The sequence below is a fragment of the Oxalobacteraceae bacterium OTU3CINTB1 genome (genome assembly GCA_024123955.1).
Taxonomy (GTDB): Bacteria; Pseudomonadota; Gammaproteobacteria; order Burkholderiales; family Burkholderiaceae_D; genus Rugamonas.
Map to the genome: position 1 here is coordinate 3,568,949 of CP099652.1, position 115,343 is coordinate 3,684,291.

General features: G+C 65.1%; 98 protein-coding genes (2 of these 98 running past the window's edge). 55 read left to right on the forward strand and 43 right to left on the reverse strand.

The genetic code is table 11. The features are described 5' to 3' along the window. The 3 genes in view from NHH73_15635 to NHH73_15645 are tightly spaced (at most 29 nt apart) and all read right to left on the reverse strand, a layout consistent with a single transcriptional unit that may run on beyond the window. Positions 1-1,748 carry the 5' portion of a feruloyl-CoA synthase gene (locus NHH73_15635; protein USX24061.1) on the reverse strand. The gene continues 130 nt to the left of window position 1, outside the view, so only the first 1,748 of its 1,878 coding nucleotides appear in the window; it begins with the start codon at positions 1,746-1,748; the stop codon falls past the left edge of the window. A gap of 12 nt (positions 1,749-1,760) precedes the next feature. Next, a complete protein-coding gene (locus tag NHH73_15640; protein ID USX24062.1) occupies positions 1,761-3,206 on the reverse strand; it encodes an aldehyde dehydrogenase in 1,446 nt (481 codons plus the stop codon). Positions 3,207-3,235: 29 nt separating this feature from the next. Further along, the gene (locus tag NHH73_15645) at positions 3,236-4,069 is read right to left on the reverse strand and encodes a p-hydroxycinnamoyl CoA hydratase/lyase (protein USX24063.1); all 834 of its coding nucleotides are present in this window, start codon (positions 4,067-4,069) and stop codon (positions 3,236-3,238) included. A gap of 105 nt (positions 4,070-4,174) precedes the next feature. On the opposite strand from NHH73_15645, the gene NHH73_15650 reads away from it, so the two are divergent. Next, positions 4,175-4,630: a MarR family transcriptional regulator gene (locus NHH73_15650; protein ID USX24064.1), complete on the forward strand. Its 456-nt coding sequence runs from the start codon at positions 4,175-4,177 to the stop codon at positions 4,628-4,630. 9 nt (positions 4,631-4,639) lie between these two features. Here NHH73_15650 and NHH73_15655 read toward each other — a convergent pair whose 3' ends face one another. The 9 genes from NHH73_15655 to NHH73_15695 form a co-directional block, all read right to left on the reverse strand. After that, the gene (locus NHH73_15655; protein ID USX24065.1) at positions 4,640-5,944 is read right to left on the reverse strand and encodes a sodium:proton antiporter; all 1,305 of its coding nucleotides are present in this window, start codon (positions 5,942-5,944) and stop codon (positions 4,640-4,642) included. A 149-nt stretch (positions 5,945-6,093) separates the two neighbouring features. After that, complete coding sequence (locus NHH73_15660) at positions 6,094-6,870, reverse strand: transporter substrate-binding domain-containing protein (GenBank protein USX24066.1); 777 nt, start codon at positions 6,868-6,870, stop codon at positions 6,094-6,096. A gap of 22 nt (positions 6,871-6,892) precedes the next feature. Beyond that, positions 6,893-7,813, reverse strand: coding sequence for an isoaspartyl peptidase/L-asparaginase (locus NHH73_15665; GenBank protein ID USX24067.1), 921 nt, complete (start codon positions 7,811-7,813; stop codon positions 6,893-6,895). Further along, positions 7,813-8,550 (reverse strand): amino acid ABC transporter ATP-binding protein, encoded by a 738-nt coding sequence (locus tag NHH73_15670; GenBank protein USX24068.1) that lies wholly within the window; start codon positions 8,548-8,550, stop codon positions 7,813-7,815. Before NHH73_15670 ends, NHH73_15665 begins: the two co-directional genes overlap by 1 nt. 1 nt (position 8,551) lies before the next feature. Further along, on the reverse strand, positions 8,552-9,223 hold the full coding sequence (locus NHH73_15675; GenBank protein USX24069.1) for an amino acid ABC transporter permease: 672 nt from the start codon (positions 9,221-9,223) through the stop codon (positions 8,552-8,554). Further along, complete coding sequence (locus tag NHH73_15680) at positions 9,223-9,894, reverse strand: amino acid ABC transporter permease (GenBank protein ID USX24070.1); 672 nt, start codon at positions 9,892-9,894, stop codon at positions 9,223-9,225. The genes NHH73_15675 and NHH73_15680 overlap by 1 nt, the downstream gene beginning before the upstream one ends. A gap of 106 nt (positions 9,895-10,000) precedes the next feature. Then, positions 10,001-10,744, reverse strand: a complete 744-nt coding sequence (locus tag NHH73_15685) for a hypothetical protein (GenBank protein ID USX24071.1) — start codon at positions 10,742-10,744, stop codon at positions 10,001-10,003. Further along, the gene (locus NHH73_15690) at positions 10,741-11,661 is read right to left on the reverse strand and encodes an ROK family protein (protein ID USX24072.1); all 921 of its coding nucleotides are present in this window, start codon (positions 11,659-11,661) and stop codon (positions 10,741-10,743) included. The genes NHH73_15685 and NHH73_15690 overlap by 4 nt, the downstream gene beginning before the upstream one ends. Positions 11,662-11,726: 65 nt before the next feature. Continuing rightward, positions 11,727-13,007 carry a DUF445 domain-containing protein gene (locus NHH73_15695; GenBank protein ID USX24073.1) on the reverse strand — a complete coding sequence of 427 codons (1,281 nt, stop codon included), beginning with the start codon at positions 13,005-13,007 and terminating at the stop codon, positions 11,727-11,729. On the opposite strand from NHH73_15695, the gene NHH73_15700 reads away from it, so the two are divergent. The 3 genes from NHH73_15700 to NHH73_15710 all read left to right on the forward strand — a co-directional run bounded on the left by NHH73_15700 (position 13,006) and on the right by NHH73_15710 (position 16,997). Further along, on the forward strand, positions 13,006-13,719 hold the full coding sequence (locus NHH73_15700; GenBank protein USX24074.1) for a pentapeptide repeat-containing protein: 714 nt from the start codon (positions 13,006-13,008) through the stop codon (positions 13,717-13,719). The genes NHH73_15695 and NHH73_15700 overlap by 2 nt on opposite strands. 460 nt (positions 13,720-14,179) lie before the next feature. Continuing rightward, positions 14,180-15,346 carry a hypothetical protein gene (locus NHH73_15705; protein ID USX24075.1) on the forward strand — a complete coding sequence of 389 codons (1,167 nt, stop codon included), beginning with the start codon at positions 14,180-14,182 and terminating at the stop codon, positions 15,344-15,346. A 169-nt stretch (positions 15,347-15,515) separates the two neighbouring features. After that, entirely contained in the window at positions 15,516-16,997 is a 1,482-nt protein-coding gene (locus NHH73_15710) for a hypothetical protein (protein ID USX24076.1), read from the forward strand. A 72-nt stretch (positions 16,998-17,069) separates the two neighbouring features. On the opposite strand, the gene NHH73_15715 is transcribed toward NHH73_15710, so the two are convergent. Both NHH73_15715 and NHH73_15720 read right to left on the reverse strand, forming a co-directional pair. After that, entirely contained in the window at positions 17,070-18,425 is a 1,356-nt protein-coding gene (locus NHH73_15715; protein USX24077.1) for an amino acid permease, read from the reverse strand. Positions 18,426-18,640: 215 nt separating this feature from the next. After that, on the reverse strand, positions 18,641-19,822 hold the full coding sequence (locus tag NHH73_15720) for a helix-turn-helix domain-containing protein (GenBank protein USX24078.1): 1,182 nt from the start codon (positions 19,820-19,822) through the stop codon (positions 18,641-18,643). 183 nt (positions 19,823-20,005) lie between these two features. On the opposite strand from NHH73_15720, the gene NHH73_15725 reads away from it, so the two are divergent. The 7 genes from NHH73_15725 to NHH73_15755 all read left to right on the forward strand — a co-directional run bounded on the left by NHH73_15725 (position 20,006) and on the right by NHH73_15755 (position 32,940). Continuing rightward, positions 20,006-21,328, forward strand: coding sequence for an MFS transporter (locus tag NHH73_15725; GenBank protein ID USX24079.1), 1,323 nt, complete (start codon positions 20,006-20,008; stop codon positions 21,326-21,328). A gap of 23 nt (positions 21,329-21,351) precedes the next feature. After that, positions 21,352-22,497: a glycerate kinase gene (locus NHH73_15730; GenBank protein USX24080.1), complete on the forward strand. Its 1,146-nt coding sequence runs from the start codon at positions 21,352-21,354 to the stop codon at positions 22,495-22,497. 43 nt (positions 22,498-22,540) lie between these two features. Continuing rightward, the gene (locus NHH73_15735) at positions 22,541-25,234 is read left to right on the forward strand and encodes a response regulator (GenBank protein ID USX24081.1); all 2,694 of its coding nucleotides are present in this window, start codon (positions 22,541-22,543) and stop codon (positions 25,232-25,234) included. Between the two features lie 127 nt (positions 25,235-25,361). Further along, positions 25,362-25,874, forward strand: coding sequence for a sigma-70 family RNA polymerase sigma factor (locus tag NHH73_15740; GenBank protein USX24082.1), 513 nt, complete (start codon positions 25,362-25,364; stop codon positions 25,872-25,874). A gap of 35 nt (positions 25,875-25,909) precedes the next feature. Then, positions 25,910-26,818, forward strand: coding sequence for a DUF4880 domain-containing protein (locus tag NHH73_15745; GenBank protein USX24083.1), 909 nt, complete (start codon positions 25,910-25,912; stop codon positions 26,816-26,818). 114 nt (positions 26,819-26,932) lie between these two features. Further along, complete coding sequence (locus tag NHH73_15750) at positions 26,933-29,527, forward strand: TonB-dependent receptor (GenBank protein USX24084.1); 2,595 nt, start codon at positions 26,933-26,935, stop codon at positions 29,525-29,527. Between the two features lie 17 nt (positions 29,528-29,544). Next, positions 29,545-32,940, forward strand: a complete 3,396-nt coding sequence (locus NHH73_15755; GenBank protein ID USX24085.1) for a DUF6250 domain-containing protein — start codon at positions 29,545-29,547, stop codon at positions 32,938-32,940. A 4-nt stretch (positions 32,941-32,944) separates the two neighbouring features. On the opposite strand, the gene NHH73_15760 is transcribed toward NHH73_15755, so the two are convergent. From NHH73_15760 to NHH73_15775, 4 genes are all read right to left on the reverse strand, one after another. Next, positions 32,945-33,754, reverse strand: coding sequence for a hypothetical protein (locus tag NHH73_15760; protein ID USX24086.1), 810 nt, complete (start codon positions 33,752-33,754; stop codon positions 32,945-32,947). Between the two features lie 124 nt (positions 33,755-33,878). Next, on the reverse strand, positions 33,879-34,373 hold the full coding sequence (locus tag NHH73_15765; GenBank protein ID USX24087.1) for a transposase: 495 nt from the start codon (positions 34,371-34,373) through the stop codon (positions 33,879-33,881). A 227-nt stretch (positions 34,374-34,600) separates the two neighbouring features. Beyond that, the gene (locus NHH73_15770) at positions 34,601-35,110 is read right to left on the reverse strand and encodes a tryptophan-rich sensory protein (GenBank protein ID USX24088.1); all 510 of its coding nucleotides are present in this window, start codon (positions 35,108-35,110) and stop codon (positions 34,601-34,603) included. Between the two features lie 47 nt (positions 35,111-35,157). Then, positions 35,158-36,843, reverse strand: a complete 1,686-nt coding sequence (locus NHH73_15775; GenBank protein ID USX24089.1) for a hypothetical protein — start codon at positions 36,841-36,843, stop codon at positions 35,158-35,160. A gap of 302 nt (positions 36,844-37,145) precedes the next feature. On the opposite strand from NHH73_15775, the gene NHH73_15780 reads away from it, so the two are divergent. The 3 genes from NHH73_15780 to NHH73_15790 all read left to right on the forward strand — a co-directional run bounded on the left by NHH73_15780 (position 37,146) and on the right by NHH73_15790 (position 40,527). Then, positions 37,146-38,939 carry a glycoside hydrolase family 2 gene (locus NHH73_15780; protein ID USX24090.1) on the forward strand — a complete coding sequence of 598 codons (1,794 nt, stop codon included), beginning with the start codon at positions 37,146-37,148 and terminating at the stop codon, positions 38,937-38,939. Next, complete coding sequence (locus tag NHH73_15785) at positions 38,940-40,148, forward strand: HAMP domain-containing histidine kinase (GenBank protein ID USX24091.1); 1,209 nt, start codon at positions 38,940-38,942, stop codon at positions 40,146-40,148. Between the two features lie 109 nt (positions 40,149-40,257). Continuing rightward, entirely contained in the window at positions 40,258-40,527 is a 270-nt protein-coding gene (locus NHH73_15790; protein ID USX24092.1) for a GlsB/YeaQ/YmgE family stress response membrane protein, read from the forward strand. Between the two features lie 95 nt (positions 40,528-40,622). Here the strand turns inward: NHH73_15790 and NHH73_15795 are convergent, their stop codons facing one another. Together NHH73_15795 and NHH73_15800 are read right to left on the reverse strand one after the other, a co-directional pair. Beyond that, entirely contained in the window at positions 40,623-41,534 is a 912-nt protein-coding gene (locus tag NHH73_15795; GenBank protein ID USX24093.1) for a manganese catalase family protein, read from the reverse strand. A 219-nt stretch (positions 41,535-41,753) separates the two neighbouring features. Further along, the gene (locus NHH73_15800) at positions 41,754-43,100 is read right to left on the reverse strand and encodes an amino acid permease (GenBank protein ID USX24094.1); all 1,347 of its coding nucleotides are present in this window, start codon (positions 43,098-43,100) and stop codon (positions 41,754-41,756) included. 172 nt (positions 43,101-43,272) lie between these two features. Between NHH73_15800 and NHH73_15805 the strand changes: the two genes are divergently transcribed. The 3 genes from NHH73_15805 (at position 43,273) to NHH73_15815 (ending at position 47,579) form a co-directional block, all read left to right on the forward strand. Beyond that, a complete protein-coding gene (locus NHH73_15805; protein ID USX24095.1) occupies positions 43,273-44,514 on the forward strand; it encodes a cyanophycinase in 1,242 nt (413 codons plus the stop codon). Between the two features lie 134 nt (positions 44,515-44,648). Next, positions 44,649-46,994, forward strand: a complete 2,346-nt coding sequence (locus NHH73_15810; GenBank protein USX24096.1) for a GH92 family glycosyl hydrolase — start codon at positions 44,649-44,651, stop codon at positions 46,992-46,994. Positions 46,995-47,141: 147 nt separating this feature from the next. Further along, positions 47,142-47,579: a hypothetical protein gene (locus NHH73_15815; protein USX24097.1), complete on the forward strand. Its 438-nt coding sequence runs from the start codon at positions 47,142-47,144 to the stop codon at positions 47,577-47,579. Between the two features lie 61 nt (positions 47,580-47,640). Here NHH73_15815 and NHH73_15820 read toward each other — a convergent pair whose 3' ends face one another. After that, entirely contained in the window at positions 47,641-48,348 is a 708-nt protein-coding gene (locus NHH73_15820) for a PEP-CTERM sorting domain-containing protein (protein USX24098.1), read from the reverse strand. A 182-nt stretch (positions 48,349-48,530) separates the two neighbouring features. Next, positions 48,531-49,445: a polyphosphate kinase 2 gene (gene ppk2, locus NHH73_15825; GenBank protein ID USX29634.1), complete on the reverse strand. Its 915-nt coding sequence runs from the start codon at positions 49,443-49,445 to the stop codon at positions 48,531-48,533. A gap of 187 nt (positions 49,446-49,632) precedes the next feature. Here ppk2 and NHH73_15830 point away from each other — a divergent pair, with 187 nt between their 5' ends. Together NHH73_15830 and NHH73_15835 are read left to right on the forward strand one after the other, a co-directional pair. After that, entirely contained in the window at positions 49,633-50,052 is a 420-nt protein-coding gene (locus tag NHH73_15830; GenBank protein ID USX24099.1) for a hypothetical protein, read from the forward strand. A 324-nt stretch (positions 50,053-50,376) separates the two neighbouring features. Further along, a complete protein-coding gene (locus NHH73_15835) occupies positions 50,377-50,799 on the forward strand; it encodes a hypothetical protein (GenBank protein USX24100.1) in 423 nt (140 codons plus the stop codon). 94 nt (positions 50,800-50,893) lie between these two features. Here the strand turns inward: NHH73_15835 and NHH73_15840 are convergent, their stop codons facing one another. Both NHH73_15840 and NHH73_15845 read right to left on the reverse strand, forming a co-directional pair. Further along, positions 50,894-51,874 carry a 2-dehydropantoate 2-reductase gene (locus tag NHH73_15840; GenBank protein ID USX24101.1) on the reverse strand — a complete coding sequence of 327 codons (981 nt, stop codon included), beginning with the start codon at positions 51,872-51,874 and terminating at the stop codon, positions 50,894-50,896. 114 nt (positions 51,875-51,988) lie between these two features. Next, the gene (locus NHH73_15845) at positions 51,989-53,326 is read right to left on the reverse strand and encodes an MFS transporter (protein USX24102.1); all 1,338 of its coding nucleotides are present in this window, start codon (positions 53,324-53,326) and stop codon (positions 51,989-51,991) included. Positions 53,327-53,461: 135 nt separating this feature from the next. Here NHH73_15845 and cyoA point away from each other — a divergent pair, with 135 nt between their 5' ends. The 11 genes from cyoA (at position 53,462) to NHH73_15900 (ending at position 63,262) form a co-directional block, all read left to right on the forward strand. After that, positions 53,462-54,457 (forward strand): ubiquinol oxidase subunit II, encoded by a 996-nt coding sequence (cyoA, locus tag NHH73_15850; protein USX24103.1) that lies wholly within the window; start codon positions 53,462-53,464, stop codon positions 54,455-54,457. 2 nt (positions 54,458-54,459) lie between these two features. Next, positions 54,460-56,466 carry a cytochrome o ubiquinol oxidase subunit I gene (gene cyoB / locus NHH73_15855; GenBank protein ID USX24104.1) on the forward strand — a complete coding sequence of 669 codons (2,007 nt, stop codon included), beginning with the start codon at positions 54,460-54,462 and terminating at the stop codon, positions 56,464-56,466. Then, entirely contained in the window at positions 56,459-57,088 is a 630-nt protein-coding gene (gene cyoC, locus NHH73_15860) for a cytochrome o ubiquinol oxidase subunit III (protein USX24105.1), read from the forward strand. The genes cyoB and cyoC overlap by 8 nt, the downstream gene beginning before the upstream one ends. Next, a complete protein-coding gene (gene cyoD / locus NHH73_15865) occupies positions 57,085-57,495 on the forward strand; it encodes a cytochrome o ubiquinol oxidase subunit IV (GenBank protein ID USX24106.1) in 411 nt (136 codons plus the stop codon). The genes cyoC and cyoD overlap by 4 nt, the downstream gene beginning before the upstream one ends. Further along, positions 57,492-58,277 (forward strand): SURF1 family protein, encoded by a 786-nt coding sequence (locus NHH73_15870; protein USX24107.1) that lies wholly within the window; start codon positions 57,492-57,494, stop codon positions 58,275-58,277. Before cyoD ends, NHH73_15870 begins: the two co-directional genes overlap by 4 nt. A gap of 18 nt (positions 58,278-58,295) precedes the next feature. After that, the gene (locus tag NHH73_15875; GenBank protein ID USX24108.1) at positions 58,296-59,672 is read left to right on the forward strand and encodes an ATP-binding protein; all 1,377 of its coding nucleotides are present in this window, start codon (positions 58,296-58,298) and stop codon (positions 59,670-59,672) included. Further along, positions 59,662-60,210 (forward strand): response regulator transcription factor, encoded by a 549-nt coding sequence (locus NHH73_15880; GenBank protein ID USX24109.1) that lies wholly within the window; start codon positions 59,662-59,664, stop codon positions 60,208-60,210. The genes NHH73_15875 and NHH73_15880 overlap by 11 nt, the downstream gene beginning before the upstream one ends. A gap of 176 nt (positions 60,211-60,386) precedes the next feature. Then, positions 60,387-60,608, forward strand: a complete 222-nt coding sequence (locus NHH73_15885; protein ID USX24110.1) for a ParD-like family protein — start codon at positions 60,387-60,389, stop codon at positions 60,606-60,608. Then, a complete protein-coding gene (locus tag NHH73_15890; GenBank protein USX24111.1) occupies positions 60,608-60,901 on the forward strand; it encodes a type II toxin-antitoxin system RelE/ParE family toxin in 294 nt (97 codons plus the stop codon). Before NHH73_15885 ends, NHH73_15890 begins: the two co-directional genes overlap by 1 nt. Before the next feature lie 51 nt (positions 60,902-60,952). Then, positions 60,953-62,101, forward strand: a complete 1,149-nt coding sequence (locus NHH73_15895) for a putative peptide maturation dehydrogenase (GenBank protein USX24112.1) — start codon at positions 60,953-60,955, stop codon at positions 62,099-62,101. A 99-nt stretch (positions 62,102-62,200) separates the two neighbouring features. Next, positions 62,201-63,262 carry a hypothetical protein gene (locus tag NHH73_15900; protein USX24113.1) on the forward strand — a complete coding sequence of 354 codons (1,062 nt, stop codon included), beginning with the start codon at positions 62,201-62,203 and terminating at the stop codon, positions 63,260-63,262. A 41-nt stretch (positions 63,263-63,303) separates the two neighbouring features. Here the strand turns inward: NHH73_15900 and NHH73_15905 are convergent, their stop codons facing one another. Continuing rightward, the gene (locus NHH73_15905) at positions 63,304-63,558 is read right to left on the reverse strand and encodes an NHLP-related RiPP peptide (protein USX24114.1); all 255 of its coding nucleotides are present in this window, start codon (positions 63,556-63,558) and stop codon (positions 63,304-63,306) included. A gap of 106 nt (positions 63,559-63,664) precedes the next feature. Then, the gene (locus NHH73_15910; GenBank protein ID USX24115.1) at positions 63,665-68,644 is read right to left on the reverse strand and encodes a response regulator; all 4,980 of its coding nucleotides are present in this window, start codon (positions 68,642-68,644) and stop codon (positions 63,665-63,667) included. 288 nt (positions 68,645-68,932) lie between these two features. Here NHH73_15910 and NHH73_15915 point away from each other — a divergent pair, with 288 nt between their 5' ends. From NHH73_15915 to NHH73_15925, 3 genes are all read left to right on the forward strand, one after another. After that, positions 68,933-69,883 (forward strand): 2-hydroxyacid dehydrogenase, encoded by a 951-nt coding sequence (locus tag NHH73_15915; GenBank protein USX24116.1) that lies wholly within the window; start codon positions 68,933-68,935, stop codon positions 69,881-69,883. Positions 69,884-69,974: 91 nt separating this feature from the next. Beyond that, positions 69,975-71,594: a methyl-accepting chemotaxis protein gene (locus NHH73_15920; protein USX24117.1), complete on the forward strand. Its 1,620-nt coding sequence runs from the start codon at positions 69,975-69,977 to the stop codon at positions 71,592-71,594. A gap of 91 nt (positions 71,595-71,685) precedes the next feature. After that, positions 71,686-73,068, forward strand: a complete 1,383-nt coding sequence (locus tag NHH73_15925; protein ID USX24118.1) for an MATE family efflux transporter — start codon at positions 71,686-71,688, stop codon at positions 73,066-73,068. Positions 73,069-73,134: 66 nt separating this feature from the next. On the opposite strand, the gene NHH73_15930 is transcribed toward NHH73_15925, so the two are convergent. The 3 genes from NHH73_15930 to NHH73_15940 all read right to left on the reverse strand — a co-directional run bounded on the left by NHH73_15930 (position 73,135) and on the right by NHH73_15940 (position 78,883). Next, positions 73,135-73,545, reverse strand: a complete 411-nt coding sequence (locus tag NHH73_15930; GenBank protein USX24119.1) for a hypothetical protein — start codon at positions 73,543-73,545, stop codon at positions 73,135-73,137. Between the two features lie 10 nt (positions 73,546-73,555). Continuing rightward, positions 73,556-74,746: a porin gene (locus tag NHH73_15935; protein ID USX24120.1), complete on the reverse strand. Its 1,191-nt coding sequence runs from the start codon at positions 74,744-74,746 to the stop codon at positions 73,556-73,558. A 324-nt stretch (positions 74,747-75,070) separates the two neighbouring features. Beyond that, positions 75,071-78,883 (reverse strand): CHASE domain-containing protein, encoded by a 3,813-nt coding sequence (locus tag NHH73_15940; protein ID USX24121.1) that lies wholly within the window; start codon positions 78,881-78,883, stop codon positions 75,071-75,073. A gap of 202 nt (positions 78,884-79,085) precedes the next feature. Here NHH73_15940 and NHH73_15945 point away from each other — a divergent pair, with 202 nt between their 5' ends. From NHH73_15945 to NHH73_15960, 4 genes are read left to right on the forward strand one after another with little or no spacing between them, the layout of a single operon-like run. Continuing rightward, complete coding sequence (locus NHH73_15945; protein USX24122.1) at positions 79,086-79,514, forward strand: DUF2141 domain-containing protein; 429 nt, start codon at positions 79,086-79,088, stop codon at positions 79,512-79,514. 10 nt (positions 79,515-79,524) lie between these two features. Beyond that, positions 79,525-81,018, forward strand: coding sequence for a carotenoid oxygenase family protein (locus tag NHH73_15950; GenBank protein USX24123.1), 1,494 nt, complete (start codon positions 79,525-79,527; stop codon positions 81,016-81,018). Next, positions 81,015-82,202: a histidine kinase gene (locus tag NHH73_15955; protein ID USX24124.1), complete on the forward strand. Its 1,188-nt coding sequence runs from the start codon at positions 81,015-81,017 to the stop codon at positions 82,200-82,202. The genes NHH73_15950 and NHH73_15955 overlap by 4 nt, the downstream gene beginning before the upstream one ends. Before the next feature lie 53 nt (positions 82,203-82,255). After that, positions 82,256-82,993, forward strand: coding sequence for a LytTR family DNA-binding domain-containing protein (locus NHH73_15960; protein USX24125.1), 738 nt, complete (start codon positions 82,256-82,258; stop codon positions 82,991-82,993). Between the two features lie 92 nt (positions 82,994-83,085). On the opposite strand, the gene purT is transcribed toward NHH73_15960, so the two are convergent. Together purT and NHH73_15970 are read right to left on the reverse strand one after the other, a co-directional pair. Further along, complete coding sequence (purT, locus tag NHH73_15965) at positions 83,086-84,291, reverse strand: formate-dependent phosphoribosylglycinamide formyltransferase (protein USX24126.1); 1,206 nt, start codon at positions 84,289-84,291, stop codon at positions 83,086-83,088. A 31-nt stretch (positions 84,292-84,322) separates the two neighbouring features. Beyond that, positions 84,323-85,072: a DUF481 domain-containing protein gene (locus NHH73_15970; GenBank protein USX29635.1), complete on the reverse strand. Its 750-nt coding sequence runs from the start codon at positions 85,070-85,072 to the stop codon at positions 84,323-84,325. A 156-nt stretch (positions 85,073-85,228) separates the two neighbouring features. Here NHH73_15970 and NHH73_15975 point away from each other — a divergent pair, with 156 nt between their 5' ends. Further along, positions 85,229-85,633, forward strand: coding sequence for a DUF4124 domain-containing protein (locus NHH73_15975; protein USX24127.1), 405 nt, complete (start codon positions 85,229-85,231; stop codon positions 85,631-85,633). Between the two features lie 4 nt (positions 85,634-85,637). Here NHH73_15975 and NHH73_15980 read toward each other — a convergent pair whose 3' ends face one another. Beyond that, positions 85,638-86,564, reverse strand: coding sequence for a LysR family transcriptional regulator (locus NHH73_15980; GenBank protein USX24128.1), 927 nt, complete (start codon positions 86,562-86,564; stop codon positions 85,638-85,640). Between the two features lie 94 nt (positions 86,565-86,658). Here NHH73_15980 and NHH73_15985 point away from each other — a divergent pair, with 94 nt between their 5' ends. Then, positions 86,659-87,663, forward strand: coding sequence for an SDR family oxidoreductase (locus tag NHH73_15985; protein USX24129.1), 1,005 nt, complete (start codon positions 86,659-86,661; stop codon positions 87,661-87,663). On the opposite strand, the gene NHH73_15990 is transcribed toward NHH73_15985, so the two are convergent. Together NHH73_15990 and NHH73_15995 are read right to left on the reverse strand one after the other, a co-directional pair. Continuing rightward, positions 87,642-88,694 carry a GGDEF domain-containing protein gene (locus NHH73_15990; GenBank protein USX24130.1) on the reverse strand — a complete coding sequence of 351 codons (1,053 nt, stop codon included), beginning with the start codon at positions 88,692-88,694 and terminating at the stop codon, positions 87,642-87,644. The two genes, NHH73_15985 and NHH73_15990, sit on opposite strands and share 22 nt — an antisense overlap. A gap of 140 nt (positions 88,695-88,834) precedes the next feature. Then, positions 88,835-89,293 carry an Lrp/AsnC family transcriptional regulator gene (locus NHH73_15995; protein USX24131.1) on the reverse strand — a complete coding sequence of 153 codons (459 nt, stop codon included), beginning with the start codon at positions 89,291-89,293 and terminating at the stop codon, positions 88,835-88,837. 125 nt (positions 89,294-89,418) lie between these two features. Between NHH73_15995 and NHH73_16000 the strand changes: the two genes are divergently transcribed. Next, on the forward strand, positions 89,419-89,673 hold the full coding sequence (locus NHH73_16000; protein ID USX24132.1) for a hypothetical protein: 255 nt from the start codon (positions 89,419-89,421) through the stop codon (positions 89,671-89,673). On the opposite strand, the gene NHH73_16005 is transcribed toward NHH73_16000, so the two are convergent. Together NHH73_16005 and NHH73_16010 are read right to left on the reverse strand one after the other, a co-directional pair. Further along, entirely contained in the window at positions 89,666-90,955 is a 1,290-nt protein-coding gene (locus NHH73_16005) for an NCS2 family permease (GenBank protein USX24133.1), read from the reverse strand. The genes NHH73_16000 and NHH73_16005 overlap by 8 nt on opposite strands. 81 nt (positions 90,956-91,036) lie before the next feature. Then, positions 91,037-93,427 carry a diguanylate cyclase gene (locus tag NHH73_16010; GenBank protein USX24134.1) on the reverse strand — a complete coding sequence of 797 codons (2,391 nt, stop codon included), beginning with the start codon at positions 93,425-93,427 and terminating at the stop codon, positions 91,037-91,039. 144 nt (positions 93,428-93,571) lie between these two features. On the opposite strand from NHH73_16010, the gene NHH73_16015 reads away from it, so the two are divergent. The 4 genes from NHH73_16015 to NHH73_16030 all read left to right on the forward strand — a co-directional run bounded on the left by NHH73_16015 (position 93,572) and on the right by NHH73_16030 (position 95,844). Beyond that, the gene (locus NHH73_16015) at positions 93,572-94,228 is read left to right on the forward strand and encodes an HAD family phosphatase (GenBank protein ID USX24135.1); all 657 of its coding nucleotides are present in this window, start codon (positions 93,572-93,574) and stop codon (positions 94,226-94,228) included. A 107-nt stretch (positions 94,229-94,335) separates the two neighbouring features. Further along, positions 94,336-94,551, forward strand: a complete 216-nt coding sequence (locus NHH73_16020; GenBank protein ID USX24136.1) for a hypothetical protein — start codon at positions 94,336-94,338, stop codon at positions 94,549-94,551. Between the two features lie 208 nt (positions 94,552-94,759). Beyond that, entirely contained in the window at positions 94,760-95,602 is an 843-nt protein-coding gene (locus NHH73_16025) for a DNA/RNA non-specific endonuclease (GenBank protein USX24137.1), read from the forward strand. Beyond that, positions 95,590-95,844: a hypothetical protein gene (locus NHH73_16030; protein ID USX24138.1), complete on the forward strand. Its 255-nt coding sequence runs from the start codon at positions 95,590-95,592 to the stop codon at positions 95,842-95,844. Before NHH73_16025 ends, NHH73_16030 begins: the two co-directional genes overlap by 13 nt. On the opposite strand, the gene NHH73_16035 is transcribed toward NHH73_16030, so the two are convergent. Beyond that, positions 95,828-96,862 carry a diguanylate cyclase gene (locus NHH73_16035; GenBank protein ID USX24139.1) on the reverse strand — a complete coding sequence of 345 codons (1,035 nt, stop codon included), beginning with the start codon at positions 96,860-96,862 and terminating at the stop codon, positions 95,828-95,830. The two genes, NHH73_16030 and NHH73_16035, sit on opposite strands and share 17 nt — an antisense overlap. 80 nt (positions 96,863-96,942) lie before the next feature. Continuing rightward, complete coding sequence (locus tag NHH73_16040) at positions 96,943-97,818, reverse strand: sensor histidine kinase (protein ID USX24140.1); 876 nt, start codon at positions 97,816-97,818, stop codon at positions 96,943-96,945. Positions 97,819-97,983: 165 nt separating this feature from the next. On the opposite strand from NHH73_16040, the gene queE reads away from it, so the two are divergent. The 5 genes from queE (at position 97,984) to NHH73_16065 (ending at position 101,555) form a co-directional block, all read left to right on the forward strand. Next, a complete protein-coding gene (gene queE / locus NHH73_16045) occupies positions 97,984-98,619 on the forward strand; it encodes a 7-carboxy-7-deazaguanine synthase (protein USX24141.1) in 636 nt (211 codons plus the stop codon). Between the two features lie 11 nt (positions 98,620-98,630). Beyond that, positions 98,631-99,077, forward strand: a complete 447-nt coding sequence (gene queD / locus NHH73_16050; protein USX24142.1) for a 6-carboxytetrahydropterin synthase QueD — start codon at positions 98,631-98,633, stop codon at positions 99,075-99,077. After that, positions 99,070-99,552, forward strand: a complete 483-nt coding sequence (tadA, locus tag NHH73_16055) for a tRNA adenosine(34) deaminase TadA (protein USX24143.1) — start codon at positions 99,070-99,072, stop codon at positions 99,550-99,552. Before queD ends, tadA begins: the two co-directional genes overlap by 8 nt. Before the next feature lie 107 nt (positions 99,553-99,659). Next, positions 99,660-100,607: an alpha/beta fold hydrolase gene (locus tag NHH73_16060; protein ID USX24144.1), complete on the forward strand. Its 948-nt coding sequence runs from the start codon at positions 99,660-99,662 to the stop codon at positions 100,605-100,607. A 27-nt stretch (positions 100,608-100,634) separates the two neighbouring features. After that, positions 100,635-101,555, forward strand: a complete 921-nt coding sequence (locus NHH73_16065; protein ID USX24145.1) for an LD-carboxypeptidase — start codon at positions 100,635-100,637, stop codon at positions 101,553-101,555. A 3-nt stretch (positions 101,556-101,558) separates the two neighbouring features. Here NHH73_16065 and NHH73_16070 read toward each other — a convergent pair whose 3' ends face one another. From NHH73_16070 to NHH73_16080, 3 genes are all read right to left on the reverse strand, one after another. Continuing rightward, positions 101,559-102,071 carry a hypothetical protein gene (locus tag NHH73_16070; GenBank protein USX24146.1) on the reverse strand — a complete coding sequence of 171 codons (513 nt, stop codon included), beginning with the start codon at positions 102,069-102,071 and terminating at the stop codon, positions 101,559-101,561. Positions 102,072-102,212: 141 nt separating this feature from the next. Beyond that, a complete protein-coding gene (locus NHH73_16075; protein USX24147.1) occupies positions 102,213-105,935 on the reverse strand; it encodes a TonB-dependent receptor in 3,723 nt (1,240 codons plus the stop codon). A 233-nt stretch (positions 105,936-106,168) separates the two neighbouring features. Next, complete coding sequence (locus NHH73_16080) at positions 106,169-106,486, reverse strand: hypothetical protein (GenBank protein USX24148.1); 318 nt, start codon at positions 106,484-106,486, stop codon at positions 106,169-106,171. Positions 106,487-106,635: 149 nt separating this feature from the next. Between NHH73_16080 and NHH73_16085 the strand changes: the two genes are divergently transcribed. The 5 genes from NHH73_16085 (at position 106,636) to NHH73_16105 (ending at position 112,049) form a co-directional block, all read left to right on the forward strand. Beyond that, a complete protein-coding gene (locus NHH73_16085) occupies positions 106,636-108,237 on the forward strand; it encodes an ABC-F family ATPase (protein ID USX24149.1) in 1,602 nt (533 codons plus the stop codon). A gap of 21 nt (positions 108,238-108,258) precedes the next feature. After that, positions 108,259-109,404 (forward strand): quinolinate synthase NadA, encoded by a 1,146-nt coding sequence (gene nadA / locus NHH73_16090; protein USX24150.1) that lies wholly within the window; start codon positions 108,259-108,261, stop codon positions 109,402-109,404. Continuing rightward, the gene (nadC, locus tag NHH73_16095) at positions 109,404-110,270 is read left to right on the forward strand and encodes a carboxylating nicotinate-nucleotide diphosphorylase (protein USX29636.1); all 867 of its coding nucleotides are present in this window, start codon (positions 109,404-109,406) and stop codon (positions 110,268-110,270) included. The genes nadA and nadC overlap by 1 nt, the downstream gene beginning before the upstream one ends. Before the next feature lie 100 nt (positions 110,271-110,370). After that, entirely contained in the window at positions 110,371-111,159 is a 789-nt protein-coding gene (locus NHH73_16100; GenBank protein USX24151.1) for a PEP-CTERM sorting domain-containing protein, read from the forward strand. A gap of 137 nt (positions 111,160-111,296) precedes the next feature. Continuing rightward, positions 111,297-112,049: a transporter substrate-binding domain-containing protein gene (locus NHH73_16105; protein ID USX24152.1), complete on the forward strand. Its 753-nt coding sequence runs from the start codon at positions 111,297-111,299 to the stop codon at positions 112,047-112,049. Here NHH73_16105 and NHH73_16110 read toward each other — a convergent pair. Together NHH73_16110 and nadB are read right to left on the reverse strand one after the other, a co-directional pair. Next, positions 112,036-112,578, reverse strand: coding sequence for a GNAT family N-acetyltransferase (locus tag NHH73_16110; protein USX24153.1), 543 nt, complete (start codon positions 112,576-112,578; stop codon positions 112,036-112,038). The genes NHH73_16105 and NHH73_16110 overlap by 14 nt on opposite strands. 10 nt (positions 112,579-112,588) lie before the next feature. Beyond that, positions 112,589-114,202: an L-aspartate oxidase gene (gene nadB / locus NHH73_16115; GenBank protein ID USX24154.1), complete on the reverse strand. Its 1,614-nt coding sequence runs from the start codon at positions 114,200-114,202 to the stop codon at positions 112,589-112,591. Positions 114,203-114,420: 218 nt separating this feature from the next. On the opposite strand from nadB, the gene NHH73_16120 reads away from it, so the two are divergent. Then, positions 114,421-115,343: the 5' portion of a TIGR03013 family PEP-CTERM/XrtA system glycosyltransferase gene (locus NHH73_16120; protein USX24155.1), read on the forward strand. The gene runs 658 nt beyond the window's last position; the window shows 923 of its 1,581 coding nt (coding positions 1-923); the start codon lies at positions 114,421-114,423; its stop codon lies beyond the right edge, outside the window.

Here is a 115,343-nt window from a genome sequence, read left to right on the forward strand (position 1 = left end):
GGTTCGGGTAGCAGCAGCAGGCGGTCGATGCGCATCGACGAACCGCTGGCGTCCTGGTTCAACAACTTGAGCAGGCGCGCGAACCAGGCCCGCACCGGCGCGCTGGCCAGCACTTCGGCGGCGCTGGCGTCCGGGCCCAGTTCCGACAGCACCTGACAATGCTCCATGCGCGGGAACAGCAGCAGGCCGATGGCGTTGCGGTCGATGCCGGTGACCACCGCGTCCAGCACATACGGCGCGGCGGCACTGATCACCTTCGCGCGCAGCGGACCGACGCTGACGAAGGTGCCGGTACTGAGCTTGAAGTCCTCGGCGATGCGGCCGTCGAACATGAAGCCCAGTTCCGGCTTTTCCGGGTCGACGAAGCGCAGGGCGTCGCCGGTGCAGTAGTAGCCATCCTCGTCGAAGACGGCGGCGTTCAAGTCCGGCGCGCGCCAGTAGCCCGGCATCACGTGCGGGCCGCTGAAGCGCGCTTCCAGCTTGTCGCCGAACGGCACCAGCTTGACCTTGCAGCCCGGCGCCGGTACGCCGACATAGCCGGCCTTGATGATGGAGCCGGTGCCGAAGGTGCACGACGGCGACGTCTCCGTCATGCCCAAGCCCGTGATGATGCGTACAGACTCGCCGGTTTCGGCGATGGCGGCGTTGTCCAGCCTGTCCCAGGCCGCCTGCGACAGGCCGGCGCCGGCGCACAGGAACAGCTTCACGCGCGAGAAGAAGTTGGCGCTCAGTTGGGCGTCGGTCTTCATCGCGTCGGTCAGCATCTCGAACCCTTTCGGGATATTGAAATACATCGTCGGCGCGATCTCGCGCAGGTTCCTCAGGGTGGTGGGGAAGTCGCGCGGGGTCGGCTTGCCGTCGTCCAGGTACAGGGTGCCGCCGTTATACAGCACGATGCCGACATTGTGGCTGCCGCCGAAGGTGTGGTTCCATGGCAGCCAGTCCAGCAGCACCGGCGGTTCGTCGCCCATGAACGGAAAGGTTTGCAGCAGCATCTGCTGATTGCTGCACAACATACCGTGGGTGGTGGTGACCGCTTTCGGTTTTTTGATCGAGCCGGAGGTGAACAGGAACTTGGCGACCGTGTCGACGCCGACGGCGGCATGCGCCGCTTCGACGGTCGACGGCGCCGTGTCGAGCAGCGACTGGAAGCTGGTGGACTGCTGGCCCGGGACTTCGCCGTGGGCCAGTATCAGTTCCACGTCGGCCGGCATCACCGCCTGGATGGCGCGGGTGTAGGCGGCGCCATCGCAGGCGAACAGCGCGCCTGGCGTCAGCTTGGCCAGCATTTCCGACAGCTTGGTGAAATCGGTCGCCACCAGACAATACGATGGCGACACCGGTGCATAGGGAATGCCGGCGTACATGGCTCCCAGCGCGAGCTGGAAGTGTTCCAGGTCGTTACCGGACAGGATCACCAGCGGACGTTCGGCCGACAGGCCGCGATCGAGCAGCGCCTGGCCGATGCTGCGGGCGCGGCGCAGCACTTCGGCGTACGACAGCCGTATCCATTCGCCGGCGCCGTCGCCATCGGCCGCGCGGCGCGCGACCAGGGTACGCTCCGGGTGGGCGGCGGCGCCCGATTCCAGGCGGTCGGTAAAGCGCGACGGGAACGCCTCCAGCGGCGTGACGGCGTCCACGTGCCACAGGCCGTCGGCCTGGTAGGCCGCGATCTGCGGATTGCCCAATCTGACCGGGCGTCGCTTTGCCGTGCCGCCGGGCTGCTCCGCAATCAATGCTTGATTCATGCGGAGCTCCTGTCAGATCGGATAGTGGCGCGAGGTGGTCTGGATCGTGATCCAGCGCAGCTCCGTGAACTCGGCGATGGCCGCCTTGCCGCCGAAACGCCCGTAGCCACTACCTTTGACGCCGCCGAACGGCATTTGCGCCTCATCGTGCACGGTCGGACCATTGATGTGGCAGATGCCCGATTCGATGCGGCGCGCGACGGCCATCGCGCGGCCGATGTCGCGGCTGAAGACCGCCGACGACAGGCCGTACTCGCTGTCGTTGGCCAGCGCGATGGCTTCCTCGTCGGTGTCGAAGCGCAGGATCGAGACGATAGGGCCGAACGACTCCTCCTGATAGACCTTCATTTCGGGCGTGACGCCGTCGACGATGGCCGGCTGCATGATGTTGCCGACCACTTCGGCCGAGCTTTGCGTGACCTTGGCGCCGCGATCGCGGGCGTCCTGCAGCATGGCGGCAACGCGGGTGGTGGCCGATGGATCGATCATGCCGGACAGCGGCGCGTCGCTTTGCGCCGCTTTCAACGTCGCGGTCTTGGCGGCTAGTTTTTCCAGGAAGGCCGGCGCCACTTTGTTGTCGACCAAAATGCGGTCGGCCGACATGCAGATCTGGCCCTGGTTGAAGAAGGCGCTGAACGCGGCCGCTTCCACGGCTTCGTCCAGGTCCGCGTCGTCCAGGATCAGCAGAGGGTTCTTGCCGCCCAGTTCCAGCAAAACGGGTTTCAGGTGGCGGGCGCAATGCTGGGCGATGATGCGGCCGACATTGGTCGAACCGGTGAAGTTGACGCGGCGGACGGCCGGCGCGGCGATCAAACGCTCCACTACCTGCGGCGCATCCTGCGGCGCGTTGGTGAGGATGTTGACGACGCCCGGCGCGAACCCTGCTTCCTCGAACACGGTGCCGATCAGGCGGTGCAGCGCCGGGCACAATTCGGAAGCTTTGAGGATCACGGTATTGCCGCAGGCGAGCGGCATGGCGATAGCGCGGGTGCCCAGGATGATCGGGGCGTTCCACGGCGCCAGGCCGACCACCACGCCGCACGCCTGGCGCAGGCCCATGGCCATCGAGCCGGGGACGTCGGACGGAATGACCTCGCCGCTGATCTGGGTGGTCATCGACGCCGCCTCGCGCAGCATGTTCCCCGCGAGCGTGACATTGAACTGGTACCACATCGGGCTGCCGCCGGCTTCGGCGACGCCGCGCGCGACGAATTCGGCGCGGTATTTTTCCATCGTGTCGGCGGCTTTAAGCAGCAGGGCGCGGCGGGCGCCGGGCGCCATCGCAGACCATGCGGGAAAGGCTTCCTGCGCGGCCTTCACTGCGCGGTCGACATCGGCCAGTTGGGCGGCTGCGGCGCGGGTGACCACTTCGCCGGTGGCGGGGCTGCGCCGTTCGAAGCTTGCTTTGTCCTGGGCGGCGGCGCCTTGGCCGCCGATCAGCAGATCGGTGTCAAACATGGTTGTCTCCTTTATTTTTATTGTAGAGTTTAGCCGCGTTTGAAAGTCTGCAGACCTGGCTTGATCGTCTTATCATCCAGGAACTGCTTGAGGCCTTGCGCGCGTCCTTTTTCCGGATCGCGGTAGTTGGACTGGTCGACCTTTGCGTACAGGTAGTCTTCGTTCTGGTCCCAATTCAGTTCGCGGCAGCGCTTGAAGCCGTTCTTGGCGATGCGCAGCACGGTCGGCGCCTTGGCCAGCAGTTTTTCGGCCAGCGCGATGACTTCGTCGCGCAGCTGGGCGCGTGGCACGCTCTTGTTGATCAGGCCCATGGCGGCCGCTTCCTGGCCGGTGAAGGTGTCGCCGGTCATGATGTAGTGCAGCGCCTGGCGATGGCCCATGGTGTCGGCGACGGCTTTGCTGACCAGGTTACCGGGCGGGATGCCCCAGTTGATCTCGGACAGGCCGAACACCGCTTCGTCGGCGGCGATGGCCAGGTCGCACGCGACCAGCGGCGAGAACGCGCCGCCGAAGCACCAGCCGTTGACCATGGCGATGGTCGGCTTGCTGTACATGCGCAGCAGCTTCCATTGCCACTGCGAGCAGTCGCGGCGCAGGCGCTCCTGGAAAATCTCCGGCTTGCCGTCGTTCTCGCGGAAGTATTCTTTCAGGTCCATGCCGGCGGTCCAGGCGTCGCCGGCGCCGGTCAGCACAATCACTTGCGCCTCCTCGTCCAGTTCCAGCGTTTCCAGAACGTCGATCATCTCGCGGTTCAGGGTCGGGCTCATGGCGTTGCGCTTGTCGGGGCGGTTCAGGGTGATCCAGCCGATACCTTTTTCAACATCGACCTTGACGGTTTCCCAGCGGGCTTCATATTTGGACATACAATGTGTCTCCTTTTAGTTCGCTAATGTTTGGTTTTAAGTATCAGGCTACCTGATATGTGACTTATACTATACCCACCTCTTTTGTTTTACAAGAAAATTTTTATGGTCAAAGCAGATTTTTCCGATAGCACTAAACCGTTGGGGCTGGCCTACCTTGTGGGGCGTCTCGATCACGTGTTGAACAAGCGCCTGCGCGATTGTTGCGCGCCGGCCGGCGTGACGGTGCCGCAGTACACGGCGTTGTCGGTGTTCCGGGCGCAGGGTGCGTTATCGAATGCGCAGCTGGCGGTGCGGACGATGGTGTCGCCGCAATCGGCCAACGAGATGGTGAAGTCGATTGAAGCGAAGGGCTGGATCGAGCGCACGCCCGATCCCTCGCACGGCCGCATCATCCAGATCCAGCTGACGGAAGCCGGGCACGCGATCCTGGCGCAATGCGACGGCAAGGTGAGGGAAGTGGAGATGCAGATGTTCCCCGACATGGATCACGAGGAACGCGTGCGCCTGCATGGGCTGCTGCGCGGCGCGGTGCGCGCGCTTAGTCTCGAAGGTATTTGAGTAGGCCGCTCACTGGCGCCGGGGCCACACGCTTTCCATCAACGGCTTGACGCTCAAGCCATGGACCACGATCGACAGCATGATGACGAACAGCGAAATGTGCGTCAGGCGTTGCGCCAGGTCCGGTGCCAACCCCTGTTCGATCGCGTACATCAGGTAGTAGATGGAGCCGATGCCGCGCACGCCGAACCACGCCGTCATCGCGCGTAGCCGCATGCTGGTGTCGCCGCCCGCCAGGCCGAGGAATACGCTGGCCGGACGCGCGATGAAGAACAGGAAGGCGGCCATCCAGACCGCATCCCAATCCATGTTATGCAGCGAGATCATGCCGCCCAGTAGCAGCACCAGGGTCAGTTCGGACAGGCGTTCCAGGTGCTCCTTGAATACCAGCGACTCGGTGCTGACGGTCATCGGCACTTCGTGCGTTTCGCTGCTCCTGGCGGCGGCCGATTTGGCCACGTCCTGCTCCAGCAAGCCTTGACGGTCCTTGGGCGCGCCGGCCAGCACCAACTCGGTCTGGCGCAGCGCCACGGCGGCGAAGAACACCGCCAGGAAGCCCCACGCGTGTATCAGGCTGGAGACGCCGTAGACCACCGCGATCAGGCCCAGTCCCACCAGGTCGTCCATGATTTCGTGCTGCGGTTTGATGATGCGCAGGCGCCAGCCCAGGCGCGCCGTCAGGGTGCCGCCCAGGTAGCCCACGGCGATTGCCGCCCCGGTCGCCCAGACCACGTCGACCAGGAACCAGCGCCAGTGATACGCGCCGGTGTCGTCGCCCATGCCCAGCATGGCCAGACCGAGGAACACGAATGGGAAGGCGCTGCCGTCGTTCATGCCGGCCTCGCAGGTGAGCGTGAAGCGCAGCTGGTCCTTGTCGCCCGCGTGGCGCACCTGGACGTCGGTGGCCAGCACCGGATCGGTCGGTGCCAATATGCCGCCCAACAGGATGCCGGCGCCCAGCGGCAGGCCGAGGACGAAGAAGCCGAAGGCAGCCACCAGCGCCACCGTCAACGTCATCGAGACCCAGGCCAGCCGCAGCGGCGCGTCCCAGTGGCGCAGCTTGAACGGCACCGGCATCTTGATACCGGCGGAGAACAGCGAAATCAGGATGGCAATCTCGGTCAGTACCTCCAGCAGGTCCGATTGCAGCATCGGGTCGAAGTCGAGGATGTTGAACACGGTCGGTCCGAGCAGGATGCCGAAGCCGAGATAGACCATCGCCGATGTGAACGGCGAGCGCGAGATGGTGGTCGCCGCCAGGCCGCGCGCGAGCATCAGCAGGCCGACCAGCAGGAACCAGTGGTTGGTGTTCACGCGGTCTCCGGGCTTGGGCCGAGCGGACGCCAGATGTTGGCTGGATCGAAAGGTTGCTTGCGGTATTTTTTCATTGGGGGCGATACTCCTCGGATAAGAATAGGAAGATCGTCCGCGACTGTCTGTGGGCTAGTGCACACGTAAGCGAACTACAACGCCGGCGGCACGCTTTTTTCTCCCCACCACTTGCGGTAATTGACGGCGTAGTCGCCCGTCTTGACGTAATCGGCAACGAAGCCATTGACGAACTTGAGCAGCTCCGGATCGCCCTTCGCCATGGCGATGCCGATCGGGGTCTGGCCGTGGATCCCCGGCAGCACGCCGAGCTGGTCGTTCTTGCTGGCGAGGTAATCGAGCAGCGACGAATCCTCTATCCCGGCGTCGACGCGCTTTTGCTTGAGCAGCAGCACGCCGTCCGGCGCGAAATTGTCGGTATAGACGAATATCGCCTGCGGCGCCGACTGCTTCAGGAAGGCGTCCGCCGTGGTGCCGCGACCGACCACCACACGTTTGCCCGTCAGATCCGCCAATGTCCTGATCCCGGCGCTTTTCTGCACAATCACGCGCAGCCCGGCCATGTTGTATGGCTTGGAAAAGTCGACCACGCGCGCCCGTTGCGGCGTGATCGATACGTTGGCCACCACCAGGTCCAGCTGCTTCGACATCAGCATCGAGATGCGCGCGTCCGCCGAAACGTCCGAGAACCGCACCGGCACGCCGAGCCTGGCCGCGAGCTGCGTGGCGACATCGACGTCGTACCCGACCGGCTCATTCTTCCCGTTGCGGAATCCAACCGGCTCGCCACCGAGCGAAACCCCGATCCGCACGTAGCCGCGCGCTTTGATCTCTTCGATGCGGCCGGCGACGGCGGAACCGGCGATCATGGTCAGGACCGCGATGGCGGCGATGCGTTTCAATTGCGGCATGTCGATTCCTTATTTAGGTTTTTTACACAGCGCTGGCGACGCGTAGTTCCGGCGCGGCCATGCGTTCGTCCCAATACCAGTAACGTATCTCCTCGTCGCAGCGGAAGCTGACAACCTTGTGATCGCCCGTCGCGTCCATGGCGTGGATGACGACTCCCGCCAGGAAGCCGGTCTTCAACTCGCCTAGTTCCTCGACCGCCAGCTTGACGGCGTCGTCGAGCGAGTGGCCGAGCCGCAGTGCCAGCACGATGCTGCGCGAAGTCCCGCAGCGCATCGTCATCTCGCCGGTGTGGGTGCAGGCGGCAGCGCCGTACCGGCTATCGGCGTAGAATCCGGCGCCGACGATGGGCGAGTCGCCCAGACGGCCCGGATACTTCCACGCCCAGCCGGAGGTCGAGGTAACCACGCCCAGTCCCTGCGAGGCGTCGCGGGCGAGGAAAACGGTGGTGTCGCGCACCCGTTCCGGGTCGGTGATCGTGTTGCTGAGCGGGGCGAGGGCGATGTCGGGGAAGGCGGCCAGCTGCTCCGGCGTCATTTCCTTCTGCAGGCGTTCCCACCATACGCGCTTGCTGTCCGGGTGCAGCGTGTCGTCGACCGCGAATCCGCGCTCGGTGGCGAAACGGCGCGCGCCGGCGCCCGTCAGCATCACGTGCGGCAGGTGCTTCATGACCTCGTGCGCGAGCGCGGACACGGGCAACGTGGCAGGCACGGCGCCGACCGCGCCGACGTCGCGCGTGGTGCCGTCCATGACGCCGGCGTCGAACTCCATCTCGCCCAGCATATTGGGCCAGCCGCCGTAGCCGACGCTGCGCACCTTGGCTTCGCGTTCGACCTTGGCGATGCCGGCGATCATGGCGTCGATGCCGGCGCCGTCTCGTTTGAGCAGATCTACGGTGGTGTCGAAGCCGGGCCAGGCCTCGGCGTTGGCAAGCAGCATTTTCATCAATGGTCTTTCTTCATCTTGGAGAGGAATTGGGCGATGCGCGGGTGCGCCAGTCCGCCGTCGGCGGCGAAGAATTCCGCCGTCGGCAGGTCGGCCAGCAGGCGGCCCTGTTCGAGGAAGACGATGCGGTTGGAGATCTGGCGGGCGAAGTCGATTTCGTGGGTGACGAACAGCATCGTCGTGCCGGCCGCCGCCAGCCTGGCGAGGATGTCCAGCACCTCGGCGGTCATCTCGGGATCGAGCGCGCTGGTGACTTCGTCGAGTAGCAGGTAGCGCGGCTTCATGGCCAGCGCGCGGCAGATGCCGACGCGCTGGCGCTGGCCGCCGGATAATTGTGCGGGGTAGGCGTCCGCGCGGTCCGACAGGCCGACGGAGGCCAGCAGCTCGCGGGCGGCGTCTTCGGCCTCGCGCCGCGGCACCTTCAGCACTTCGACCGGCGCCAGCGTGATGTTTTGCAGCGCCGTCATGTGCGGGTACAGGTGGAACAACTGGAACACGGTGCCCGAGCAGCGGCGCGCCTGTTGCAGTTGTTTGGGATCGTCGACGCGGAAGCCGTCGATGGCGATGCTGCCCTTGTCCAGTTTCTCCAACCCGTTGATGCAGCGGATCAGCGTGGACTTGCCCGAACCGCTGGCGCCCAGTATGGAGACCACTTCGCCCGGCGCGACGCGCAGATTGACGCCATCGAGCACCTTGGTCTGGCCGAAGCTTTTGCCGACGCCTTCGATTTGAATCATGCTACAAACCTTTCCATTGGCTGTGGGCGCGCAGCCGGTTTTCCAGGCGCGCGCAGGTGGTGGCGATCAGCTTCGCCATCAGGTAGTACAGCAGGCCGACCACCGTCCAGACGATGAACGGCTTGAGCGTGCGCAGGTTCAGGATGGCGCCGACCTTGGTCAGATCGAGCACGCCGATCACGGAGATCAGCGACGTCACCTGCAACTGGTTCACAAGTAAGCCGGTCAGCGGTCCGAGGCCGAAGGCCGCCGCCTGGGGGGCGACCACCTTGCGCAGGATTTGCCAGCGGCTCAAGCCGAACACGCGCGCGGTTTCCAGCTGTTCGCGGCCGATCGATTCAATCGCGGATACCGCGATGACGTAGACGAAGGCGGCCGTATTGCCGGATAAGGTGATGACTGCGGCCTGCACCGGCGTGATGTCCGTCTCCAGCAGCACCGGCAAGCCAAAGAAGACGAGGAACAGCTGTACCAGCACCGGCGAATTTTTCAGCAGTTCCGCGACGGCGGCGAAGAAGGGCGACAGCACCGGCGTGCGGTAATAGCGCAGCACCGCCCAGCTCAAACCGATAATCAGGCCAATCAGCGTGGTGGCGGCGAACAGTGCGACCGAGACGCCGGCGCCTTGCAGCATCAACAGGATGTCGTGGACGGTGAACTCGGTATAACGCATCAGTTGACGCCCAGCGCGCGCTCGCGGTTAAGGCGGCGGTGCAGCGCGCCGGCGGTCAGCGACACCAGATAGGTGAGCGTGACGTAGGCCACCAGCAGCAGGGCGTAGACTTCGAACGGCGCGAAGGTGTCGGCGGCGACGATCTTGGCCGCTCCCGTCAATTCGTTGAGGGTGATGGCGGACAGGATGGACGACGTCAGTATCAGGTTGACGAACACGGAGCCGAGCGGCCGCACCGAGGTGCGCAAGGCGATCGGCAGCACGATCTTCTGGTAGATGACGCGGCGCGACAGGCCGCTGACCTGCGCCGCTTCGATTACGCCGGGATCGATGGCGAGGATGCCGGAGCGGATAACGTCGGACGTGAAGGCGCCGCCGGCCAGCGACAGCGCCAGCACGCCGGTGCTGAAGGCGTCGAGCTCAATGCCGAGTTCCGGCAGGCCATAAAACAGGAAGAACAGCTGGACGATGAAGGGGACGTTGCGGAAGATGTCGACGTAGATATCGGCCAGCCGTCGCGGAAGCGGGGCGGCCGAGGCCCGCAGCAGGGCGACCGCGACGCCCACCGCCAGTCCGCCGGCCAGGGCGAGCGCGCAAGCGAGCGCCGTCAGGCGTGCGCCGGCCGCGAGGTCGGGGAGATAGGGCGCCAGGAGCGTGGGGTCGAACGTCAAACAGTGAGCTCCAACCTGAAAAGCGATACCGGTTTCACATCAATAGTCACGAGTGTCACACAAAGCGCGGCACGTTTCAAGCGGCGCTACGCGGTGCGTAAGTACATTATTTGGTGCGCAGCGCGGCCTTCAGCGCCGCCACCCGTGTCACACTGGTTTGCCGCCGCGCGCCGGTGTCGAAGCCGAAGGCCAGCACCGGCGGCGTGCTGGCAGCCACCGGCGCGGAGCAGGAGGCATGCACTTCACGCACCGGCAGCGTGTCGAGCAGCCGGCCGACGTTGTCGGCGCCGATGCCGGCGCCGGGCATGATGGTGATGCGGTCGCCGGCGGCGTCGAAGCAGCGCTGCAAGCCGCGCAGGCCCTCCAGCGCGCGTGGCGCGCCGCCGGACGTGAGGATGCGCGCGAAACCCAGGTCGATGGCCAATCTGGTCGCCACCGCCAGATCGGGGCACAGGTCTATTGCCCGGTGCAGCGTGCTTTCAAGCCCGTGGTCGCGCGCGCGCCGCACCAGCCGTTCCAGCGTTTGATGATCCAGCTCGCCGTTGCGCAGCGAGGCGCCGAGCACCACGCCTTGCAGACCGATCGCGGCCACCGCGTCGATCTCGTTGAGCATCAGCTGGATCTCGACGTCGTCGAAACAGAAGTCGCCGCCGCGCGGACGTATCATCGCCACCACCGGCAGCGGACTGGCCGCCGCCACGCGCAGCAGGCCGGAAGTGGGCGTCAGACCGCCGACTTCCAAAGCGCCGCATAGCTCGATGCGGTCGGCGCCGCCCGCGATCGCGGCCGACAGGCCCTCGACGTTGTCGACGCAGACTTCCAGCGCGATGGGGGCGGCGATATCGATCATGGTTCTTTTCGAGATTCGGCGAGCCCCAGCCAGGCGGCGCCGATCAATCCCGGTTCGGCGCCGGATTGTCCTTGCACGATGATCGCGGCGCCGGTCTTGCGCAGGATGCGCGCGCGCACCGCCTGATCGAGCATGGCGATCAGCGGCGCGCTGTTGGACAGGCCACCGCCGACCGGCAGCACGGACGCGCCAATCGTGTTGACCAGCATCGCCAGCGGGCCGGAGAGAATGTCGACGAAGCAGTCGATGGTGCGGGCGGCGTTGGCGTCGCCGTCCTGCCAGGCGTCGATGATTTGACGGCTGTCGAGCGGCGAGGCGCCTGGATGCAGCGCGGCGTGCACCCGTTCCAGTCCGCGCGCGCCGCCGATGGCGTCCAGGCAGCCGGTCTGGCCGCAGCCGCAGGCGAAGCGCGGGATCGCCTGCGGCGGCGTGCCGGCGAAGTGGGGCGCGACCGGCCCGTGTCCCCATTCGCCGGCGAAGCCGCCCGGCCCGCCGATCAGTCGGCCGTCGATCACCAGGCCGCCGCCGACGCCGGTGCCGAGGATCAGCCCGAAGACGTTGGCGTGGCCGCGACCCGCGCCGGCATGGGCCTCGGCCAGCGCGAAGCAATCGGCGTCGTTGGCGATCCAGACCGGCAGGTTCAGTTCGGCGGCGAGGTCTGCGGCCAGCGCGCGGCCGTCGATGCAGGGGATGTTGGCGCATTTGATGCGGCCGTCGGCGGGATCGATGACGCCGGCAATGGAGATGGCCACGCCGCGCGACGGGCCGCCGGCGGCGATCAGCTCTTTCATGGCGGCGCTGAAGGCGGCGAAGTCGTGCGCGGGTGTGGGGATGCGGCGCAGTTCGCCGATCTGGCCGTCGGCGCTGGCGCCGGCGGATTTGATGGCGCTGCCGCCGATGTCAAAGCAAGTGATCATGGTTCCAACGTAACTATTTATATAGCGTCAGGATGCACTTTCCGTTGGCGTTTGACAATACCTGCTTAAAACATCGTCACAATGAAATGGATCACGACACCCACCAGCCCGCCGACCAAAGTGCCGTTGATGCGGATAAACTGCAAGTCGCGCCCGATCGACAGCTCGATCCGGTTGCTCATTTCTTCCTTGGTCCACGTTGCCAGTTGCGCCTCGATGAACAGGCCGACCTCACCGCGATACTTTTTCACCAGCTGCGCGCTGCCGGCTTCGATTGCGCGGTTCAGGCTGTCGCCCACCGCCGGATTGTCGGTCAGCAGCTTGCCGGCATTCTCGACCAGCCGCCGGGCGCTGGCGGGAATGCTTGGCGTCTCGCTGCGCAAGTCGTCCAGCAGCCGCGCGCGCAAGGTATCCCAGATGCCGTCGAACATGTGTTGCACCGTGTCGCTGGTCAGCGCCTGTTGTTGATAGCGGCCGATGGCCTCCTGCCAGGCCGGATCGCCCTTGAGCCGCAGCGCGCTGTTGGCGATCCACACGCCCAGCCGCTGGCGCACCTCGTGCGAGCGGTTGAGCCGCATCTCGGCCACTTTCTCGGTGGTCGAACGGATAATCCGGGGCATGGCCTTGCGCAACGCATACTTGAGTACCGAGCTTTCGGTGTTGACCGCGCTCTGCACCATCGCCTCGATGGTCGGGTGGTTGGCCGGATCGGACAGATAGACGGCGAATTGGTCGAGCGCCGCGTCCACCAGCTGCTGCGGCTGGTCCTCGGCGACCAGCGCCTCGACACAGTCGCCCGCCAGCCCGGACAGGTCGATGCGCGCGAGTTCGCGCGTTGCCACGTCGCGCAGCATGCGGCGGATCTTGTCGTGGTCGGCCATCTGCAGCAGCTTTTCCAGCGCCGGCCCGACCCAGGCGCTCAGCTGCGCGGCGTTGGTCTGCATGTAACGGCCGGCGCGGCCGGCGATATCGACCTGGCGGATGCGCCGGCCGATGCCTTCCTCGGTGATGAAGTGGTTTTCGACAAAGTTGCCCAGACTTTTGCCGATGCTGTCCTTGCTGTTGGGGATGATCGCGGTGTGCCACAGCGGAATGCCGAGCGGGTGGCGGAACAGCGCGGTGACGGCGAACCAATCGGCGATGGCGCCCACCATGGCCGCCTCGGAGAACGCCTCCAGATAACCCCAGGCCGGATGGCTGCCGTGTTGCGAGCGCGCCAGCGCGAACAGCAGGGCGGCGAGCACCAGCAAACCCAGCGCGACCGCTTGCATGGTGCGCAGCCGGGCGCGCTTGATAGCGTCCTCGGTGTCGTCCAGCTGGCGGATGATGTCGATATCACGTTTCATGCGTTCGCTTCTGATAAAATTCTGCCTGATGATACATGACAACTCTACGATTTCCGGCGTCACGCTCGACAGGGCGGAACTTGAACACCACCTGTCGCAAGCGGTGCGCCGCTTCGACGGTTGCACCTTCGACGACGCCGACCTGTCGCGGCTCGATTTGCAGGGGTGCACCTTCGAACGCTGCACCTTCCTTGGCTCGATATTATTCGCTAGCAAGATGGCCCGCACCAGCTGGCTGCGCTGCCGTGCCGGTGGCGCCGATTTCGAATCGGCCGACGCCGTCGACGCGCGCTTCGAAGGCTGCGACCTGAACAATACCAAGTGGCGGCGCGCCAAGCTGGCATCGGCATCGTATCGTGGCTGCAAGCTGACCGGCGCTTCGTTCGAGGAGGTGTCGCATCTGGGCATCCATTTCGAGGAGAGCCTGCTGGTCGGCACCGACATGCGCGGCTTTTCGTTCCGCAAGGCGACCCTGAAGGAACTGGATCTGTCCGACGCTTATCTGGCCGGCTGCGATTTCCGCGACGCCGTCTTCGAAGGAGGCAGTTTGCGCAACGCGGTGCTGAAGTTGGCCAAGTTCCAGGGCGCGGACCTGCGCGGCACCGACATCGAGGGCGTGAAGCTGTCCGACGCCGGCATGTTCAAGGGCGCCGTCATCTCCCACGCGCAAGCGGCAAGCTTCCTTCGCGAGTTGGGATTCATCGTCAGCTAGTCGCCAGTCCCGTTCGCGGATTGCACCGTGCAAGCCTGAGTTCACGAAAAAACAACTACTGAAAAACTTGACTTGTCATACCCCTTGCGATTGAGATATGATTTCTCTAGGGAAATCTTCGGCCTTAATCAAGACCTTCAGAGCCTCCCCAAGCGCCCCGACACCGCCGGGGCGTGACTATAAGCGCTTTATAATCAAGGGCTTATCACGGCGGCGCCAAACTCCTCCCGGGCGCAGTACTGCTGCACAGCAAATCGAGTTATTTCCGACAGACAGCCCAAGCTAGTCATACGATATCGGATGACCTTCTAAATAATCAAGCGCTTGATTATTTGAATCGCCGAGGTATCAGCCAGCACAGGCTGCTAATCTTAATTTTCATTTTGGCATCTTTGCGGATGCTGTGAATGACATAAGCGACCTTTTTAAAGGTCCGACACCGACCATTAAGGACACACCCATGGCACCGAAGTACTCACTGTTATGCGCCGCATTGGCGGCAATTTGCTCCACCGGCGCGTTGGCCGCAGACGCCACGCTCGACACGGCGCCGACCACCGGCTTTGCCGGCACCAATGGCGGCACCTTCGGCGGCGCGGCCGCGCCGTCGACCGCGATCTACAAGGTCAGCTCGGCGGCGCAACTGATGGCCGCGCTTAAAGCGCAGGGCGATAAACCGAAAATCATCAAGCTGTACGGCACCATCGATCCGACCGATGCCGACAACGGCGGCCCGTTTAAAAGCGTTGCCGATCAAAAGGCGCGCCTGGAGATCCAACTGGGCAGCAATACGACTTTGATCGGCGTGGGCGGCGATGCCAAGCTGGTCAACGCCAATCTGGTCGTCAACGGCAAGAAGAACGTCATCATCCGCAACCTGAACATCAATCTGCCGTGCGATCTGTTTCCGGTCTGGGACCCCAAGGATGGCCCCGTCGGCAACTGGAATTCGGAGTATGACGGGGTGACCATCCTGGCCTCGACCAACGTCTGGGTCGATCACAACGTGTTCACCGACGCGCCCAAGACCGATGACAAGTCGCCCGTCGAGAACGGCAAGATCAAGCAGTGCCACGACGGCGCGCTTGACGTCAAGAACGCGTCGGATTATGTGACCGTGTCGAACAATCGGTTTGAGCTGCATGAGAAGAACAACTTGGTCGGCTCGAGCGACGAGAGGACCACCGACGAGGGACACCTGACGGTGACCTTCAACAACAACCACTATCTGAACATCGGCGAGCGGGCGCCGCGCGTACGCTTCGGCAAGGTGCACATCTATAACAACTACTTCCAGGGCTCGCGCACCCACGCGATTTACCGGCACCAGTACAGCATCGGCGTTGCCTACAAAGCCAAGATTATCTCGAGCAACAACGCGTTCGAGATCGCCGGCGCCAGCAGCTGCCCGGACATCGTCAAGAATCCCGGCTCGTCGAGCAAGCCGGGCGCGATCACCGACACCGGCTCGCTGCTGAACGGCAATCCGCTGAATGTGGCGGGTGCGTGTAGCGAGAGCAGCGCGGTCGGCTGGACCGTGCCGTACACCGCGCCGCAGCTTGCGGCATCGGCGGTGAAGGCATCCGTGCTGAGCAACGCGGGCACCGGCAAGCTGACCGTCGATTAACACCATTGAAGCAATCCACGCCCCGCTATGACAGGGGCGTTCCTTTTAGCCTGTCCCACAGGCTACCACGGTGGCGCCAAGATTTCTCCCCGGGCGCGGTTCTGTTGCAGTTGTCCATCCAAGTGGCCTGTTTGAAGGCCCGTAACTTACCCGTTAGGAGACAAAAATCATGGCACCAAAATATTCCGTAATGTGTGCGGCGCTGGCAGCGCTGTTTTCAACCAGCGCCTACGCCGCCGATTGGCCCACCGGCTTTTCGAAATGCGCCGATGAGGGCGGGACTTGCAAGGCGGGAACCACGAGCCGCCAGGTCTCGTTCGGCTTGAAGGATAAGTGGGTGATCAAAACCCTGTCCGGCAATGTGGCGTGCACCACGGCGACTTTCGGTTCTGATCCGAATGCGGGGGTGGCTGAAAAGTGTGCGGTTGGTCCGCTGTCGTCGACGCCCACCCCGACACCTACGCCAACCCCGACGCCAACCCCGACGCCGACCCCGACGCCAACTCCCACGCCGACGCCGACGCCTACGCCTACGCCTACGCCAACTCCGGGCGACGCCACCTATCAGTCGGCGCCTGCATCGGGCTGGGCCGGCACCAACGGCGGCACCACCGGCGGCGCGGCCGCGCCATCGACCGCGATCTACAAGGTCAGTTCCGCCTCGCAGCTGATGGCGGCGATCAAGGCCCAGGGCGACAATCCGAAGATCATCAAACTGTACGGCACCATCGATCCGACCTCGTCGGACAACGGCGGCCCGTACACCAGCAAGGACGACCAGGCCGCACGCCTGCAGATCAAGCTCGGCAGCAATACCACTTTGATCGGCGTGGGCAGCGATGCCAAGCTGGTCAACGCCAATCTGGTCGTCAACGGCAAGAAGAATGTCATCATCCGCAACTTGAACATCAGCCTGCCATGCGACAAATATCCGTTGTGGGATCCGAACGATGGCGCCAACGGCAACTGGAACTCGGAGTATGACGGCGTCACCATCCTGGCCTCGACCAATGTCTGGGTGGACCACAACGTCTTCACCGACGCACCCAAGACCGATGACCAGTTGCCGACGGAGAACGGCATGCTCAAGCAGTGCCACGACGGCGCGCTGGACGTCAAGAACGCCTCGGACTATGTGACGGTGTCGAACAACCGATTCGAGCTGCACGCCAAGAACAACCTGGTGGGTTCTTCCGACAGCCGGACCACGGACGATGGCCATTTGACGGTTACCTTCAACAACAACCACTACCTGAACATCAGCGACCGCGCGCCGCGTGTGCGTTTCGGTAAGGTTCACGTCTACAACAATTACTTCGAGGGTTCGCGCAGCCATCCGGTGTACAAGCATCAGTACAGCATCGGCGTGGCTTACCTGGCGAAGGTGATTTCGACCAACAATGCGTTCGAGATCGCCGGCGCCAGCAGCTGCCCGGACATCGTCAAGAATCCGGGCTCGTCGAGCAAGACCGGCGCGATTGTCGATACCGGTTCGCTGTTGAACGGCAGCGCGTTGAACGTGGCCGGTGCGTGCAGCTTCAGCAACGCTGTCGGTTGGACCGTGCCGTATTCGTATTCGCCGCTGGGGGCGTCGGCGGTGAAAGCGTCGGTGCTGAGTAACGCGGGGACGGGGAAATTGACCGTGAATTAAGGCAGGGGGAGTAAGCAAAAAAATCCGGCGCAACCTGATGGTCGCGCCGGATTTTTTTCAAGTCTGAGGCTTTCAGTTCATCGCCGAATGCTTGCGCGCGTAACCAAAATAAATCAGCAGGCCGATCGCCATCCAGATGATGAACGCGACCCAGGTATGCCAGCTCAGGTAAGTCATCAGCATGACGCAGAAAATCACTGCCAGCGCGGGGATCACCGGCACCCAAGGGCAACGGAAGGCGCGCTTCAGATCGGGGCGCTTCTTGCGCAGGATAACCACGGCGATCGCCACCAGGCTGAACGCGGCCAGGGTGCCGATGTTGATCAGCTCGGTCAGGATATTCAGCGGCACAACGGCCGCGATCAGGCCGAAGACGATACCCACCAGCCAGGTCGCGAAGAACGGGGTATGGAAACGTGGATGCACGGTCGACAGGCGCTTCGGCAGCAGGCCGTCGCGCGACATGGCGTAGATCACGCGGGTCTGTCCGTAAGCCATCACCAGAATCACCGTGGTCATGCCCAGAATGGCGCCGAGGTCGACGAAGGCGGCGACCCAGTTTTCGCCGGCGTACTTGAGCGCGAGGGTGACAGGGTGGTCGACGCCAAGGAATTGCTGGTAAGGCACGATGCCGGTCATGATCGCGGACACGACCACATACAGGATCGTGCACGCCGCCAGCGACCCGATGATGCCGATCGGCAGGTCGCGCTCGGGACGCTTGACTTCCTCGGCGGCCGAGGTCACCGCATCGAAACCGATGAAGGCGAAGAACACCAGCGCGGCCGCGCTCAGCATGCCGTTGTAGCCGTAGGGCATGAACGGCTGCCAGTTGGCCGGCTGCACATGGCGCGCGCCAACGACGATGAACAGCAGCACCACGCCGACCTTGATGGCGACCATGATGTTGTTCAGGCGGGCAGATTCGCGCACGCCCCAGCTCAGCATGGCCGTCAGGATCAGCATGATGATCAGCGCCGGCAGGTTGATCCAGGTGGTCACGCCGGGCAGGGCGCCGGGCGCCGCGGTGAGCACCGTGGGCAACTGCAGGCCGAAGCCGGAGATCAGCGACTGGAAGTAGCCGGACCAGCCGACCGAGACCGCCGACGTCGCCAGTCCGTATTCAAGCAGCAAGTCCCAGCCGATCATCCAGGCGGCCAGTTCGCCCAGGGTGGCGTAGGTATAGGTATAGATCGAGCCGGCGACCGGTACGGTGGAGGCGAATTCGGCGTAACACAGCGCGGCGAAGCCGCAGGCGACGGCGGCGACGATGAAGGACAAGGTCAGGGCGGGGCCGGCGGTGACGGCGCCGGTGCCGGTCAGCACGAAAATGCCGGTGCCGACGATGGCGCCGATGCCCATCAATATCAGGTCGAAAGGACCAAGCACCTTGGCCAAGCCGCCCGGTTTTCGCGCGTTGGCGATCATGTCATCCAGATTCTTCGTTCTAAAAAGGCTCAAAATTGGGCTCCATTTATTTTTGTGTTTGTCTGTATCTATGGTGTGGGGTTCTGCCCCTCGCGCCGGATCGCGGCGCCGCCAAATGATACAGGAACTTGGTATGAATTAATGGTTTGCTTTGTTGCAAGACTACGTATGAATGATCAGGTCGTGTACGAATGTCAGACTTGACCCCCGTCGGTTTATCGGTCTGTCAGCAGCGCGGAGACGTACAGCAGGAAGCGATCTTCGAGCTTGCCGAGGTCAAGTCCGGTAATCTCGCCGATGCGGCGCAGGCGGTAGTCGAGCGTGTTGCGGTGGATGTGCAGCGCTTCGGCCGTCGCGGCCGGGTGGCCGTCGTGCGTAAACCAGGCTTCGAGCGTGCGCTGGAGCAGCTCTTTGTTCTTGTCCTGCGCGCGCAGGCGGGCGATCGGGAGCTTCAGTTGCGCCGCTTGCCAACCGGAGCCGAGGCCGGACAGCAGTACCGGCAGCGCCTGCTCGTAGTAGCTGAAGCGGGTGCCGCGCGGCTGGCGCGCGCGGCCGATGCGGGCTGTCGTTCGCGCGCTTTGGTAGGAGATGGCGACGCCTTCTATGCCGGTCAGCGCGATGCCCATCGTCAGCGTGTGGGCGTCGCCGCCTTCCTCCTTCAGGATCGCAGAGAGCGATTGCAGCCGCTTTTGCGCCCGCGCCTGGGCGTCCTGGGGCGGGACGGACGCGTGGGTTTTGGCGTCGCTTGGCGCATTGTGGAAGTCGAGGATGACCATTTCATGTGAGCTGGCCGCCGCAGTCAGCGCCGTTGGCTGGCGCGTCAGCATGCGCATTTGCAGGCGCTGGATTTCGGTCAGGGCTTCGACGGTGCCGGCCGCCTTGTCGTCCACTTCCAACACGAAGACCCCATGAGTACGGCCGAAATCGACGCCCAGCCGCCGCGCCCACGCTTCCAGTCCGGCGTGGTCGGTGCCGTCATCGTTGATCAGTTTGAGCACGAACGCTTCACGATAGCGGCTGTCGCGCTGCAGTTCACCCGCCAACTGCGCCTGCTCGAGGATCATCTCGGCCGTGAGGCGCACCAGTTCGCCAAATTGACGCACGTCGTCGGGCGCGCCGCTCAGGCCGACCGCACCGCACAGCTGGCCGTTGACCGTCAGCGGGAGGTTGATGCCGGGCTGGGCGCCGTGCATGTTGCGCGCGCTGGCGCTGTCGATCTCCACCGCCAGCTTCTTTGCCAGCGCTAGCATTGCCCCCGTGTGCAGTTCGCCGATACGCGCCGGATTGCCGCTGGCGATGATGCTGCCGCTGACATCCATCACATTCACGTTGTAGGGGATGATTTTCATCGTGCGGGTGACGATGTCCTGCGCCAGCTGGGTGCTTAGTATGCTCATGGTAGTTTCTGCTGTAATAATTTCCCAAGGATGAGGGCGATTCTAACCTTTTAATGGGGAAATATTTGTGCGGTTGCCCAATAATTGCAGTTTCAGCCCGCCGATTCTCGTGCGTTTGGCCGATGTTTTTTATTGGGCGATTCCACATAATCAGCTCCACTATAAAAACTTAGGAGACCTGGAATGAGCAATCCGTCGATCGCCGCGCAAGCGCCTGCGGCGTCCGTCCTCGAGGGGGCGTACAAAAAGGCGACGTGGCACCTGATACCGTTTATCTTCGTCTGCTACTTCTTTAACTACCTCGACCGCGTCAACGTCGGCTTCGCCAAACTGGAAATGCTCGACGCGCTCAAGCTGAGTAACACCGTCTACGGCCTTGGCGCCGGCATCTTCTTCATCGGCTACGTGCTGAGCGGCGTGCCGAGCAACCTTATCCTTCACAAGCTGGGCGCGCGGCGCTGGATCGCGGTGATGATGGTGGCATGGGGCGCCTTGTCGGCGTGCATGCTGTTCGTGACGACGCCGCTGTCGTTCTACGTGCTGCGCTTCTTCACCGGCGTGGCCGAGGCCGGCTTCTTCCCGGGCATGGTGCTGTACTTTACGCATTGGTTCCCTTCTCAGAAACGCGGCCAGGTGATGGCGCTGTTCATGTCGGCGATTCCCATTTCCGGCCTGATCGGCGGCCCGCTGTCGGGCTGGATGCTGGCGCACTTTTCGGCCGGCCAAGGGGGCATGATGGGCTGGCAGTGGCTGTTCCTGCTGCAGGGCGTGCCGACGGTGCTGCTCGGCATTGGCGTGTATTTCTACCTGAACGATGGCATTTCGCAGGCCAAATGGCTCGACGCCGACGAGAAGCGCGCGATGCAGGACGCGCTGGCGGCCGATGAAAAGCAGCGCCAGTCCACCAGCACGGTCGGCCAGTCGTTCTCCGACGTGCTGCGCAACGGCAGCGTGTGGATGCTGGGCGTGATTTACTTCTGTATCCAGATGGGCGTCTATGCGATCAACTTCTGGCTGCCGTCGATCATCAAGTCCCTCGGCTACCAGAGCGCGGTCACGGTCGGCTGGTTGAGCGCCGTGCCTTATCTGTTCGCCGCCGTGTTCATGATCTGGGCCGGACGGTCGGCCGACCGCCACGGCGAGCGCCGTTGGCACGTCACCGCGCCGATGCTGATGGGCCTTGTCGGCCTGACCCTGGCGGCCAATTTCTCCAGCAATCCGGTGATCGTCATCGCTGGTTTGAGCATGGCGACCATGGGCGCGCTGGCGGCGTTGTCGATGTTCTGGGCGCTGCCGGCGGCCTTCCTCGGCAGCGCGGCGGCGGCCGGCGGCCTGGCCCTGATTAATTCGCTGGGCCAGATCGCAGGTTTCGTCAGCCCGTTCCTGGTCGGCTGGATCAAGGATGCGACCCAGAGCACCGACGTGGCGCTGTATATTCTGTCCAGCGTGATGCTGCTTGGTGCGATACTGGTGCTGCGTGTGCCGGCCAAGCTGGTTAATCGATGATGGGATCGAGAGTTGGAGTACCAATGAAAATCGTCATAGCGCCTGATTCGTATAAAGAGAGCCTGTCGGCGATGGCCGTCGCCAACGAGATCGAGGCCGGCTTCCGCGAGATTTTCCCCGATGCCGAGTACCTCAAGGTGCCGGTTGCCGATGGCGGCGAGGGCACCGTGCAGGCGATGATCGACGCCAGCGGCGGGCGCCTGGTGGAATTGCGCGTGCGCGGCCCGCTCGGCGAGCCGGTGCCGGCGTTCTACGGCATGATGGGCGATGGCGAGACGGCGGTGATCGAGATGGCCGCCGCCAGCGGCCTGGAACTGGTGCCGGTGGCGCTGCGCGATCCACTGCGCACCACCAGCTACGGCACGGGGGAATTGATACGCGATGCCCTCGATGCGGGCGCGCGGCGCTTCGTGCTGGGTGTCGGCGGCAGCGCCACCAACGACGGCGGCGCCGGCATGCTGCAGGCCCTGGGCGGTCGCCTGCTGGACGGCGCGGGCAAGGACCTGGCGGCAGGCGGCGGCGCGCTGGCGACGCTGGCCAGGATCGATCTGTCGGGACTCGACGCCCGCATCGCCGATTGCGCGTTCGATGTCGCTTGCGACGTCAGTAATCCGCTGGTCGGGCCGCAGGGCGCGTCGCACATCTTCGGGCCGCAAAAAGGCGCGACGCCGGAGATGATCGAACTGCTGGACGCCGGCTTGCGCCACTACGCCGACATCATCGCCCGCGATCTGGGACGGCCGGTGGCCGACGTGCCGGGCGCCGGCGCCGGTGGCGGCATCGGCGCGGCGATGCTGGTGTTCCTCGGCGGCCGGCTGCGCCCCGGCAGCGAGATCGTCACCGCCGCCGTGGGCCTGGACGCGGCCGTGGCGGACGCCGATCTGGTGGTCACCGGCGAGGGCCGCATCGACAGCCAGACCATCCACGGCAAAACGCCGGTCGGCGTGGCGCGGGTGGCGCAGCGCCACGGCAAACCGGTGATCGCCATCGCCGGCGGTCTGGCCCCCGGCGCGGCGGCGGTGCACGAGCACGGGATCGACGCGGTGTTCGGTGCGGTCAGCCGTCCATGCACGGTGGAGCAAGCGCTGGCCGACGCGGCACGCAACGTGCGCGTGTCGGCGCGCAACATCGCCGCCGTATTGCGCTTGGGGAGCAAGCTGGGGTTGTGATAAAGTTGTTCCCTGAGTAAGACACCGGTCGGGAAGGACTTTTATGGCGCAGGACCGAGGGAACCTGGCATACGTGGCCGCGTTGCCGACCATCAGATCGCAGATTTATAGTCTGGTGTGGGCCTGCGCATTGCCAGCCATCATAGGGTTCGCGCTGCTGACCGATAACTTTTACGAGCGTGAGCGCACGCAGATCCAGCAGGACACCCTGATCACCGCCCGCGCGCTGATCCAGGCGGTGGACCGGGACCTGAACACCGGCATCACCGTGGCGCTGGCGCTGGCCAACTCGCCCAGTCTCGATAGCGGCGACATCGCCGCGTTCTACAAACAGGCCTCCAACGTGCTGCGGCCTGAATTCCCCGGTTTTAATTTCGTCCTGAGCGACCGCGATTCGGTGCAGTTGATGAACACCGCGCGGCCCTACGGTCCGTTGTTGGCCGATCCGGGCAGCGCGGAGCGGATCGACAAGGTGTTCGAGACCGGCAAGCCGGTGATCTCCGACCTGTTCATCGGCGGCGCACTGAAACGGCCGCTGGTGGCGATCCACGTGCCGGTGCTGCGCGAAGGTAAAGTCCTCTACGTGATTTCGACCGCTTATCTTCCCGAGCGTCTCGGGCAGGTGCTCAAGGAGCAGCGGCTGCCGCCGGACCGTGTGATCGCCATCTTCGATTCGACCGGCGTGGTGGTCGCGCGCACGCACGAAGCGGCCAGGTTCGTCGGCCATAAGGGCTCGCCGTCGTTGCTGGCCAAGCTGCCTTACAAGCTGGAGGACGCGATCGAGGCGGTCACGCTTGAAGGCATACCCGTGTATTCGATGTTCAGCCGCTCGGTGACCAGCAATTGGACCGTCGTCATCGGCGTGCCGAGAAGCGTGGTGCTGTCCGAAATGCTGGCGTCGATCAAGTGGATCACCGCTTTCCTGCTGGTTTTGCTGGCTGCGGGCCTTGGCGTGGCGTGGTACTTCGCCCGCAACATCGCCCGTTCCGTCAGTGCCTTGTCGTCCGCCGTGGTCAGGCTGGCAGGCAAAGGCGGCATGCCGCCGCCGCCCCAGCGCCTCAGCTTCCGCGAAGCCGACGACGCGATCGTGACACTGCACACGGTCGAAGCGGAATTGCTGCGCTACCGCCACCACCTGGAAAACCTGATCGAGCAGCGCACGCTCCAGCTGCAGTTGGCGGTCAAACAGGCGCAGACCGCCAATGCGGCCAAGGACGTTTTCGTCGCCAATATGAGCCACGAATTGCGCACGCCGATGAACGCGGTGCTGGGCATGGCTCACCTGCTTGGCACCACCGGTCTGTCGCCGGAGCAGCGCCGCTACCTGGAAATGATACGGGCGTCCGGCCAGTCGCTGCTGGGCATCCTGAACGACATCCTCGATTTCTCCAAGATGCAGGCCGGGAAGGTGGAGATGCATCCGGTGCGCTTCCATCTGGACGAGGTGCTGCACGAGCTGGCGACCATCATGAGCGTGAGCGCCGGCGACAAGGATCTGGAATTGTGTATCGGTGTCGAACCGGATGTGCCGCGCGCGCTGGTCGGCGATGCGTTGCGCCTGCAGCAGGTGCTGGTCAACCTGGCCGGAAACGCGATCAAGTTCACGGAAAACGGGGAAGTGTCGGTGCGGGTCGAGCTGGCGGCGCGCCTGCCGTTGACGCTGGGTTTTGTCGTCCGCGATACCGGCATCGGCATGAGCGAGGAGCAGCTGGCCCGCTTGTTCTCGCCCTTCACGCAGGGCGACTTGTCGACCACGCGGCGTTTCGGCGGCACCGGCCTGGGACTGACCATTTCCAAGGGATTGATCGAAATGCTGGGTGGCGCTATCGAGGTGCGCAGTACGCCCGGCGCCGGCAGCGAGTTCCGCTTCACATTGCCGATGATGGCTGGCGACGAGACGACGATGCTGGCTGGCCGCTCGGCGCCCGCCGGCCTGCGCCTTCTGGTGGTGGATGATAACCAGACCAGCCGCTCGTTCATCTGCAAGACCATCGAGGCCTGGAACTGGGTGTGCGACAGCGTGGCGTCCGGGCCGGAGGCGCTTGAGCGTTTGCGCGGCGGCGCCGTCTACGACGTGGTGCTGGTCGACTGGCATATGCCCGGCATGGACGGCGTCGAAACGATCAAGGCGATCCAGTCGCAGACGGCCGATGCGAGCGTGCCGGTGGTTTGCATGGTCAACGCCTATGGGCGTGGAAAGCTGATGGAAGACCTGGCGGAGGTTTCCACCTCGGCCTATCTGACCAAGCCGGTGACATCTTCCAGCCTGTTCGATGCGGTGCAGACGGCGCTCGCGCAGCGCGAGCCAGGCGCCGTCGGCGAGGCGGAGGCGCCCGCATCACCGGGGCTGGCGGGCGTTCGCCTGTTGCTTGTCGAGGACAATCCGATCAATCAGAACGTCGCCAGAGGCATTCTTGAACAGGCCGGGGCGACGGTGGCCGTGGCGGAAAATGGCGCGGTGGCGGTGGAGCTGCTGCGCGGCGAGCGCTACGAGCTGGTGCTGATGGATGTGCAAATGCCGGTGATGGACGGCTTTACCGCGACCCGCCTGATACGTGAGGAGTTGCACCTGCAACTGCCGGTGATCGCCATGACGGCGGGGGTGATGGAGTCCGAGCGCGAGCAATGCATCGCCGCCGGCATGGACGACTTCATCGCCAAGCCTATCGATGTCGAGCAGATGTTCGCGACGATCCGGCGTCATTTGGCCATGCTGGAAGGCGGGCTGCCGCGATAACCAAAATGGACGCCGCGATCAGCTTTCGTGATCGGTTTTTCTCCCCGGCGTCACGCGACGGTTTCCGAATAAGCTAGATCGGAATTGTTCGTTTTATTACGCAAGCCGCCCGTTTATATTGGCGGCCATGAGTACCGTTTCCTTCGTTTCCGCCGCGCGCGACACCTTTCTGGGCAGTGAATTCCGTCGCAGCTACGGCTGGCTGACCGCCAGCATGCAGCGGCTGGTCGGCTCGCGCAACGATGCCGAGGACCTGGCGGCATCGGCCTTCACCGAACTGGCCGGACTCGATGATGTGAGCCATATCCGCCAACCGCGCGCGTTGTTGACGACCATCGCCCGGCGCCTGACCTACGAGTTCTGGCGCCGCCGCGATCTGGAGCGCGATTATCTGGCCGAGCTGGCGCTGGTCCCCGAGCAGTTCGATGCCTCGCCGGAGCAGGTGTGCCTGGCGGTCGACGAATTGCTGCGCATCGATGCGGCGCTGGAGCGCGTCAGCGCCAAGGCGCGCGAGGCGTTCATCCTCAGCCAGTTCGAGGAAATGGGATACGCGGAGATCGCGCAGCGTCTTGGCGTATCGGTCAGCATGGTCCGCAAATATGTCGCACAGGCCTTGACGGCTTGCTGCGAGTGCGTTTGATGGCTGCGCCAGCGTCTGCACTACAACAAGCAGTGATGTGGGAGGTGCGCCTGCGCGAAGGCGACGCCGATGATGCCGAACTGCGCGCATTCGAGCGCTGGCGCGGCGCCACGGCGGAGAATGCGCATGCCTGGGACGCGTTACAGGAGCGGCTGGCGCGGATGGGCGGTGACGGGGCGGGCGGGGCGCTAGGTTCTTCGGCGATGGCGCATGCGCTGCGGACGCCGTCCGCGGAAAGGCGGCGTGCCCTGCGCGGCGCCTTTGCGCTGCTGGCGCTGGGCGTCGGCGCCTGGGGAGTGCGCGAGGGCGCGCATGGACTGGGACTGGACGCCGACTGGCGCAGCGCCGTGGGCGAGCGGGGCGAGGGCGTTTTGGCGGACGGCACGCCGCTGGCCTACGATGCCGACAGCCGTATCTACCTTGCCGGCGGCGCCACCGCGCCCGTGCTGGATCTGCGACAGGGGCAGCTCTTGGTGAGGCCTTCAACTCCATCGGGAGGCACCGTTACTGTCGCCACCGCGCACGGCGCCGTCTTCTCCAGCGGCGCGATATTCAATGTGGGGCGGCTGCGGGAGCGCAGCGTGGTGTCTGTGGGCGCTGGCAGCGCGCTGCTCCGGCCCGTGGGAGGAACCGCCGTGCCGATCGAGGCCGGCCAGACTTTCTACTTCGATCACGATGGCGCCCGGGCCAGCGAGCTGTCGTTCGCCGCCGCCAGCGCCTGGACGCGCGGCGTCTTTGTCGCAGACCGCCTTCCGTTGGCGGAGCTGCTGGAGGTCTTCGGCCGCTATCGTACCGGGTTGCTGCGGGCCAGCGGCAAAGCCGCGATGCATCAGATCAGCGGCGTATTCCGTCTCGACGATATTGACGGCGCGCTGCGGCAGGTGGCCGCCGCGTTGCCTGTCAAGTTGACGCGTTATGGCCGCTATGTAGTTGTTTTCAGCTGACCGCTCGCTGCCAGAAAAATATTTTCGCAACGTGCTGACGCTTTTGGATTCTCGCTGCACATGTGTTGTGAAGCCCCTCGGTTGAGGTGCACAACCACTCTAGTGAGGCACGTTTTGAAGAATCCACACCACATGCTGGCGATGTTGGCCGCCACCCAGTTACTCGCCTTGCCGGCCGCGCTGGCGCAGGACGCGACACGCCAGCCGTATCAGCTGGCCGGGGCGCCGCTGGACAAAACCCTGTTGCGCATTGCCGCCGAAAGCGGTGTGGCGCTGGCGTACGACCCGAAGCTGGTTGAGACGGCGCGCTCGGCGCCCGTCAGCGGCAATTTCAGCGCCACCGAGGCGATCACCCGCGCTTTGGAGGGTACCGGCTTCGAGCTCGCCACCAGCGGCGGCGGGCGCGCGCTGACCATCCGCCGCGCTCCGGCTCCCGCAGCGCCGGCGCGTCCGGCCACGCCGATTCAGGCGCCGATCGTGCAGACCTCGTTGCGGCAGCCCGTTTCCGCCGCCGCCGCCGCCGTGGCGCCGGCAACCGAAGTGCTGGCGCGCGTGACGGTCAAAGGCGCCCGCCGCAACAGCGCCGATCAGGAGACCGACAACATCCAGCGCGCGCCGACATCGTCGTACCGTGTGACCGGCGACGAGGCCGAGCAGCAGAACCTGACGACGCTCGAGGATTTGCAGCAGCTGATTCCGGGCCTGGTGATACAGAGCACCGATCCGTCCGATACCCAGATTAGCATTCGTGGCGTCGGCGACGGCGGAGGGCAGGCGAGCGGCGACGCCAATATCGGCATGCCAAGCAGCGTGGCGATCTACGTCGACAACGTGTACCTTGCGCGCGCCGGCATGTTGGGGAATGGACTGGGCGATATCGCCTATGCCGAGGTGCTCAGCGGCGCGCAGGGCGCGGCCTTCGGCGCCAACGCCACCGGCGGCGTGTTGAATATCCATACGCGGGAGCCGTCGTTCACGCCGGAGGCATCGGCCACGGTGTCGATCGGGGAGAATGGTTACGCGCGCGGACGGGTGATGGTCTCCGGCCCTCTGGATGACAATTGGGCGGGTCGCTTGAATCTGGTCTACAGCAATAACGATGGCGCGGTCACCAATGTCCGCAACGGCAATCGCCTGAACGGAGCTTCCAGCACCGGCGCGCGCGGACAACTGTTATATAAGCAGGGCGACGCGTTCCGATTGCGGCTAAGCGCCGACTACAGCAATACCAACAGCAAGCCGACGCCGGTGCTGCTGGCCACCAATGTCTTCAGCGGCACCGACGGCTACTTGGCGAAGTCCAAGGCGATCGGGAACAACATCGTGTTCGGCCCGCAGGTCGATCTGGACGATGAAAACCGGGTACATGTGGTGCAGGGCGGCGCTTCCGCCGTCGCCGATTGGCAGCTCGAGAGCGGCTACAAGCTGCGCTCAGTGACATCGGTGCGCTACTTCCGCACAAATCCGGTAATGGCCGACGGCTTTAGCGTCAACATCTACAACAACACCGGCACCCAGGTGCGCGATCATACATGGTCACAGGAATTGCGCCTGGAATCGCCGGTCGGCGAGGACTACGACTATGCGGTCGGCCTGAATTATCTTGGCCAGAATCTGGACACGGTGGCGCATACCCGCTACGCCGCCGGTACGCTGGCCGGCGTGTATTACGCTTCGGCGTCGTACAACAACCTCGACGTGATCCGGTTCGGGAAACTGCGCGACCATATGCTGTCGCCTTACGCGCAAGGCACCTGGCACATCGCTTCGGGCTGGGATTTGAACGCTGGCCTGCGCTTCAATTACGAGGAGAAGAGTGGCCAGTTTGTGCGCCTCAATCGCGTGCCCTTCAATTCGGGCAACCTGAAGGAATACCATCAACTGCCATCGGGGACGCTGGTGCTGAAGTATCAATTGACGCCGGAGTGGAACAGCTATCTGGCTGGCTCCTATGGCGAAAAGTCCGGTGGCCTGAATGTCTCCGCCGGCGCCGCGCGACAGGCCGGCAACGATTCGCTGTACATCAAACCCGAGAAGACCAGAACCGCCGAATTGGGTGTGAAAGGCTCGCTGTGGGACGACAAGGTGACGGTGAAGGCAGACCTGTTCCTGACCGAGATCAGCGACTTCCAAACCCAAGGCTACAATCCCGACGACCAACAAACCTACTTGATGAACGCCGGGAGCTTCCGCTCGCGCGGCGCCGAAACCAGTATCCGTGCCGCGCTAACGCGCAATCTGCAGGTCGATTTCGCCGCCGTGTATAACGACGCCACCTACACGGACTATGACAATGCGCGCTGCGCGCCGGAGGTGACGTTGTCGCCGAAACCGCCGCCATCCTGCAACCTGACCGGCCAGCGCGTGTTCAATGCGCCGAAGGTGACGTGGAACGCCAGCGCGCGCTATAGCTGGCGCAGCGAAAATGGCCTGAACAACTTCGTCGGCGCGCGCTACGCCTATCGCGGCTGGATGTACGGCACGGTGGACAATTCTTCGCTCACCCGCGTGAGTAGTTATGGCCTGGCCTCGTTTTCGGCCGGCACCGGTGGTAAGCTCCAACGCGGCGACTGGAGCGCCTCGCTCTGGATCAACAACGCCTTCGACAAAACGTACTACCGCCGTCTCTCCAGCGGCGACTACGGCACGGTCTGGGGCTGGCTGGGCGAGTCGCGCACGATCGGCGCGACCCTGGCTTACAAATATTGAGTACGGAGCGGCGGCAAATGAGCGATACACTGGAACGGCGTCAATTTCTTAAACTGGCGTCCTTGCTGACGGGCGGCGTCGCCGTGCTGGCCGACGTCCTGCCCGCGCAGGCGTTCGCCGCGCACAGCGCGGATGCCGGCGCTCCCGTCCCGGCGCCGGCCGGCGAAACGGTCCTGCATTGGCTCGAAGGCGCGCCCGCCAGTTTCAGTGGCGCGACTTGGGGCGTTCCATGGCCGCAGGGGCGGGTGCCCGGGAATGCGGCGTTCGAGTTGCGTGGCGCCGCCGCTGGTGCCGGTGCCGGTGCCAGCAAAGGCGCCGTGAAGGCGGTGCAATCCTGGCCGCTGGCCTACTGGCCCGATGGCACGCTCAAATGGTCGGCGCACGCGCTGCCGCCCGAAGCCGGCGGCGGCAAGCCGGAAGCCGGCTACACGCTGCATCCGCTGATCGGCGCCGAAGCCTCCAGCGCCGGCCCGGCCGGCGCCACGCTGGCAAAGGAAGGTTCCGGCGGCATCGACATCGATACGGGCGTGCTGCAATGCGCGCTTCCCCGCTCGGGCGCGGTGCTGGTGACGGCGATGAAGCGGTCGGGAAAGCCGCTGCTGCGCGATGGCCGGCTGTTGCTGCTGGTGGACGATACGATCGACGACGAATCGGCGGGCGCCGGGCGCCGCTCCTACGATGGTGCGATCGACAAGGTGACGCTCGAGCAGAACGGACCGCTGCGCGCGGTGGTTCGTGTCGATGGCAGCCACCGGCACGCGGACGGCGCCAGGCTGCTGCCGTTCGTGGTTCGCCTGTACTTCTACAAGAACTCGGACACGGTTCGCCTGGTGCACACGCTGGTGTACGACGCCGATCCGGCCCAAGCGTATATCCGCGGCGTCGGGCTGCGCTTCGGCGTGCCGCTGTCCAGCCCTCTGCACGACCGCCACATCCGCTTCGTCGGCGATAACGGCGGCGTCTTCGGCGAGGCGGTGCGCGGCCTGACCGGCTTGCGCCGCGATGCCGGTCAAAGCGTCTACGATGCCCAATTGTCCGGCCGGGCGGTGCCGCTGAAGGAAATGTCGGCGGCGGTCACCAAGGGACTGCCTTACGTCCCGGCGTTCGGCCACTACACGCTGCTGCAATCGCATCCGGATGGCTTCTCGATCAGCAAGCGCACCAAGGCCGGCCAGGGCTGGATCCATGCCGCCACCGGCGCGCGCGCCAGTGGCACCGGCTATGTCGGCACGCCGGACGGCGGTGTCGCTTTCGGCGTGCGCAATTTCTGGCAAAGCTATCCCGGCCAGATCGATATCAGTGGCGCGGAAACCTCGCTCGCCACGGTCACCATGTGGCTGTGGGCGCCCAAGGCTTCGGCGATGGACCTGCGCTTCTACCATGACGGCATGGGCGAGGACACGTTCGAGAAGCAGCGCGCCGCGCTCGACATCACCTACGAGGACTACGAGCCGGAATTCGGCACGCCGTACGGCGTCGCCCGCACCAGCGAGCTGGAATGGCAACTGCTGCCGGCGACGCCTTCGGCCGATGAACTGGTGGCGATCAGCCGCCGTATCCAGTCGCCGCCCCAGTTGCTGGCGACGCCAGCGCGGCTGCATCAAGCCGGCGTGTTCAGCGAATACTGGAGTCCCGCGCCGGAACGGCCGTCGCCGGAGGCGGCCAAGCTGGAAAAGCAGCTGGCGTGGAGTTTCGACTTTTATCGCAACCAGGTCGAGTACCGCAAATGGTACGGCTTCTGGGATTACGGCGATGTGATGCACACGTATGACGAGCAGCGTCATGTCTGGCGCTATGACGTGGGCGGCTACGCGTGGGACAACTCGGAGTTGAGCACCGATATCTGGTTGTGGCACTACTTCCTGCACAGCGGCCGCGCCGACGTGTTCCGCATGGCCGAGGCGATGACGCGCCACACCGGCGAGGTCGATGTCCACCATATCGGTCCGTTCGCGCCGCTCGGTTCGCGCCACAGCGTTCAGCACTGGGGCGACAGCGCCAAGCAGTTGCGCATCTCGACCGCCGTCAACCGCCGCTTCATGTACTACCTGACCGCCGACGAACGCATCGGCGATCTGCTCACCGAGCAAGTCGACGCGGTGGAGCGCCTGCGCACCGTCATCCCGGGCCGGAAGATCGGCCAGGTGGCGCCGGCGGACGATCCGAAAAACTACGCGAGCGTTGCCTTTGGCACCGACTGGGGCGCGGTGGCGGCGGCCTGGTTCACCGAATGGGAACGCAGCGGCAAACCCAAGTACCGCGACAAGCTGTTGGCCAGCATGGCCAGTATCGCCGCGCAGCCGCTCGGGTTCCTGGCCGGCGGCGGCGTGATGGACCTGCGCACCGGCGCGTACGTCGTCGATCGCGAGAAAAAAATCAGTGTGTCGCATCTGAGCGCTGTCTTCGGGCTGCCGGAGATTTGCAGCGAATTGATACGCACCGTGCCGCAGCCGGGGTTCCGCGATGCGTGGCTGCGCTACTGCCGCTTGTATAACGCCAGCGAGAAGGAGCAGAAGGCGGAACTCGGCCAGGACCTCGGCAAGCTGAATCTGGGACAGGGCCACGCGCGCCTGCTGGCCTATGCGGCGGTGGAATGGCAGGACCGCGCGATGCTCAAACGCGCCTGGGCGCAGTTTTATGAGGGCCGGGCGGGCCTGGTGGAGAAGGACCTGGTATCGCGCCGCGTGAAGCCGCCCGTGGTGCTGACGGAAGTGGAGGAGGCGCCGAGGATTTCGACCAATTCGATCGCCCAGTGGGGCCTCGGCGCCTTGGGCATGATGGCGCTCGACGCGACCAGTGCCGTCGTCTGCAAGGATGACTTCCAGCGCTTCGATCCGCAGGCATGGGCGGTGGAGGCGGAGGCCGGCGACGCAGGCGAGGCCGCGCAGGCGGTATCGCGTGCGCTGGTGCTGGACGCGAGCCGTGGCCTGACGGTCTGGCTGCGCAAGCGGTTGATCGGTCACTATGAGATCAGCTTCACGCGGACCGTACTGGCCGAGGGAAAACCGAACGAGCGCTTGTCGGATTTGAACTTCTTCTGGGAGGCGCAACTGGCGGGGGGCGGCACTCCGAAGCCGTTCCGCCGTTCGGGCAAGCTGGAAGAATACGACAACGTGCCGATGTTCTATGCCGGCATCGGCGGCAACACGAATACGACATCGCGTTTCCGCTATTACGACGGCAGCGGCGAGCGCAAGCTGCTGCAGGAATACCTGGCGCCGGAGTATCTGCTCAAGTCGAATCACCCATACCGTATTCGCATCGTGGTCGATGCCAAGGGGACGCGTTTGTATGTCGACGATCGCGAGTTCTTCTCGGCGCCCGGGCCGCTGGCGGGCGGCGGCTACTTCGGCTTCCGCACCACGCAGTCGCGCCAGAAGATCGAGAACTTCGAGGTGCGGCGCGTGGGTTGACCGGTCACAGTACCAGGATGCCCTGGAGCGAGGAGATCTTGTGCGGATCGGACCAACTGCCAAGCAGTTTTCCGCCCGCGCTGAACTCCAGCAGCTGGCGACCTTTGTGGCCGTTTTCCGACCCGTGGCCCTGCCAGTTGGCGACCATGACGCGGCCGTCTTCCAGCACCTGGAACGTCGCGTAGAAGAATGGCGAGACTTCCCCGGGCATGAGATTGGCGCCGCCGAAGGTGGCGATCAGATTGCCGCGCCGGTCGAAGCGCGCCATGAAGGCGCCGTAGCCGGCCGAGACCAGCGTGGAGCCGTCGTCCATGCGCTCGGCCTTCCACGCGTGCTCGAAGCCCGGCGCGCGCATGGCGTTCAATGCGATCAGCGAGGTGTCGGTTTCCAGAATGTGGTCGTTCATGCAGAACAGGTAGGTGCCAAGGTCGGTGGTGCGCATCAGGCGCACGTAGTCGCCATCGCGGCGCACGCTGGATACCTGGCGGTACTCGCGGTCGAGGGTGAGCACGTTGATGCCGCCGGCGCCGGCGAGGTTTTGGCCGGTGACGAGGGTGGCGCCATTGACCATGCGGCGGGCGGAGGTGACGTTGTCCCAGCGGTCGCAGGCGGCCAGTACTTCGCCGGAGGAGATGGAGAGTTCGAAGAAGCCGCGTTCGAAGCCGATCAGGGCGCGGTTCGGGCCGATGCGCTGCATATCGCGGGCGGAGGGGAAGTCTTCCAGGCTGCGCGTCCAGCCGTAGCGGGGATTGGTGGTATCGATCAGCGACAGCTTCTGGAGGCCCTCGTCGATGGCCAGGAATTGGTGCTTCATTCGTCTCCTTCGTGGCTTTTTGCAGATCGTATCATGGCGGGGCGGACGATGGAGATGATAGCGGAGAATGAGCCCAACATTGTGGCCATGGATGCTGGCGCACCCCAGAGCCACGTAGGGCGGATTAGCCGAAGGCGTAATCCGCCAACTCACGCGCCCCACACCAATCCACCGGATAAACCCCGGCTGCGACATAACGGTGAAAACTCGACCAAGGCCAATCCTGGACCCGATTTACCAGGCTGTGTTTAAGGGGATTCCAATGAAGATAATCCAAATGAAGGCTTAAATCATGCTCATCGCGGATGGCATGCTCCCAATATCGCGCTTGCCAAAGGCGTTTTCCCTGACCTGCATACCGAGTCATATGCGTTTTGATCAAGCGCCAACGGATTGAAAAATCACTATCGCCTGCCGGCAAGCGCCATAGCGCGTGCATGTGATCTGGCAAGAGCACCATGCCGACAATCTCGAAAGGATGACGACATCGGACCTTCTGTATCGCGGTGCGTAGTAGTAGCCTTGCCTCCGGGTTGACGAAGATCGGCGCACGTCGCGCGGTGACGAGCGTAAAGAAGTAGGTGCCGCCTTCGATGTAGATCCGCTTGTAGTCGGGCATATGTCCTCCTTGGGGAAGCAGTCAGCCTATCCGTGCGCTTTGAGATGCTGTTGTGCGGGCGCAAACAGTTTTATCAAAGTCGATATTGATAATGTACGATATTTTCTTCCGGTATTTTGCGCGCGGGTTGGCGGCTCTTGGCGGATTACGCCTTCGGCTAATCCGCCCTACGTGTTTCCGTAGCGTTCGAAGTTTCAGGTATGAGACGGGCCGGCTTGCCGTGGGCGCTAGCCCAATACCGAGGGGTTGCGTTGCCAGATGCTGTAGCACAGTGCCGTGGCGTAGCTGACCCACAGGATATAGGGCACCAGCAACAGCCCGGCGATCCTGTCGCGGCGCCCGAACGCGCGGATCGTGGCGGCGATCAGTAGCCATAGCACAAGAATTTCCACGAACGCCCAAGCGCCCTGGCGCCAGGCGAAAAATAACCATGTCCACAAGGCGTTCAACGCCAGTTGAACCACATACAGCGTCATCTCCGTCCGCACGCCGCCTTGATCGTCGGTGCGCTGCACGCGCCAGGCGGCGATGCCCATTAACAGATACAGCACGCTCCACGCGGGACCGAACAGCCACGCCGGCGGCGCCCAGGAGGGCCGGTCCAGCTGCATGTAGAACGCGCCCGCCTGCGCCGATGCAAAGGCGCCGATGGCGGCGAAGGCGAACGTCAGCAGCAACCATCCGGCAAGCGCCGGCAGTCGCAGTGGTCTGGCGTGGGTTGGGGCGTTTGGCGTCATGACTCGGTCTGTTTAATTGTCGTGCAGAGAGTCTAACCCGCCGCCGATCAGATGTCTGTACGCGATCGTACTTTTTTCCGCCTGCTTCGCCACGCCAGCGCGATGCCGCCAGTCAGGCAAAGAACGCCGGCCGCCAGGACATAGGTCGCGGTGACCGATTGCGGCCGTTTTTCCTTCGGCGCCAGCGGGTTTTTCATCGAGGCGGGAAAGTCGCGCGGCCCTACCGGGATGATTTTCCAGTCGGCGCGGTCGGCCGGCGCGCGCTTTTGATATTCATTCAGCGACATCACCGGATCGGAGCCGAACGCGCGCGAGGAGGGAAACTGCGGGATGCGCACGAAGACGATCGCCTCCAGATCATCCGCCAGTTGTGCCTCGATCGCGCTGCGCGCGCCGCCCTTGTCCGTCAGACGATTTAACAAGTCCTCGCCGATCGTGTTGAAGGCGACGAAGGGCATCAATTCCGTGCGCTCGGTTGTGAGGTAGTCGTAGGCGCTTTGGCCGCTGGCGAGACTGACCTCCTTGAGCGCCATGTACGGCAACGCGAGTGCGGCCTTCAACGGACTTTCGCCACCCAGGCGCGGAATTTCCCAGCCGAGGGTGCGCAGCGTTTCGACGTTGATGCCGGCGCAGTTGGTGCCCGCGTGGCGGTAATGGAAGTCCTGGCTATAGAAATGGTTGAAGACGCGGCTGATCGCTTCCTGGTAGAGCGCGGGCACCCGCTGGTCTTTCATGACGGCGACCAGCATGTAGGAGGGCCGGTACCAGGATTGGCCGCTGTTCAAGTCCGCCATGTAGGCGTCCATTGGCAAGGTCGAGGCGATGATACCTTTTTCGCTGACCGATCCGAGATTGTAGAAGTTGTTGACCAACCAGTTGTCCCAGCCGCCATGCGGGTCGAAGCGGCCGGTGGCCACCGCGAAGTGGCCGCCGTAGGCTTCGTCGTCGTCGCCCTGCGCGCCGTTGAGGATAAAGGCCAGCGCCGGTCTTCCGGCCAGTGGGAATTCCCCGGCGCTGGCGCCGTCGCGGCGCCACAAGGTGCGCGCGGCGAGCGGATCGCGCGCGCCGCCGCCGTTGATACGCACCAGGCTTTCGATGGATTCGCCGTTCTTCAGCGGGGACAGGACGGGGAGTGCGGGCATGGCGTAGTCCTTCGGCCATAAGGTGCGCGCGTGGAAGGTACCGTCCTTGAACATCCCGCGCGCCTTCATCTCCCGTCCGGCGAAGTAGGCCTGGCTGCTGGCGTCGAAGTACGAGCGGTTGCTGGCAAGTCTCGCGGTTAGCGCCACGGGCAGCGCGGAGCTGGCGCCGGTCAGCGATGCGGCGTCGGCGGCGAGGCGTCCTTCGACGACCTGTGGAGAGCCGATCCAGATCAGTTGGGGCGGTTTGCCCTGAGCCTTGGAGGCAGTGGAGGAGAGCCAGGCGCGGACATCGTCCTGCGCGCGCAGACGGGGCGTCGAACCGACTGCGTCTCCACTCGCGACGGCGACGGTGTCGTCGCCGAAATACCAGCGGGCCTGCGGGGAGGCGGCACAGTCCTTGCAGTCGGCTCTGGTAACGCGGAAATCGGTTCCTGGATTAAGGCCTATGGAGCTTGCGGCCAATGCGTCGCGGGGTAGGCCGGCCGCGGCTTCGGGATGCGCGGCCGGTGCGGTGGAGATCAGATAAAAAGCGACAGCGGCCATGGTCAGGGCCAGGCGTGCGCGATGCGGCTGAAGGCGGGATTGCGGCATGTGGCGCTCCATATCTGTGGACGCGCGATCGCTGCCCTGCGTTGGCCGGCATCGCGAGTGACCACTGTACGGGAGTTACCTTCAGACATTCTTAACATCCATCAAGAGTCAGACTGGACCATGATGCCATGTTTTGACAGATGTCGGGAAGGCGGGACGACTGGCTGGCAGGACTGCAGCCTCGACCGCGTCATCTTTTCCGGTTCGATTCCGCTCGGAATTGAACGTCGGGCCGGTGGCAAGCTTGGTAGCATGGAGTCGATCTGGCGGTGACGCCGTCGCTTTCACACGCGGGGAGTTGCATGAGTTTGACTGAGCCTCTGTTTGAGTATCCGCGCCCGCAACTGGTGCGCGACGACTGGCAATCGCTGAACGGCGAATGGGAGTTCGCCTTCGACGGCGACCGCCGCCGCGGCATGGCGGGCGAGGGGGTCGAGTGGACCCACCGCATCAACGTGCCGTTCGCGCCGGAGTCCGGCGCCAGCGGGTTGGGCGACCGATCGTTTCACTGCGTTTGCTGGTACCGCCGCCGTGTCGAGCTGGCCCGGCGCGGCCAGCGCACGATGCTGCATTTCGGCGCGGTCGACTACCATGCGCGGGTGTGGGTCAACGGCATGCTGGTGGCCGACCACGAGGGCGGCCACACGCCGTTTTGCGCCGACATCACCGACGTGCTGGTCGAGGGGCCGGCGCAGACCATCGTGGTGCGGGCCGAGGACGATCCGGCCGACCTCGCCAAGCCGCGCGGCAAGCAGGATTGGCAGCTCGAGCCGCATTCGATCTGGTATCCGCGCACCACCGGCATCTGGCAGAGCGTCTGGCTCGAACCGGTGCCGGCCACCTACATCCGCGCGCTGCGCTGGACGCCGGTGTTCGACGGTTTCGAGATCGGCTGCGAGGTGCTGGCCGGTGGCGATCCGCGCGCCGACCTGTCGGTCGAGGTGCGCGTCACCCACGGCGACACGCTGCTGGCGGCCGACCGCTATCTGATGGTCGGCATGGAGGCGACCCGCAAGATCGTGCTGTCGGACCCCGGCATCGACGATTCGCGCAACGACCTGCTGTGGAGCCCGGAGAGTCCGACCCTGCTCGACGCCGAGCTGACCTTGTACCACGGCGACCAGGTCATCGACCGGGTGCGCTCGTACACCGCAATGCGGTCGGTGGCGATCAACCGCGACCGCTTCATGCTCAACGGCCGGCCATATCCGCTGCGGCTGGTGCTCGACCAGGGCTACTGGCCCGACACGCTGATGACGGCGCCGTCGGACGCGGCGCTGCGCCGCGATGTCGAGCTGGCCAAGGAAATGGGCTTTAACGGCGTGCGCAAGCACCAGAAGATCGAGGACCCGCGCTACCTGTACTGGGCGGACAAGCTCGGCCTGCTGGTGTGGGGCGAGATGCCGTCCGGCTATGCGTTCAGCGCGCGTGCCATCACCCGGCTGCTGAAGGAATGGACCGAGGCCATCGAGCGCGACTACAGCCATCCGTGCCTGATCGTCTGGGTGCCGTTCAACGAATCGTGGGGCGTGCCGAACCTGACGTCGATGCAGGCGCACCGCAACGCCGTCGAGGCCTTGTACCACCTGACGCGCATGCTCGATTCGACCCGGCCGGTGATCGGCAACGACGGCTGGGAGGCGTCGGCCACCGACATCCTGGGCATCCACGACTACGACGCCGATCCGTTGCGGCTGCGCCAGCGCTACGAGGTGGCCGATCCGGTGCGCACCTTGTTCGACCAGCGCCGCCCCGGCGGGCGCATCCTGACGCTGGACGGCTTCCCGCATCGCGGCCAGCCCATCGTGCTGACCGAGTTCGGCGGCATCGCCTACGACACCCGGGCCACCGGCAACCGCACCTGGGGTTATTCCCGCGCGACCGACGATGAGTCTTTCCTGGCGCAATACACCGAGCTGCTCAAGGCGGTGTCGGAGACGACGATGTTCAGCGGTTTTTGCTACACGCAGTTCACCGATACCTTCCAGGAGACCAACGGCCTGCTCAACGCCGACCGCAGTCCCAAGGTGGCGCTCGCGGAGATTTGCAGGGCGACCTGCCATGGCGCCAACCTGTTTCCACTGCCGGGAGTGTGAATGAGCGATATCCAGCCATCAAAAAGTCCGCCCGAGCTCATCGGTACCGATTACCACGACCGGCCGCAGGACCTGCCGCCGGTGGCGGGGCAGTTGCTCGCGCTGCGCGATCGGCTGATGGCCGATTGGACCGCCGCGATCCTGGCCGACATCCAGCGTGCCAACCAGTTGCTGCCGCCAATACTGATCAATACCTTGCCGACGTTTTATGACAACCTGGTGCAGGCGCTGGCGCCGGGCTACCCGCGCCGCAACGCGGTCGTGGGCACGTCGATCGCCTCGGCCCACGGCGACGAGCGGGCCCGCATGACCAACTACCAGCCGCACGAGCTGATCGCCGAGTACCAGATCTTCAAGCGCGTCTTCCTGCGCATGGTCGAGCGGGAACGGGTGCCGCTAACGCCCGAGCAACTGATACAAGTGCACGAATCGGTCGATGCGGCCGTGCTCGAGGCGATCGCCGCCTACACGGCGACGCAGGAGCGGTTGCGCCAGGACTATGTGGCGACGCTGGCGCACGATCTGCGCACGCCGCTCAGCACGATAGGCATGGCGGCGACGTTGCTGGCCAGGCGCCCGGAGCCGCAACAGGCGGCCGATTTGGTCGCCCGCGTCCAGTCCAATGTCGAGCACATCGATGCGATGGTGCGCGAGCTGCTCGACACGGCGGCGCTGAACAGCGCCCAAAAGCTGCCGCTCGATATCAGCTGCTTCCGCCTGCGCGAGCTGGCCGAGGAGGTGCTGGCGGACGCGCCCCAGCGGTCCGGCCCGTACGAACTGGAAGGCGACGCGCCGCCCGGCCACTGGAGCCGGCGCCTGCTCAAGCGCGCGCTGGAGAACCTGCTGCGCAACGCTTGGAAGTACGGCGATGGGGAGCGGCCTTTGCGGATCGCGATCTCCACCGCGCCGGGCCGCGCCAGCATCGCCGTCAGCAACAGCGGCGAGCCGATACCCGAGGAGCGCATCGCCGACGTGTTCCTGATGTTTCGCCGTCATGCGCGCAACGGCGTGCAGGGTTGGGGACTGGGCCTGCCGTTCGTCCGGCATGTGGCCGAGTCGCACGGCGGCAGCGTGCTGATCGACAGTTCGGCCGAGCGCGGCACGACCGTGACGATCGACCTGCCGGCCGATGCGCGGCCGTTCTCGACGCAGCTCCAAGGCCAGCAACCCGGTCGGCAAGCTCAGCAAAATGGCCGTCAAGCGAGCTAGGATCAGTCCCACGCCGGGGCGGCGTGAGAGCCGATAGCAGCGGTGTCCCAGGCTTCGGATAATCACTCGACCGGCCGCCCGGCCGGCTTTTACCAACAAGGGGGATGCGATGAATCTGATACTTTGGATAGTCATAGGCGGCATACTGGGCTGGCTCGCCAGCCTGGTCATGAAGACGGACGCGCAGCAAGGGTTGTTATTGAACGTCGTGGTCGGCATCGTTGGCGCGTTGCTGAGCGGCTGGCTGCTGGCGCCGATGCTCGGGACCGGCACCATCAATTCCGACGACTTCAGCCTGGCGTCGCTGGGGGTGTCGTTTATTGGCGCGCTCATCCTGCTGGCGATAGTCAATCTGGTGCGGCGCGGCCGGGTGCGCTGAAGGATGGTGACCGCGCCCACGGCGCGGCGTGGACGTGTGGATAAGCAAAAGGGCTCCGGGGGAGCCCTTTGTACTATCGGGCGCGGTGTGTGGCGCTAGTGCGCGGACGAGCTGTTCTTGCCGGCGATGTTCTGGCCGATGCCCATGCCCAGCTCGGCGCCTGTCAGCGGCTCGGTCTCGGGGTCGGACATGGTGCGCACCGCCATCTGGTCGAGCAGCGCGCGCTCCTCGTTGGTGACCTGGACCGTCGCCAGGCCGTCGCCGCCATCGACCGCCATTTGCCGGTCGCGGTCGCTAACGACGGTCCAGTCGCCGCCTTCGTTCCACGGCCCTTGCACCTCCGGTCCGCCCTGGGACATGTTGAAGTAGACGCTGGTGAAGGCGGGCTGGCCCGGCAGTTTCCCCGGCGGGAAGTTGGGCTGGATCGCGTACAGCGCCTTCTCGAACGACTTCTGGTGGGCGATCTCGCGCGTCATCAGGAAGCCCAGCGCCTCCTTGACGCCGGGATCGTCGGTCAGGTTGATGAGCCGCTCGTAGACGATTTTGGCGCGCGCCTCGGCGGCGATGTTCGAACGCAGGTCGGCCGTCGGCTCGCCGATGGTGTCGATATAGGCCGCCGTCCACGGCACGCCGCCCGAGTTGGTCAGCGGCGCGCCGGCGCCGTACAGCACCTGCGTCACATGGCTGTCGTTGCCGGCGCCGCTGATCTTGCGATACAGCTCGCCGGCCTGGTCGACGCCCTCGGCCAGTTCGGCCTTGGAGCCCTTGTTGAGCATGACGACGATATTACCGATGACCTCCAGGTGGCTGAGCTCCTCGGTGGCGATATCGTAGAGCATGTCGCGCCGGCCGGGATCGTCCTCGGCGACCGCCTGCGTGAAGTAGCGCATGGCGGCGGCCAGCTCGCCTTGCGGTCCGCCGAATTGTTCCAGCATCAGATTGGCCAGGCCGGGATTGGTTTCACCGACGCGCACCGTGTATTGCAGCCTTTTGTTGTGGGCAAACATGTGGGTCACTCCTCATTGGTGTGGTTGAGCACGAGGCGGCACGGCCTTCCGCGACGCCCGTCGGAGGATGGTGCGCGTTTGGCAAACACGGTGACATAGGAATACCGCGTCGCGGCATGTAGGAGGGCTGGCCGTCAACCGGCCAGCGGTTAGCGAGACGCGAGCGTTATCGCTTAGGGGTCGTACCCCGCACGGGGTACGACGCCGCTTGGGGGCGGGTTAAAGCTGGCGCTGGCGCAACCAGTAGCCGGCGCTGAGCGCGATCAGCCACACAGGGATCAGATACACCGACAGTTGCAGGTCCGGCGTCAGGTACATGACCACCAGGATGCCGGCCAGGAAGGCCAGGCACAGGTAGTTGGTCAGCGGGTAGCCCAGGCTGCGGAACAGCGTGGTCTTGCCCTCCATTTTCTTTTGCGCGCGGAAGCGCAGATGGATCCAGCTGATCATGGCCCAGTTGATGATCAGCGCCGACACCACCAGCCCCATCAGGAAGCCGAACGCCTTGCCCGGCATGAAGTAATTGACGGCCACGCAGATGGCGGTCGCCAGCGCCGACACGCCCAGCGCCGCCAGCGGCACGCCGCGCCGGTTCACGGTCAGCAGCACGCGCGGCGCGTTGCCTTGCTTCGCCAGGCCGTACAGCATGCGGGTGTTGGCGTAGACGCAGCTGTTGTACACCGACAGCGCGGCCGTCAGCACCACGGCGTTGAGCACGTGCGCCACCATATTGCTGTTGAGCGCCTGAAAGATCAGCACGAACGGGCTGCCGCCGCTGACGACTTTTTGCCACGGGTACAGCGACAGCAGGATGCCCAGCGCGCCGATGTAGAAGATCAGGATGCGGTAGATGGCCTGGTTGGTGGCCTTCGGAATGGTGCGGGTCGGGTCGTCGGCCTCGGCGGCGGTGATGCCGATCAGTTCCAGGCCGCCGAACGAGAACATGATGACGGCCATGGCCATCACCAGGCCGCCGAAGCCGTTGGGGAAGAACCCGCCGTGCTGCCACAGATTGGCGATGGTGGCCTGCGGGCCGGCCTCGCCCGACAGCAGCAGGTAGCCGCCGAAACCGATCATGCCGACGATGGCCACCACCTTGATGATGGCGAACCAGAATTCCATCTCGCCGAAGGCCTTGACGTTGGCCAGGCTGATGCCGTTGATGATGACGAAGAACGCCAGCGCCGAGACCCAGGTCGGTATGCCCGGCCACCAGTACTGGACATAGATGCCGACCGCCGACAGTTCGGCCATGCTGACGAGCACATACAGCACCCAGTAGTTCCAGCCCGACAGGAAGCCCGCCATGTTGCCGCAGTATTTGTCGGCGAAGTGGCTGAACGAGCCGGCCACCGGCTCGTCGACCACCATCTCGCCGAGCTGGCGCATGATAAAGAAGGCGATGATGCCGGCCACGCCGTAACCCAGCAGCACCGACGGCCCGGCCATCTGTATCGTCTGCGCGATGCCGAGGAAAAGTCCGGTGCCGATGGCGCCGCCCAGCGCGATCAGCTGGATGTGGCGGCTTTTCAGGCCACGTTTGAGTTCATTATTATTATCGGCCACTTGATTCCCGGTCGCTGATGAAAGATTATTGATGAAAGAGTTTCATTTTGGCACAACTTCGGCCTGCCGTGCAGGGGGCGGATGACGGTGTCGGCCTGCCGCTATGGTAGTCTATGCCTGATTGTTCAGACAAGATTGATAATTTTTGCGCCACACATTCAAGGAATACGGTATGTCGATTTTCGTTCGCGCGGTGCGCCGCGTCGGCTTGGGGGTATTGATCGCGCTGGCGGTGGCGCCTTTGGGGAGCCTGGCGCAGGCCGCCGACGCCGCAAAAACCGCGCCGAAAGGGTCGCTGGTCATCGCCGGCGGCGCGGTGCGCGGGGATAACGCGGCCATCTGGCAGCGCGTGGTGCAACTGGCCGGGGGTCCCGGCGCGCGCATCGCCGTGCTGCCGAGTGCCTCGGCCAATCCGGCGCGGGCCGGCGCCTATCTTGTGGCCGGATTGAAGCAATACGGCGCCGAAGGCTTTGTCGTGCCGCTGGCCGTGCGGATGAAAGACCGCGACTACAAACGCGACGCCGAGGACGAAACCCTGGCGCGCTCGATCCGCGAAGCGGGCGGCGTCTACTTCTCCGGCGGCGACCAGGCCTTGATCACGCAGGCGCTGGTGCGTCCCGACGGCACGCGCACGGCGGTGCTGCAGGCGATCTGGGATGTGTATGAGCGCGGCGGCGTGATCGCCGGCACCAGCGCCGGCGCGGCCATCATGAGCAGCACCATGTTTTACGAGGCCAAGACCGTGTTCGGCACCTTGAGCGAAGGCGTCAACGGGCGCGAGCTGACCGCCGGCCTGGGGTTTATCGGCGACGAGATCTTCGTCGACCAGCACCTGCTGGCGCGCGGACGCTTCGCGCGCATGCTGCCGGCGATGCTGAAGAAGGGCTATAAGCTGGGCATCGGCATCGATGAAAACTCCGCCGTCATCATCACCGGACGGCGCCAGGTGGAGGTGGTCGGCTACCAGGGGGCGCTGCTGGTCGATCTGACGCAGGCCAAGGTCGACAAGGCGGTCAAGGACTTCAACCTGTCCAACGCGCGGCTCAGCTACCTGGACCGCGACGACCGCTACGACCTGGCCACGGGCATCTATACGCCGTCCGCCGACAAGGTCGAGGGCAAGGTCGATCCGGAGAAGCCGTATTTGAAGGAGCCGGTGTATTCGACCGAAGTCCTGGGCCACAACACCATCCTGATCCTGATGTCCAAGCTGGTCGACAACAGCGAGACGCAGGCGATCGGCATCGCCATCGCCGGCCCGCTGGATCCGCGCCAGGACCTCGGCTTCGAGTTCAAGCTGACGCGCGACGCCGGCACCACCGGCTACAGCTCGGCCACGATGGACGCCTACACCGTTTTGAATATGCGGCTCGACGTCAGGCCATTGCAGATCACCCGGCCCTGGTACAAGTAACGCAATCGTCTCGTCCGATCCCGCTTGTTTAGCGCATTTACTAAACAGCGCGTTGCGCACGCCGATTGTGTTGACCGGCGGTCACACTGGCGCTATAAAGTTGGTTTGTCTTCTTCCACGATGCCAGGAACCCGATGAACGCGACTACTTTACTGCCGGCCGGCGCGCTGGTGCTGTCCCTGTTGTTCCCCTCGCTTTCGGAAGCGCAAACAGCCCCAGGCACGCCCGCCGCTGCGGTGAACGTCTTCATCGGCACCGGCGGCGACGGCCACACCTTCCCCGGCGCGGCGCGCCCGTTCGGCATGATCCAATTGAGCCCGGACACGCAAGTGCGACCGTTCCGCCAGAGCTACCCCTGGGCCGCCGGCTATCGCTACGAGGACGACAGCATCCTCGGCTTCTCGCACACGCACTTTTCCGGCAGCGGCCACTCCGACCTGGGCGACGTGCTGCTGATGCCCTACAGCGGCGAGACCAAGCTGGAGCCGGGCTATCCCGAGCGTCCCTTCAGCGGTTACCGTTCGCGCTTCAGCCACAAGGACGAGCGCGCGGAGCCGGGCTACTACGCCGTCAAGCTGCTCGACAACGAGGTCGATGTCGAACTGACCGCTAGCGAGCGCGTGGGCCTGCACCGCTACCGCTACGCGCCCGGCGCGCAGGCCAAGGTGATCCTCGACCTGCGCAGCAGCATCTACGATTACAAGGCCAAGAACCTGTGGTCGCGCCTGCGCGTGCGCGACGACAAACTGATCACCGGCATGCGCGAGACGCGCGGCTGGGCGGCCGGCCGCCAGCTGTACTTCGCGATCGCGTTCTCGCAGCCGCTGACGGCGCGCGCGCTGCGCAACATGGAGTCCGATATCGAATACAAGGGCTTCGCCGGCCCCGGCAGCGGCCCGAATGCCGACCCGAACCTCAAACCCTTCGTCGAAGGCAAGGCGCTGGTCGGCGCGCTCGAATTCGGCGTGCCGGCCGACGGCAAGCTGCTGGTGAAGGTGGCGATATCGGCCGTCAGCGAGGAGGGCGCGATCGCCAACCTGGCCGAGATGCCGGGCTGGGACTTCGACGCCGAACGCGCCAGCGCTTCGGCCGCGTGGAACCAGGCGCTGGGCGCGGTGGCGATCGAGGCGCCGGCGCCTATGAAAACCATGGTCTACACGGCGCTGTACCACAGCATGCTGGCGCCCGGCCTGTTCATGGACCGCGACGGCCGCTATCGCGGGCCGGACAACGAGGTCCACCAGGCCGACGGCTTCCGTTTCCATTCGACCTTCTCGCTGTGGGACACCTACCGCGCGCTGCATCCGCTGCTGACCTTGATCCAGCCGGAGCAGCGCAACGTCGATTTCGTGCGCTCGCTGATCGCCTCGCAGAAGGCCAGCCCATATGGCATCCTGCCGGTGTGGCAGTACCACGGATTGGAGACGTGGTGCATGATCGGCTATCACGCGGTGCCGGTCATCGCCGACGCCTACATGAAGGGGATGAAGGGCTTCGACGCCGAGGAGGCGCTCAAGGCGATGACCAGCAGCGCCGAATACGGCCCCTACGGCGGCCTGGACCATTACATGAAGCTGGGCTACGTGCCGATCGACCTGGAGCCGGAGGCCGCGTCGAAGACGGTCGAGTACGCGTTCGACGACTGGACCATCGCCCGCATGGCGGAGAAAATGGGCAAGCAGGACGTCGCCGCGCGCTACTACAAACGGGCGCTGAACTACCGCAACTCGTTCGACACCAAGACCGGCTTCCTGCGGGCGAAAAAGTCGGACGGCAAGTTCCGCGAGCCGTTCGATCCGGTGCGTTCGAACTTCGGCAGCGATTACACCGAGGGCAGCGCCTGGCAATATTCCTGGTATTCGCCGCACGACAACGCCGGCCTGATCAAGATGCTCGGCGGCGATGCCGGCTTGCAAAAAAAGATCGACATGATGTTCGACGCCAAGGTCGACGACAACGTCTACGCCCACATGGAGGATATCTCCGGCCTGATCGGCCACTACGCGCACGGCAACGAACCTTCGCACCACGTGGCCTATCTGTACAACTACGCCGGCGCGCCGTGGAAGACCCAGCAGCGCCTGACGCAGGTGGTGGCGTCGCAGTACAACGCCACGCCTCAGGGCTTGTCGGGCAACGACGATCTGGGGCAGATGTCGGCCTGGCTGGCCTTCACGGCGCTGGGTTTCTATCCGGTGGCGCCGGGCAGCAACGAGTACGTGATCGGGCGTCCCTTCCTGGACAAGGCGGTGATGAATCTGCCGAACGGCAAGACCTTCACCATCCGCGCCGTCGGCCTGAGCGCCGATAACGCCTATGTCACCGGGGTTACCTTGAACGGCAAGCCGCTGGCGCAGACCTTCCTGCGCCACGAGCAAATCATGGCCGGCGGCGAGCTGGTGTTTACGATGGACAAGGAACCGAACAAGGCGTGGGGCAAGGGCGCGGCCGCGCGGCCGTACACGCAGACCGCGTACTGATCGGTCGACGAATAGCAGGCAATGTCGATCTGATCATATCGCTGTCCGTTGGGCTGGGTAAGCTGGACTTCTGCCATATCGGGCGGGAAGTTCTCTTCGTCACTATTGCTCGCGCTTGGTGACCACTCAACCTGGACGGAGGTTACGATGGATGAATTTGTCTACAGTCTGCTGTTGAAGGGTACGCAGGGATTGACCCTGCTCGGCACGTTGCGCTACCGCTTCACGGACCTTGCCGCCGACGCTGACGCCGGTGCCGGCGCCCGCGCCCGCGACATGCAGGCGCTGATGGGCGCCGCGCTCGATCGGCCCACCATCGAGTTGTTCATCCTGCCGGTGGAAGGGACGATTTCGGTGCCGCTGCTGACCGGTATGACGCCGGTGCCGCTCAGCGGCATCGGCTTCGGCAGTCCGGCGGGCCTGTTGACGGTGCTGTTCTTCAGTACCGATGAAACGCGCGGCGTCAGCATGCAAGTTAATCCGATCGACGCCACCCATATCGGCGGCGGCCTGACCTGGCAGCCGGGCCAGCCGGGCACATTGGTGTTCAGTGTGCTGGGCACGCAGCTCGCATTCCCCATGTGAAGCAGGGCGCGGAGGGGGAAGGGCGCCGCGGGAGTGGCGCCCTTGTTGCCTCCGGCGATGCTCAGGCGCGGCGTTTGCGCAGGGCCGCGCCGATCGCCCCCAGGCCTGCAAGCATCAGCAGGGCCGACTCCGGCTCGGGCACGGCGGAGACCTGGACCCGCTCGATGGAGGTGAGCGTGCCCCAGAAGGAGACGCTGGTTTCGTCGCTGGTGCGGTACCAGCCGCCCCCGATCCGTGAGACCAGGCCCGGGAACAGGGTGTCGATCGAGGCGGGCAGCGCCGTCGAGGTAAGGTAGGCGCCACTGGCATCGTCGAAAGCCAGCCCCGCGCCCCCGGTCAGATCAGGCGCCTGGCCCGGGTAGTAGTTGACGTTACCCAAGGCGAACGAGTCGAGGTCCGGTGTATTGGTCACGTCGGCAGAACCGGCATAGGCGCTGGCATAGTTATTCAGACCAGACTTGAAGCTGTATTCCAGGCTGAACGTGGGCAGGGTGCTCAGGCTGTAGTCGCCGTAATCGAAGAACCACGAAGGATTCGACGTGTCGAAGCTGATGCGACCGGTCAGCCGATCGTTCACGGCCATATGGTGTCCCTCCAGATTGGCGCTATCGACATAGCCTCCCTGAAAGTAATGGAGCTCCATCACCCGGTCGACCACGGCGGTGAAGGTGTACGTCACCGTTTCGGCTTGCGCCGCGCCCGCAGCCAACAATGTCAGCGTTACCGCAGCCACGCCCGCATTGATCTTACTTTTCCAAGTCGCCGTCATGTCAGTCTCCGTTATTAAATAATAAATTATTATAATAAGTGAATTGACTAACTGTAAACGCGAGATGTTAAAATGCGCGCCGTGACTGCAACATCGCTCTGCTCTGATGCCTCCGGATTCGAGCCCGCCGGGTGGAACAGCACACCTGCCAGATCTGCTGTTCAAACCTGCCCGATCTGCAACTAGTATATCTCCGGCACGATGATTTCCGACGGCACCGGGCGGCGCACGTAGTCGTCATGGTACTCGCGCTCCGGCAGTTGGATCGCCGGATGCTCGACTTCAACGTAGGGCATCTGTCCCAGCAGGTGGTGGATGCAGTTCAGCCGCGCCTTTTTCTTGTCCACGCCTTGCACCACCCACCATGGCGCCTCCGGAATGTGGGTGCGCTCGAGCATGATTTCCTTGGCCTTGGTGTATTCCTCCCAGCGGCGGCGCGATTCCAGGTCCATCGGGCTCAGTTTCCATTGCTTGAGCGGATCATGGATGCGGCCGAGGAAGCGCGCGTTCTGTTCCTCGTCCGAGATCGAGAACCAGTACTTGATCAGCTGGATGCCCGAGCGCGCCAGCATGCGCTCGAACTCCGGCACGGTCTGGAAAAACTCCTCGTATTGCTCGTCGCTGCAGAAACCCATCACGCGCTCTACGCCGGCGCGGTTGTACCAGCTGCGGTCGAACAGCACGATCTCGCCGGCGGCCGGCAGGTGCGAGGCGTAGCGCTGGAAATACCACTGCGTGCGTTCGCGGTTGTTGGGCGCTGGCAGCGCGGCGACCCGGCACACGCGCGGATTGAGCCGCTGCACGATGCGCTTGATGACGCCACCCTTGCCGGCGGCGTCGCGGCCTTCAAACAGGATCACCACCTTGTGGCCGGTGTGGACCACCCAGTCCTGCAGTTTGACCAGCTCGGCCTGCAGGCGGAACAGTTCGCGGAAGTAATGGCGGCGGGCGGCTTTCGCGCCCTCGCTGCGTTCCGTTTCGATGACCAGCTTGGTGACCGGATCGATCTCGCGATCCTCCAGCTCCATTTCCAGTTCCTCGTCGTAGCTGTCGGTGAGCTCGCGGTGCACGCGCTCCAGCAATTCTTGCTCGTTCAATTTCACGCAGTGCTCCTCAGTGTGGACCGGGCACAGCTTACGCGGGGAATGTGACCTGCCGATGACGGATCAATATCGCCCCGATGTCGATCCGATCATGGTGCCGTCCGCCCGGCTCGGTAAGCTGAAACCCTGGCTCGCTCGCGGGGCAGGCATGTTTGCGGTGACTTTACCTATGGAGGTTGTGATGGATGAGCTGGTCTATAACTTGTTATTGAAGAGTCCGCAGGGTCTGACGCTGCTGGGCACCTTGCGCTATCGCTATACGGACCTGGACGCGCTCAAGGCGGGGGAGCTGTCGGCGCTCATGGAGCAAGCGCAACAGGTGGATACCATCGAGTTGTCGCTGTTTAAGCTGGGTGGGACCTTGTCGGTGCCGCTGCTGACCGGCTTCGCGCCGGTGCCTGTCGAGGGGATCTCGTTCGTCAGCCTGCTGGGCCCGACGCTGACCAATTTGCTGGGCAGCACCGATCCCTCGCGCACACTCGAGATGCAGTTCAACTTCATCGATAACAACCACATCGGCGGTGGCCTGCTGTGGCGCCCCGGCTCGCTGCGCCAGCAGGCGTTCAGCATCCTGGGCACGCGTTTATCGCTGGGCATGTGAAGCGGCCGCTCCGGCCCGGTGACGGTATCCGGCATGGAGGACGACGGTCTGGCGCCCTCCAGTTCCATCTTCCCTCCCTCGTCGCGACCGTCCCTCAGCGCGCGGTGCGCATCCCGGTAACTCCCGTTACTGGTTGACGACCTTAAGGCCGATCAATGACCACATTGATCAATATCAAGTAAACCTCAAACAGAGCATGGTAGTGCCCACTTGGCTGGTTAAGCTGGGTGGCTGGCTCGATGTCGGGACAGCATGCTGATTTTCGTCACTGTTGTTGCTGTTGTGAATTTTTCAGCGCGATGACTTAACCTATGGGAGCTATAGATGGATGAAATTGTCTTTAATTTGCTGCTGAACAGCGTGTCGGGGTCGAGCTTGTCGGGCACCTTGAGCTACCGCTTTTCCGAGCTTGACACCGTTAAATCCGGCGAAGTGTCGTCGCTGGTGCAGCAGGCGCTGACGCAACAGACCATGGAATTGACCGTCTACAGGGTGGACGGCACACTCTCCGTGCCGGAGCTAACCGGGTCCTCGGCGGTGTCGATCAGCGGCATTTCCCTGGTGAGCCAGTTGGGCCCGCCGGTCGTGACGATCTTCAGCGGCACCGATCAGTCGTCCAACCTCGGCCTGCAGTTCAACGGGATCGACAGCGCCTTCTCCCACATCGGCGGCGGCCTGCTGTGGCGTTCCGGTGAGCAACAGCAGGAGTTCAGCGTGCTTGGCACGCGTCCGGCGTCGGGGCTCTGAGACGCCCCGGTCCTCTCGGTAATGCCCTGATGTACGGGCGCACCGGCCCGGCCCGGCCATTTTCCCGATGCGCCGGGCCACGTCCCACAGACTGTTAGTGCGGATACAGTCCGTGCACCCGGCCGAACAGCCGGGCCAGGCCGAGCAGGGCGTCGATGTGGGGCGTCGGCAGCTGCAGACGCTGGCCGATTTCCCGCACCGCGCCCACCAGCGCATCCAACTCCAGCACGCGGCCGGCGTCGGCGTCCTGCAGCATCGAACTCTTGAAAGCGCCCAGCTTGCGCGTGACCTCGTGGCGCTGTTCCGGCGTTTCGTCGATGTGGCAACCGATGCGGTCGCCGATCAGCGCCGCCTCGCGCATGGCCGCGCGGCAGAACTCGGCCACCAGCGGATCGTCGAGGATGCGGTCGGCGGTGGCGCCGGTGAGGGCCGACACCGGGTTCAAGGTCATGTTGCCCCACAGTTTGTACCAGATGTCGTAGCGGATGTTGTCGGAGACGGTGACGTCGAAGCCGGCGCCGCGCAGCAGCGTGCCGAGCTGGCGGGCGCGCGGCGAATCGCCGCCGTCCGGTTCGCCGATGATCAGGCCGTTGCCCATTTTGTGGGCCACCAGGCCCGGCTCGGGCGACGAGGTGCTGGCGTGGACCACGCAGCCGAGCACCTGGGCGTACGGCAGGGCGGCGGTGACCGTGCCTTCGGGATCGACGCTGGCCAGCGGCTGGTCGCCGATGGCGGGCACGCCCTGGCCGAACCACCACGGCACGCCGTTCATGGCCGGCAGGATCACCGTGTCCGGTCCGATCAGCGGGCCGATCTCGCGCGCGACGGCCGTCAAGCCCTGGCCCTTGACGGCGACGATGACCACGTCCTGGCCCCCGAGTTGCGAGGCGTCGTCGCTGGCGCGGGCCGGCGCCGTGGTCAGGACATCGCCCTGGCGCAGCCGCCAGCCGTGTTCTTGCAACGAAACGAGTGCTGCGCGGCGCGCCAGCACACTTAAATCACACGCGGCCGCAGCCGCCAGACGGGTGCCGATGAAACCGCCAATGGCCCCGGCGCCGACGATACATACTTTCATGTTGTCTCCTCTGAAAGAAAAGGGGCCGCGATGTGCGGCCCCACCTCCTGAAGCAGGTCTTATTGCATATTATTATTGTCTAACGTGTCGTTCAACGTCTTGATCGGCTACAGATCAGTTGCGGATATCCAGCCTGCGGTTCAGGCTCAGCGCGGCCAGCGACGCCACGGCGCCCGACAGCAGGTACAGGCCCACATACGCCAGGCCGAAGTGCGCCGACACGCCCAGCGCCACCAGCGGCGCGAAACCGGCGCCGACCAGCCAGGCGATATCCGACGTCAAGGCCGCGCCGGTATAGCGGAAGCGCTGCTCGAAGTTGGCGGTAACGGCGCCGGCGGCCTGGCCGTACGACAGGCCCAGCAGCGCGAAGCCCACCAGGATGAAGACGTCCTGGCCGATCTCGCCACCGTCGATGAGCGACGGCACGGCGGCGCTGAACACCGCGATCATGATGGCCAGCGTGCCCAGGGTGCGGCGGCGGCCGTAGCGGTCGGCCACCAGGCCCGAAATAATGATGCCGATCGTCATCAATACCACGCCGACCATCTGCACTTGCAGGAAGCCGGACACGGAGCGCGGCGAATACAGGCTGATCCAGGACAGCGGGAACACCGTCACCAGGTGGAACAGCGCATAGCTGGCCAGCGCGGCGAGGGCGCCGATCAGCACGTTGCGGCCCTGTTTGCTCAGCAGTTCGACCACGCTGACCGGTTCCAGCTGGCGCTCGTCGAGCAGGTGCGAGTATTCATGGGTGGTCACCAGGCGCAGGCGGGCAAACAGCGCGACCACGTTGATGGCGAAGGCCACATAGAACGGGAAGCGCCAGCCCCAGTCGAGGAAGTCCAGCGAACTGAGCGTGCCCATCATGTAGGCGAACAGGCCGGCGGCGATGATGAAGCCGATCGGCGCGCCCAGCTGGCCCAGCATGGCGTACCAGCCGCGCTTGTGCTCGGGCGCGTTCAGCGCCAGCAGCGACGGCAGGCCGTCCCACGAGCCGCCCTGGGCGATGCCCTGGCCGATGCGCAGCAGCGACAGGATGACGATCGAGGTGGTGCCCAGCGACGCGTAGTCGGGCAGGAAGGCGATGCCGGCGGTGGACACGCCCATCACCATCAGCGCGAGCATCAGCTTGGTTTCCCGGGTGAACCGGTGTTGCACTGCCATAAACGCCACAGTACCGAGCGGCCGGGCAATAAATGCTAGCGAGAAAATCGCGAAGGCGTATAGTGTTCCGTCAAGGCGGCTCTCGTAGGGGAAGAACACGGACGGGAACACCAGCGCCGAGGCGATCGCGTAGACGAAGAAGTCGAAGTATTCGGAGGCGCGGCCGATGACCACGCCGATGGCGATTTCGCCTGGTGAAATATCCCCATCCCGGGCATTGATGTTGCGTGCGCCTTGGCTGGTTTGATGCTCTGGGACGACGCCCGTTAATGTAGTCGTGTTGGCCATGGTCTCGTCTCGTAAGTAAATTAATTTTTATTACGATCATGTCCCTGGGCCACTAGGACAAAGTGTCCAATGGCAAGAACATTCCGTAATAGGTACAGTAGCATGTTATCCATAATCTGTGACGTAAATTACCGCATGATTCCTCCTATCGCACGTCGTGGGCTATTCCTCGCACCGTTGTTGTGGCTTGCTGGCTGCAACACGGTCGTGTTGAACCCGTCCGGAGATATCGCTGCTCAGCAGGGAAACCTTGTCATTGTTTCCACATTGCTGATGCTGTTGATTATCGTACCCGTTATGATTTTGATCTGTCTGTTCGCTTGGCGCTATAGGAAGGCAAATACTTCCGCCAAATACGAACCGAACTGGGATCACTCGACCAAGCTCGAATTGCTGATCTGGGGCGCGCCGCTGCTGATCATCATCGTGCTGGGCGCCATCACGTGGGTCTACACCCACTTGCTGGACCCGTACCGTCCGCTGAGCCGCCTCGACGAGCACCGTCCGATCGCCGCCGGCGTCAAGCCGCTGGAGATCCAGGTGGTGGCGATGGACTGGAAGTGGATGTTCATCTATCCGGAGCAGGGCATCGCCACCGTCAATGAACTGGTGACCCCGATCGACGTGCCGGTGCGCTTCAAGCTGACCTCGTCGACCGTGATGAACGCGTTCTATGTCCCCGCGCTGGCCGGCATGATCTACACCATGCCCGGCATGGAGACCCAGTTGAACGCGGTGATGAACAAGGTGGGCGTGTACGACGGCTTCTCGTCGAACTACAGCGGCGCCGGCTTCTCGCAGATGCGCTTCAAGTACCACGGCGTGAACCAGGGCGACTTCGACGCCTGGGTCGCCAAGACCAAGGCCAACACCGGTGCGCTCACCCGCGCCGAGTTCGTGACCCTGGACAAGCCGACCATCAAGCATCCGATCATGCACTTCGGCAATGTCGACAAGGGTCTGTACGACCTCGTGCTGAACCGTTGCGTCGTCGAAGGTTCGGTCTGCATGAACACCCTGATGCACCAGGACGCCACACGCATCAAGGCGGCGGCCGCAGTCAAAGCGCTGGACAAAGACGTCTGTGAGACCGACGTTGCCGCCACCGCCCAACCTATCCGTAAAGAATGACCATGTCCGAACATACCTTGACACCCAACCACCCGATCCTGGGTCGCCTGTCGTGGGAATCGATCCCGCTGCATGAGCCGATTCTGATCGGCACCTTCGCCATGGTGGCGATCGGAGGCCTGGCCTTCCTCGCCGTCATGTTCAAATTCCGCCTGTGGGGCCCGCTGTGGAAGAACTGGATCACCAGTATCGACCACAAGAAGATCGGTATCATGTACATGATCCTGGGTATCATCATGCTGCTGCGCGGCTTCGCCGACGCGCTGATGATGCGCGCCCAGCAAGCGATGGCCTTCGGCGACAACGCCGGCTTCCTGCCGCCGCACCACTACGACCAGGTCTTCACGGCCCACGGCACGATCATGATTTTCTTCGTGGCAATGCCTTTGGTCACCGGCCTGATGAACTACGTGGTGCCGCTGCAGATCGGCGCGCGCGACGTCTCGTTCCCGTTCCTGAACAACTTCTCGTTCTGGATGACCACCTTCGGCGCCATGCTGACAATGGTGTCGCTGTTCGTCGGCGAATTCGCCAAGACCGGCTGGCTGGCGTTCCCGCCGCTGTCGGGCATCATGGCCAGTCCGGACGTGGGGGTCGACTACTATATATGGTCATTACAGATTGCCGGGGTGGGGACGACCCTGTCCGGCGTCAACCTGATCGCCACCATCGTCAAGATGCGCGCGCCGGGCATGGACCTGATGAAGATGCCTGTCTTCACCTGGACCGCGCTGTGCACCAACGCCCTGATCGTCGCGACGTTCCCGATCCTGACCGTCACCCTGGCGATGTTGTCGCTCGACCGCATGGTCGGCACCAACTTCTTCACCAACGACCTCGGCGGCAACCCGATGTTGTACGTCAACCTGATCTGGATCTGGGGCCACCCTGAGGTCTACATTCTGATCCTGCCGGTGTTCGGCGTGTTCTCGGAAATCGTCTCGACCTTCAGCGCCAAGCGCCTGTTCGGCTACACTTCGATGGTGTACGCCACCGTCGTGATCACCATCCTGTCGTACCTGGTATGGCTGCACCACTTCTTCACCATGGGTTCCGGGGCCAGCGTCAACTCGTTCTTCGGCATCACGACGATGATCATCTCGATCCCGACCGGCGCGAAGATCTTCAACTGGCTGTTCACCATGTACAAGGGCCGCATCACCTTCGACGTGCCGATGCTGTGGACCGTGGGCTTCATGCTGACCTTCGTCATCGGCGGCATGACCGGCGTGATGCTGGCCGTGCCACCGGCCGACTTCGTGCTGCACAACTCGCTGTTCCTGATCGCCCACTTCCACAACGTCATCATCGGCGGCGTGGTGTTCGGCCTGTTCGCCGGCATGAACTACTGGTTCCCGAAAGCGTTCGGCTTCAAGCTGGACGAATTCTGGGGCAAGGTCTGCTTCTGGTGCTGGCTGGTCGGCTTCTGGGTCGCCTTCACGCCGCTGTACGTGATGGGCTTCATGGGCGTGACCCGCCGCATGAACCACTTCGAAGATCCGTCGCTGCAAATCTGGTTCGTCATCGCCGCCATCGGCGCGCTGATCATCGCCGGCGGTATCGGCGCCTTCCTGATGCAGATCTATGTGTCCTGGCGCGACCGCGAGAAACTGCGCGACGTCACCGGCGACCCATGGGGCGGCCGTACGCTGGAGTGGGCGACATCGTCGCCACCGCCGGACTACAACTTCGCGTTCACGCCAGTGGTGCATGACAGCGACAGCTGGGCCGACATGAAGGCGCACAACTACAAGCGTCCGACCAAGGGCTTCGTCGACATCCACATGCCGAAAAACACGGCGGCCGGCTTCATCATCTCGTCGCTGTCGTTCGTGATGGGCTTCGCCCTGGTCTGGCAGATGTGGGCGCTGGCCATCGTCGGCTTCGTCGCCATGATGGTCGCCATCATCAAGCACACCTTTAACTACAAGCGCGATTTCTACATCAAGGCGGAAGAAGTCATCCGTACCGAAGAAGCGCACACTCGTTTGCTGGAAAGCCATGTCTGATATTACCGCTAACGCCGCCCTGAGCGACGACCCAAGCGCGCGCTACTACGTAGCCGACCACCACCCGGAGAACGGCACACTGCTGGGCTTCTGGCTCTACCTGATGAGCGATTGCCTGCTGTTCGCCGGCCTGTTCGCCGCTTACGCCGTGCTCGGCCGCAATTACGCGGGCGGCCCGTCGGGCGCCGAGCTGTTCGAACTGGGCACCATCGCCCTGAACACGGCGTTCCTGCTGCTGTCGTCGATCACCTATGGCTTCGCCATGATCGCCGCCCAGCGCAAGAGCCTGAAGTTCGCCATCATCTGGCTCGGGATCACGGGCCTGTTCGGCCTGGCGTTCCTGTTCCTGGAGATCGAAGAGTTCATGCACCTGATACATATCGGTGCCGGTCCGCAGCGCAGCGCCTTCCTGACCTCGTTCTTCGCGCTGGTCGGCACCCACGGCCTGCACGTGACCTTCGGTACGATCTGGCTGGTCACCTTGATGTTCCAGCTCAAAAAGCACGGCCTGACGCCTGAGAACAACCGTCGCATGATGTGCCTGTCGATGTTCTGGCACTTCCTGGACGTGATCTGGATCGGTGTATTTACCTTTGTTTACCTGATGGGAGTTCTGCCATGAGCGCGCCAACCAACCATAGCCACGGCCACGGTCACGGTCATGACGACCACGGCAACGGCGCGGAAGGCGCCCACGGCAGCCTGAAGGATTACGCCATCGGCTTCGTGCTGTCGGTCATCCTGACGGCAATCCCGTTCTGGCTGGTGATGGCCAAGGTGTTCGACAAGTCCAGCACCACGGCTGCCGTGGTCCTGGCCTTCGCCGCCGTCCAGGTGGTCGTGCACATGGTCTACTTCCTGCACATGAACGGCAAGAACGAAGGCGGCTGGTCGCTGCTGGCGCTGATGTTCACGGCGGTGCTGCTGCTGATCGTCCTGGCCGGCTCGATCTGGGTCATGTACCACATGAACCTGAACATGATGCCTTCGATGGGTTCGGATGTGCACAGCATGCACGACATGAAATGACGACTGGCGCATCGCGCCAACGTTCCCGCGCCCTGCGCGTCATCCTGGCCCTCGTGGCCGGGGTGATGTTTGCAGGGTTTTTTGCTTTGGGAACGTGGCAAATATATAGGTTGCAATGGAAGCTGGCGCTGATCGAGCGGGTCGACCAGCGCGTGCACGCGGCGCCGGCGCCGGCGCCCGGCATCGCCGACTGGCCCAAGCTGAGCACCGAGGACGACGAATACCGCCGCGTGCGCATCAGCGGCGTGTACCTGCCTGCTTCGACCACGTGGACCCTGGCGTCGCTCGAGCGCGGCATCGGCTACTGGGTGCTGACGCCGCTGTGCACGCCGGATGGCGGCATCGTCATGGTCAATCGCGGCTTCGTGCCGGCCGGCACCGGCGGCTGGAGTCCACGTCCGTCGCCCGCGCCGGCCGCCGCCAACGCCTGCGCGGCGGCGGCCGGCGGCCCGGCGGTCACGGTCACCGGCTTGCTGCGCGTCAGCGAAAAGAGTAGCTCGCTGCGCGCGAACGAACCGGCGCGCAATTACTGGTACACGCGCGACCTGCAGGCGATCGCCAGGGCGCGCGGGCTGCCGACGGTGGCGCCGTACTATGTCGATGCGGACGCCGCCTCGGCGCAGATCGAACTGCCCGGCGACAGCGTCCGTCCGGTCGGCGGGCTGACGGTGATCTCCTTCGTTAACAACCACCTGGTCTATGCGATCACCTGGTTCGGCTTGGCGCTGATGGTTGCCGCCGCCGCATGGTGGGTTGCAAGGGATGCACGCAAGGGGCGTTGATCACGTAAAATAACAGGGATGGCGACAAAATATCCCAACCCTTTCGACCGCGGTCGTCCCAACGCTCCCGTGGTCGAACCGCTGGCCGCCGTGAAAGCGTCGGCCAACACCATCACGCACGCGGCCGGCCACAAGAACATGCAGCAGCTGATCCAGCTGCGCTGGATCGCCGTAATCGGCCAGATCACCACCATCGCCGCCGCCTCGCAGCTGCTCGACGTGCAGCTGCCGATGCCGGCCATGCTCAATGTGCTGGCCTGCCTGATCGCCTTCAACATCGCCAGCACCCTGCGCTGGCAGGAAAACCAGTTTGTTTCCAACAACGAACTACTGCTGGCCCTGACGGTGGACGTCGCCAGCCTGACCGCCCAGCTGTACCTGAGCGGCGGCGCCACCAACCCCTTCGTATTCCTCTACCTGCTGCATGTGATCCTGGGCGCGGTGCTGCTGGAGGCCTGGTCGACCTGGACCATCGTCGCCGTCACCGGCGCCTGCATCGCCTGGCTGGCGCTGTTCTCCGAACCGTTGCGCGTGCCGCAGGACCACGAGCGCGGCATCCTCAGCCTGTACGTGCAGGGGATGCTGGTGTGCTTCATCCTCGACGCCGCGCTGCTGGTGATCTTCATCAGCCGCATCACCCGCAATATGCGCACGACCGCCGCCAAGCTGGCCGCCTTGCATCAGCGCGCGGCCGAGGAAGAGCACATCATCCGCATGGGCCTGCTGGCCTCGGGCGCCGCGCACGAGCTGGGCACGCCGCTGGCCACCCTGGCCGTGATCTTGGGCGACTGGAAACACATGCCCGAGTTCAAGGGCAATCCGGTGCTGCTGGAAGAAATCGCCGAGATGCAGACGCAGCTCAAGCGCTGCAAATCCATCGTCAGCGGCATCCTGCTGTCGGCCGGCGAGACGCGCGGCGAATCGTCGGCCGCGACCACCATCAACACCTTCCTCGACGAGGTGGTCGCCGAGTGGCGCATCGGCCGTCCGGTGGTGGCGTTCGAGTTCGAAAACCGCATCGTCCCGGACCTGCCGGTGGTGTCCGATTCAACGCTGAAGCAAATGATCTGCAATGTGCTCGATAATGCGCTGGAGGCGTCGCCGCAGTGGCTGCGCATGGAGGCCTCGCGCGAGGACGACGCGCTGGTGCTGCAGGTGACCGACGCCGGTCCCGGCTTCGCCGAGGCGATGCTGGCGCAATTCGGCAAACCATACAATTCCAGTAAAGGACGGCCGGGCGGAGGGCTCGGGCTGTTCCTCGTGGTGAACGTGGCGCGCACCCTGGGCGGCGCCGTCACCGCCAGCAACCTGCAGCATGGTGGGGCGATGGTGCGGTTGACGCTGCCATTGTCGGCCATTGAAATCAAATCGGAACAAGTTAACCATGAGTACTGAAGAAACTGAAGAACGTTTACTGTTGCTGGTCGAAGACGACGCCGCTTTCGCCCGCACCTTGAGCCGCTCGTTCGAACGGCGCGGCTACAAGGTGTTGCTGGCCGAGAACGTCGACGAGACCAGCGCGGTGCTGGTGGACCACTCGCCCGGCTACGCCGTGGTGGATCTGAAACTGAAGGGCAACTCGTCCGGCCTGGCCTGCGTGCAGATGCTGCACCAGCACGATCCGGAGATGCTGATCGTGGTGCTGACGGGCTTTGCCAGCATCAACACGGCGGTCGAGGCGATCAAGCTGGGCGCGTGCCAGTACCTGGCCAAGCCGTCCAACACCGACGATATCGAGGCGGCGTTCGAGCACGTCGCCGGCTCGGCCGAGCTGGAGCTGACCAACCGGTCGACATCGATCAAAACGCTGGAGTGGGAGCATATCCACACGGTGCTGGCCGAGACCGACTTCAACATCTCGGAGGCGGCGCGCCGGCTCGGCATGCACCGTCGTACCCTGGCGCGCAAGCTGGAAAAGCAGCGGGTGAAATAATGACACAAGCTTCGTTTCCCGGCTTCGAGCCTGAACCGGAACTGACGGACCGGATATTTTTCGCAGTGATGCCGGATGAAGCTTGGCGCGCTGGCGGCTGGCTAGCTAGAGGCATTGGTTGCAAAAGGTTGTCTTTGGTGGCAGACTTGAATCAACCAACTTGTAAAGGTGCTTAGATGGCCATCGCTTTGAAATTATCAGCCGAGCTGCTTGAAATGGCTAAGCCACATGCGGCTGCGGAACACCGTTCGGTACCGAAGCAGATCGAATATTGGGCACGGCTGGGTAAGGCGGTGGACGACAATCCAACATTGCCGCTGCAGTTCATCAAGGATACCTTGCTCGCAGCACAGGAGGCTAAAGCCGGGATGCTTACGCCGTACAAATTCGGCGATTGATGATGCTTGAGGTCCTTGTCACTCCAACCTTTGCAAAAGCCCTCAAAAGGCTGCATCCCAAGCAAAAGATGGTTGTAGACAAGGCCGTAAAGGCTATTGCTACCGATCCTACAATCGGTGAAGAAAAAAAAGGCGACTTGGCCGCAATCTTTGTGCATAGATTCAAGCTTAACAAGCAAGAGGTTTTGCTGGCATATCAGCTTCGTCCCAATAGAATTGCCCCTGTCTCTGTTCTGTTGCTAAGTATCGGATCGCACGAGAATTTTTATACGGAATTGAAACGACAGAATTAACGAAAGTCCTGGAGCCCTGGCGCTGGCTGCTTGTTAAGAGATAAAACCACCATGCTGATCAGACGTTGCGCCGTGCTGTTTGTCGAGCCCCGCGAGGAGCTCGATATCGATTGGTCGTCGCTGTTCGCCGGCGAGAGCGCGCTGGGGGCGACCGGGCGCTGGATCGCGCTGGCGCCGCATCTGGGCGCCGAGGTGGAGATCGGCACCGACGAGATGCTGGCCCTGGGCTGTATCAGCCTGACGTTGTGGCAGGAGCGCGCGGCCTGCGAGCAGAAGTCGTCGGCCGACGTCATCGCGCGTTTGCTCGGACACGGGCTGCTGCTCAGCGATGCGCCCGAATGCGCGACCATGCGCGAGCGTGACGAGGTGCTGCGCTCGCAGCATTGGCGACCTTTGTCGGCCGCCGCGCATATGTTCAGCCGATGGGGCGATATGCGGGTGGACAAGGGCATGCAGTTTCCCAGCTTTGAGGAATTGGTCGAATCGTATGGCAGGCCGCCGGGACCGGCCATCGAACGCGGCCCCGCCATTGACGCGCTGATGCTGCCGGTTCCCGAGCGGGCCGGTTTGGACGAGACGCTGTTCAAACGCTACACCGGCCGTAACTTCGATCCCGGCGCCACGCTGCCGCTGACCACCGCCTCGCGGTTGCTGCAACGCGCCTTCGGGTCGCAGGGGGAGCGTGAGATGGCGCCGGATGCCTTCGTGCTGAAGAAGCTCAGTCCCTCCGCCGGCGGCCTGCATCCGACCGAGGCGTATGTGCTGGCGCAGCGTGTGGAAGGCGTGCCGCCCGGGCTGTATCACTACCACCCGGTGCGGCATGCGCTGGAGCCGCTGGTGGCGATGGACACCCGGCAGACGGCGGAGCTGGCGATGCGCATGGTGGCCGATCAGGACTGGTTTGTCGATGCGCCGATGATGGTGGTGCTGGCGGCGCGCGTGGAGCGCAATTTCTGGAAGTACCGCAATCACGCCAAGGCTTATCGGGCGTTACTGCTGGACGCGGGACATCTGTCGCAGACGTTTTATCTGCTGGCGACGGAGGCTGGCATGCCGGCCTTTGTGACCGCTGCCGTCAACGAGGTGGATATCGAGCGGGCCTTGGGGCTCGATCCGTTGAAGGATATGGTGGTGGCGGTTTGCGGGTGCGGCGCGGCGTCGGGCGCGCAGGATACGGTGGAGATGCGCTACGAGCCGTGATTCGCAGCGTGGTTGCGGACGGTGCATGCATGGCGGATTACGCTTCGCTAATCCGCCCTACGTGGTTATGATGTCGGTTCACTTAGACATCCTCCGCCCATGAAAACTCTTTTTTTGCTGCCGATTGTTTTTTTCGCCGGGTGCGCGTTTGCCGATGCGCCGTCAGTCACCTGGACCAAGCAGGCCAGCGGTGTCGCCGGCCGGTTGCGCGGCGTGAGCGCCGTCGATGACAACGTGGCCTGGGCCAGCGGCGCGGGCAATGCCGTGCTGCGTACCGCCGATGGCGGCGCCACCTGGCGCAGCCTGACACCGCCGGTCGACGCGCAGGCCACGCCGCTCGACTTCCGCGATATCGACGCCGTCGACGCCCACACCGCCTACCTGTTGAGCATTGGGCCTTCCAGCGCTTCGCGCATCTTCAAGACCACCGACGCCGGCGTCACCTGGACGCAGCAGTACGTCAATCCCGATGACAAAGGCTTCCTCGACGCGATGACGTTTTGGGATGCCGACAACGGCCTGGTGATCGGCGATTCGATCGATGGCCGTTTTCAGATTCTGCGCACCGCCGACGGCGGCGCGACATGGAACAAGATTCCCGCCGCCGCGCTGCCGCCGGCGTTGCCGAACGAGGGATCGTTCTCCGCCAGTGGTTCCAATATCGCCATGGTCGGCCGCGACCACGCCTGGATCGCCACCGGCAGCCGGGTGCTGCATACCGGCGATCGCGGCAAGACCTGGAGCGTGGTGCAGGCGCCGCTCGATAGCAGCGCGTCGGCGGGCATCTTCTCCATCACCTTCCGCGACGCGCTGCATGGCGTGATCGTCGGCGGCGACTACAAGCGGGAGGGCGCGGCCGTCAACAACGTCGCCGTCACCGGCGATGGCGGCAAGAGCTGGTCGCTGGTGCGCGAAAAGGGATTGTCCGGTTACCGCTCGGCGGTGAAATATGTGCCCGGCGGTGGGAACGGTGGCGAAAACGCGCTGGTGGCGGTGGGGCCGTCAGGCGCGGATGTGTCGCGGGACGATGGCAAGACGTGGACGCCGTTGGTCTATCCGGCAGCGGTGGCCGGTTTCGACGCGATCAGCTTTGCCGCCGGCCGCAAGACGGCTTGGGCCAGCGGCGATAAGGGAGCACTCGCGCGGGTGAAGTTCGACTGAGGTGCGTCGACCCAGGTGCTTTGACTGCGCGCGGCCGGTGTTCAGCGCTGGCCGGACAGGAAGAATGGAATCGCACCGGCGGCGTTTTCCAGTTTGCCTTTGATCGCGTGGCGATTAGCGGCAATGACCTCCCTGGACGGCAGGCTGCGCATGGCCGGAATTTGGGCGGCGTCGATGCGGATGCCCAGGCCACCGAGCGCGAGCTGCGGGTCGCTCAGGAAGCGCTGGCGGAAGCTGTCGTCGCCGGAGAGTTTGGACAGCAGCAGGTCGAGATCTTGCGGGGAATGCGAGGCCATGTCATTACCTTTCATGTGAGGGGGGGCGGGTTGACGCGTATCAATACGCAAGTCCATGCTAGGACAAAGCATGACCGACCTCAAGAGGTTTCAACATAGCAACATGCTAGTGGCTTTGCCCGGTGTTTTCCCTGGCCGCCGGCGGGCCCGAAGATTGTTTGGCGATCTCGTCGTGCGCGCTGTGCATGACGATCTCGAACGCCTGCTCGAAATTGCTCAATAGCTGCGGTAATGCCGACTCATGCTCTCTGAGACGTTGCTCCAGGGCCGTGGCGGCCTCAAACAGATCGGGCGCGGAAATGTTTCCGGCCGCGCCACGGATCTTGTGCACAAGTTCGGCCGCCCGCGCCAGGTCGCCGGCGTCGATTGCATCATGAATGTGTTGCAAAGTGGCGCCGAAATCCTGCGCGAACAGGCCCAGAAGCCGCGTCAGCAGCGCGCTGTGGCCGCCCAGGCGCTCCAGCGCGGCCTGCATGTCGATGCCCGGACGCGCGTTGGACTGCGCCGCCGGCGCCAGGCCCTGCGCGCGCGGCGCCGGCGTCGTCTCCTGCTCGTCCACCGGCGCGCGCGCGGCGTCGTGCCGCACCCAGGTGGCCAGCACCGCGTAGAGCGTGTCGGGATCGATAGGCTTGGTGACGTAATCGTTCATGTCCATGTCCAGGCATCGCTCGCGGTAGCCGGCCACCGCGTGCGCCGTCATGGCGATGATCGGCAGCGCGGCGTGGCGCTCGTCGGCGCGGATCAGCGCCGTGGCCTGGTAGCCGTCCATGTCGGGCATCTGGATGTCCATCAGCACCGCGTCGTAGCGGCGCGCCTGGACCATGCGCGCCGCCTCGTCGCCGCTGGCGGCCAGGTCGACCCGGACGCCGGCGCGCTGCAAAATTTCACTCGCCACCTGCTGGTTGATGCTATTGTCGTCGACCACCAGCACATGCGCGCCGCGTATGCGTTGGACCGCGAACGAGGGCGTCGCGGGCGCCTTGACGGCGGCTTGTCCGGCGTCCAGCCCGAGCGCCGTCAGGATCGCGCTGCGCAGCAGGTAAGGATTGGCCGGTTTGTCGATGAAAGGCATGCGGCGGGTTTGCGCGGCGGCGTCGGTATCGTGTTCGCGTGCGTAGGCGGTGACCATGAGGATCGCCGGAACGCGCGCCAGTTCCGGGTCGGCGCCGATGCGGTGCAGCGTTTCGATGCCGTCCAGGTCCGGCATGTCGGCGTCGATCAGCAGGATGTCGTAGGGCTCCAGCTGCAGGGCGGCCACCGCCGCCGCGCCCGAGGCCACGGCGCGCGTCCGCAGCCCGAGACCGCCCAGCTGGATCTTGAGCATGTGGCGCGCCGCTTCGCAGTCGTCGACCACCAGCACGCGCTTGCCCAGCACCTGCGCCGGCAGCGGCAGCAGGCGCGGGGTCTGGTCGGCGGCCGGGTGCAGCTGCACCGTGAAACTGAAGCTGCTGCCGACGCCGGGTTCGCTGTCGACCGCGATCACGCCGCCCATCTTGCGCACCAGTTGCTGCGAGATCGCCAGTCCCAGTCCGGTGCCGCCATAGAGCCGCGTGGTGCTGGCGTCGGCCTGGGCGAAGGCCTGGAACAGGCGCGCCTGCTGTTCGCCGCTGATGCCAAGGCCGCTGTCCTCGACCGTGAAGCGCAGCGCGTACGCGCCCGGGGCGACGTCGGCGGCGGCGATGTTCGGGTCCAGTTCCACACGCAGCTCGATGTGGCCGCGCGCGGTGAATTTGAGCGCGTTGCCGACCAGGTTGACCAGGATCTGGCTCAGGCGCAGCGGATCGCCCAGCAGGTTGGCCGGCACGTCCGGGGCCGACCAGATCACCAGTTCCAGCCCCCGTTCGGCGGCGCGCCAGGAGAACAGGTCGGCCAGCTGGTTGAGCGTGTCGGGCAGGTCGAAGGGCAGGGCCTCCAGTTCCAGCTTGCCCGATTCGATCTTCGAGAAGTCCAGCACGTCGTTGATGATCTCGAGCAGGCTTTGTCCGGCACGGCCGATCTTGCGGAAGTAGTCCAGCGGTTGCGGTGGCAGGTCGAGGTGGGTGCCCAGGCCGGCAAAGCCGAGGATGGCGTTCATCGGCGTGCGGATCTCGTGGCTGATGTTGGCCAGGAATTCGCTCTTGGCGCGCGTGGCCGCCTCCGCGTTGGCGCGCGCCTGCTCGATCATGCGCAGCGCCCGCGCCTTCTGGTACGCCGAAACGAATGGTTCCTTCAGCGCCTTGAGCAGATCGAGATCGCTCGCCTCGAACCTGGTCTGGTACTGGTAGTTCTCGAAAATCAGATAGCCCTCGACCTGGCCGTCGATCACCACGCGCACCGCCAGCATCGCGCAGACGTCGCCCGGCAGCGAATTGGGATGGTGGATCTCGAAGATGTCCGGCGCGATCATGGATTCCGGCGGGGCGTAGCGCAGCTCCGCCCGGCGCAGGTCGATGCTGTAGATGTCGGCGGCGGCGTCGATGCGGCCCCAGGCCGCGCGCAACGTCAGTGTCTCCGTGCCGGCTTCGCGCACCAGCGCAAGCGCCGTATCGATGCCCTTGATGACGGTCGATTCCTGCAGGATGGTCTGCAGCAGCGCGTCGAAGTCCAGCTGCTCGTTGATCGATTTGACGATGGCGTTGAGTTTTTCCAGATGCCGGGTGCGCGAGTAGACCAGCGCCTGCAGCGCCTCGCCCTTGTTGTGCAGCTGCCGGACGCGCCAGCGCACCAGCGCCCACGCCAGCAGGCCGGCGGCCAGCAGGTAGCCGGTCCTGGCCCACCAGGTCTGGTGCCAGGCCGGCAGCACCACCACCCGCAACGACAGCTCGTCGACATTCCACAAGCCCTCGCGGTTGCTGCCGCGCAGGCGCAGGCGGTAGGCGCCCGGCGGCAGCCTGTTGTAGCTGGCCACACGGCGGCTGGCGTCGGCCTCGGTCCAGCGGCGGTCGAAGCCTTCCAGTAGGTAGGCGTAGCGGTTGCGCTGCGGCGCGGAGTAGTCCAGCGCCGCCAGCTCCACCTCGAAGCTCTGGGTGTCCGGCGTCAAGGTGAGGGTCGGCCCCTCGGGCGCGCTGAGCTGCTCCGGCGTCAGCGCGCGCTGGTCGACCCGCACGGCGCTGATCACCAGCGGCGGACGGTAGCCCCAGTCGTTCAGGCGCCCGCTGTACACCACCGCCATGCCGGAGGTGGCGCCGAACAGCAGCTCGCGCTCGTTGGTGACGGTGCTGGCGCCGATGAAGAAGGTGCGGAACGCCAGGCCGTCGGCGCGGGCCAGCGCGCGCGCCTTGAGCGTGGTGGCGTCGACCACGGCGATGCTGTCGGAGGTGGCGGCCCAGATGCGGCCGGCGGGGTCCGACTGCAACGCCATGATGGTGCCGGTCGACAGCCCCTCGGCGACGCCGACGCGTTCGAACACCGGCGCGCCCCTGGCGTCGCGGCCCGTCATCACGCAGATGCCGCCGCCGTAGGTGCCCACCCACAGCCTGCCGCGGCCGTCGATCACCAGGGAACTGATGACGGCCTCCGAGAGCGCGGTGGGCAGGGCCGGCGCGGCGTGGATCTGCTCTATATTGCCGCTCCCCGGATCGAGTCGATTGAGGCCGTTGCGGGTGGCGATCCACAGCGCGCCGTCGGCGTCGGGGACCACCGCGTGGATACGGTTGTCGGTCAAGCCGCCGGCTTCCGGCGCGCCCTGGGCGTAGCGCTTGACAGTGCCGGCGGCGACATCGTAGCGCAGCAGCCCGTCGAAAGTGCCCAGCCAGAGCTGGCCGTCGCGTTTGAGGATGGTGCCGATGCGCGGATATCGACTCTCCTGCGGCAGCGCGACGCGCTTGACGGCGCGGCCACCGCCCCGGGTGCGGTACAAACCGAGCTGGGTGCCGATCCAGGCTTCGCCCGGCTCGGCCTCGGCCAGCGCCAGCACCACGCGGTTGGGCAGCGCCGTTTCCGGCTGGTGCGGGTCGGGCCGCAGCGCCGCGCGCCGCGCGCCGTCGGTGGCCACGATGTCGATGCCCTGGTCGGCCAGCGCGATCCATACCTCGCGGCGGCTGTCGGTCATCAGCGCGGTGACCGCCGCCTCCAGCTTGCCCTCGCCGCCGAACACCGAGTCGATGCTCTCGCTGTGCGGATCGTGGATGTCGACGCCGCGCTCCGTGCTGACCCAGATCATGCCGCTGCGGTCGCGCAGCAATGCGGCGGTGCGGTCGTTACTGAGGCTGAGCGGAACGGCCGGCTGGTGCAGTATGCGGTTCGCGCGGCCGGTGGCGGCGTGGTACTCGACGATGCCGCCGCCATAGGTGCCGGCCCACCAGTTACCGGGCGTGCTCTCGGCGAGCGACAGCACCATGTTCGATTCCATGTCCTTGACGCCTTTGAGCGCAAGCAGACGGCCGCGGTCGGCCAGCGGATCGACCGTGCCGACGCCGCTTTTGAGCGTGCCGAAGGCGATCTGCCCCCGGCTGTTTTCACCCAGCGCCATGACGGTGTCGCTCCAGCCACCCTGGCCGGCGGCGCCGACCGGAATAGCGGTGATGGCGCCGCCGGGTTTCATCCGCGCCAGCCCGGTGCCGGTGCCGATCCACAGGTTGCCGGCGCGGTCCACCAGCAGCGCGCGGACCTGGTTGTCCGGCAGGCCGGGCGCCGTTTCGCGGGTATGGCTGGTCACCGTGCCGGAGATGGCGTCGTAGAATTTGAGACCGGCGGGCGTGCCTATCCAGAGATTGCCCTTGGCGTCGCTGGCGATCGCGCTGACCAGGCCCTGGCCCAACTCCTCGTTGAAGCGGACGAAATGCTCCTTGCGATTGTCGTACATCGCCAGGCCGGCGGTGGCGGTGCCGACCCACAGGCGCCCGCGCGCGTCGACGTGCAGCGTTTGAATGAAATCGCCGGGAAGGCTGGTCGGGTCGCCGGCGTTGTGGTGGAAGCTGCGCACGCGGTAACCGTCCCAGCGCGCCAGGCCGCTCTGCGTGCCGATCCAGATGTAGCCGTCGCCATCCTGCGCCAGCGCCATGCCGACCGGATGCGGCAAGCCTTGTTCGAGGCCGAGATGTTCGAACAGCGGGGTGGCCAGTTTGTCCCAGCGCTCGGCGCCGGCCCTGGCGGGGCCGGAAAGCATGGCGCCGGCCAGAAGGCACACGCATGCCGCCGGCGCGAAGGCGACACGGGACAGCGGGACGACACGGCATAGCCGAACCAGCCGAACAAGTCGAACAAGCCGGAAAAGGGCGGCGATACAGGCATGCAGTGATAGGGCGTGGACGTTCAAATCAGGGCACTCTCCCGGCAAGTGATTATCAGCATACGGAATAGCAGGCCGAAAGTCCATGCTTGCGGCGCGAATTCGCGCCCGCTTGTACAATCGCCGTGAGCACGCCGTGAGCATCACTTTACAAGGAACCCCCGCATGAAACCTCAACTCCTGGTGCTGGCCGCCAGCCCGTCGGCCGCCGTCATGGAACAACTGGACGCCCACTTCGAATGCCACCATGCCTGGCGCCAGCCGCGCGAGCTGCAGCCGGAATATATCCGCAGCGTGGCCGCCGGCGTGCGCGGTCTGCTGACCACCGGCGCCATCGGCGTCGGCCCGGCGCTGCTGGACCAGTTGCCGGCGCTGGAAATCGTCGCCGTCAACGGCATCGGCACCGACGCCGTGGCGCTGGAGGCGACGCGCGCGCGCGGCATAGTCGTCACCAACACGCCCGGCGTGCTGACCGACGACGTGGCCGATCTGGCGCTGACGTTGTTGCTGGCGGCGGCGCGGCGCCTGCCCGCGCTGGACCGCTACGTGCGCAGCGGCGCCTGGGAGGCGGGGCAGCCGCTGTCGCCCACGCGCGCCCTGCGCGGCAAGGTCTGCGGCGTGTTCGGTTTCGGCCGCATCGGCCAGGCGGTGGCGGCGCGGGCCGAGGCGTTCGGCATGCGCGCGCTGTATTTCCAGCCGCGCGCGATCGCCGGCGTCGCGCAGGAGCGCAGCGCGTCCCTGCTGGAACTGGCGCGGGCCAGCGACTATCTGGTGGTGTGCGCGCCGGGCGGCGCGGCGACGCGGCATGCGGTGGACGCGCAGGTGCTGGCGGCGCTGGGGCCGGAGGGAACCCTGGTCAATATCGCGCGCGGTTCGCTGGTGGACCAGCAGGCGCTGATCGCGGCCCTGCGCGAGGGCGCGCTGGGGATGGCGGCGCTCGACGTGTTCGACGACGAACCGCGCGTGCCGGCCGCGCTGCGCGAGCTCGATAACGTGGTGCTGGCGCCGCACGTGGGCAGCCTGACGGTGGAGACCCGTCACGCGATGGGGCAGCTGGTGGTGGATAATCTTGTTGCCCACTTCGAGGGACGCGCACTCCTGACGCCCGTCGCATAAAATTGCCTCGAGGTAATTGTGGCGTCATATTCGTCGCGTATAGTGATTAATGTCGGTGTTATAACATTAATTACTCGGAAGAACTGTCGCGATGAAACTCCCTCAATTGAAGACCGGCGCGCGCGTGCTGGCGTCGTTCGCCATGCTGCTGTTGGCGATGGCCTGCATGTCGGCCGTGTCGCTGTGGCGCCTGCAGTCCGCCAACGACACCGCGTCCAATCTGGTCGATGAAAAGCTGGCCAAGCAGCAGTTGACGTCCGAGCTGCTCGGCGTGGCCGAGCTCAATGGCCTGCGGGCGATCTCCATCGCCCGCAGCGACAGCCTCGAAGTGGGCGACATCTTCCAAGCGCAACTGGTCGCCGGCGAGAAGGTGGCGGCGGGCATGGATCGCCGCCTGGCCGCGATGCCGGCCGACGGCGTGGAGCGCGAGCTGCTGCTGGCCGTTGGCGCGAGGCGCGCAGCGTATCTGGCCTTGCGTGCCGACTTGTTCAAGTTGAAGGACAGCGGACGGATACAGGAAGTGAGCGACTTGCTCGACACCCGCCTGGCCGGCGCCTTTGGCGCCTATACCGGCGCGCTGCAAAAACTGCTGGCGTATCAAACGCAGGAGGCCAGGACGATGGCCGCGCTGTCGGCCAGCCAGTATCGAAGCAGCCGCGCGCTGCTGATCGGGCTCGGACTGGCGACCCTGGCGCTGGGCGCGGTGCTGGCGCTGATGCTGACCCGCAGTATCGTGCGTCCGCTGACACGCGCGGTGGCGCTGGCCGAACAGGTCGCGGCCGGCCAACTGCACGTGGTCATCGAGCATGGACGCGGCGACGAGATCGGCCAGCTGTTCGACGCGCTGAGCCACATGACGGGCCGCCTGGCCGACACCGTCGGCCGGGTGCGCGACGGCGCGGTGGCGATCGATTCGGCCTCGCGCGAAATCGCCAACGGCAATATGGATCTGTCGCGCCGCACCGAGCATCAGGCCGGGGCGCTGCAGGAGACCGCGTCGGCGATGGTGCAACTGACGTCGGCGGTGCGCGCAAACAGCGGCAACGCGCGCCAGGCCAATGCGCTGGCCTTGTCGGCGTCGGAGGTCGCGGAAAAGGGCGGCAAGGTGGTGTCGGAGGTGGTGCGGACGATGGCCGGGATCAACGACTACGCGCACAAGATCGTCGACATCACCGGCGTGATCGACAGCATCGCCTTCCAGACCAATATCCTGGCGTTGAACGCCGCCGTCGAAGCGGCGCGCGCGGGCGAGCAGGGTCGCGGCTTCGCGGTGGTCGCTTCCGAAGTGCGCAATCTGGCGCAGCGTTCGGCGGCGGCGGCCAAGCAGATCAAACAACTGATCAACGACTCGGCCGGCCAAATCGCCAGCGGCAGCGCGCTTGCCGAAGACGCCGGCGCGACGATGGACGACATCGTGCTGAGCGTGCGCAAGGTCACCGCCATCATGGCCTCGATCAGCAGCGCCAGCGCCGAGCAGGAACACGGCATCGGCCAGGTGACGACCGCCATCGGCGAGATGGACGGCGTCACGCAGCAAAACGCCGCGCTGGTCGAGGAGGCGGCGGCGGCGGCGGCGGCGATGCAAGCGCAGGCGAAGGAACTGGCGCAACTGGTCGGCTCCTTCAAGATCGACGCCGCCGCGCCAAAGTCACCAATGCCAACGAAATCCAGCGTCCATCGGATCCACGTAGGTCGGATTAGCGCAGCGTAATCCGCCATGCATGCGTCGCGGCGGCCCATGCACCGACCGATATTGCTGTAAACTAACGGAGCTCAGCACTACTAACTATCCCGAACTCCCCATGTCCGCTCTCAAATCCCCCTCCGGCACCCCGCCCATGTTCAATCTGGCGTGGCCGCTGCTGGTCGAACTGGGATTGGCGATAGGCGCCGGCGTGGTCGGCACCGCGCTGGCCTCGCGCATCTCGGACGCCGCCGGCGGCGCCTTCGCGATCGCCAGCCAGGTCTCGGCCACCTTGTTCATCCTGTTTCGCATCATCGGCGCCGGCGTCAGCGTGGTCGTCACGCAAAATCTCGGCGGCGGCCAGCGTGACGCCGCCGACAAGGTCGCGCGCGCGGTGGTCGGCGCCAGCACCTGGCTCGGCGCGGTCGCCGCGCTGGCCGCGCTGGCCGGCGCCAACGGGCTGCTGCATCTGCTCAACGCGCCGCCCGAGGTATTCCCGCTGGCCGCGCCGCTGTTGATGGCGCTAGCGCCGTCGCTGCTGTTCGACGCCTGGAACGCCTCGATGGCCAGCGTGATGCGCGCCCATTTGCGCACCCGCGACACGTTGCTGGTGCTGATCGCCATGCACGTCAGCCACCTGGCGCTGGCCATCCCGCTGATGTACGGCTGGGGACCGCTGCCCGCCATGGGCCTGCCCGGCTTCGCGGTGGCGCTGGCGGTCAGCCGCGCCATCGGCCTGGCCCTGCATCTGTGGCTGTGGCGCATTCATCTCGGCGTCACCCTGGTGCGCAGCGACTGGTGGCGCCTGCCGCGCCGCGAGCTGGCGGCGGTGCTGCATATCGGCCTGCCCGGCGCGGCCGAGAACATCGCCTACCGCCTGGCCTTCATGTTCAGCGTGGCGACGGCGGCGCAACTGGGCGCCACCTCGCTGGCGACCCAGGCCTACGTGCTGCAGTTGATGGGCGGGGTGATGATGTTCAGTATCGCCACCGGCCTGGCGGTGGAAATCGTGGTCGGCTACCTGATCGGCGCGGGCGACCTGCGCGAGGCGCACGCCGTGGTGCGGCGCGCGCTGAAGATCGGCCTGGTGGCGTGCGTGGTGATCGCCGCCGCCGCCGCGCTGGGCGGCCGCTGGCTGCTAGGCTGGTTCACGCAGGACCAGCAGATCGTCGACGCCGGCATCACGCTACTGTGGATCACGGTGCTGCTGGAGCCGGGCCGCACCTTCAACCTGGTGGTGATCAACGCGCTGCGCGCGGCCGGCGACGCCCGTTTCCCGGTGATGGCGGGCGCCTTGTCGATGTTGCTGGTACTGGCCGGCGGCAGCTGGGTGCTGGGCGTGGTGCTGGGCTGGGGCCTGGTCAGCGTGTGGATCGCCTATGTCGCCGACGAATGGATACGCGGCTTGATCATGTGGCACCGCTGGCAAACCCACGCCTGGGTGCCGCACGCGCGGGCGTCGCGCAAGCGGCTGCGGCCCGCGATCGTGGTCGAGGGATGAAAAAACGCCCGGCGCGCGTTTGAGCTGTGGCCGGGCGTCGTATCGCACATCTTTCAGCGCATTTCGTTACTGCACGGTGAGGATCACTTTGACCGTGTCGTCGACCTGCGCTTTCTCGATGTAGCCGATGGCGGTCGGATCGGCCGCCACCGCCTTTTTCACTTCGGCGCTGGAGGCGTATTCCTTCGGCGCGCTGGCCTTGCCGGTGAAGACCAGCTTGGACCAGATGGCCTTGACTTGGGTCGCATCCTTGTCCAGCACCTTTTTATAGAACTCGTTGCGCAGCGCGCCGTCCGTGTGTTCGACGGGCGTGAACAAGGTCGATTTCCCGAGGAAGAACTGGCCGGCCTGTTCGCTGAACATGCGCGTGGCGGGGTTCTTCGGGCTGACGATGACCACGATCTCCGCCGCGAACGAAGGCGCGGCGAACGCGCAGACACCCGCCGCCAGCAGCAGCTTGCCGATAGTCGTTTTCATGTGGTTCTCCTTAGAAGACGAAATCGATGGCGGCGGCGTAGACATTCACCGTGCTGCCGGCAAAGCCGGGCTTGGGGGCGAGGAAGTAGCCGTTGCCGTCACGCGTCTTGACACGGTCCATCTGCACCTTGAACGCCGCCGATTTGTAGAAGTCCCAGCGCAAGCCGATCGCGGTGCTCGATTGCAGGCCCGCCTTGAGCGCGCTGTTCGCGCCGGCCGCCAGCGGCGCCAGCGGACCGGTGGTCGGCAGCGTCGCGAAGCTGCGGATGCTGTCCTGCTTCACGTCCCCGTGCATCACGAACGGTACGAATTTTCCCCAACGGTAGCCCAGCATCACATACCAGGATGTGGTGTCATGCACCAGGCGGGTGTCGGTCTTGCGCTTGGCATATTCGGCCATGCCGATGATGTTGTGGTAGTCCATGCTGATGCCGGCCGAGTTGAAGGTGCCCGTGACGTCGCGCGACGGGATCTGCGCCAGGATGCCGGTCATTTTCAGCGCCGTGAAGGCGGTGGTGAGCGTTTGCACGTTCGGGCTGTCGTTGATGGTCAACTTGGTGCGCGAATGGCCAAGCCGGTAGGTGAACGGCCCGTTTTCAAGCAGCACCTGCGCCGCCATGGCCGGCTTGAAGTCCACTTGCACGCCGTCGTTGAGGCGCACGTTGGCCCTGCCGATCCCGAACTGCGCGGTCACGGTGCTGTCGCCGAACGCGTGCTGGTAGGTGATGTCGCCGCCGTCGGCGCTGTCGAATGGCACCTGGCGATACACCTCGGTCGGCGGGCGAAGCATGGTGTTGGCGTAGCCGACGTTGCGCACGTCCGAGATCATATAGACCGGCAGGCCGACGCGGCCCAGGCGCACGGAAAAGTCGTCGCTCAGCTTGATCTTGGCGAAGGCCCAGGTCAATTCGGCGCCGTAGCTGTCCTCGTCGCCGTATTTGCGCACCAGGCCTTGCGCGGTGAACGAGATGGTGTCGCTCAGTTTGCCGGTGACCTGCAGTCCAAGGTTGGAATCGACGCCGGTGCGCCAGTCCTTGCGCGCGCCGCTGGCCTGGTTGAGGCGTGAAAACTCCGCGTCATCGGTATCGGTCCGCGTCACCGCGCCGGTGCCGAAACCGCTGATGGTGATCGGCGGGCCGTCCTGTGCGTAGGCCGTCGCGCAAAAAGCGCCAAGGATGGCCAGCGCCGTCAGCGATTTCATCGCGGGATTAAAAACTGGGTTGCGAGCTAAAGTGCGGTTTGCAAGCCTCGTTTGTTTCATCGTGTACCCTCCGGTGGTTATGTAATGGCGCTATGTTTGTCTGCTTCGCCTTTATTTAGTGTGGCCCGGAAGGTGTTGATGCGGGTCAAATTTATACGAAAATGTCACAATTCCGTTGTGATGGGGCAACGACTTTCGATATGGGACCGCTATCAAGTGGCTCAAACGGCAAGCTTGCCTAAGCCATGTCTGCGATTTTTCGGGTGGTTTTACGGCTGTAAGCGGGCGCGGCCGTGACACACTTTCCGTGAGGGCGGCCCGGGTTCAGCGGCCGTCGGCGTGCGGTGTCGCGGGCAGGTTGCGCAGGATGGCGCGCAGCATTTCCTCAACGTCGATCGGCTTGGCGATGAAGTCGTTCATGCCGGACGCGATGCATTGTTCGCGTTCCGAGGCCATCACGCCGGCCGTCATCGCCAGCACGGGCAGCGTCAGCGCCAATTCCGAGCGTATCAACCGCGTCGCCTCGAAGCCGTCCATTTCCGGCATCTGCACGTCCATCAGCACCAGATCGTAGCGGTGCGATTCGGTGCGCAGCAGGTCGACCGCCGCGCGGCCGTTGTCGACCGAATCGATGGTGGCCCCGGCGTAATCGAGCATGCTCCGGGCGACCAGCTGATTGATCGGATTGTCCTCCACCAGCAGGATGCGCACGCCGTCGACGCGCAAGCCGGGAGGCGGCCCGGACGCGGGCGATTGCGCTTCCGTGGCGGGCGCGGAGTCCGCGACCGCCGGATCGCCGCCATTTTCCGAATTTTTTTGACTTGCCGCCGACGCGTCGCGCGCGCTGCGCGCCAGCCGCACGCTATCTTGCAGGCGTTGGCCGGTGACAGGTTTGAGCAGCACCGCGTCGGCGCTTTGCGCGCCGTCGGTGTCCAGCAGCTTGCCCTGGCCGAAGGCGCTGACCATCAGGACGATGGGCGGGGCGCCTGGGCCCGTGGCGCGTATGGCCTCCATGGTCGCCACGCCGTCCATGCCAGGCATGTTCCAGTCCACCAGCACGGCGCCATAACGGCTGCCCGACCCGCGCAGCACCGCCAACGCCTGCTCGCCGGAACCTGCGCAGTCGCAGCGCCAACCTAGCGCGCGGATGGTTTTGTATAAATAGCGGGCGCTGAGCGTGTCGTCGTCGACCACCAGCAGGTGCAGTGGCGGCAGGCCGGCAGCATCGTCGTCGGTGGGCGCGTCGGCGCGCAGCATCGGCACCGTCAGCATGAATTCACTGCCCACGCCCGGCGTGCTGCGCACCTCGATGGCCCCGCCCATCAAGGCGGCGATGCGGCGCGAGATCGCCAGTCCCAGGCCGGTGCCGCCGAAGCGGCGCGTCATCGAGGCGTCGGCCTGGGAGAAGGGCGCGAACAATTGCGCCAGGCTGTCGGCGTGGATGCCGATGCCGCTGTCGCTGACGGTGAAGCGCAGTTGCGCGGCCCGGGCGTCCGCCGGGGCCTGATCCCCGCCTGGCGTGCCGGGTGCGCCGGCCACCAGTTCCACCAGCACCGCCACCGAGCCTTTTTCGGTGAACTTGATGGCGTTGCCGACCAGGTTGACGAGTACCTGCTGCAGCCTGTGACCATCGCCGACCAGCGCCTGCGGCACGCCGGGCTCGATGCCGATCGCCAGCTCCAGGTCCTTCTCGCCGCCGTTGACGGTCATGATGTTGGCCAGCGTCTCCAGCACGGCGCCAAGCTGGAAGGGCGCGGGCGCCAGTTCCATGCGGCCCGCCTCGATCTTGGAGAAGTCCAGCACGTCGTTGAGGATCCCGAGCAGCGAGTTGCCCGAGCTGCGTATCATCTCCAGGTACTTTTGCTGGTCCGGCGAGAGCGGGGTGTTGTTCAACAAATGTGTCATGCCCAGCACGGCGTTGAGCGGGGTGCGGATCTCATGGCTCATGTTGGCGACGAACTCGGTCTTGGCGCGGCTGGCCGCTTCGGCCAGGTCGCGCGCGGCGATCAGCGAGCTTTCCGACTCGCGCAGCGCGCCGGTCATTTGCCGCGCCAGCGCGGTGGCATAGACGTGGCGCGCGGTCAGCGCCCGCACCACGCCGAAGAACAGCAGGCTGATAATGACGCCGGCCAGCAGCACGATGTGCGATTTCTGACGGTCGATGGAGCGCTCGAAGGCCGGCAGCGACGTGAAGCGCAAGGTCCAGCGATGCTGGAGCAGTTCGAGCGGCATCTCGCGCGCGAACGGATTCGGATAGTGCAGGCGGTCGTTCTCCGTGCGGTCGGCGGCGCTGGCGTACAGCCGTGCCCTGGCGTCGGTCTCGTCGCCGTCGAAGATCTCCAGCCGAATCGCGTGCGTTCCGGCGTGGTTGTCGGCCTGGCCGCCCGCGACGAGCAGATCGCGCATCAACTCCTCCGCCAGGATCGGGCTGTAGGCATAGCCTTGCAAGGCCGCCATGCGCTGCTCCGGCGTCGCGCCGGCCGGCAATCCCGCCTGTTTGCGGTAGACCGGGAAGTACATCAAGAAGCCCGGCTGGTGTCCGGCGCGTGCGCTCTGGACCAGCTCCACTTTGGCGCTGAGCGCCGGCATGCCCGAGCGCGCGGCATTGCGCATCGCGACCTTGCGGATCGGTTCGGAGAACATATCGTAGCCGAAGGCGCGGCGATTGCGCTCGTCGAACGGCTCAAGATAGTAGACCGGCGCCGACGAAGGCGGAGGCTGCGCGGCGTCCGCCGCATCGCGCGACAACGGATCCAGCGACCAAATGCGGAAATCCGGATAGCCTTCCTGGCGCACCTGGCGCTCCAACCCGGCGCGCTGGTCGTGGCGCAGGAAAACCGCGTAGCCCAGCCCCATCACGCCGGGGAAGTTGTTTACCAGGTCAAGGCCGGCGGCGAACTCGCGCCACTGCGCGCGCGTCGGCTCCGGCTCGGCCTTGAACAGCGCCTGGGCGCCGCGCAGGCCCGATTCGTACAGGTTCATACGCTGGACGATGCGCTGTGCGATCTCCTCGGCCTCCGCGTCGAACCGTTCGCGCGCACGCCGTTCGGTGTCCACCGCCACCAGGTGCCACACCAGCACCGTCAGGCCCACCCCGACCAGCAAGGTGCCCCATTGCGCGGCGCCGTGCTCCTTGACGGTCGTTTGCAGCCGTTGTCGTTCGCTGGCGTCGGCGCTCAGCACCAGGCCGATCAGGCAGCACAGCACGATGAAGCTGTCGAGCGAGATCAGCGCGTCGTTGAGGGTGCCGGCGGCGAACGGACCGAGGCCGTTGACGGTGCCCGGCACGGCGCCGGCGGCGGCGCACAGGCAGACGGCGCTGGCGCCGCGCAGGCCGTGGCGGTACGACGCCCAGGCTACGCACAGCACGAACAGATACGGCAGCCATCCGAGATGGTCGTCGGGCGAATAGGCGCGCAAGAAGACCGCGGCGGTCAGCGCCAGCAACGCCGCCAGGGACAGCGCAATCTCCAGCGCGCCGCGCCAGTTCCAGGCCCGCGGGCGGCCCAGCGACCAGACGATGATCGCCGGCGTCACCAGCAGCACGCCGGCGGTGTCGCCGACCCACCAGGTCAGCAGGACGGTGGCGTAGGTGTCGGCGCTGGCCAGGCCGAACAGCAAAAGGGTGGTGGCGCCGATGCCGGAGCTCACCAGGCACATGACCATGGCGACCAGCGCGAACTTGTAGACGTTCTGCAGCTGGCCTACCGGCTGCGTGACGTCGGCGTAGCGGCGTATCAGCCAGGTCCCGGCCAGCGCCTCGAGGGTGTTGCCGGCGGCGATGGCGCCCGAGGCCAGCGCTACGGCGCCGCCCAGCGCCAGGCCGTTGGCGTGGAAGGTGGCGAGGTTGGCGGCGAAGGCTCCCAGCATGATAGCCGGCCAGGCGCGGTATCCGATCAACAGGATGGCGGCGAAGGCGATGCCGGACGGCGGCCATACTGGCGTGGCGTTGGTGTTGGCGAACGCCAGCAGCAGGCTGGCGCGGGCCACCAGTGCATAGCAAAGCGCCAGCGCCGCCAGCTGCATCGGCCCGGCCAGCAGCTTTGGCGCCTTGCGGGCGCCGGCGTCCCCGATCCAGGCGGAGACCAGGGAGCGCTCGGAGGCGGCCGGGGAATCCGTATCGTGACCTACGCGCATGGCAGCATGTTTTGAATTATCCGAGTGGCACCCGGCCACTATATCGTATTTGCGCCGGGCTTTGCGCCGGGTTCATACATTTGGCGCCGGCGGCGTGCATTTCGCGCCGTTGGCGCGCCGTTCGTCGCATCGGCCGCCGGCGGGGACCGCGCCTGGCTACAGTGGACGCCTGTTTCATCCACCACAACCGCCGGAGCCCGACATGACATACCAGACCGCCACAGCCTTCCTTGCCTTCCTCTTCGCCGCGGCAGGCGTCAACGCCGGCGCCAGCGCGGCCGACCTCACCATCACGGTCGAAGGCGTGGCCAGCGCCGATGGCCGCTTGATGGTCGCCTTGTATAACGCCGCCGAGACTTTTCGCGGCAAGCCGTATCTGGCGCGGATGGCGCCCGCGTCGACCGGCGCCGTCACGCTGGCGTTCAAGGAACTGCCGGCCGGCGACTACGCGTTCGCGGTCTATCACGACGCCAACGGCAACGGCAAGCTCGATTTGAACGCGGTCGGCATGCCGGTCGAGGACTACGCCTTCAGCAACAACGCCATGGGCAATCGCAGCGCGCCGAGCTACGAGGATGCGCGCTTCCAGGTGCCGGCCGGCGGGGCCGCCGTCAGCGTCACCCTGCGCTGAGAGGGGGGAGATGATGAACCAACGCCGCCAGTTTCTTTCCCGTGGCATCGGCCTTGCCGCCCTGGGTGCGTCCGCCGGGCCGGCCTTTGCCGACAGCGAGACCTCGCGCCGCTTCCATCAGGCGCTTGAGCGCAATCCGCGTCTGTCCGTGTACGCCGATACCGGCGGCGAACAGACGGGCCTGGCGCTGGTTGGCGGCAGCATGCCGGCGGACCTGAACGGCGTGTTTTACCGCAACGGGCCGGGACGCTTCGAGTTGGGCGGCGAGCGCTATCACCATTGGTTTGACGGCGACGGCTTTGCCCAGCGCTGGCAGGTCGGTGGCGGCAAGGTCGCTCATCGCGGCCGTTTCGTGTTGACGAAAAAATTCGATGAGGAGAACAAGGCGGGCCGCTTCCTGTATCCGGCCTTCGGCACTGCGATCGCGCGCCGCGCGATGAAGAACAACGACAGCGTCAACGTCGCCAACACCAATCTGCTGCCGTTCAATGGCGCCTTGTACGCGCTGTGGGAGGGCGGCTCGGCGATCGAACTCGATCCGGAGACGCTGGCCACGCGCGGCGCCAAGACCTGGCGCGCCGACCTGAAGGCCATGCCTTTTTCCGCCCATCCCAAAATCGACCCTGATGGCGGCCTGTGGAACTTCGGCAATCCGCCCGGCGGCGACCAGTTGGTGATCTATCGCCTGAACGCCGCCGGCGAGGTGACGCGCACCGCCATGGTGCCGGTGCCGCGCCTGAACATGGTGCACGACTTCGTCGTCAGCGGCCGCCACCTGATCTTCCTGGTGCCGCCGTACGCCATGCGCGCCGATGCCGGTCTCAGTCTGGCCGAACGCATGCAATGGGACGGCGCTGCGCGGCCGCTGCGCGCGGTCGTCATCGACAAGAATACGCTGGAACTGCGCCGGGTGTTCGAACTGCCCGCGCGCTCCGTCTTCCACCTCGGGAACGCGTTCGAGGATGGCGCCTGCACACGTCTGGACGCGGTGCTGCACGAAGGCGACGTCCTGCCCGATCCCGCGCTGCCGATGCGCGGCGACATGCGCGCATACGGCGCGGGACGCAGCGCCACGGTGCAGATCACCCTGGACTACGCCACCGGCCAGGCGCGCGAGGCGCGGCTGTTCGGCGTCAGCGAGTTCCCGCGCGTGGCGCCGCAGGTGGTGTCGGCGCGCCACCGCCGGCTGGCGGTGCTCGGCGCCGACGGCGTCGGCAAGGATCTGATCCTCAATACCGTCAATCTGATCGACACCGACAGCGGCAAGGCCGATAGCTATGCTTTCGGCGCCGGCTGGCAGGTGGAGGAGCACGTGCTGGTGCCCCGGCGCGGAGCGCGTTCGGAGACCGACGGCTATCTGGTCGGCGTGGCGCAGGACACGCGGCGCGGCCAGACGGTGCTGACGGTGTTCGATGCGCACAACATCAAGGCCGGTCCAAGGGCGCTCGCGCGATTGTCTTATCGCGCGCCGGTTTGCTTTCATGGTAACTTTCTGCCGACATGAATACTATCCACGACACCATCCCGGGCGCCAAACCGCCGCCGATCGCGCATCCGCTCGAAGTCATCCCGTTTTTCCGGCGCTGGCCGCATTCGGTGCCCCGCAACGTTGTCTACACCGTCATCTTCAGCTGTGCGGTGGCGCTGGCGCTGACGGTGATCGACATGGCCGGCGGCGCGAGCGTCCAGAGGCTGCGCAGTGATTTTCCGACGACGCTGATCATCTCGAACTTGATCGGTGGGTTGGTGTATGGCGGTATGTTTGCGCTGAACCGCTCGCTGGACGGCTGGGTGGCGCGCCTGCGCGGTGCGCGGCGCATGCTGTTCTACGTCGCGCTGATGTCGTTCAGCGTGCCGGTCGGCATAGGCCTGGGCAATGTGCTGATGAACAGAACCAATCCCCTGCTGGTGCTGGGCCAGCGCGGCGTGTGGGTGTATTCGCTGGCGACGGGCGTGCTGGTCGCCGGATTCATGTACCTGGTTCATCGTAGCGGGGAGCGGCGGATGCAGCAGGCGATGGCGGCGGCGCGCGACAACGCATTGATCGCGTCGAGCCAGCGGCTGCTGGCGGAGGCGCGCCTGCGCGCGCTGCAGGCTCAGATCGAGCCGCACTTTTTGTACAACACGCTGGCCAACGTGGTCGGCCTGATCGGCACCCAGCCGGCCAAGGCGCAGCATATGCTGGAACGCTTCATCGACTATCTGCGCGCCAGCCTGGCGGCCAGCCGCGGCGACCAGGCGACGTTGGCCAGCGAGGCGGCCCTGCTGGCGGCCTACCTGGATGTGCTGGCGGTTCGCATGGGCGAGCGGCTGCGCTACCGTATCGACGTGCCGGATGACCTGCGCGGCTTCGCGATCGCCCCGATGCTGCTGCAGCCCGTGGTGGAGAACGCGATCACACACGGCCTGGAGCCGAAGGTGGAGGGCGGCGAAATCGTCATCGGCGCGCGTTTGCTGGGCGATCGCGTGTGCGTGGAGGTCAGCGACACCGGCGCCGGCCTGGCCGGCCAAGGGGCGGCGAAGAAGCCCGGCGGCGGCGTGGGCCTGAGCAATCTGCGCGAGCGCCTGGCCAGTTTGTACGGCGGCGCGGCTCGGGTAGAATTACTGGAAAATCAACCCAGCGGCATGACGGTGCGCCTGATGCTGCCTTTGAACGCGAGTCCGACATCGATACCTTCCACGCCCTGATAGCCGACGACGAGGCGCACCTGCGCGATTACCTGGAGGGACAGCTCAACACCGTGTGGCCGGAACTGCGGGTGGTCGCCAAAGCGGCCAACGGACTCGATGCGCTGCGCCTGATCGACGAGCAGGCGCCCGATGTGGTTTTCCTTGATATCCGCATGCCGGGCATGACGGGACTGGACGTGGCGGCGCGGCTGATGGAGGGGCCGAAGCCGCCGCACATCGTGTTCGTCACCGCTTTCGACCAGTACGCGGTGGAGGCTTTCGAGCATTCGGCGGTGGATTATTTGTTGAAGCCGGCCGGCCTGGATCGGTTGTCAAAGACGGTGGTTAAATTGAAGACCGGGTTGCAAGCACGACGCGACGCCGTGTGCGAGCCTTCGGTGGCGAGCGGTGTGACGGCGGCCGCTTTGCAGGCCTTGTTGACGCAGCTGGGCGGAGCGGTGGCGGCTCCCGTTGCGGCTGCGGAGCCGTTGCAGTGGATACGCGCCTCGCAGGGCGATCAGACCCGTTTGATCTCGATCGACGAGGTGATTTACTTCCAGAGCAATGACAAATATACGAGCGTGTTCCTGGCCGATGGCGAGAGTTTGATCCGCACGCCGATCAGCAAATTGCGCGAGCAGCTCGATGAGCGGCAATTCTGGCAGATACACCGCAGCGTGATCGTCGCGGCCCGGCATGTGGCGGGGACGCGGCAGGATTTTCGCGGGCGCTTGATGGTGCAGCTGAAGGGGCGCGACGAGCAACTGGTGGTCAGCCGGAATTACGTGGATTTGTTCAAACAAATGTAGGGCGGATTAGCGAAGCGTAATCCGCCATGCATGCGCCGCCAGCGGCTCGTAGATGGCGGATTACGGCGTCCCGCCTAATCCGCCCTACGTGTTTACTTGACGGGTCTTACCTTCGACGCCGCTTCCTTGGCGCGCGCGCGCGCCGTTTCCACATCGTCCGCCGTCGCCAGCGCCACGCCCATGCGGCGGCGCGCGAACGATTCCGGCTTGCCGAACAGGCGGATGTCGCTGCCCGGCACCCGCAACGCTTCGGCCACGCCCTCGAACGCGATGCCGGCCGCTTCGTGCTGGCCATAGATGACGGCCGAGGCGCCCGGCGCCTTGAGCGCGACATTGACCGGCAGGCCCAGGATCGCCTTGGCGTGCAGTTCGAACTCGCTTTGCACCTGGGTCGCCATGGTCACCATGCCGGTGTCGTGCGGGCGCGGGCTCACTTCCGAGAACCACACCATGTCGTCCTTGACGAACAGCTCGACGCCGAACAGGCCAAGGCCGCCCAGGTCGCCGGTCACCTTGCCGGCGATGTCGCGCGCGCGTTCCAGCGCCACCGGGTCCATGCGGCACGGCTGCCACGATTCGACGTAGTCGCCTTGCACCTGCACGTGGCCGATCGGGTCGCAGAACTGCGTTTCCACCTGGCCGTCGGCGCCGATCGAGCGCACCGTCAGCAAGGTGATCTCGTAGTCGAAGTCGATGAAGCCTTCAACGATCACGCGGCCGGAGTCGACCCGGCTGCCGGCGGCGGCGTAGTCCCACGCGGCCTTGACTTCGGCGGCGCTGTCGATCTTCGACTGGCCTTTGCCCGACGACGACATGACCGGCTTGATCACGCACGGGAAGCCGATGGCGGCGGTGGCCGCCTCCAGCTCCGCCAGGCTGCTGGCGAAGCGGTACGGCGACGTCGCCAGGCCGAGCGTCTCGGCGGCCAGGCAGCGGATGCCTTCGCGGTTCATCGTCAACTGCGCGGCGCGGGCGGTAGGAATGCAGGTGATCTTGTCGGCTTGTTCCAGCGCGGCCAGCGTGTCGGTGGCGATGGCTTCGATCTCCGGCACGATCAGGTCCGGCTTTTCCTGTTCGATCAGCGCAGCCAGCGCCGCGCCGTCGGTCATGTTGATGACGTGGGCGCGGTGCGCGACCTGGTGGCCCGGCGCGTTCGGATAGCGGTCGACGGCGATCACTTCCACGCCCAGGCGCTGCAGCGCGATGATGACTTCCTTGCCCAGCTCCCCGGAGCCGAGCAGCATGACTTTGGTGGCGGTGGGGGACAGCGGCGTGCCGAGGATGCGTGGAGTGTTCATGTTGGATTCAGAGAGAAGAGAAGTAAGGGCGTCAGAAAGAGTAGACCAGGGTCACCGAGGTTTGCGTGTCGGTGCTCTTTTTATCGTCCGGCACGTTGGTGTCGCTGCGGACGCTGAACGCGGCCTTCAACTGCATGGTGTTGTTGATTTTGGTGCGCAGCGACGTTTCCGCCTCCGAGTGCGTGTTCGAGGTGCCGCGTTCGACCATCAGCGTTTGCTGGAACAGTGCGTTTTCGCTCAGGCGCCATTTGAAGTTGCCCGCGCCGCGGATCGTCATGCCGTTCTCGGTCTCGCCGGTGTCGCGCGCGCCGCGGAAGTAGCCCGGACCGATCTCCACGTCCAGGGTCTTGGTCTCGGACTGGTAGACCTGGGTGCCGTAACCGACGCCGATGGTCGAGTAGCGGATGTAGGCGCCGAAGCGGTCGTCGACGTGGGTGGCGAGCGCGAACAGGCGGTCGCGGTCCTGCATCAGCTTATACGCGGCCTTGGCCGACAGCGAGTAGCGCTGCGCCGAACGCTCGCGCACTTTTTCGCCATCGTCGTTGGTGACCTGCTCGTCCTTGAAATAGCCGGCGGCGATGTACTCGTTGCTCCAGTCGGGAAGTTCCTGCTTGGAATCGATTTTGCCGGTGACGGAGGTACCGACGGTGTTGCCGGAGGTGGAGATCGCGCCCAGTTCGGCGGAGGTGCTCCAGCCGTACGGCGGGTCCAGATCGACGGCGGCGGCGTGGCCGCAGGTGAGTGATAGCGCGAGCGCGGGTACGAACAGCAATGGTTTCATAGGCATGGGACGGCGGGGCCGGGCATGGCCGGCGCTGCGTCATCTTGTTACGGAAGAAGGCGCTATTGTACCCGACACCGATTACGTGTGGTTCCGTACAGAGCGGGCGGTGGCAACGGAGGATCATTGCGCCATTAGCTGAACGGGGTAACGATCATGAAGACATCGCTGAAATTGACAAAAATGCTGCTGTGCGCCGGCCTGTTCGCCGCCACCGCCTCCGCCACCTCGTTCGCCAGCGCCGGCATCAACCGCTGCGTCGATGCCCAAGGTTCCGTGCTGTTGACCGATGCCGAATGCCCGCAGGGCAGCCGTGTCGCCAACGACGAGGCCGCCGTTAGCGACACCGGCGCCGAGGGCATCATCATCAACAGCGGTGTCGAACGCGTGGTTCCGGCCGTGCAGGGCGGCGCCGGTTTGCCGCGCAGCCGCTGGGCCGATCTGCCGCGCCCCTTGATGCGCAAGGCCGGCGGCACCGACGCGATGACTTTGCAGGCCGCCCGCAGCACCTTGCAGATGCAGGACGAGTTGCGTCGCCAGGGCCGCGTGGCGTCGCGCTGATTGACTAAGTGATGTCCCGGCCATTGGCGTAGCCGGATAATCCTTCGGCCAGCGCCGTGAATGCGGCGGCGCACGCGGGGTTGGCGCGCAGGTTCTCATGCATCGCCAGCCAGGTTTCGAGCGGAATATTCAACAGATCCGGCAGCACCCGCACCAGCGAGGGATCGCGGCCCGCCAGCCGCACCTGGCAAATGCCGATACCCAGCCCTGCGCGGATCGCCGCCAGGTGCACCAGGTCGCTGTCGCTGCGCAGCGCATACGCGCCGGCGTCCAATTGCTCCAGTTTGTGTGACAGCTTGCGGGTGAAGGCGTTTTCCGTCGCCACGCCGATCAAGCAATGCCCCTTCATTTCGGCCCAGCCATGCGGCGTTCCATGCCGTTCCAGATAATCCCGCCGCGCATGAAATCCCACTTCGATATCGCCGATGCGCTGGGCGATCAGCACATTCTGTTGCGGGCGCTGCATGCGCACGGCGATGTCGGCGTCGCGCTTGAGCAAATCCTCGATGCGGTTGGAGATCGCCAGTTCGATCGCGATGCCGGGATGGCTGTCTTTCAAGCGTGCCAGTATCGGCGGCAGCACTTCCACGCCGATCACTTCACTGGCCGTGACGCGCACGGTTCCCTGTATTGTCCCGGCGCCGTGGCCCAGCGACGACGCGGCGCGCAGTAGCGCAGTGGAGGCCGAGGCCAGCGCCTCGGCGTGCGGACGCAGCGCGCGGGCGTCGTCGGTGGCAATCAGGCCCGCCTGCGAGCGCGTGAACAGCGACAAGCCGAGCGCTTGCTCGAGGGCCTCGATATGCCTGCCGACCGTGGGCTGCGTCAAACCCAGCGCACGCGCCGCGCCGGACAGCGACCCTTCGCCCATCACGGCAAGGAAGGAGCGGTATAAATCCCAATTCGGTTCGCTGGTGGTCGCAGGGGTAGTCATACATAATTGTATAGCGACTATTCGGGTTTCTGTAATTTTCTTTTAGCGCGATCCGGTCCACACTGACTCCATCGATTACCCACAGGAGAACGGCATGGAACAGATCAACACGGCATTGGTACTGGGCGCCACGGGCGGCATTGGCGGCGAACTCGCGCGCTTGCTGCTGGCGCGCGGCTGGAAGGTCAAGGCGCTGCACCGCGCGCCGGAACGCGTGGCCGTCAGCGGCGACGGCATCGAATGGCTGTCCGGCGACGCCATGGAGCACGACGATGTGGTCGGCGCGGCGAAGGGCGTGTCGCTGATCGTCCATGCGGTCAACCCGCCCGGCTACCGCAACTGGGGCGCGCTGGTGCTGCCGATGATCGACAACACCATCGCCGCCGCCCGCGCCTGCGGTGCGCGCATCCTGCTGCCCGGGACCATCTACAACTACGGTCCCGATGCGTTTCCCCACCTGCGCGAGGACTCGCCACAGCATCCTGTCACGCGCAAGGGCGCGATCCGCGTCGCGCTGGAGGCGCGCCTGAAGGCCGCAGCGGCCGATGGCGTGCGCACCGTGATCGTGCGCGCCGGCGACTTCTTTGGACCCAAGGCGGGAAACAGCTGGCTGGCGCAAGGCTTGATCAAGCCTGGCAAGCCGGTGACGGCGATCAGCAACCCGTCCAGTTCCGGCGTCGGCCATCAATGGGCCTACCTGCCCGATGTCGCCGAGACGATGGTGCGGCTGGTGGAGCAGGGCGACGCGTTGCCGACGTTCGCGACTTACCATATGGAGGGCCATTGGGATCCGGACGGCACGCGGATGGTCGCCGCCATCGCGCGCGCCGCCGGCAGGCCGGAATTGAAGGCGGGGGCCTTCCCGTGGTGGCTTTTGACCGTGGCATCGCCTTTCGTGCCGGTGTTGCGGGAGCTGCGCGAGATGCGTTACCTGTGGCGGCAACCGTTGCGGATGTCGAACGCGCGGCTGCGCGCGGTGCTGGGCGGCGAGCCGCATACGCCGCTCGATACGGCGATGCGGGCGACGCTGATCGGCTTGGGCTGTTTGGAGGAACCGGAAGAGGCGCCGGATCGGCGTCAGGCGGCCGCCTCGCGCTGATCGTCCGCCACGACGTAGCGGTTTTTACCCGCGTGCTTGGCCGCATACAGCGCCCGGTCGGCAAGGCGGTAGCTGACCGAGAGGTCGGCCTGCTTGTCGAATTCGGCGATGCCGATGCTGATGGTCCGCGCCGGCACGCAGGCGGCCCGCACTTCGTCCAGCATGCGCCCGGCGAACGCGCACGCGTCTGCGAGGTTGCCGTGGAAGACGACGCCGAACTCCTCGCCGCCCAGCCGTCCGCACAGGTGGCTGGCGGACAGCTTGCCGATGACGGCGGCGGTTCTTTTCAGGACTTCGTCGCCGGCGTCGTGGCCGAGGGTGTCGTTGATCTTCTTGAAGTCGTCGATGTCGATCATCAGCAGATGCAGCGGACCGGCGGTTTGCTGGGCGGCGCGGGCGTCCAGGGTGAACTTGCGGCGGTTGCTCATGCCGGTCAGGCCGTCCTTGAACGCCAATACCGTCAACTCCTGCCTGGCGCGGAAATTGCCGACGCGTAAGGCCAGGAAGAAAATGTTGAGATAGACGCCGATGCACAGGCTGCCGCCGACGGCGACCAGCGCCAGGTTGAAGTCGAGCCGCCCCGGCTGCCCCGGGAAATTGCCGGCGCCGAGGACCAGCCAGATGACGATGACGGTGGCGACGTAGTTGATCAGCCCGCTAAACACCGGCGCCGCCGCCAGCGCCATGGCGATGCCGATCGGCAGGACCCAGAACACCGGATGCGCTGTCTGGTCGACGAACAGCCGGAACGCGACAGCGGTGGTGACGGCCCCGAGCACGCCGCTGACGATCAATTGGCGCAGCGAGCGCGCGCGGACGGTCATGAACAGGCTGGCCAGGATGCCCGGCGCGCCCAGCAGTACTTTCAAGTGGCCGTCGCCGTTCGAGCCGAACAGCAACGTGATGGCGCACAGCCAGGCGATCAGTCCGAAGGCCTGGGTCAGGATGACGACGGGACGGCCCTCGACAAAGAATTGTCGCTGCTGTTCCGGGTCGCCAATGAAATAGGAGTAAGCAAAGAGTTTTCGCATGCACGTTCACATTTAATTTCCCAAGAGTATAAATCTTGTGGTCGGGAAAAAATAGTGATTCTCGTGTAAATGTGGGCGAAATCGCAGGAGTTGCTACTGTTTATCAACAATTCTCTAAATGCAATAATAGCGGTGCTGCCTCATGGCGCGACCGAATAAGTGCGTTTCAGGCAGCGCAGCACGAACGTCGAGCGGCTGTGCCGCAAGCCCGGCAGCTTGTAGAGCTTGCGTCGCAGGAACTCCTCATAGCCCGCCGTCCCGGCCACCGCCACCTTGATCAGGTAGTCGTATTCGCCGGTCAGCAAATAGGCTTCCATCACCTCGGGCAGTTCGGCCAGCGCCTGGCCGAATTTGTCGAAGATGTCGTCGTCGTGGCGGTCCAGGGTGACCTCGATGATGACGGTGTCCGGGTAGCCCAGCGCCGTTTGGCTCAGCAGCGCGGTGTAGCCCTCGATCATGCCGCCTTCTTCCAGCGCCCGCACGCGGTTCCAGCACGGCGTGGTGGACAGGCCGACTTTCTCGGCCAGCTTGGTATTACTCAGTCGGCCATCCTGGCGCAATTCGCGCAAGATGCGGCGGTCGATCTCGTCGATGTCCACGTTTCGCTCCCATGAAGATGAATATTCCGTGGATTTTACATCTTCGGGGATGATCTTCTGCAAAATGGCCATATCGGCGGAAATTCAGGGAGCCTATTTCGCTCGACTATGGATATTCTGGTGGCATGAATACCACCCATAAAAGCTACCGTTTTTGCATCGAGCCGGATGCGCCCATCGCCACCCTCGAGGCCGCGCTGGCAGTCGTTCGCCGCCTGGGCATCGAGCTGCGCGGGTTGCGCACGACCGCCGGCGCCCACGGACTGGAGGTGCATTTGCGCCTGGCCGCGCCGGAGGAGGATCCGCTGGTGCTGTGCCGCATGCGCCTGCACAACGTGATCGGCGTGCAGGCGATCCGCGAGCTGGCCGAGATTACGTGACGCTGTATTTAATCAGGAAAACGATGGCGATGATCCACACCACCGGCTTGACCTGCCGCGCCTGTCCGGTCAGCAGCTTGAGGCCGGCGTAGGTGATGAAGCCGAAGGCGATCCCGTGGGCGATCGAGTAGGTGAACGGGATCACCAGCGCGGTGATCGCCGCCGGCACGCTTTCGGTGGTGTCGCTCCAGTCGACGTCGACCAGGTCGCGCAGCATCAGGCAGGCGACGAACAGCAGCGCCGGCGCGGTGGCGTAGGCCGGCACCACGCCGGCGATCGGCGCGAAAAACAGCGCCGCGAGGAACAGCAGCGCGACCACCAGCGCAGTGAGGCCGGTGCGGCCGCCGGCCTGCACGCCGGCCGCGCTTTCGAGATACGCGGTGGTGCTCGAGGTGCCAAGCACCGAGCCGGCCACGATGGCGCAGCTGTCGGCCAGCAGCGCCTTGTTCAGGCGTTCCATTTTGCCGTTGACCAGCAGGCCGGCGCGGCTGGCCACGCCCATCAAGGTGCCGGTGGCGTCGAACAGCTCCACCAGGAAGAACACCAGCACCACGTTGAACAGCCCCATCGAGATGGCGCCCGCCAGGTCGAAGTGGAACAAGGTCGGCGCGATCGACGGCGGCAGCGACATGAAGCCCTTGAAGGTATTGCCCCCAAAGAAAAAGCTCAGCACGGTGACGGCGACGATACCGATCAACAGCGCGCCCGGCACGCGCAGCCGGTCCAGCGTGACGATCAGCAGGAAGCCGAAGATGGCCATCAGGGTGTGCGGATTGTGCATGTCGCCGACGGTGACCAGCGTTTCCGGGTTGGCCACCACCAGGCCGGCGCTTTTCATCGCGATCAGCGCCAGGAACAAGCCCAGGCCGACGGTGATGGCGACCCGCAGCGAGTGCGGGATGCCGTTGACGATATGCTCGCGCACCTTGAACACGCTGACGACGATGAACAGGCAGCCGGAGATGAACACCGCGCCGAGCGCCGTTTGCCACGGCACGCCCATGCCGAGCACCACCGCGTAGGCGAAGTAGGCGTTCAAGCCCATGCCGGGCGCCATGCCGATCGGGTAGTTGGCGTACAGGCCCATGATCAGCGTGCCCAGCGCGGCGGCCAGGCAGGTGGCGACAAACACCGCGTCCTTCGGCAGGCCGGCGTCGCCCAGGATGGCCGGGTTGACGAAGATAATGTAGGCCATCGTCAGGAAGGTGGTGAGGCCGGCGACGACCTCGGTGCGCACGGTCGTGCCGTGCTCGGCGAGCTTGAAGAATTGCGTGAGTGACATGGGTGAAGTACGGTAGCGCGGGAGGGCGAAGAATAGCACGACCCCGGCGGGACACGAAGCAGGAGATCGCGCTGTAAGGCCTCAGTCGGCGATCGCGTAGCCGTCGCGGCCGTTGTGCTTGGCGGCGTACAGCGCGCTGTCGGCGCGCGCCACCAGTGCCGCCGCCGATTCCCCTTCGCCGTTGTGCAGCGCCAGGCCGATGCTGGTGGTGACCGCGATGTCGGCATCGGCCACGGCGAACGGGCGCCGGATCGCTTCGACAATCTTGAGCGCCATCCGCGCCGCCTCCTCGACATGAGCCACCTGTTCGAAAATGATGATGAATTCGTCGCCGGCGACGCGGGCGACGGTGTCCGAGGCGCGCACGTTGGCCGTCAGGCGCGCGGCGAACTCCTTGAGCACGTCGTCGCCGGCGCCGTGGCCGCGCGTGTCGTTGATGGCCTTGAAGTGGTCGATGTCCAGGTAAGCCAGCGCCAGCGGCTTGCGATGGCGCTTGGCGCGCACGATCGCCAGTTGCAGGATTTCCTCGAACATGCGGCGGTTGGCGATGCCGGTGAGGGTGTCGATGCGCGCCAGCTGCGTCAGGCGCTGCTCGATTTCCTTCATGCGCGTGGTGTCGTGGGTCAGCGTATAGATGCCGATGACGGCGCCGTCGGCCCCCAGTTCCGGCACGAAGGTGGTCTCCAGCGCGTGCTCGCCGCCGTCGATCCTGGCGGTGTGCTCGTAGGTGGCGTTGCGGCCCTGGTAGGCGCGGTCCAGGTGCGGTTGCGCCAGCGCGTACTGGGTTTTGCCGATGCCTTCGACCAGGTGGCGGCCGATCATCTTAACCGGGTCCATGCCGAACCAGTGCAGGAAGGTGGCGTTGAGGAACTGGAAGGTGCGCGCGTGGTCCAGGTAGGAGATCAGCACCGGCAGGTTGTCGGCCAGGGTGCGCAGGCGCTTTTCGCTGGCGGCGATCTGGCGCTCGTAGGCCACGCGCTCGGTGACGTCGTGCAGGAAGGCGGTGGCATAGTACGCCCCTTCGTGGCGCAGCGCGCCAAGCGACAGCTCGACCGGCACCTCGCCGCCGTCCTTGTGCAGCGCCGCCACCCGCACCCGCGAGTTGATCAGGCGCCCGGCGTGGCCGTCGGCGAAGGCGCGCATGCCGGCGCCGTGCTTGCCGCGCATCGCCGGCGGCACGATCAGCTCGGCGATGTCGCGGCCGATCGCCTCCTCGCGGGTCCAGCCGAAACTGCGCTCGGCGGCGGCGTTCCATTTGGTGATGATGCCGGTCGCCTCGCAGCTGACGAAGGCGTCCGGGGCGCGCTCGAGGATGCTGCTGATCAGCGCCTCGCTGTCGCGGATCGCCGTTTGCGCGGCCTCGCGCTCGGCCATCAGCTCGTGGAAGGCGATGCTCAGGGCGCCAATTTCGTCGGCGCGCCCGCGCTGCAGCACGCCGATGTCGGCGCGGCCGCCGCGGATGTCGTCGATGTGCCCGCGCAGGCGGCCCAGCGGCCGCAGCATCCACTGCACCGCGATCCACGCCATCAGCCCGGCCAGCGCGGCGAAGGCGGCAGCGCCCAGCATGGCCTTGTGGCGCATGGCGATCATCGGCGCGAACGCTTCGTCGACCGGGAAGCGGGCGCCGATGATCCAGTCGGTGGCCCGCAGCCGCTTGAACGAATAGATGGCCGGCACGACGTCGCGGCCGGTGGTCTCGGTCCAGCCCTCGAAGCCGGTCAGCGCCAGCGCGGTGGCCTTGCTGTGGCCCGGGCGCTGGTCGACGCGCTTGAGCAGGAAGGCCGGGTTGGGGTGGTGCAGCAGCACGCCGTCGGCGGTCATCATGTAGGTGTAGCCGGTCTTGCCCGGCTTCTGCGCCGCCACCTGCCCGGTGAACGAGGGGCTGCCCAGGTCGATGCTGCCGCACAGCAGCATGAGCGCGCGGCCGCCGGCGTCCAGCACCGGATGGACGATCATGATCGCCGGACGGCCCGTCAAGATGCTTTTGAAAGGCGGCGACACGGCCGGCTTGCCGGCCGCCAGCGCGCGTTCGAACCATGCGTGCGCGGCCTCGCCCGGGTCCAGCGCGGTAACTCCACCACCCGCGCCACTACCGGCGCCACCGCCGGCGCCGTCGGTGTTGAGCAGCGCGCCTTGCCGGTTGTAGATGTGCAGGTTGAGGAAGCGCGCGCGGGCCACCGGGTGGCGGGCGACGAACGCCTGCATGGCCGCCGGGCTGGCGCTGTCGCCCTCGACGACGGTGTCGGCCAGGCTGGCGAGCAGCACCTTCCTGGCGGTGAATTGGGCGTCGACCTGGGCGGCGGCCGACGACAGCAGCGCGTATTGCTGGTCGCCGATGACGCTTTTCATGTCGCGCTCGGCGAGCACCAGCGCGACCCAGGCCACGGTCATCGTCGCCCCCAGCACCAGCATCACGACGACCCCGGTCATGCGGAATTTGAGGCTGCGCGGAAGTCGTGCGAAAACGGCCATGTCGCTCCTGTATGTGTTGGGGGCAAGTATTGCATACCCTGACGGGCAAGGCCAGCGGGTACAATCGCCGCTGCCAGGGGGCGGAGGGGCGTCCGTGCTGGTCATCGCTCGGCCGCTCGGCGGCCTTTACAAGGAATGCGGAGTATGCTGCAAGCAATTTTGTGGGACAACGACGGCGTGCTGGTCGATACCGAACGGCTGTTTTACGAGGCCAACCGGGAGTTATTCAGGCCGCTTGGCCTCGGGTTGAGCGAACAGCACTTCTTCGACTGGTACCTGGCCGACAACCGTGGCGCCTGGCATTTGCTGGAACCGGCCATGGGCGAAGCGCAAATGGCGGAGCACCGCGCGCACCGCAACCGCAGTTACGCACTGCGGCTGGCGTCGGAGCACATTCCGGCCATCGACGGCGTGGCCGAGGTGCTGGCCAGCCTGGCGCCGCGCGTGCGCATGGCCGTCGTCACCAGTTCCATCCGCGAGCACTTCGACATCATCCACGCGCGTTTGCCGCTGCGGCGGCACTTCGAATTCGTGCTCACCCACGAATCCTGCGCCCACAGCAAACCGGCCCCGGACCCGTACCTGCTGGGACTGGCCCGGCTGGGCGTGGCGGCGACCGACGCGCTGGTGGTCGAGGATTCGCCGCGCGGCCTGCAAGCGGCGATGGCGGCCGGCATCCGCTGCATCATCCTGCGCAACGCGCTCACCCGCGGCCACGATTTCCCCGGCGCCTACCGGGTGGTCGACACGATGGCGCAGTTACTGGCGGAAATCGAGTTGCTGCTGTCGGTGGAAAGCTGACAAGCGAAACAGCGATTGCGGCGTAGCAGCCGTGCGACATCGCCGACGGGCTTTCAGTAGCATGGTTCGCGTAGATGCTGAACATGTTCTGAAGAAAGGAGTCCATCATGCCCCGAGGAGCAAGCCCCAAGCGCGAGCACGAGTACAAGCAGCTGGAACACAAATTCGAACAGGAAGGAAGATACCCCGGCCGAGAGGAGGAGGTGGCGGCCCGGATCGTCAACAAACAGCGGGCCGAGGCGGGCGAAGCCAAGCAGCCGCCCGGCCGCACCGGCACCGGCCACCGCCGCCGCAACACCACGCGGCGCAACAAACCGTCCTGACGGGCACTTGTCGGTGGTTGTCAAAATTTTCACCCACGTCGCGAAAAACAATGTAAAATGACAACCAGTGTTATTGCTATTGAAATATAAAACAAGGCCTCTGGTAGGGCGGATGTTTTGAAAAGGGTCGGATCCTGACGGATTCGGCCCTTTTTGTTTGGGGCGCGGTCCGCTAGAATGCCGCCTCCAAAATCTGCCCTAGGGAAATATGAACGTGTTTCAAAGAAGCGTGGCCGCAACGGCCATCGCTTGCGGCCTGATCATTGCGTCGGGCCTGTTGTCCCCCGCGTCGGCGCTTGAGGCCGGCGCTGTCAAAACCCGTTGCCCGGTTCACTATGTCGATGGCCGCCTGCCGGAGATCGCCAACCGCAAGCTGGGCGCCGCCACCACCGAACTGTGCTACGGCGTGTTTGGCGTCATGCACTCCGGCATCACGCGCACGCCGCTGTGGTCGGCCGAGCACCTGACCGCCGACCATATCGCCGCCGCCAGGGATTTATCGCGCGAAGACAGCTTCCATGCGGAAAAGCGTTTGCCGCCAGGCGCCCGGGCCGAGCTGGACGACTACGCCCGCAGCGGCTACGACCGTGGCCACATGGCGCCCAACGGCGACATGCCGGACCGGCGCACCCAGCACGAAAGCTTCACCTTGGCCAACATGGTGCCGCAGGACGCCGAGAACAACCGCCACCTGTGGGCCGGCATCGAGGCGGTGGTGCGGAAACTGGCGCAAAAGGAGGGCGATCTGTATGTCATCACCGGTCCGGCCTTCATCGGCCGGGAAGTGCGCAAAGTCGGCGACGTGCTGGTGCCGACCCACTTGTACAAATTGGTCTACAGCCCGCGTCAGCGCGCCGGGGCCGCCTATTTCGTCGAAAACCGGGCCGGTGCGGAGTACGAGGTGCTCGGCGTCGCCGAACTGGAAAGCAGGATCGGCATCGATCTGTTACCGTCGTTGTCGGCGCAGCAAAAGCAGGCGCTGTTGCGGCTGCCCAATGTGCGTCAGCGCAAGGGCACGGGCAAGGAGAGGAGCAGGCAATGGGCCAATTGAAATTCGTTCCCTATGCGAACGAGTCGGACGTGTTGCATGTCGGCCGCCTGACGATCGAGAACCGGGTCGACCGGGTCACCGTGAGCGGCGATATCGACCTGACGGCCGACCAGGCCGGCTTGGCCGACGCCCGCCTGCTGCAGCGGCTGCTGGTCGATATCGTGGCGCGGCTGGAGGCCATGGCGCTGCCGGCCGCATTGCCGGCGCCGTCCGTTACGAAGGTGGTCAATCCTTTCGATTGACGGGCGGTGTTTGCACGGCATCGGCAATGGCCGCCGCCAGGTCGCTGTCGGCCGTGGGCAGGCTGATGCGGTTGCGGCCCATGTGCTTGGCGCGGTAGAGCGCCGAGTCGGCCGCCGCCACCAGCTGGCTCGAATCGTTGTCCGGCGCCGCCAGCGCGGTGGCCGCGCCGATGCTCACCGTTACCACGTGGCCCTGCGTGCCCAGGTTGGGCATGTGCAGCTGCTCGACCCGGCAGCGGATGCGCTCGGCCACGATGGCCGCGCCCTTGAGCGACTGGTTGGGCAGGATCACGGCGAACTCCTCGCCGCCGTAGCGCGCCACCAGGTCGTTGGTGCGCATTTCGCTGGCCACCGCCTTGGCGATGCGTTGCAGGCATTCGTCGCCGCCCAGGTGGCCGTAGGCATCGTTGTACTGCTTGAAATTGTCGACATCGACCATCAGCAGCGACAGCGGCTGTTGCTGGCGCAGCGCGCGCTGCCACTCGGCGTACAGCGTGTTGTCGAAGCAACGGCGGTTGGCCAGACCGGTCAGGCCGTCGCGCGTGGCCAGCTGTTCCAGCGCCACCTGCGCGCATTTTTCGTCCGTCACGTCGCGCAGCGTCTCGACCACCGCCAGCAGCTTGCCCTCGTTGTCGACGATGGGGCTGGCGTCGGCCGCCAGGTAGCGGCGCCGGCCGATGCGCGGCATGTCGCACCAGTTTTCCGCGCGCAGGTTGCCGTCGGGATCGGCGCGGCGCTGGCCGTGCGGGTCGGCGCCGCGGCCCTTGAGCACCAGGTCGGCCAGGGTGGTGCGTTGTTCATGGTAAAAGCCACGCCAGTGATCGCTGGTGCCCAGCACTTCCCAGGCGTCGACCGCCGTCAGGCGCTCGCAGGCGCGGTTCCAGATGATGACTTTGCCGTGGCAATCGAGCACGAAGGTCGGGATGACCAGCAATTCCATCATTTTGAGCGCGAATCCGTGCGGCTGCTCCGGCTGGGGGTACTCCATCACATGTTGAATCTTGGGCTTGCGGGTCATGACGGCGGCCTTTGGGGATATGGGGTGTGGTCTGGGAGGGAGGTGCGGTGCGGGCGCCGTGCTGGGCGCCCGGTGTGGCGTTATTGCAGCGGAAACGACATCGTCAGCGCCGTGCCCCGGCCGGGCGCGGTGGCGACATCGAAATCGCCGCCGGCCTCGGCGACCCGTTCGGCCATGCCGCGCAGGCCATGGCCATGGCAGGCGATGGTGGGATGGCCGCGTGGGACCGAAGGGTTTGCCGAAGCGCGGGCGGCGGCGATGCCGACGCCGTTGTCGCGCACCGTCAGGCTCAGCCGGTCCTGGGCGCGGCTGATGCCGACCGAGACCTGCGAAGCCTTGGCGTGCCTGGCGATGTTGCTGAGCGATTCCTGCAAAATCCGGTAGATGACCTTGTCCATGCCGCCATCGACGCGGCCGACCGCGGCGATGGCCTCGGCGTCGAGCTGGCAGGGGATGCCGCTGAGGCGCGAGAACTGCGCCACTTGTTCCTCGACCGCGCCGCGCAGGCCGTCGCGCAGGCCCTCGGGCTGCAAATCGCGTACGATGGAGCGCATCGAGCGCAAGGTCGAGGCGACCCGCTCGTCGACCTTTTGCAGCGCCTCTTTGAGCTCCGGATGGCGCGCGGCCAGCGCACCCAGCTCAAAACTCATCGCCAGCAGGTGCTGTCCCAGGTCGTCGTGCAGGTCGCGGGCGATGCGGCGGCGGTCGGCGTCGCGCAGCGATTGCTGGCATTTGCTCAGGTGGCAAACCTGGCGCCGGGTGTCGGTCAGCGCCTGCTCGGCCAGCGCGCGACGGCCGCGCTCGTGCGAGAGGCTGGCCTGCAGGCGCGCTTCGACGCGGGCGAACGCGCCGCGCTGACGCCGTTGTCGCCACACCAGCGCCATGGCGAGCCAGGCCAGCGCGCACACGCCGGTGACGATGAGATCGATCTGGATGACTTGCGGCGCGTAGTTCATGATGTTCGTCCCCTGTGGTCGGGCGCCGGTGCATACAGTCGGTCGCCACCCTGTGAAAGTACCTTGGTTGCCGCAGAGCAGCATTGTGCAAAGTCAAGTTGCGCCGGAAACCGCGAGAAAGTGTCGCGTGGGATATAATTGAGGGTTGTCCAATCAGGAATTATCGTGACTTACAGCATCAAAGAGATCTTTTACACCTTGCAAGGCGAGGGCGCGCACGCCGGTCGTCCGGCGGTTTTCTGCCGCTTTTCCGGCTGTAATCTGTGGACCGGCCGCGAGAGCGACCGCGCCGGCGCCGTGTGCCAGTTCTGCGATACCGATTTCGTCGGCACCGACGGCGAGGGCGGCGGCAAGTTCAAGACAGCGGAGGAGCTGGCAGCGACGATCGCCGCGCTGTGGCCGGCCGTCTATCCGGCCAGCAAGTACGTGGTGTTCACCGGCGGCGAGCCGCTGTTGCAACTGGACGCGGTGCTGATCGCCGCGATGCACGCGGCCGGCTTCACGATCGCCATCGAAACCAACGGCACCTTGCCGGTGCCCGAGGGTGTCGACTGGATCTGCGTCAGCCCGAAGATGGGTTCGACCCTGGTGGTGACCCGGGGCAGCGAGATCAAGGTCGTGATTCCGCAGACGGGACAGGACCTGGCGGCGTACGAACAGCTCGATTTCGAGCATTTCTATGTGCAGGCGATGGACGGTCCCTTGGCCGAATTCAACACCAAACTGGCGATCGAGACCTGCAAGCGCAATCCGAAATGGAAGCTGAGCCTGCAAACCCATAAACTTTTACAAATACCCTAAGAAAAGATGTCATGCTGACTATTACCCGCAAGCTGGAATTCGACGCCGGCCACCGCATCCCCGACCACAAGAGCCAGTGCCGCAACCTGCACGGGCATCGCTATACCCTGGAAATCACGCTGACCGGCAACATCATCACCGCCGAAGGCAATTCCGACAACGGCATGATCATGGATTTTTCCGACATCAAGGCGCTGGCCAAAGAGCATTTGGTCGATGTCTGGGACCACGCCTTCATCGTCTACGAGAAGGACGCGGCGGTGCGCGATTTCCTGGCGACCTTGCCAGGGCACAAGACGGTCGTCATCGACCGCATTCCGACGGTGGAAAACCTGGCGCATGTCGCCTTCGCCATCCTGAAATCGGCCTACAAGGACCGCTACGGCACCGGTTTGCACCTGCACAAGCTGGTGCTGCACGAGACGCCCAACTGCTGGGCAGAGATCACCGATGCCTGAAGATTTTATGCGGCAGGCGCTGGAACAGGCCAGGCACGCGTGGGATCTGGGCGAGGTGCCGGTCGGCGCCGTCGTCGTCAAGGACGGCGTGGTGATCGCGCGCGGCTACAACCAGCCGATCGGCAAGCACGATCCGACCGCGCACGCGGAAATCGTCGCCCTGCGCGCGGCCGCCGAGGTGCTGGGCAATTACCGCCTGCCGGGCTGCGAGCTGTATGTGACCTTGGAGCCGTGCGTGATGTGCTCGGGCGCGATGATGCACGCGCGCCTGTCCAAGGTGGTGTACGGCGCCACCGATCCGAAAACCGGCGCCTGCGGCTCGGTGGTCGATCTGTTCGGACAGGAACAGCTGAACCACCATACCGAGGTCAGCGGCGGAGTCATGGCCGAGGAGTGCGGCGCCATGCTCAAGAGTTTCTTCGCCGCCCGCCGCGCGGCGGCGGCCGCCGCCCGTCGGGCCGACGCCGCCGAATAGCGGTCTCCCCGGGCCCGCGTTTCCAGACGCGGGCAAAAATGGTATGCTGAAGCCACGATGCGCGGCGCATCGTCGGCATCGCCGCCCGCACCCTCCCGGAGACCGCTTTGGCTACCGCAAAAGCAAACGGCATTACGCTCACCTACGAAGCCAGCGGCAATCCGCAGGATACCCCCGTGTTGCTCATCATGGGCCTGGGCATGCAACTGATCTCCTGGCCACAGGACCTGGTCGACGGCCTGGTGGAGCAGGGCTATTATGTGATCCGCTACGACAACCGCGATATCGGCCTGTCGAGCAAATTCGACCAGTTCAAAAAGCCCAACCTGATGCTGGCCTACCTTAAATCCTTGGTCGGCTGGCCGCAGTCGCCCGCTTACACGCTCAACGATATGGCAAACGACGCGCTCGGCCTGCTCGACGGGCTGGGCATCGCCCGGGCCCACGTGGTGGGCGCCTCGATGGGCGGCATGATCGCGCAGATCTTCGCCGCGCGCTTCGGCGCCCGCACCTTGAGCCTGACGTCCATCATGTCGAGCAGCGGACGGCGCGGCTTGCCCGGGCCGACGGCGGCCGCGCGGGCGGCGCTGATGCGCGGCCCCGGCGACGCCAGCGACCGCAAGGCGGTGATCGACCATGCCGTCGGCGTGTTCCGCACCATCGGCAGCCCGTCGTTTCCGACGCCGGAACGCCAGTTGCGCGCCAATATCGAGCGCGCGCTCAACCGCAATGTCAATCCGGCCGGCGTCGCCCGGCAAATGGTGGCCGTGGTCGCCTCGGGCGACCGCACGCCGCTGCTGCGCAAGATCGCCTGTCCGGCGCTGGTCATCCACGGCGCCGCCGATCCGCTGGTGCCGTTGGCCTGCGGCGTCGACACGGCCGAGGCGATCCCCGGCGCCAAGCTCCATGTGATCGAGGGCATGGGCCACGATCTGCCGCCGCAACTGATCGAGCGCCTGCTCGCCTTGCTCGACAATCATCTGCGCGGTAATATGACGCCGGAACTGCCCGCGCTGATCGCGCGTCGCGCCGGCAGCGGCACCCCTCAACAATAGCGCTTCACAATTGAGCCTCGAAACAACTTGAACACCAAAAAAATCGGCATCGCCATTGTCGCGCCCGGTGGCGCCGCGCCCGATGCGGGCGCGCTCCAGGCCGGCATCGCCCGCCTCGAACAGCAGGGTTTCCTGGTCCACAATTATTACGAACACGACAAGCGGCACCTGCGCTTCGGCGGCACCGACGCCGGCCGCCTGGCGCAGCTCGACGCCGCCGCCGCCGATCCGGATGTGCGGATCGTCATCGCCCTGCGTGGTTCGTACGGCATGACGCGGCTGCTGCCGGCGATCGATTTCGCCGCCATGGCCGACAGCGGCAAGCTGTTTGTCGGCTATAGCGACTTCACCGCCTTCCAGATGGCGCTGATGAAGCAGACCGGGCGCATCAGCTTCGGCGGGCCGATGGTGTGCGCCGATTTTCTCCCGGAGCAGCCGGATGCCTATACGATGGGCCAATTCTGGGATTGCCTGCGCGGTCCGGCGCATGCCGTGCGCGGCGCGGTGGCCGACGGCGGCGCCGACAATCCGGTGGTCGATGTCGGCGGCAGGCTGTGGGGCGGCAACCTGGCGATGATGGTCAGCCTGCTGGGCACGCCATATTTCCACGCGCTGGACGACGGTATCGTGTTTATCGAGGATATCTCCGAACATCCCTACCGGATCGAGCGCATGGTGTTGCAACTGCTGTATGCGGGCGCGCTGTACGGCCAGCGTGCGCTGGTGCTGGGCGATTTTTCCGGCTATAAATTAGGCGCGCTGGAGAACGGCTACGACTTCGAGACCATGCTGGCCTACCTGCGCGCGCGCTTGCCGCTGCCGGTGCTGACCGGCTTGCCTTTCGGCCATATCAGGCGCCATGCCACCTTGCCATATGGCGGCATGGCGCGGCTGGTGTCGGACGCGCGCGGCTTCGAGCTGACGATCCGCGACTACCCCACCTTGTAGGGCTTACTGCACCCGGCGCACGCGTGGCGGCTGCTTGGCGCCGTCGACCTCGAAGAAGATGGTGCCGATGGCGTTGCGGCTCAGCACGACCTTCGGATTCGTGCGCTCTATAAACCACTCCGAGCTGCCGTCCACCACCCGCCAGACCTGGCCGTTGGCCAGTTTGAATTGCGTGCTCGGACCCCAGCCTTCGATTTTTCCGACAACGGTGCTTTCGATGGACGTCAAGTCCGCTTTTCTGTCCTTGGCGATGGTGTCGAGCCCGAAGCCGGCTTCGGTGTTGGCGGCCGGAGCGGCCGCTGCGGTCTGTGCGGCCGATGCCGGCGCCGGCGCCGCAGCCGCAGCCGATACCGCAGCCGCAGCCGCAGCGCCCGTGGCGGCAGGCGCCGTCACCGGTATCGCGTCGTAGCACGCCACGCGGCCGGCCACCTCGGCGATGGTGCGGCAGTGGAGCAGGGCGCGATCGTCGGCCAGCGCGGAACCGGATATTGCCAGCAAAACAAGCAAAGCTTTCATCGAATACCTTCCAGATTGAGATTTCCTGATTATATCGATAGGCCGGTCAGCGGCGGGAAGAAAAAAAGCCCGGCCGCGTGAGCGGCCGGGCTGTCGAAGAGAGGAGGGAGACCGCCTCCTCTTGGTGCCGGGTGAAGCGCGTCAATTCCTGAAATTCATCCCGACCATGATGCGGCGGCCGGCGTAGGAGGTGTCGAGCAGGTTGGGGGTGCCGTCGGCGAACGGGGCGTACTGGGCTTGGCTGTTGGTGGTCGAACTCAGGTTCAGGTTGCGGCCCTCGGCGAAGATCTCCATGTTTTTGTTGAGGCGGTAGGCGATCTTGGCGTCGACATAACGGGTGGCGTTCTTGAAGTTCGGCGAGCCCGGATTGTACGGCGTGATGGTGGTGCGCCCGCCGGCCGCGTTCGGGTAGTTGTTGACCGACGTGGCGCCGCAGGCGGCGATGCAGCTGAACTTCTGTCCGACCGCCTGCAGCGACACGCGCATCGACAGCGCGCCGTCGTCGTACCACAGCGAGGCGTTGTAGGTGTACTTCGACTCGCCGACGGGTGGCAGCGCCTCGCCGGTGAGCAGGTCCACCACGCGCTGGTCGGTGTTTTTCGAGCGCAGCTTGGTGTAGTTCAGGTCGACCCCGGTGTAGCGCAGCAGCCACGGCAGGAAGGTGAAGGCGGTCTTGCTGCCGTATTCCAGGCCGGTGCGGGTGATGTTGGCGCCGTTCTCGTAGGTGCGGTAGTCGAAGCCGAGGCCGTCGAGCGAGCGGCCGGTCTGCGGATCGACCAGCCCGGAACCGCTGAACAGGCCGACGGCGCTCTTGCCGACAACCGTGCTGCCGCCGACCTTGCCCACCTGCCGGAACGCGCCCACCGAGAACGAGGTATCGTCGTTCGGATACCATTCCAGCGCCAGGTTCTGGTTCTGGTTGGTCTGGGCCTTGAGCGCCGGATTGCCGATGGTGCCGGAGCAGCTCTGTTCCTCGTCGTCGCGGCGCCGCTCGTCATAGGTGCAGGTGCCGGCCGGGATCAGCGCGCTGACCGGCGGACGGGCGACCTGCTTGGCGCGGTTGTAGCGCAACACCACCTCGTTGGGCACCATCCACAGCGACAGGTTCAGGATCGGCAGGTAGTCGGTGGTGTTGGCGTCGAGCGCGGTCAGCTTGCTGGCCGTGGCGCTGATGGTGCCGCCGGCGGCGTTCTGGTTGAGCGGGTCGTAGGCGGCCGTCTTGATGATGGAGGTGAAGCTCATCACGCCGGTGGCGTGGACCTTGGTGCGCACCACGCGGTAGCCGAAGTTGCCATCCAACTCCATGCCGAACGGCAGGCGGCGGTTGGTGAACGGGATTTCATCGATGCCGAAGTCGGTCATCAGGTAGGCCGCCGTGGTGCGCTCCTTGAAGGTGCTCACCGGCTGCTGATAGACCTTGCCGTCGTTGGCGGTGCATTCCTTGACGCAGTCGAAGTTGACGTTGGGCGAGTTGACCAGGCTGAACACTTTTTCGACGTCGATCTGGTTCCAGCCGTCGATCAGCCCGGCCGGACGGTCCGGCATGCCGTTGAAGAACGGCGTGTTCCGTTGCGCCATCGATTGCGTGATGATGTCGAGGAACTGCTGTTGCGACATGAAGGTGTTGCCGGAGCGGGCCGAGGCCGGATCGGTGTTGGGCACGTAGCCGCTTGCGCAGGGCTTGCCGCCAGGTCCGAGCGAGCCGGGGGTGTCGGTGCAGCCGGAGAAGAAGCTGCGTACGTTGGCGCTCGGCAGGATCACCGCGGGCACATAGCCCGCCTTGCCGAACTCGCCAATGGCCGTTTGCACGGTCGAACCGCCGCCGCCCCAGCTGCTGCCGGAAGTCTGGCGGAAGTTGAAGCCGCTCTTGACGCGCTTGAAGAACGGCACTTTCTCACTGAGCGCATAGCTGAAGTCGGCCTTGGCGGTGCGCTCCTCGGTCTCGGCCATCTTGGGCGAGAAGGTGATTTGCGGCGCCTGCGTGCTCAGCGGCTGCTGATTGATGGTGTAGGCCGGTACGGCCGGACCCTTCGGACCGGCGTCGACCGCCTTGGTGTCGGTGCCGGCCGGGCGCACCTGCGCGTAGATGGTCGGATCGGCCTGGTTGAAGCTGCTGCCGGCCGGCTGCTCGTAGGTCCACAGGCCGTTGGGGAGCACCTTCATCGTCGTCGGGCCGTAGTTGTAGCTCCAGTTGGTGCGTTTGTCGCCGCGCTGCCACTTGGAGCGGGCGTCGCCGACGAAGAACTCGGCGACGAAGCCGCCGTCCTTGTACACGCCGCCGCTCTGGAAGTAGCGGTCCGTGGTCTTCATGACGTTGTGGATCTGGTCGGTGTTGACGTTGGCGTCGCTGATCGTATATTGCGTCACGTGGTGGTTGGCGTCCACCAGCACAGAGCGCGGGTCGACGTTGGCGACGATGCCGGTGGCCGGATATAAGTTGGCGCGGTAGCTGGCGCCGTCGTACAGGTAGTAGCCGGAACCGGGCACGGCGCTGCGCACGCCGGCCGCTGTGTCGGTAAAGGTCGGGCCCTGGTAGGTCGGGCTGTAGGCGGTGGCCGGATTGGTGTTCAGTCCGCCCAGGCCGTAGGTCTGGTTGCTGTCGTCCACTTCGCGGCGGGCGTAGTTGACCTTGCCGTACACGGTCAGCTGGTTGTTGACTTTGAAGTCGAAGCGCAGGTCGACGTTGCCGCGTTTTTCCTCCTGGCGCTTCTCGAGGAAGCGCACCAGCGACGGCGTGTAGTCGTTCCACTGGTTCAGGCAGCTGAGCAGCTCGTTGCCGCGCGCGTTGATGGCGGCGTTGCGGGCGGTGTTGCCGTTGACGGCGTTGGCCTGGGCCGTGGTCAGCGCCGGGAAGGCGGCGTAGCAGGCCGCCTTGGTCTGGGCCGCCGCCGATTTGGTCAGGATGTCGGCCGGCGAGGCGTGGTCGAAGAAGCCGCCGGCCGTCAGCGGCGAGCGCAAGGTCGGCGCGGTGCTGGCCGGGTCGTTGGGTGACAGGGTACCTGGCTGGTAGGTGAAGGTCTTGTTGGGCGAATTGTCGAAATCGACGTTGCGCGAATAGCCAGCGTTGCGGGTGGTGGCGACCTCGGACGAGTGCGATTCGTTGACCACGCGCGAGGTCGAGGCGTTGAGCATGACGCCAAAGCGGTTGTCGAGGAATTTGCGGGTCAGGATCAGGTTGGTGTCGGGCGACCATTCCTTGTTCAGCGAGCCCTGCGAGCCGGCCAGGCGCAGCGAGTAGAACGGGTCCTTGAAGTCCAGGCTGGTGCGGGTCTTGATGATGATGCCGCCGCCGAGCGAGCCTTCGGTCATGTCGGCGGTGGCGCCCTTGACGACGTCGACGCTTTTGATCAGGTCGGCCGAGAGCGAGCGGAACTCGACGCCGCGGCCGCTGCCGCCGCCGTTCATGTCGGTGCCGCCGGCCGATTGCACGCCCTGGCCGTCGATTTCGACGCGGGTCAGGTCGGCGCTGTTGCCGCGGATGGCGACGCTGACGCCTTCGCCGAAGTCGCCGCGGTCGAGCGCGACGCCGGAGATGCGCGAGATGGCCTCGCCGATGTTTCGGTCGGGGAAGGCGCCGACGTCGTCGGCGACGATCGAGTCCATCGCCGTGGCGGCGTTCTTCTTGCGTTCGATGCCCGATTGCTGGGCCGCGCGCTGGCCTTGGACCACGACGGTCTTGATGTCCGTGGCGGCCGGCGCGGGCGCGGGTGACTGCGCCGCCGGGGCGTCCGGCTTGGCGTCCTGGGCGGCGGCGTGGCCGGCGACGAGCGAGGCCAGCGCGATCGAAACCGCATAGGCGACCGGTGTGGGGCTCGGTGGTTTTTTACCTGGATAGGCGCGCGCGCCATGGGTGTGTCCGTGCATGTTGTCTCTCTCTCCCTGACTGGCCTTTGCGGCCATTTTTTAATGCCGGCGGTGTTACACCGGCTGATATATTAGTAATCAGTCTAGTGTCGAAAACAGGCGCGCGGATTGGCAAATGGAAAAGAATCACCCGGTTGAGCGGAATACTGATCTGGGCGGAAAACAAGTGTTCGCGGCGGAATTTGGATATCAGCGTCGGCGCGGATCGCGCCGTTGGGACTGCATGGGCTGCCTCATTTTGCCGGCGGGACCGGCACGGGCTGGGCGTACACCACCACCGATTGCGGCGCTAACGGGGCGGCTTTGGGCGTGGCATTGTTGAGGACGAAGGTGATCACCGTCAGCGCGGTGCCGCCCAGGACGATCGCGGTGCCGACCACCCATTTGATCATGTCGGCGAAGCCCCTGTGCATTTCCGCTTGCAGGGCGCCCACTTTACCGGTCAGGTCCAGCTGATGCGCCGCCAGCTCGGATTGCCGCGCCTCGATCCGCGCCAGCCTTTCCCTGGCGTCGGTCGCGAACTCCTCCAGTCTGGCGATGCGCTCATCCATTTTGCGTCCCTCCCGGGTATCAAGCAGCTTCGTTAACAAAATTGTACGCCATGTTTTAGCCCCTGTCGCCCAGTGCCGCGCGGTGGGTGCTGTATAATCCCGCATTTCCGCCTAACGGCATGATTTAATTAAGAAAAGCCCAATTCAGAATGCTATCGACCGCTAACATCACCATGCAATTCGGCGCCAAGCCGCTGTTTGAAAACATCTCCGTCAAGTTCGGCGATGGCAACCGCTACGGCCTGATCGGCGCCAACGGTTGCGGCAAATCCACGTTCATGAAAATCCTGGGCGGCGATCTGGAGCCGTCGGGCGGCAACGTGATGCTGGATACGAACGAGCGCCTGGGCAAGCTGCGCCAGGACCAGTTCGCCTATGAAGAGATGCGCGTGCTCGACGTGGTCATGATGGGCCACACCGAGATGTGGGCCGCGATGCAGGAACGCGACGCCATCTACGCCAATCCGGAGGCGACCGACGATGATTACATGAAGGCCGCCGAGCTCGAAGGCAAGGTGTCCGAGTACGACGGCTACACGGCCGAGTCGCGCGCCGGCGAGCTGCTGCTGGGCGCCGGCGTCGACATCGAGCTGCACAAGGGCCCGATGAGCAACGTGTCGCCGGGCTGGAAGCTGCGCGTGCTGCTGGCGCAGGCGCTGTTCTCGAATCCGGACATCCTGCTGCTCGACGAGCCGACCAACAATCTGGACATCAACACCATCCGCTGGCTGGAGGACGTGCTGAACGACCGCAACTCCACCATGATCATCATTTCCCACGATCGCCACTTCCTCAACCAAGTCTGCACCCACGTGGCCGACATGGACTACGGCACGTTGAAGATCTATCCGGGCAACTACGACGAGTACATGTTCGCCTCGACCCAGGCGCGCAACCAGCAACTGGCCAACAACGCCAAGGCCAAGGACAAGGTCGCCGAACTGCAGGACTTCGTGCGCCGTTTCGCCGCCAACAAATCCAAGGCCCGCCAGGCGACCTCGCGCGCCAAGCAGATCGAGAAGATCAAGGTCGACGACATCAAGCCGTCGTCGCGCGCCTATCCGTTCGTGCGCTTCGACGGCGAGAAGAAATTGCACCGCCTGGCCGTCGAAGTCGACAGCATCGCCAAGAAATACGACCGCCAGCTGTTCAATAACTTCAGCATCATGGTCGAGGCGGGCGAGCGCATCGCCATCATCGGCGCCAACGGCGCCGGCAAGACCACCTTGCTGCGTTGCATAGGCGGCGACGACATCGCCGGCCTGCACGCCGACCACGGCACCGTCAAGTGGGCCGAGAACGCCAACGTCGGCTACATGCCGCAGGATCCGACCGAGGAATTCTCCAAGGACACGACGTTGACCGACTGGATGGGCGACTGGACCCAGGAAGGCGACGACGACCAGGCCGTGCGCTCGATCCTGGGCCGCCTGCTGTTCGGCGGCGACGAGGTCAAGAAGTCGGTCAAGGTGCTGTCCGGCGGCGAGAAGGGCCGCATGATGTACGGCAAGCTGATGCTGGGCCGCCACAACGTGCTGCTGCTCGATGAGCCGACCAACCACATGGACATGGAATCGATCGAGTCGCTCAACATCGCGCTGGAAAAGTATGCCGGCACCCTGATCTTCGTCTCGCACGACCGCGAATTCGTCTCGTCGCTGGCCAACCGCATCATCGAGATCAAGGAAAACGAAGTGGTCGATTTCCGCGGCAACTACGAGGACTACCTGACCAGCCAGGGCATCGATTAACTTCTTAGCCACGTCGGAACCATGCAAACCATAGAGATCAAATCCGTCGAGTACGATCATCCTCAAGACGGAGCCAGCTGCACCGCCCACGCCTGGGCGCGCACGCCAGCGACACCGACGCCCGAACAGCGCACCGCGCTCAAGGCCCGCATCAAGCAACTGCTGGTCGAGAAGGAGGCGGTGCTCGTCTCGCACTACTATGTCGACGGCGACCTGCAAGACCTGGCCGAGGAAACCGGCGGCTGCGTCTCCGATTCGCTGGAGATGGCGCGCTTCGGGCGCGACCATCCGGCCAAGACGCTGGTCGTGGCCGGCGTGCGCTTCATGGGCGAGACCGCCAAGATCCTCAGCCCGGAAAAGCGCATCCTGATGCCGGACCTGGACGCGACCTGTTCGCTCGACCTGGGTTGCCCGGTCGACGAGTTCACCGCCTTCTGCGACGCCCATCCGGACCGCACGGTGGTGGTGTACGCCAACACCAGCGCGGCCGTCAAGGCGCGCGCCGACTGGATGGTGACGTCGTCGATCGGCCTCGACATCGTGGCCCATCTGCACGCGCAGGGCAAGAAAATCCTGTGGGCGCCGGACCGTCACCTGGGTTCCTACATCCAGAAGCAGACCGGCGCCGACATGCTGCTGTGGCAGGGCTCGTGCCTGGTGCACGACGAGTTCAAGGGCGTCGAACTGGACCTGCTGAAGGCGCAATATCCGGACGCCAAGATCCTGGTGCATCCGGAATCGCCGGCCAACGTGGTGGCGCTGGCCGATGTGGTCGGCTCGACGACGCAGATCATCAGCGCCGCCGTCGAGTCCGACGCCGATACCTTCATCGTCGCCACCGACAACGGCATCCTGCACAAGATGCGCGCGGCCGCGCCCGGCAAGCTGTTTATCGAGGCGCCGACCGCCGGCAACAGCGCCACCTGCAAGAGCTGCGCGCATTGCCCTTGGATGGCGATGAACGGGCTGCAAAACCTGGCCGACGTGCTGGAAAACATGGAAACGAGCACGACCAACGAGATCCATGTCGATCCGGAGATCGGCCGCCAGGCGGTGGTGTCGATCAACCGCATGCTCGATTTCGCGGCGGCCAAAAAGGCCCGGGTGCAGCCCGGCGCCGACCTGGCCAAAGAAGCACAACTGTTTTCAGGAATCGGTCCCGCATGATGAGTACCTTGTTGAATAAATTCGCGCCGTTCGACGAGGCGCTGAAAACGGCCTTCGAGGCCAATCTTCTGTCGGCCTTGCTGGAAGACGTGGGCAGCGGCGACCTGACCGGCTTGCTCGTGCCGGACGGCGGCCGCTCCACCGCGCGCGTGATCGTGCGCGAGGACGCGGTGTTGTGCGGCGCGCCGTGGTTCGAGGGCGTGATGAACTGCATGCAGGCCGGCATCGAGATCGACTGGCAGTACGCCGAGGGCGACATGATGAAGGCCGACAGCGTGGTCTGCACGATCGAGGGTCCGGCGCGCGCGCTGCTGACGGCGGAAAGGGCGGCGCTGAACTTCCTGCAACTGCTCTCGGGCGTGGCGACCGCTACCCGCAAATACGTCGACGTCATCGCCGGCACCCGCGCGGCCATCCTGGACACCCGCAAGACCTTGCCGGGGCTGCGCCTGGCGCAGAAATACGCGGTACGCGTCGGTGGCGGGCAGAACCAGCGCCTGGCCCTGTATGACGGCATCCTGATCAAGGAGAACCATATCGCGGCGGCCGGCGGCATCACCAACGCGGTGCTGGCGGCCAAGCGGCTGGACAAGGGCGTGTCGATCCAGGTCGAGGTCGAGAACCTGGACGAGCTGGCCGAGGCGCTGGCGGCGGGCGCTGAGTCCATCCTGCTGGACAACTTCAGCAACGAGATGATGCGCGAGGCGGTCACCATCAATGCCGGACGGGCGTTGCTGGAGGCGTCGGGCGGCATCAACTTCGATACCGTGCGGGCCATCGCCGAAACCGGCGTCAACCGCATCTCGATTGGAAGCTTGACAAAAGACATACGCGCCACAGACTATTCTTTGCGAATTGTCAATTAAATTATTTGAAAAATATGCAAATAATACAATTGTTAAAGATGACTTAAAGCTAATATAATCTCCCTTGTTTTTTTACCACTATTAACCAGGGAGCTAGTTTATGAGTCTGAAGCAAATTGTAGGTATGATGGCGTTGGTGGGTTTGAGCGGTGTGGCGCAGGCCGATAGTTTCATCAATGGCGGCTTCGAGTCCGGTACCACCAGTGGTTGGAGCACTGGCGGCGGCTATCGCGGCAACAACCTGAACACCTCCATCAGCCCGGCGGATTTCTTGGCCGGTGGCGCGCTGCACTCGGACGGCGGTGAGCGCGGCGAGGTAATCGACAAGAATTACGTCGATCCGAACGTTGGCGCCTTGCTCGGGACGACGGTTATCCATGGTGACTATTCGTATCGCGCGGAAGATACCACCTATGGCGGTTTCGCTACCGTCATCAGCCAGCAAGTCAAGAACTACACCGACACCGGTATCTACTTCGCCTGGAAGGCCGTGCTGGAGAATGGCGGCCATGCGGAGGACGAATCGGCGGCGATGATCCTGACCTTGACCGACAACACCACCGGCCAACTGGTCATCAGCCGCACTTATAATGCCGGCAACGGCGGCGGCGGCGTCGATTCCCGCTTCTTCAGCCAAGGTGAGTATTTCTATACCCCGTATTGGCAGCTTGAGCAACTCAGCATCGACCAGTCCTTGTCCGGCCACGACTTCACGTTGGCGCTGCTGGCCGCCGACTGCCAGCCGACCGGCCACACCGGCTACGCCTACATCGACGGCTTCGGTTCCGTCGCGCTGCCAGTTCCGGAAACGGAAACCTACGCCATGATGTTGGCGGGACTGGGCATGATGGGCTGGGTTGCCCGCCGCAAGAAATCCACCAAGGTTTAAATGGCGGTGATGCCGCGATGAGCTGCTAGAATCCCCCAGTACAAGGTATTTTGTGCCGGATGGTCCGGCAGGGAGGCTGCTTGCGCGTGATCGCGGCGTTTCAGAAAGACCGGTTAGCTTTTCTCGTTCGACGGCGTTTGCTGTTCGGCACATGCGGCATCGCGCTCGGCGCTTTGCCGCATTTTGCTTTGTGCGCCGACAAAGCGCCGCTCCGGGTGGTCGGCACGCGCTTCGAAGGCGTCTACGAGCGTCACGCCGATGGCGCATTTTCCGGGCTGGGTGTGGAGGTGGTGCGGCTGCTGGCCCGGCGACTGGACCGCGCCGTGCAGTTCGAAGTCTATCCCTGGCGGCGCGCGCAGCAGCGCGTCAGCATGGCCCTGGCCGACGTGCTGGTCGGTCCCTATAAATCCGCCGAGCGCGAGCAAACCATGCGCTTTACCGAACAGCCGTTTTTCCAGGACCAGGTGGCGTTTTATTCGCGCGCCAAGGGCATGGTGTTCTGGGGCGGCGACTACGCCGCGCTCAAGGGCAAGCGCATCGTCACACTCAATGGCTGGAGTTACGGGGAAGCGTTCACGGCCGCGGCGGCCGGCTTGAATATCAGTGTCGCCAACAACGTCGAGAACGGGTTAATGATGCTGATCTACGGCCATGTGGATATGTTCGCCAGCAACCGGCGCGACACCGATCCGGTGATACAGCGCATGGGCTTGACCGACAAGCTGGTGCCGGTGGCCCCGCTGATCGATACGCAGAACGCCTATTTCGCCTTTCCCAAGACCGCGATCGGCGAGGGGCTGGCCGGCGCCTTCGATCAGTTGCTGTCGGAACTGAAGAGCAGCGGCGAACTGCGTCGCATGGCCCGGCGCCACCTGGTCAGCGTGCCTTGATGGCCTTGCGCATGCGGGTCAGCGGCACTTGGACCGGCCCGGGCAGGGTGATCTCGAAGCGTTCTATCTCCTCGAATCCGCAGGCCAGATACAGCGGCACGCCGGGCATGGTGGCCGCCAGTTCCAGGGTGTGAAAGCCGGCCTCGGCGGCGGCATCGGTGCAGTGTTGCAGCAGCAGCCGGCCCAAGCCCTGGCGCGCGGCGGACGGGTCGACGAAGAAGGCGCGGATGCGGGCCGGTTCGGTGGCCGGGTCGAGCAGGGCGTCCACGCTTTTTTTGGTGCGGTCGGCGCCGAACAGCGTGCTGCGCTTGCTCCAGCCGCCGCACGCCGCCAGCTTGCCGTGCTGCTCGATGAGGAAGTAGGTTTGGTCGGCCACCAGCTGGGTGTCGACGCCGAACACGTATTGCGTTACCGCCCGCGCCTGTTCGCCGGTGTAAAAACCTTCGCTCAGTTCGATGCCGGAGCGCTTGATCAGCGCTTCCATGGCGGCAATGTCGGCGGGCGCGGCGGCGCGTACTGTGACCGTCATGGCGCCCGTCCTAGTTGCGGCGCGGCGGCATCAGGATGCTCGGCAACGCTTTCGGCAAGGTTTCCGGATAGTCGCGGCTGAAGTGCAGGCCCCGGCTTTCGCGGCGCTGCAGCGCGCTGTTGACGATCAGGTTGGCCACGTCGACCAGGTTGCGCAGCTCCAGCAGGTCGTGCGTGATGCGGAAGTTGCGGTAATACTCGTCGATTTCTTCCTTCAGCAGCGCGATGCGGTGTTGCGCGCGCTCCAGACGCTTGGTGGTGCGCACAATGCCGACGTAGTTCCACATGAAGCGGCGCAGCTCGTCCCAGTTGTGGGAAATCACCACTTCCTCGTCGGCGTCGGTGACCCGGCTTTCGTCCCAGTCGGGCAGGTAGGGCACTTCGCCTTTTTCCTTGGAGGCGATGTCGCGCGCGCAGGCGCTGCCGATGACCACGCATTCGAGCAGCGAGTTGCTGGCCAGGCGGTTGGCGCCGTGCAGGCCGGTGCAGGCGGTTTCGCCCACGGCGTACAGGCCGGGCAGGTCGGTGCGGCCGAACAGGTCGGTGACCACGCCGCCGCAGGTGTAGTGCGCGGCCGGCACGATCGGGATCGGCTGCTTGGTGATGTCGATGCCCAGTTCCAGGCAGCGCGCGTAGATCGTCGGGAAGTGTTCGATCAGGAATGCGGCCGGCTTGTGGCTGATGTCCAGGTGCACGTAGTCGAGGCCGCGCTTTTTGATCTCGAAGTCGATCGCCCGGGCGACCACGTCGCGCGGCGCCAGCTCGGCGCGCTCGTCGTGGGCCAGCATGAAGCGGGTGCCGGCGGCGGCGCCGGCTTCCGGCGGCAGCTTGAGCAGGCCGCCTTCGCCACGGATCGCCTCGGTGATCAGGAACGACTTGGCGTACGGGTGGTACAGGCAGGTCGGGTGGAACTGGATGAACTCCATGTTCGAGATGCGGCAGCCGGCGCGCCAGGCCATGGCGATGCCGTCTCCGCTGGCCGTGTCCGGGTTGGTGGTGTACAGGTAGACCTTGCCGGCGCCGCCAGTGGCCAAGACGGTGTGCTCGGCGGCGAAGGTGTGCACCTGGCCGGATTTTTCGTCCTGCACGTACAAGCCGTAGCATTTCGGCTGGGAATGGCCTTTTTTGACCGGATGCAGCTTGTCGGAGGTGATCAGGTCGATCGCGCAGTGATGCTCGAACAAGGTGATGTTCGGATGGGCGCGGACTTTTTCCTCCAGCGTGACCTGTACCGCGTGGCCGGTGGCGTCGGCCGCGTGGATGATGCGGCGCTGGCTGTGGCCGCCTTCGCGGGTCAGGTGGAAGCCCAGTTCGGCCGACGAGTCGCGGGTGAACGGCACGCCCTGCGCGATCAGCCATTCGATCGCCTCGCGGCCGTGCTCGACGATGTAGCGCGTGGCGCTTTCGTCGCACAGGCCGCCGCCGGCGACCAGGGTGTCGTCGATGTGCTGGGTGTGGCTGTCTCCGGAATCGAGCACGGCGGCGATGCCGCCCTGCGCCCAGTTGCTGGCGCCGTCTTTGAGCGCGCGTTTGGAGATAATCGCGACTGTGCGCGTTTCGGCCAGGTGCAGGGCGACCGAGAGGCCGGCCAGTCCGCTGCCGACGATTGCAACATCAAATTTCATGATCACATGTAGAAATGCTGTAAGGAAGCATGACTATAGACTATTTGTCACATCTTCGTCATATTCCCCGGCTTTTGCCCCGGTTTTAGGCCAGGTTTATCCCCTTTTCGCGCCCGGTTTGCGCTGGCGCCGGTTTGCGGTTGTGGCCGCGCAAGGTGAACCGACGCGGTTGTCTCCATCATGAAAGCTCCGCCGCTCAGCGCGGCAGGGAGCTTATTGTGATCAGGATATTTCATCATTACGTGTCGAAAATGGCCTTCATGCTGCTGATGCTGGAGCTGCTGGTCCTGTTAACCGCCGCCGTCGCGAGCGCGCCGTTGTGGCGCCAGGGCGGCCCGGCACCCGACAGCCTGTATCCGCCGGCGCTGGCGTTCGCGGTGGTGCTGGTGTTTAGCATGGGCGCCCTCGGCATGTACCAGCACAACCAGTCGCGCGAGGACATCAAAAGTACTTTCGTGCGCATCCTGCCGTCGTTCGTGCTGGGTTTTATCCTGTTCAGCCTGCTGGCGCAACTGCTGCCTGGCACGCAGTTCGTGCGGCTCGGCAGCGTGGTGTTCGTTGTCGGCGGCGCGTCGGTGCTGCTGGCGCGGCTGCTGGTGTTCACGTCGGCGCAGTCGAGCATGCTGGAGAAGCGCTTGATCATCATCGGCGACGGCGCCACCGCGCGCGAGTGCATGGACCTGGCCACCACGGGCGTCGGTTTCCACCAGTTCCGGGTGGTTGGGTGCGTGCCGGTCGAGGGCGAGTTGCGCTGCGTGCCGCTGACGATGCTGCTGCCGCCGGAGCTGTCGCTGCTGGCGCTGGCGCGGCGCCATGCCGCCGACGAGATCATCGTCTCGGTGGGCGACCGCCGCAATGGCGCTTTCCCGGTGCGCCAGCTGCTCGAGTGCGCGCTGGGCGGCGTGCGCGTGACCGACGCCGCTAGTTTCTTCGAGCGCGAGGCGTGCCAGATCCGCGTCGATTCGCTGCAGCCGAGCTATTTGATCTTCGGCGGCGGCTTCGACCAGAGCCCGCTGCGGGCGGCGGTCAAGCGCGCCTTCGACCTGCTGGCCAGCGGCGCGATTTGCCTGGCGGCGCTGCCGGTGATGCTGCTGACGGCGCTGGCGATCAAGCTCGAGGATGGCGGGCCGGTGTTCTACCA

Coding starts and splice junctions, on each gene's coding strand:
- cyoD (USX24106.1), top strand. CDS start 57,085: ATGAGCGCGCCAACCAACCATAGCCACGGCCACGGTCACGGTCATGAC.
- NHH73_15705 (USX24075.1), top strand. CDS start 14,180: ATGGCACCGAAGTACTCACTGTTATGCGCCGCATTGGCGGCAATTTGC.
- NHH73_15985 (USX24129.1), top strand. CDS start 86,659: ATGGAACAGATCAACACGGCATTGGTACTGGGCGCCACGGGCGGCATT.
- NHH73_15820 (USX24098.1), bottom strand. CDS start 48,348: ATGACGGCGACTTGGAAAAGTAAGATCAATGCGGGCGTGGCTGCGGTA.
- NHH73_15955 (USX24124.1), top strand. CDS start 81,015: ATGAATACTATCCACGACACCATCCCGGGCGCCAAACCGCCGCCGATC.
- NHH73_15710 (USX24076.1), top strand. CDS start 15,516: ATGGCACCAAAATATTCCGTAATGTGTGCGGCGCTGGCAGCGCTGTTT.
- NHH73_15970 (USX29635.1), bottom strand. CDS start 85,072: ATGAAACCATTGCTGTTCGTACCCGCGCTCGCGCTATCACTCACCTGC.
- NHH73_16085 (USX24149.1), top strand. CDS start 106,636: ATGCTATCGACCGCTAACATCACCATGCAATTCGGCGCCAAGCCGCTG.
- nadA (USX24150.1), top strand. CDS start 108,259: ATGCAAACCATAGAGATCAAATCCGTCGAGTACGATCATCCTCAAGAC.
- NHH73_15875 (USX24108.1), top strand. CDS start 58,296: ATGGCGACAAAATATCCCAACCCTTTCGACCGCGGTCGTCCCAACGCT.
- NHH73_15920 (USX24117.1), top strand. CDS start 69,975: ATGAAACTCCCTCAATTGAAGACCGGCGCGCGCGTGCTGGCGTCGTTC.
- NHH73_15715 (USX24077.1), bottom strand. CDS start 18,425: ATGATCGCCAACGCGCGAAAACCGGGCGGCTTGGCCAAGGTGCTTGGT.
- NHH73_15975 (USX24127.1), top strand. CDS start 85,229: ATGAAGACATCGCTGAAATTGACAAAAATGCTGCTGTGCGCCGGCCTG.
- NHH73_15700 (USX24074.1), top strand. CDS start 13,006: ATGCGTTCGCTTCTGATAAAATTCTGCCTGATGATACATGACAACTCT.
- NHH73_15665 (USX24067.1), bottom strand. CDS start 7,813: ATGAAAATGCTGCTTGCCAACGCCGAGGCCTGGCCCGGCTTCGACACC.
- NHH73_15740 (USX24082.1), top strand. CDS start 25,362: ATGAGTACCGTTTCCTTCGTTTCCGCCGCGCGCGACACCTTTCTGGGC.
- NHH73_15670 (USX24068.1), bottom strand. CDS start 8,550: ATGATTCAAATCGAAGGCGTCGGCAAAAGCTTCGGCCAGACCAAGGTG.
- NHH73_15690 (USX24072.1), bottom strand. CDS start 11,661: ATGATCACTTGCTTTGACATCGGCGGCAGCGCCATCAAATCCGCCGGC.
- NHH73_16110 (USX24153.1), bottom strand. CDS start 112,578: ATGACGGTCACAGTACGCGCCGCCGCGCCCGCCGACATTGCCGCCATG.
- queD (USX24142.1), top strand. CDS start 98,631: ATGCTGACTATTACCCGCAAGCTGGAATTCGACGCCGGCCACCGCATC.
- NHH73_16100 (USX24151.1), top strand. CDS start 110,371: ATGAGTCTGAAGCAAATTGTAGGTATGATGGCGTTGGTGGGTTTGAGC.
- NHH73_16075 (USX24147.1), bottom strand. CDS start 105,935: ATGCACGGACACACCCATGGCGCGCGCGCCTATCCAGGTAAAAAACCA.
- NHH73_15945 (USX24122.1), top strand. CDS start 79,086: ATGACATACCAGACCGCCACAGCCTTCCTTGCCTTCCTCTTCGCCGCG.
- NHH73_16035 (USX24139.1), bottom strand. CDS start 96,862: ATGACCCGCAAGCCCAAGATTCAACATGTGATGGAGTACCCCCAGCCG.
- cyoA (USX24103.1), top strand. CDS start 53,462: ATGATTCCTCCTATCGCACGTCGTGGGCTATTCCTCGCACCGTTGTTG.
- NHH73_16025 (USX24137.1), top strand. CDS start 94,760: ATGAACGTGTTTCAAAGAAGCGTGGCCGCAACGGCCATCGCTTGCGGC.
- NHH73_15765 (USX24087.1), bottom strand. CDS start 34,373: ATGCCCGACTACAAGCGGATCTACATCGAAGGCGGCACCTACTTCTTT.
- NHH73_15790 (USX24092.1), top strand. CDS start 40,258: ATGAATCTGATACTTTGGATAGTCATAGGCGGCATACTGGGCTGGCTC.
- NHH73_15755 (USX24085.1), top strand. CDS start 29,545: ATGAGCGATACACTGGAACGGCGTCAATTTCTTAAACTGGCGTCCTTG.
- NHH73_15840 (USX24101.1), bottom strand. CDS start 51,874: ATGAAAGTATGTATCGTCGGCGCCGGGGCCATTGGCGGTTTCATCGGC.
- NHH73_15785 (USX24091.1), top strand. CDS start 38,940: ATGAGCGATATCCAGCCATCAAAAAGTCCGCCCGAGCTCATCGGTACC.
- NHH73_15830 (USX24099.1), top strand. CDS start 49,633: ATGGATGAGCTGGTCTATAACTTGTTATTGAAGAGTCCGCAGGGTCTG.
- NHH73_15775 (USX24089.1), bottom strand. CDS start 36,843: ATGCCGCAATCCCGCCTTCAGCCGCATCGCGCACGCCTGGCCCTGACC.
- NHH73_15695 (USX24073.1), bottom strand. CDS start 13,007: ATGAAACGTGATATCGACATCATCCGCCAGCTGGACGACACCGAGGAC.
- NHH73_15980 (USX24128.1), bottom strand. CDS start 86,564: ATGACTACCCCTGCGACCACCAGCGAACCGAATTGGGATTTATACCGC.
- NHH73_15935 (USX24120.1), bottom strand. CDS start 74,746: ATGAAATCGCTGACGGCGCTGGCCATCCTTGGCGCTTTTTGCGCGACG.
- NHH73_16010 (USX24134.1), bottom strand. CDS start 93,427: ATGGCCGTTTTCGCACGACTTCCGCGCAGCCTCAAATTCCGCATGACC.
- NHH73_15805 (USX24095.1), top strand. CDS start 43,273: ATGTCGATTTTCGTTCGCGCGGTGCGCCGCGTCGGCTTGGGGGTATTG.
- NHH73_15835 (USX24100.1), top strand. CDS start 50,377: ATGGATGAAATTGTCTTTAATTTGCTGCTGAACAGCGTGTCGGGGTCG.
- NHH73_15915 (USX24116.1), top strand. CDS start 68,933: ATGAAACCTCAACTCCTGGTGCTGGCCGCCAGCCCGTCGGCCGCCGTC.
- NHH73_15885 (USX24110.1), top strand. CDS start 60,387: ATGGCCATCGCTTTGAAATTATCAGCCGAGCTGCTTGAAATGGCTAAG.
- NHH73_15760 (USX24086.1), bottom strand. CDS start 33,754: ATGAAGCACCAATTCCTGGCCATCGACGAGGGCCTCCAGAAGCTGTCG.
- NHH73_15900 (USX24113.1), top strand. CDS start 62,201: ATGAAAACTCTTTTTTTGCTGCCGATTGTTTTTTTCGCCGGGTGCGCG.
- nadB (USX24154.1), bottom strand. CDS start 114,202: ATGAAATTTGATGTTGCAATCGTCGGCAGCGGACTGGCCGGCCTCTCG.
- cyoC (USX24105.1), top strand. CDS start 56,459: ATGTCTGATATTACCGCTAACGCCGCCCTGAGCGACGACCCAAGCGCG.
- NHH73_15870 (USX24107.1), top strand. CDS start 57,492: ATGACGACTGGCGCATCGCGCCAACGTTCCCGCGCCCTGCGCGTCATC.
- NHH73_15645 (USX24063.1), bottom strand. CDS start 4,069: ATGTCCAAATATGAAGCCCGCTGGGAAACCGTCAAGGTCGATGTTGAA.
- NHH73_15685 (USX24071.1), bottom strand. CDS start 10,744: ATGATCGATATCGCCGCCCCCATCGCGCTGGAAGTCTGCGTCGACAAC.
- NHH73_15745 (USX24083.1), top strand. CDS start 25,910: ATGTGGGAGGTGCGCCTGCGCGAAGGCGACGCCGATGATGCCGAACTG.
- NHH73_15640 (USX24062.1), bottom strand. CDS start 3,206: ATGTTTGACACCGATCTGCTGATCGGCGGCCAAGGCGCCGCCGCCCAG.
- NHH73_15940 (USX24121.1), bottom strand. CDS start 78,883: ATGCGCGTAGGTCACGATACGGATTCCCCGGCCGCCTCCGAGCGCTCC.
- NHH73_15770 (USX24088.1), bottom strand. CDS start 35,110: ATGACGCCAAACGCCCCAACCCACGCCAGACCACTGCGACTGCCGGCG.
- NHH73_15675 (USX24069.1), bottom strand. CDS start 9,223: ATGCGTTATACCGAGTTCACCGTCCACGACATCCTGTTGATGCTGCAA.
- NHH73_15660 (USX24066.1), bottom strand. CDS start 6,870: ATGCCGCAATTGAAACGCATCGCCGCCATCGCGGTCCTGACCATGATC.
- NHH73_15730 (USX24080.1), top strand. CDS start 21,352: ATGAAAATCGTCATAGCGCCTGATTCGTATAAAGAGAGCCTGTCGGCG.
- NHH73_16080 (USX24148.1), bottom strand. CDS start 106,486: ATGGATGAGCGCATCGCCAGACTGGAGGAGTTCGCGACCGACGCCAGG.
- NHH73_15845 (USX24102.1), bottom strand. CDS start 53,326: ATGGCCAACACGACTACATTAACGGGCGTCGTCCCAGAGCATCAAACC.
- NHH73_16000 (USX24132.1), top strand. CDS start 89,419: ATGAATACCACCCATAAAAGCTACCGTTTTTGCATCGAGCCGGATGCG.
- NHH73_15735 (USX24081.1), top strand. CDS start 22,541: ATGGCGCAGGACCGAGGGAACCTGGCATACGTGGCCGCGTTGCCGACC.
- NHH73_15990 (USX24130.1), bottom strand. CDS start 88,694: ATGCGAAAACTCTTTGCTTACTCCTATTTCATTGGCGACCCGGAACAG.
- NHH73_16030 (USX24138.1), top strand. CDS start 95,590: ATGGGCCAATTGAAATTCGTTCCCTATGCGAACGAGTCGGACGTGTTG.
- NHH73_15815 (USX24097.1), top strand. CDS start 47,142: ATGGATGAATTTGTCTACAGTCTGCTGTTGAAGGGTACGCAGGGATTG.
- cyoB (USX24104.1), top strand. CDS start 54,460: ATGTCCGAACATACCTTGACACCCAACCACCCGATCCTGGGTCGCCTG.
- tadA (USX24143.1), top strand. CDS start 99,070: ATGCCTGAAGATTTTATGCGGCAGGCGCTGGAACAGGCCAGGCACGCG.
- nadC (USX29636.1), top strand. CDS start 109,404: ATGAGTACCTTGTTGAATAAATTCGCGCCGTTCGACGAGGCGCTGAAA.
- NHH73_16015 (USX24135.1), top strand. CDS start 93,572: ATGCTGCAAGCAATTTTGTGGGACAACGACGGCGTGCTGGTCGATACC.
- NHH73_15880 (USX24109.1), top strand. CDS start 59,662: ATGAGTACTGAAGAAACTGAAGAACGTTTACTGTTGCTGGTCGAAGAC.
- NHH73_15795 (USX24093.1), bottom strand. CDS start 41,534: ATGTTTGCCCACAACAAAAGGCTGCAATACACGGTGCGCGTCGGTGAA.
- NHH73_16040 (USX24140.1), bottom strand. CDS start 97,818: ATGAACTACGCGCCGCAAGTCATCCAGATCGATCTCATCGTCACCGGC.
- NHH73_15950 (USX24123.1), top strand. CDS start 79,525: ATGATGAACCAACGCCGCCAGTTTCTTTCCCGTGGCATCGGCCTTGCC.
- NHH73_15890 (USX24111.1), top strand. CDS start 60,608: ATGATGCTTGAGGTCCTTGTCACTCCAACCTTTGCAAAAGCCCTCAAA.
- NHH73_15725 (USX24079.1), top strand. CDS start 20,006: ATGAGCAATCCGTCGATCGCCGCGCAAGCGCCTGCGGCGTCCGTCCTC.
- NHH73_16005 (USX24133.1), bottom strand. CDS start 90,955: ATGTCACTCACGCAATTCTTCAAGCTCGCCGAGCACGGCACGACCGTG.
- NHH73_15910 (USX24115.1), bottom strand. CDS start 68,644: ATGCTTTCCGGCCCCGCCAGGGCCGGCGCCGAGCGCTGGGACAAACTG.
- NHH73_15650 (USX24064.1), top strand. CDS start 4,175: ATGGTCAAAGCAGATTTTTCCGATAGCACTAAACCGTTGGGGCTGGCC.
- NHH73_15905 (USX24114.1), bottom strand. CDS start 63,558: ATGGCCTCGCATTCCCCGCAAGATCTCGACCTGCTGCTGTCCAAACTC.
- NHH73_15930 (USX24119.1), bottom strand. CDS start 73,545: ATGAAAACGACTATCGGCAAGCTGCTGCTGGCGGCGGGTGTCTGCGCG.
- NHH73_16070 (USX24146.1), bottom strand. CDS start 102,071: ATGAAAGCTTTGCTTGTTTTGCTGGCAATATCCGGTTCCGCGCTGGCC.
- NHH73_15810 (USX24096.1), top strand. CDS start 44,649: ATGAACGCGACTACTTTACTGCCGGCCGGCGCGCTGGTGCTGTCCCTG.
- NHH73_15720 (USX24078.1), bottom strand. CDS start 19,822: ATGAGCATACTAAGCACCCAGCTGGCGCAGGACATCGTCACCCGCACG.
- purT (USX24126.1), bottom strand. CDS start 84,291: ATGAACACTCCACGCATCCTCGGCACGCCGCTGTCCCCCACCGCCACC.
- NHH73_15925 (USX24118.1), top strand. CDS start 71,686: ATGTCCGCTCTCAAATCCCCCTCCGGCACCCCGCCCATGTTCAATCTG.
- NHH73_15780 (USX24090.1), top strand. CDS start 37,146: ATGAGTTTGACTGAGCCTCTGTTTGAGTATCCGCGCCCGCAACTGGTG.
- NHH73_16020 (USX24136.1), top strand. CDS start 94,336: ATGCCCCGAGGAGCAAGCCCCAAGCGCGAGCACGAGTACAAGCAGCTG.
- NHH73_15895 (USX24112.1), top strand. CDS start 60,953: ATGCTGATCAGACGTTGCGCCGTGCTGTTTGTCGAGCCCCGCGAGGAG.